98 protein-coding genes, 1 tRNA gene, 3 rRNA genes, 1 other RNA gene, 6 pseudogenes and 1 other annotated feature (2 of these 110 only partly in view) are annotated in these 115343 nt (G+C 48.8%); of the genes and pseudogenes, 43 read left to right on the plus strand and 66 right to left on the minus strand.

Translation table 11 applies throughout. From position 1 onward, the window contains the following. From HV037_RS06165 to HV037_RS06205, 9 genes are all read right to left on the minus strand, one after another. Positions 1–349: the start of an MFS transporter gene (locus HV037_RS06165; RefSeq protein ID WP_046274847.1), read on the minus strand. It extends 836 nt beyond the left edge of the window; only the first 349 of its 1185 coding nucleotides appear in the window; it begins with the start codon at positions 347–349; its stop codon lies off the left edge, out of view. A gap of 179 nt (positions 350–528) precedes the next feature. Beyond that, positions 529–1524 carry a glycine betaine/L-proline ABC transporter substrate-binding protein ProX gene (gene proX / locus HV037_RS06170; protein WP_016154154.1) on the minus strand — a complete coding sequence of 332 codons (996 nt, stop codon included), beginning with the start codon at positions 1522–1524 and terminating at the stop codon, positions 529–531. A 68-nt stretch (positions 1525–1592) separates the two neighbouring features. Then, positions 1593–2657: a glycine betaine/L-proline ABC transporter permease ProW gene (gene proW / locus HV037_RS06175; RefSeq protein WP_103284139.1), complete on the minus strand. Its 1065-nt coding sequence runs from the start codon at positions 2655–2657 to the stop codon at positions 1593–1595. Beyond that, positions 2650–3852 carry a glycine betaine/L-proline ABC transporter ATP-binding protein ProV gene (gene proV / locus HV037_RS06180; protein ID WP_016157301.1) on the minus strand — a complete coding sequence of 401 codons (1203 nt, stop codon included), beginning with the start codon at positions 3850–3852 and terminating at the stop codon, positions 2650–2652. The genes proW and proV overlap by 8 nt, the downstream gene beginning before the upstream one ends. Positions 3853–4206: 354 nt before the next feature. Continuing rightward, positions 4207–5166 (minus strand): class 1b ribonucleoside-diphosphate reductase subunit beta, encoded by a 960-nt coding sequence (gene nrdF / locus HV037_RS06185; protein ID WP_016157300.1) that lies wholly within the window; start codon positions 5164–5166, stop codon positions 4207–4209. 10 nt (positions 5167–5176) lie between these two features. Further along, the gene (gene nrdE / locus HV037_RS06190; RefSeq protein ID WP_103284138.1) at positions 5177–7321 is read right to left on the minus strand and encodes a class 1b ribonucleoside-diphosphate reductase subunit alpha; all 2145 of its coding nucleotides are present in this window, start codon (positions 7319–7321) and stop codon (positions 5177–5179) included. Continuing rightward, positions 7294–7704 (minus strand): class Ib ribonucleoside-diphosphate reductase assembly flavoprotein NrdI, encoded by a 411-nt coding sequence (gene nrdI / locus HV037_RS06195; protein ID WP_016157298.1) that lies wholly within the window; start codon positions 7702–7704, stop codon positions 7294–7296. The genes nrdE and nrdI overlap by 28 nt, the downstream gene beginning before the upstream one ends. Further along, the gene (gene nrdH, locus HV037_RS06200) at positions 7701–7946 is read right to left on the minus strand and encodes a glutaredoxin-like protein NrdH (RefSeq protein WP_016157297.1); all 246 of its coding nucleotides are present in this window, start codon (positions 7944–7946) and stop codon (positions 7701–7703) included. The genes nrdI and nrdH overlap by 4 nt, the downstream gene beginning before the upstream one ends. A gap of 225 nt (positions 7947–8171) precedes the next feature. Beyond that, on the minus strand, positions 8172–8603 hold the full coding sequence (locus HV037_RS06205; protein WP_016154147.1) for a carboxymuconolactone decarboxylase family protein: 432 nt from the start codon (positions 8601–8603) through the stop codon (positions 8172–8174). Between the two features lie 90 nt (positions 8604–8693). Here HV037_RS06205 and HV037_RS06210 point away from each other — a divergent pair, with 90 nt between their 5' ends. Together HV037_RS06210 and HV037_RS06215 are read left to right on the plus strand one after the other, a co-directional pair. Next, positions 8694–10028, plus strand: coding sequence for a PLP-dependent aminotransferase family protein (locus HV037_RS06210; protein ID WP_103284137.1), 1335 nt, complete (start codon positions 8694–8696; stop codon positions 10026–10028). 124 nt (positions 10029–10152) lie between these two features. Next, positions 10153–10503: a DUF2002 family protein gene (locus tag HV037_RS06215; protein ID WP_016154145.1), complete on the plus strand. Its 351-nt coding sequence runs from the start codon at positions 10153–10155 to the stop codon at positions 10501–10503. Between the two features lie 36 nt (positions 10504–10539). Here the strand turns inward: HV037_RS06215 and alaE are convergent, their stop codons facing one another. Then, positions 10540–10989, minus strand: a complete 450-nt coding sequence (gene alaE / locus HV037_RS06220) for an L-alanine exporter AlaE (protein WP_016154144.1) — start codon at positions 10987–10989, stop codon at positions 10540–10542. Between the two features lie 557 nt (positions 10990–11546). On the opposite strand from alaE, the gene stpA reads away from it, so the two are divergent. Continuing rightward, positions 11547–11948, plus strand: a complete 402-nt coding sequence (stpA, locus tag HV037_RS06225) for a DNA-binding protein StpA (protein WP_016154142.1) — start codon at positions 11547–11549, stop codon at positions 11946–11948. A 36-nt stretch (positions 11949–11984) separates the two neighbouring features. Here stpA and HV037_RS06230 read toward each other — a convergent pair whose 3' ends face one another. The 3 genes from HV037_RS06230 to HV037_RS06240 all read right to left on the minus strand — a co-directional run bounded on the left by HV037_RS06230 (position 11985) and on the right by HV037_RS06240 (position 13081). Beyond that, positions 11985–12164 (minus strand): hypothetical protein, encoded by a 180-nt coding sequence (locus tag HV037_RS06230; protein ID WP_016154141.1) that lies wholly within the window; start codon positions 12162–12164, stop codon positions 11985–11987. Positions 12165–12244: 80 nt separating this feature from the next. Continuing rightward, positions 12245–12772 carry a rhodanese family protein gene (locus HV037_RS06235; RefSeq protein ID WP_016157293.1) on the minus strand — a complete coding sequence of 176 codons (528 nt, stop codon included), beginning with the start codon at positions 12770–12772 and terminating at the stop codon, positions 12245–12247. Between the two features lie 9 nt (positions 12773–12781). Next, positions 12782–13081, minus strand: coding sequence for a metalloregulator ArsR/SmtB family transcription factor (locus HV037_RS06240; RefSeq protein ID WP_016154139.1), 300 nt, complete (start codon positions 13079–13081; stop codon positions 12782–12784). Between the two features lie 184 nt (positions 13082–13265). On the opposite strand from HV037_RS06240, the gene HV037_RS06245 reads away from it, so the two are divergent. Together HV037_RS06245 and lysM are read left to right on the plus strand one after the other, a co-directional pair. Next, positions 13266–13424: a YqaE/Pmp3 family membrane protein gene (locus HV037_RS06245; protein WP_003037242.1), complete on the plus strand. Its 159-nt coding sequence runs from the start codon at positions 13266–13268 to the stop codon at positions 13422–13424. Positions 13425–13520: 96 nt separating this feature from the next. Next, positions 13521–13970 carry a peptidoglycan-binding protein LysM gene (gene lysM / locus HV037_RS06250; RefSeq protein ID WP_016154138.1) on the plus strand — a complete coding sequence of 150 codons (450 nt, stop codon included), beginning with the start codon at positions 13521–13523 and terminating at the stop codon, positions 13968–13970. A 12-nt stretch (positions 13971–13982) separates the two neighbouring features. Here lysM and csiR read toward each other — a convergent pair whose 3' ends face one another. The 11 genes and pseudogenes from csiR to HV037_RS06305 form a co-directional block, all read right to left on the minus strand. After that, positions 13983–14669 (minus strand): DNA-binding transcriptional regulator CsiR, encoded by a 687-nt coding sequence (gene csiR / locus HV037_RS06255; RefSeq protein ID WP_016157292.1) that lies wholly within the window; start codon positions 14667–14669, stop codon positions 13983–13985. 45 nt (positions 14670–14714) lie between these two features. Further along, entirely contained in the window at positions 14715–16115 is a 1401-nt protein-coding gene (gene gabP, locus HV037_RS06260; RefSeq protein ID WP_016154136.1) for a GABA permease, read from the minus strand. Between the two features lie 152 nt (positions 16116–16267). Beyond that, positions 16268–17551, minus strand: coding sequence for a 4-aminobutyrate--2-oxoglutarate transaminase (gene gabT / locus HV037_RS06265; RefSeq protein WP_046274853.1), 1284 nt, complete (start codon positions 17549–17551; stop codon positions 16268–16270). Between the two features lie 25 nt (positions 17552–17576). Beyond that, complete coding sequence (gabD, locus tag HV037_RS06270) at positions 17577–19025, minus strand: NADP-dependent succinate-semialdehyde dehydrogenase (RefSeq protein WP_016157290.1); 1449 nt, start codon at positions 19023–19025, stop codon at positions 17577–17579. Between the two features lie 23 nt (positions 19026–19048). Further along, on the minus strand, positions 19049–20317 hold the full coding sequence (lhgO, locus tag HV037_RS06275) for an L-2-hydroxyglutarate oxidase (protein ID WP_016157289.1): 1269 nt from the start codon (positions 20315–20317) through the stop codon (positions 19049–19051). A 19-nt stretch (positions 20318–20336) separates the two neighbouring features. After that, complete coding sequence (gene glaH, locus HV037_RS06280) at positions 20337–21314, minus strand: glutarate dioxygenase GlaH (protein ID WP_016154132.1); 978 nt, start codon at positions 21312–21314, stop codon at positions 20337–20339. A gap of 240 nt (positions 21315–21554) precedes the next feature. Beyond that, a pseudogene (locus tag HV037_RS06285) lies at positions 21555–21950 on the minus strand (DUF493 family protein); the annotation flags it as partial. A gap of 149 nt (positions 21951–22099) precedes the next feature. After that, on the minus strand, positions 22100–23080 hold the full coding sequence (locus tag HV037_RS06290; protein ID WP_000019445.1) for an IS5-like element ISKpn26 family transposase: 981 nt from the start codon (positions 23078–23080) through the stop codon (positions 22100–22102). Between the two features lie 67 nt (positions 23081–23147). Further along, positions 23148–23468 (minus strand): annotated as a pseudogene (locus HV037_RS06295) (MgtC/SapB family protein); the annotation flags it as partial. A 31-nt stretch (positions 23469–23499) separates the two neighbouring features. Next, a pseudogene (locus tag HV037_RS06300) lies at positions 23500–23922 on the minus strand (MFS transporter); the annotation flags it as partial. 6 nt (positions 23923–23928) lie between these two features. Further along, a protein-coding gene (locus HV037_RS06305) for an IS1 family transposase (RefSeq protein ID WP_223274117.1) occupies positions 23929–24626 on the minus strand; the annotation gives its coding sequence in 2 pieces (ribosomal slippage) (positions 23929–24377 and positions 24377–24626; 699 coding nt in all). Positions 24627–24681: 55 nt separating this feature from the next. On the opposite strand from HV037_RS06305, the pseudogene HV037_RS06310 reads away from it, so the two are divergent. The 11 genes and pseudogenes from HV037_RS06310 to HV037_RS06360 form a co-directional block, all read left to right on the plus strand. Continuing rightward, positions 24682–24981, plus strand: a pseudogene (locus HV037_RS06310) (sugar transferase); the annotation flags it as partial. Continuing rightward, positions 24971–26257, plus strand: a complete 1287-nt coding sequence (locus HV037_RS06315) for an outer membrane beta-barrel protein (protein ID WP_046274862.1) — start codon at positions 24971–24973, stop codon at positions 26255–26257. The pseudogene HV037_RS06310 and the gene HV037_RS06315, both read left to right, overlap by 11 nt. Before the next feature lies 1 nt (position 26258). Continuing rightward, positions 26259–26816: a polysaccharide biosynthesis/export family protein gene (locus HV037_RS06320; RefSeq protein ID WP_016154118.1), complete on the plus strand. Its 558-nt coding sequence runs from the start codon at positions 26259–26261 to the stop codon at positions 26814–26816. 2 nt (positions 26817–26818) lie between these two features. Further along, a complete protein-coding gene (locus tag HV037_RS06325) occupies positions 26819–28948 on the plus strand; it encodes a tyrosine-protein kinase domain-containing protein (RefSeq protein ID WP_103284134.1) in 2130 nt (709 codons plus the stop codon). Continuing rightward, complete coding sequence (locus HV037_RS06330; protein WP_103284133.1) at positions 28945–30156, plus strand: capsular biosynthesis protein; 1212 nt, start codon at positions 28945–28947, stop codon at positions 30154–30156. Before HV037_RS06325 ends, HV037_RS06330 begins: the two co-directional genes overlap by 4 nt. Further along, a complete protein-coding gene (locus HV037_RS06335; RefSeq protein ID WP_101701229.1) occupies positions 30153–31523 on the plus strand; it encodes a capsular biosynthesis protein in 1371 nt (456 codons plus the stop codon). Before HV037_RS06330 ends, HV037_RS06335 begins: the two co-directional genes overlap by 4 nt. Positions 31524–31527: 4 nt before the next feature. After that, positions 31528–32517, plus strand: coding sequence for a glycosyltransferase (locus HV037_RS06340; RefSeq protein WP_016154114.1), 990 nt, complete (start codon positions 31528–31530; stop codon positions 32515–32517). Between the two features lie 14 nt (positions 32518–32531). Beyond that, the gene (locus tag HV037_RS06345; RefSeq protein ID WP_103284132.1) at positions 32532–33743 is read left to right on the plus strand and encodes a glycosyltransferase family 4 protein; all 1212 of its coding nucleotides are present in this window, start codon (positions 32532–32534) and stop codon (positions 33741–33743) included. A 1-nt stretch (position 33744) separates the two neighbouring features. Beyond that, entirely contained in the window at positions 33745–34857 is a 1113-nt protein-coding gene (locus HV037_RS06350) for a glycosyltransferase family 4 protein (RefSeq protein WP_016157268.1), read from the plus strand. Positions 34858–34859: 2 nt separating this feature from the next. Continuing rightward, on the plus strand, positions 34860–35267 hold the full coding sequence (locus HV037_RS06355) for a hypothetical protein (protein ID WP_016154111.1): 408 nt from the start codon (positions 34860–34862) through the stop codon (positions 35265–35267). A 31-nt stretch (positions 35268–35298) separates the two neighbouring features. After that, positions 35299–36692, plus strand: a pseudogene (locus HV037_RS06360) (DUF4832 domain-containing protein). Between the two features lie 46 nt (positions 36693–36738). On the opposite strand, the gene galE reads toward HV037_RS06360, so the two are convergent. From galE to HV037_RS06395, 7 genes are all read right to left on the minus strand, one after another. Then, entirely contained in the window at positions 36739–37755 is a 1017-nt protein-coding gene (galE, locus tag HV037_RS06365) for a UDP-glucose 4-epimerase GalE (RefSeq protein WP_016154109.1), read from the minus strand. Positions 37756–37821: 66 nt separating this feature from the next. Then, complete coding sequence (locus tag HV037_RS06370; RefSeq protein WP_016154108.1) at positions 37822–38760, minus strand: hypothetical protein; 939 nt, start codon at positions 38758–38760, stop codon at positions 37822–37824. A gap of 208 nt (positions 38761–38968) precedes the next feature. Beyond that, positions 38969–39604, minus strand: a complete 636-nt coding sequence (locus HV037_RS06375; protein ID WP_016154107.1) for a carbonic anhydrase — start codon at positions 39602–39604, stop codon at positions 38969–38971. A gap of 154 nt (positions 39605–39758) precedes the next feature. Beyond that, positions 39759–40931, minus strand: coding sequence for a PatB family C-S lyase (locus HV037_RS06380; protein WP_103284130.1), 1173 nt, complete (start codon positions 40929–40931; stop codon positions 39759–39761). Between the two features lie 124 nt (positions 40932–41055). Next, on the minus strand, positions 41056–42213 hold the full coding sequence (gene nhaC / locus HV037_RS06385) for a Na+/H+ antiporter NhaC (protein WP_233896642.1): 1158 nt from the start codon (positions 42211–42213) through the stop codon (positions 41056–41058). A 45-nt stretch (positions 42214–42258) separates the two neighbouring features. After that, positions 42259–42956, minus strand: a protein-coding gene (locus HV037_RS06390) for an IS1 family transposase (protein ID WP_223274117.1) whose coding sequence is annotated in 2 segments (ribosomal slippage) — positions 42259–42707 and positions 42707–42956 — 699 coding nt in all. Because the reading frame shifts where the segments join, the coding sequence is not laid out codon by codon here. A 165-nt stretch (positions 42957–43121) separates the two neighbouring features. After that, positions 43122–44363: an integrase gene (locus tag HV037_RS06395; RefSeq protein WP_181500203.1), complete on the minus strand. Its 1242-nt coding sequence runs from the start codon at positions 44361–44363 to the stop codon at positions 43122–43124. Between the two features lie 499 nt (positions 44364–44862). Between HV037_RS06395 and HV037_RS06400 the strand changes: the two genes are divergently transcribed. From HV037_RS06400 to HV037_RS06435, 8 genes are all read left to right on the plus strand, one after another. Then, complete coding sequence (locus HV037_RS06400; protein WP_001067212.1) at positions 44863–45708, plus strand: DUF6387 family protein; 846 nt, start codon at positions 44863–44865, stop codon at positions 45706–45708. A 281-nt stretch (positions 45709–45989) separates the two neighbouring features. Continuing rightward, on the plus strand, positions 45990–46196 hold the full coding sequence (locus tag HV037_RS06405; RefSeq protein WP_000795663.1) for an AlpA family transcriptional regulator: 207 nt from the start codon (positions 45990–45992) through the stop codon (positions 46194–46196). A gap of 20 nt (positions 46197–46216) precedes the next feature. Then, complete coding sequence (locus HV037_RS06410; protein WP_064152286.1) at positions 46217–46537, plus strand: hypothetical protein; 321 nt, start codon at positions 46217–46219, stop codon at positions 46535–46537. Between the two features lie 274 nt (positions 46538–46811). Then, the gene (locus HV037_RS06415) at positions 46812–48014 is read left to right on the plus strand and encodes a site-specific integrase (RefSeq protein WP_008322898.1); all 1203 of its coding nucleotides are present in this window, start codon (positions 46812–46814) and stop codon (positions 48012–48014) included. Beyond that, positions 48007–49311, plus strand: a complete 1305-nt coding sequence (locus HV037_RS06420; protein ID WP_008322896.1) for a tyrosine-type recombinase/integrase — start codon at positions 48007–48009, stop codon at positions 49309–49311. Before HV037_RS06415 ends, HV037_RS06420 begins: the two co-directional genes overlap by 8 nt. Then, positions 49308–51182, plus strand: coding sequence for a DNA-binding protein (locus HV037_RS06425; RefSeq protein WP_001059592.1), 1875 nt, complete (start codon positions 49308–49310; stop codon positions 51180–51182). The genes HV037_RS06420 and HV037_RS06425 overlap by 4 nt, the downstream gene beginning before the upstream one ends. 14 nt (positions 51183–51196) lie before the next feature. Beyond that, positions 51197–51583 (plus strand): hypothetical protein, encoded by a 387-nt coding sequence (locus HV037_RS06430; protein WP_049019354.1) that lies wholly within the window; start codon positions 51197–51199, stop codon positions 51581–51583. Positions 51584–51679: 96 nt separating this feature from the next. Further along, complete coding sequence (locus HV037_RS06435) at positions 51680–52105, plus strand: hypothetical protein (RefSeq protein ID WP_000360018.1); 426 nt, start codon at positions 51680–51682, stop codon at positions 52103–52105. 50 nt (positions 52106–52155) lie between these two features. On the opposite strand, the gene HV037_RS06440 is transcribed toward HV037_RS06435, so the two are convergent. From HV037_RS06440 to HV037_RS06485, 11 genes are all read right to left on the minus strand, one after another. Beyond that, complete coding sequence (locus tag HV037_RS06440) at positions 52156–52470, minus strand: hypothetical protein (protein WP_000708681.1); 315 nt, start codon at positions 52468–52470, stop codon at positions 52156–52158. Positions 52471–52489: 19 nt separating this feature from the next. Continuing rightward, positions 52490–52876 carry a hypothetical protein gene (locus HV037_RS06445; protein ID WP_001078959.1) on the minus strand — a complete coding sequence of 129 codons (387 nt, stop codon included), beginning with the start codon at positions 52874–52876 and terminating at the stop codon, positions 52490–52492. Between the two features lie 41 nt (positions 52877–52917). After that, a complete protein-coding gene (locus HV037_RS24525) occupies positions 52918–53190 on the minus strand; it encodes a hypothetical protein (protein ID WP_007666384.1) in 273 nt (90 codons plus the stop codon). A 224-nt stretch (positions 53191–53414) separates the two neighbouring features. Then, complete coding sequence (locus HV037_RS06450) at positions 53415–54620, minus strand: relaxase/mobilization nuclease domain-containing protein (RefSeq protein WP_064144775.1); 1206 nt, start codon at positions 54618–54620, stop codon at positions 53415–53417. Next, positions 54589–55020, minus strand: coding sequence for a hypothetical protein (locus tag HV037_RS06455; protein ID WP_074182637.1), 432 nt, complete (start codon positions 55018–55020; stop codon positions 54589–54591). Before HV037_RS06455 ends, HV037_RS06450 begins: the two co-directional genes overlap by 32 nt. Positions 55021–55161: 141 nt before the next feature. Beyond that, positions 55162–56271 (minus strand): serine/threonine-protein kinase, encoded by a 1110-nt coding sequence (locus tag HV037_RS06460; protein ID WP_072072287.1) that lies wholly within the window; start codon positions 56269–56271, stop codon positions 55162–55164. Continuing rightward, positions 56268–57338: a serine/threonine-protein kinase gene (locus HV037_RS06465; RefSeq protein ID WP_223417041.1), complete on the minus strand. Its 1071-nt coding sequence runs from the start codon at positions 57336–57338 to the stop codon at positions 56268–56270. The genes HV037_RS06460 and HV037_RS06465 overlap by 4 nt, the downstream gene beginning before the upstream one ends. Positions 57339–57368: 30 nt before the next feature. Next, positions 57369–58427, minus strand: coding sequence for a PP2C family serine/threonine-protein phosphatase (locus HV037_RS06470; RefSeq protein ID WP_048268063.1), 1059 nt, complete (start codon positions 58425–58427; stop codon positions 57369–57371). A 579-nt stretch (positions 58428–59006) separates the two neighbouring features. After that, positions 59007–59798 carry a hypothetical protein gene (locus HV037_RS06475; protein WP_048268062.1) on the minus strand — a complete coding sequence of 264 codons (792 nt, stop codon included), beginning with the start codon at positions 59796–59798 and terminating at the stop codon, positions 59007–59009. 50 nt (positions 59799–59848) lie between these two features. Beyond that, positions 59849–61540, minus strand: a complete 1692-nt coding sequence (locus HV037_RS06480) for an AAA family ATPase (RefSeq protein WP_049019433.1) — start codon at positions 61538–61540, stop codon at positions 59849–59851. 18 nt (positions 61541–61558) lie between these two features. Beyond that, positions 61559–62404 (minus strand): DNA adenine methylase, encoded by an 846-nt coding sequence (locus HV037_RS06485; protein ID WP_094642825.1) that lies wholly within the window; start codon positions 62402–62404, stop codon positions 61559–61561. A gap of 107 nt (positions 62405–62511) precedes the next feature. Between HV037_RS06485 and HV037_RS06490 the strand changes: the two genes are divergently transcribed. Then, positions 62512–63438, plus strand: a complete 927-nt coding sequence (locus tag HV037_RS06490; protein ID WP_048268059.1) for a hypothetical protein — start codon at positions 62512–62514, stop codon at positions 63436–63438. Positions 63439–63593: 155 nt separating this feature from the next. Here HV037_RS06490 and HV037_RS06495 read toward each other — a convergent pair whose 3' ends face one another. The 7 genes and pseudogenes from HV037_RS06495 to smpB all read right to left on the minus strand — a co-directional run bounded on the left by HV037_RS06495 (position 63594) and on the right by smpB (position 82608). Further along, positions 63594–64823: an integrase domain-containing protein gene (locus HV037_RS06495; RefSeq protein ID WP_165634374.1), complete on the minus strand. Its 1230-nt coding sequence runs from the start codon at positions 64821–64823 to the stop codon at positions 63594–63596. 165 nt (positions 64824–64988) lie between these two features. Then, positions 64989–65352, minus strand: a transfer-messenger RNA (tmRNA) gene (ssrA, locus tag HV037_RS06500). Positions 65353–65424: 72 nt separating this feature from the next. Next, positions 65425–66588: an HlyD family efflux transporter periplasmic adaptor subunit gene (locus HV037_RS06505; protein ID WP_088583165.1), complete on the minus strand. Its 1164-nt coding sequence runs from the start codon at positions 66586–66588 to the stop codon at positions 65425–65427. Between the two features lie 7 nt (positions 66589–66595). Continuing rightward, positions 66596–68782, minus strand: a pseudogene (locus tag HV037_RS06510) (type I secretion system permease/ATPase). After that, the gene (locus HV037_RS06515; RefSeq protein WP_046275995.1) at positions 68779–70188 is read right to left on the minus strand and encodes a TolC family outer membrane protein; all 1410 of its coding nucleotides are present in this window, start codon (positions 70186–70188) and stop codon (positions 68779–68781) included. Before HV037_RS06515 ends, HV037_RS06510 begins: the two are co-directional and overlap by 4 nt. Positions 70189–70288: 100 nt before the next feature. Continuing rightward, on the minus strand, positions 70289–81544 hold the full coding sequence (locus HV037_RS06520) for a BapA/Bap/LapF family large adhesin (protein WP_103284126.1): 11256 nt from the start codon (positions 81542–81544) through the stop codon (positions 70289–70291). Between the two features lie 581 nt (positions 81545–82125). After that, entirely contained in the window at positions 82126–82608 is a 483-nt protein-coding gene (gene smpB, locus HV037_RS06525; protein WP_003031211.1) for an SsrA-binding protein SmpB, read from the minus strand. Between the two features lie 154 nt (positions 82609–82762). On the opposite strand from smpB, the gene ratA reads away from it, so the two are divergent. Both ratA and HV037_RS06535 read left to right on the plus strand, forming a co-directional pair. Then, positions 82763–83206 carry a type II toxin-antitoxin system toxin RatA gene (gene ratA / locus HV037_RS06530; protein WP_003031213.1) on the plus strand — a complete coding sequence of 148 codons (444 nt, stop codon included), beginning with the start codon at positions 82763–82765 and terminating at the stop codon, positions 83204–83206. After that, on the plus strand, positions 83190–83486 hold the full coding sequence (locus tag HV037_RS06535; RefSeq protein WP_003839823.1) for an RnfH family protein: 297 nt from the start codon (positions 83190–83192) through the stop codon (positions 83484–83486). Before ratA ends, HV037_RS06535 begins: the two co-directional genes overlap by 17 nt. 50 nt (positions 83487–83536) lie before the next feature. Here HV037_RS06535 and bamE read toward each other — a convergent pair whose 3' ends face one another. The 3 genes from bamE to nadK all read right to left on the minus strand — a co-directional run bounded on the left by bamE (position 83537) and on the right by nadK (position 86656). Then, complete coding sequence (bamE, locus tag HV037_RS06540; RefSeq protein ID WP_003826401.1) at positions 83537–83881, minus strand: outer membrane protein assembly factor BamE; 345 nt, start codon at positions 83879–83881, stop codon at positions 83537–83539. A gap of 149 nt (positions 83882–84030) precedes the next feature. Continuing rightward, positions 84031–85692 carry a DNA repair protein RecN gene (gene recN / locus HV037_RS06545; RefSeq protein WP_103284125.1) on the minus strand — a complete coding sequence of 554 codons (1662 nt, stop codon included), beginning with the start codon at positions 85690–85692 and terminating at the stop codon, positions 84031–84033. Between the two features lie 85 nt (positions 85693–85777). Next, positions 85778–86656, minus strand: coding sequence for an NAD(+) kinase (gene nadK / locus HV037_RS06550; RefSeq protein ID WP_016154073.1), 879 nt, complete (start codon positions 86654–86656; stop codon positions 85778–85780). Positions 86657–86778: 122 nt separating this feature from the next. Here nadK and grpE point away from each other — a divergent pair, with 122 nt between their 5' ends. After that, complete coding sequence (grpE, locus tag HV037_RS06555; RefSeq protein ID WP_003031221.1) at positions 86779–87372, plus strand: nucleotide exchange factor GrpE; 594 nt, start codon at positions 86779–86781, stop codon at positions 87370–87372. Between the two features lie 50 nt (positions 87373–87422). Here the strand turns inward: grpE and HV037_RS06560 are convergent, their stop codons facing one another. Both HV037_RS06560 and HV037_RS06565 read right to left on the minus strand, forming a co-directional pair. Further along, complete coding sequence (locus HV037_RS06560) at positions 87423–88712, minus strand: HlyC/CorC family transporter (RefSeq protein ID WP_103284124.1); 1290 nt, start codon at positions 88710–88712, stop codon at positions 87423–87425. 18 nt (positions 88713–88730) lie between these two features. Beyond that, positions 88731–89522: an inner membrane protein YpjD gene (locus HV037_RS06565; protein WP_003031224.1), complete on the minus strand. Its 792-nt coding sequence runs from the start codon at positions 89520–89522 to the stop codon at positions 88731–88733. Between the two features lie 165 nt (positions 89523–89687). On the opposite strand from HV037_RS06565, the gene ffh reads away from it, so the two are divergent. From ffh to rplS, 5 genes are all read left to right on the plus strand, one after another. Then, positions 89688–91049: a signal recognition particle protein gene (ffh, locus tag HV037_RS06570; RefSeq protein WP_003031226.1), complete on the plus strand. Its 1362-nt coding sequence runs from the start codon at positions 89688–89690 to the stop codon at positions 91047–91049. 253 nt (positions 91050–91302) lie between these two features. After that, on the plus strand, positions 91303–91551 hold the full coding sequence (gene rpsP / locus HV037_RS06575; RefSeq protein ID WP_003031228.1) for a 30S ribosomal protein S16: 249 nt from the start codon (positions 91303–91305) through the stop codon (positions 91549–91551). A gap of 18 nt (positions 91552–91569) precedes the next feature. Further along, positions 91570–92118 (plus strand): ribosome maturation factor RimM, encoded by a 549-nt coding sequence (rimM, locus tag HV037_RS06580; protein ID WP_003031230.1) that lies wholly within the window; start codon positions 91570–91572, stop codon positions 92116–92118. A gap of 44 nt (positions 92119–92162) precedes the next feature. Beyond that, entirely contained in the window at positions 92163–92930 is a 768-nt protein-coding gene (gene trmD / locus HV037_RS06585) for a tRNA (guanosine(37)-N1)-methyltransferase TrmD (protein ID WP_016157187.1), read from the plus strand. Between the two features lie 41 nt (positions 92931–92971). Next, entirely contained in the window at positions 92972–93319 is a 348-nt protein-coding gene (rplS, locus tag HV037_RS06590; RefSeq protein WP_002914145.1) for a 50S ribosomal protein L19, read from the plus strand. A gap of 127 nt (positions 93320–93446) precedes the next feature. Here the strand turns inward: rplS and HV037_RS06595 are convergent, their stop codons facing one another. From HV037_RS06595 to HV037_RS06610, 4 genes are all read right to left on the minus strand, one after another. Beyond that, complete coding sequence (locus HV037_RS06595) at positions 93447–93929, minus strand: OmpA family protein (RefSeq protein ID WP_016154071.1); 483 nt, start codon at positions 93927–93929, stop codon at positions 93447–93449. A 10-nt stretch (positions 93930–93939) separates the two neighbouring features. Continuing rightward, positions 93940–95166 (minus strand): diguanylate cyclase DgcN, encoded by a 1227-nt coding sequence (dgcN, locus tag HV037_RS06600; protein ID WP_047414892.1) that lies wholly within the window; start codon positions 95164–95166, stop codon positions 93940–93942. Next, entirely contained in the window at positions 95159–95677 is a 519-nt protein-coding gene (locus HV037_RS06605; RefSeq protein ID WP_016157185.1) for a YfiR family protein, read from the minus strand. Before HV037_RS06605 ends, dgcN begins: the two co-directional genes overlap by 8 nt. 158 nt (positions 95678–95835) lie before the next feature. Beyond that, positions 95836–96210 carry a DUF2799 domain-containing protein gene (locus tag HV037_RS06610; RefSeq protein WP_103284123.1) on the minus strand — a complete coding sequence of 125 codons (375 nt, stop codon included), beginning with the start codon at positions 96208–96210 and terminating at the stop codon, positions 95836–95838. A 215-nt stretch (positions 96211–96425) separates the two neighbouring features. Here HV037_RS06610 and aroF point away from each other — a divergent pair, with 215 nt between their 5' ends. Next, positions 96426–97496 carry a 3-deoxy-7-phosphoheptulonate synthase AroF gene (gene aroF, locus HV037_RS06615; RefSeq protein WP_016154067.1) on the plus strand — a complete coding sequence of 357 codons (1071 nt, stop codon included), beginning with the start codon at positions 96426–96428 and terminating at the stop codon, positions 97494–97496. 10 nt (positions 97497–97506) lie between these two features. After that, the gene (tyrA, locus tag HV037_RS06620) at positions 97507–98628 is read left to right on the plus strand and encodes a bifunctional chorismate mutase/prephenate dehydrogenase (RefSeq protein WP_016154066.1); all 1122 of its coding nucleotides are present in this window, start codon (positions 97507–97509) and stop codon (positions 98626–98628) included. Between the two features lie 101 nt (positions 98629–98729). On the opposite strand, the gene pheA is transcribed toward tyrA, so the two are convergent. From pheA to bamD, 4 genes are all read right to left on the minus strand, one after another. Next, positions 98730–99890 (minus strand): bifunctional chorismate mutase/prephenate dehydratase, encoded by a 1161-nt coding sequence (gene pheA / locus HV037_RS06625; RefSeq protein ID WP_047499527.1) that lies wholly within the window; start codon positions 99888–99890, stop codon positions 98730–98732. Positions 99891–99912: 22 nt separating this feature from the next. Next, positions 99913–100038 (minus strand) — a sequence feature (Phe leader region). Further along, a complete protein-coding gene (gene pheL, locus HV037_RS06630) occupies positions 99990–100037 on the minus strand; it encodes a pheA operon leader peptide PheL (RefSeq protein ID WP_100250063.1) in 48 nt (15 codons plus the stop codon). Its footprint overlaps the feature before it by 48 nt. A 102-nt stretch (positions 100039–100140) precedes the next feature. Then, positions 100141–100479 (minus strand): ribosome-associated translation inhibitor RaiA, encoded by a 339-nt coding sequence (gene raiA / locus HV037_RS06635; protein WP_003031244.1) that lies wholly within the window; start codon positions 100477–100479, stop codon positions 100141–100143. Between the two features lie 268 nt (positions 100480–100747). Beyond that, positions 100748–101485, minus strand: coding sequence for an outer membrane protein assembly factor BamD (gene bamD, locus HV037_RS06640; RefSeq protein ID WP_016154064.1), 738 nt, complete (start codon positions 101483–101485; stop codon positions 100748–100750). 131 nt (positions 101486–101616) lie between these two features. Between bamD and rluD the strand changes: the two genes are divergently transcribed. The 7 genes from rluD (at position 101617) to rrf (ending at position 111486) form a co-directional block, all read left to right on the plus strand. Next, a complete protein-coding gene (gene rluD, locus HV037_RS06645) occupies positions 101617–102597 on the plus strand; it encodes a 23S rRNA pseudouridine(1911/1915/1917) synthase RluD (RefSeq protein ID WP_016154063.1) in 981 nt (326 codons plus the stop codon). After that, complete coding sequence (yfiH, locus tag HV037_RS06650; protein ID WP_103284122.1) at positions 102594–103325, plus strand: purine nucleoside phosphorylase YfiH; 732 nt, start codon at positions 102594–102596, stop codon at positions 103323–103325. The genes rluD and yfiH overlap by 4 nt, the downstream gene beginning before the upstream one ends. A gap of 129 nt (positions 103326–103454) precedes the next feature. After that, positions 103455–106028 carry an ATP-dependent chaperone ClpB gene (gene clpB, locus HV037_RS06655; RefSeq protein ID WP_016154061.1) on the plus strand — a complete coding sequence of 858 codons (2574 nt, stop codon included), beginning with the start codon at positions 103455–103457 and terminating at the stop codon, positions 106026–106028. Between the two features lie 416 nt (positions 106029–106444). Continuing rightward, positions 106445–107986, plus strand: a 16S ribosomal RNA gene (locus tag HV037_RS06660). 85 nt (positions 107987–108071) lie between these two features. After that, positions 108072–108147, plus strand: a tRNA-Glu gene (locus tag HV037_RS06665). 220 nt (positions 108148–108367) lie between these two features. Continuing rightward, positions 108368–111274, plus strand: a 23S ribosomal RNA gene (locus HV037_RS06670). A gap of 96 nt (positions 111275–111370) precedes the next feature. Continuing rightward, positions 111371–111486, plus strand: a 5S ribosomal RNA gene (gene rrf / locus HV037_RS06675). The 16S, 23S and 5S rRNA genes sit together here with 1 tRNA gene alongside, the layout of an rRNA operon. Before the next feature lies 1 nt (position 111487). Here the strand turns inward: rrf and HV037_RS06680 are convergent. Next, entirely contained in the window at positions 111488–111628 is a 141-nt protein-coding gene (locus tag HV037_RS06680) for a hypothetical protein (RefSeq protein ID WP_158655789.1), read from the minus strand. Positions 111629–111769: 141 nt separating this feature from the next. Between HV037_RS06680 and HV037_RS06685 the strand changes: the two genes are divergently transcribed. Next, positions 111770–113068 (plus strand): MFS transporter, encoded by a 1299-nt coding sequence (locus HV037_RS06685; RefSeq protein WP_181500210.1) that lies wholly within the window; start codon positions 111770–111772, stop codon positions 113066–113068. Here HV037_RS06685 and HV037_RS06690 read toward each other — a convergent pair. From HV037_RS06690 to pat, 3 genes are all read right to left on the minus strand, one after another. Next, on the minus strand, positions 113065–113388 hold the full coding sequence (locus HV037_RS06690) for a YfiM family lipoprotein (RefSeq protein WP_103284467.1): 324 nt from the start codon (positions 113386–113388) through the stop codon (positions 113065–113067). The genes HV037_RS06685 and HV037_RS06690 overlap by 4 nt on opposite strands. 44 nt (positions 113389–113432) lie before the next feature. Continuing rightward, complete coding sequence (pssA, locus tag HV037_RS06695) at positions 113433–114788, minus strand: CDP-diacylglycerol--serine O-phosphatidyltransferase (RefSeq protein ID WP_003835350.1); 1356 nt, start codon at positions 114786–114788, stop codon at positions 113433–113435. Between the two features lie 114 nt (positions 114789–114902). Continuing rightward, positions 114903–115343: the 3' end of a protein lysine acetyltransferase gene (gene pat / locus HV037_RS06700; protein ID WP_103284121.1), read on the minus strand. It continues 2220 nt past the right edge of the window; only the last 441 of its 2661 coding nucleotides appear in the window; its start codon lies beyond the right edge, outside the window; the stop codon is at positions 114903–114905.

Here is a 115343-nt window from a genome sequence, read left to right on the forward strand (position 1 = left end):
GTGCCACTACCGAGAACAACCCGGTCAGGGCGGTGCCGAGGATCAGCATGCCCAGCGACTGGCTACTGGCGGTAATAAGCATGCCGCCTGCCGCTAACAGCGTCATGGAGACGATCAGCATCCGACGTTCAAACATATCGCCAAGTGGTACTAAAAACAGCAGGCCGGCGGCATAGCCGAGCTGGGCCGCGGTGACGATAAAGCCAGCGGTGCTGGCCGATAGCGAAAAGTTACGTGCGATAGTGTCGAGCAGCGGCTGCGCGTAATAGTTACTGGCGACGGCGAGGCCGGTGGCGATAGACATTAACAGGATCAGCGAAGGGCTAAGTCCCTGAGTGGTTTTCGTCATGGTTTTCAACTGAAAAATGGGTTGCAGAAAACAATCATAACGTAAGTGATTAAATGTTGCTGATTTGTTGGGTGATGGATTGTGCGGTTGGGAGGAGGGCGTGTAGGCCGGATAAGGCGCATCGCGCCACCATCCGGCATTGGTGTGATGGCGCTAGGCTTATCAGACCTACGAGGGGGTTATTTCTGCGCAGCCAGCGCTTCTTTCACCCAGCCATCAAACTGTTGCTGGTGGGCTTTGATCCAGCCGTCAACGTGACCCTGCACGTCGGCTTCAGATGCCTTCCCGTCGTGCATCATCGCGTTCTGCGCGTTGATATCCGCCAGCGGCAGCTTCATGACGGCAAACAGTTTCGCCGCAGCCGGGTTTTTCTCCGCCCAGGCTTTGTTGGCGACGATATGCATAGTGTTCACAGGGAAGCCGTAGTTGGCGCCGTTTGGCAGCTTGGTATCAATGTCTTTCTGCTCGCCTGGCAGGGAAGAGAACGGTACCTGCAGCCAGACCACATCTTTACCCGGTTTCATTACGTCGCTCACCCAGTACGGTGTCCAGGTGTAGTAAAGAATGGGTTTGCCTTCTTTAAAGCGGGTAATAGTGTCAGCCATCATCGCCGCATAGTTACCGTGGCTGACCTCGACGGTTTTTTCCAGATCGAAGGCTTTGTTCTGGTGGTTGATCACCGCTTCGCAGCCCCAGCCCGGCGAGCAGCCCATCATGTCTGCTTTTCCGTCGCCGTTGGTGTCAAAGATTTTGGCGATCTTCGGATCTTTTAACTGGGCAATGTTGGTGATTTTATACTGCTCAGCGGTTTTTTTATCGATCAGATAACCTTGTGCGGCACCCGTAACGAATACCCCCTCGCGATAGAACTTTTTGTCTCCGCCCGCTGCGGCATACATATCATCATGCAGCGGCTGCCAGTTCACAGCGGTAAAAGTTGCATCGCCAGAGGCAATGGAGGTATAGCCGACGTTGTAGTCAACTTCGCTTGTTTTGTTAACGGTATAACCCAGTTTCTCCAGCGCACGGGCGACCAGTTGCGTCTGGAAGGATTCTTCAGAGATAGTGCTCTGGATTGGCTGTACAGTGATGCCTTTGCCTGGCAGATCTGCAGCGAAAGTGCTGGTGGAGACAAGGGTGGCAAACGCTGTGGCAATAATGACGTTCTGTCGCATCGTTGTTCCTTAATTATTGGAGGGACGTATAGGCCCGGTAAGCAATGCGCCACCGGGCAACGGGTGAATTACTTCGTGAATGGGCGAGTGATAAGCCCAACGGGACCGGTGGTATACCAGCGACTGTTGCCACGGCTACGGGCGTCGCGACCGACAGCCTGCGTCAGGCGGTCGAGAATGATGGCGAGGATCACGATCCCAACCCCGCCGACGGTGGCAAGCCCCATATCCAGACGACCGATTCCGCGCAGAACCATCTGACCCAGTCCGCCGACGGCGATCATCGACGCGATGACGACCATTGAGAGCGCCAGCATCAGCGTCTGGTTGACCCCGGCCATAATGGTAGGCATCGCCAGCGGGAGCTGCACTTTAAACAGCATCTGACGCGGGCTGGCGCCAAATGAGCGCGAGGCTTCAATCAAGTCGGCTGGCACCTGGTTAATACCCAGAATGGTCAGACGCACGATTGGCGGCAGGGCGAAGATAATCGTCACCACCACGCCCGGGACGTTACCAATACCAAACAGCATGACGATCGGCACCAGATAGACGAACGCCGGTGTGGTTTGCATGGCGTCCAGCAGCGGACGAACAATTTTTGCCGCCCGTGGACTGCGCGCCAACCAGATCCCCATCGGTAGACCGATCACCACGCAGAACAGCAGCGCGGTTAGTACCAGCGCCAGGGTGATCATGGCCTGCGACCACGCGCCGATGGCCCCGATTGCAATCAATGAAATCAGCGTAGCAACGCCCATTCCAACGCCGGAAATCTGCCAGGCAATCAGAGCGAACAGGATAATCGCCACCGGGGCAGGCATACCCAACAGAAGCTGCTGGAAGCCGTTGAGAATATAATCCACCGGGACTCGAATGCCCTGGAAGACCGGACGGAAATGGGTAACGACCCAGTCGATCCCTTCTGTGACCCAGCTATCCAGCGGGATCAGCGTTTTATGGAACGGATCCATAATATTGAAATGCTCTGGCGCCGGCGCGGGTGCGCTGGTCAGCCAGTCTGCGCCACCGCCGTCAGCTGGCGCGCCTGATGGCGTACTCCAGGCATCGGCGGTTTGTGCGGCACTGTCGGCCGCTGGTGTGGTATCCCACGGATTGGTTTGATCAGCCATTGTTTGCCCCCTCACGATCTAAAGCCTGTAACAGCATGCGTTTTGAAATAATGCCCACATACTGCTGTTCCTCATCAACAACCGGCACCGCGCACGGGGCCTGGCCGACATGAGAAAGCAACTCGCTGAGAGGAGTTTGCGCATCCACGGCTAACGGCTCATCGATCAATGCCGCTTCAATACCTTGCGCCTGACTTAATGCTGTTTTTAAAGAGTCGATAGAGACAACGCCGACGAATTTATTGCCGCGCTCGATCACGTAACCATATTCGCGATCTTTGTCCTGCAATAATTGCAGCGCTGAACGTGGACCGACCCCGGGCGTTTTACGAATTAAACCTTCAGGGCTACGACGTGAAATATCTTTGGCACTAAAGACCTGGCTAATATCAACGCCGCGGAAGAAGGTGCGTACATAATCATTGGCCGGATTATTCAGGATTTCATCTGGCGTGCCGACCTGGACCACTTCACCGTTTTGCATAATGGCAATTCTGTCGCCAATACGCATAGCTTCGTCGAGATCGTGGGAAATAAAGACCACGGTACGTTGATGTTTCGCCTGTAGTTTTACCAGTTCATCCTGCATCTCGGTACGAATTAACGGATCGAGGGCAGAAAAGGCCTCATCCATTAATAAGATGTCAGGGTTTATGGCTAATGCACGGGCGAGGCCCACACGCTGGCGCATCCCTCCGGAAAGTTCATCCGGGTATCCGTGAGCATAATTCTCCAGACCAACCTGACGCAGCGCATCTAACGCTTTTTCACGACGTTCATCCGCGCCAACACCGGCTAATTCCATGCCGAATGCCGTATTGTCCAGGACCGTCATGTGCGGCATCAGGGCAAAGGACTGGAAAACCATCGCAATCTTTTTTCTGCGCACCTCGCGAAGCTCTGCATCGGATATCCGGGCGATGTCTACGCCGTCAATCAATACTTGCCCGCGGGTGGGTTCAATCAGGCGATTGAGAAGGCGTACCATTGTGGATTTACCCGAACCGGATAATCCCATGATGACAAATATCTCGCCTTCTTCAATGGCCAGACTGGCGTTCTTAACGCCAAGCGATAGCCCTGTTTTATCCAGAATCTGCTCTTTTGAAAGTCCTTTTTCAATATATTTGAAGGCTCTCTGCGGATGCTCTCCAAATATCTTATAGAGATTTTTAACTTCTAATTTAATTGCCATGCAATAGAATGATTCCTGTTATTTGTTTATATCGATATATTACTTGATGGAAATAGTGACCTTTTTCTACCCTAACATACTGAGAATCTGAGACAACCCTGAATTTGTTTGTGGCACGAATATTGCTGAAGGCCATGTGGCGGGACTTCCCGTGATATAAGGGCTGAGCGCGAATGTGAATGGGGTAATATTTTTTGTAAATGGCAATGAAAAGTCGCCTGAATTGCTGAAATGCAGGCGAATAATGCGGCTGATATTGAGTGTAGATCACACAATTATATTTGCACGACAAAAGTGTGATCCTGTTAAAATATTTCCGCGAAAAATGTACGGTATTTCCCGCGGAAATGAGTGCTAGAAATTCCAGTCGTCGTCTTCGGTTTCGACAGCTTTTCCCATCACGTATGATGAGCCGGAACCTGAGAAGAAATCGTGGTTTTCGTCAGCGTTGGGCGACAGCGCAGCAAGGATTGCCGGGTTAACCTCCGCCATTTCTGGCGGGAATAATGCCTCATACCCCAAATTCATTAATGCCTTATTGGCGTTGTAGCAAAGGAAGGCTTTGACGTCATCCACCCAGCCGGTTTCTGCATACAATTCTTCCGTATAACGCGCTTCGTTATCATACAATTCCATCAGCAGGTCGAGGGCAAAATTCTTTAACTCCTCGCGTGCGGATTCAGAAATGTGCTCCAGACCTTTTTGATATTTATAACCAATGTAATACCCGTGAACGGCTTCATCACGAATGATCAGACGAATGAGATCGGCGGTATTGGTCAGTTTTCCGCGGCTGGAGAAATACATTGGCAACCAGAAGCCGGAATAGAACAGGAAGGATTCCAGAAACACGCTGGCAATTTTTTTCTTCAACGGTTCGTCGCTGGCGTAATGTGTCAAAATGATCTGTGCCTTGCGCTGGAGTGGGGTATTTTCTTCACTCCACGCGTAAGCCGCATCCACGTCTTTGGTCTGGCAAAGAGTGGAGAAAATTGAGCTGTACGAACGGGCGTGCACCGCTTCCATAAAGCTGATATTCGATAGCACCGCCTCTTCATGCGGCGTTAACGAATCGGCCATCAATGCTGGCGCACCGGCTATGTTCTGAATAGTGTCGAGCAGCGTCAGCCCGGTAAAAACGCGGATAGTTAGCTGCTGTTCGGCGGCGTTCAACGTTTGCCAGGCCGGGATATCGTTGGAGAGCGGGACCTTTTCCGGTAGCCAGAAGTTACTGGTCAGGCGATTCCAAACCTCGAGATCTTTATCATCCTCAATCTTGTTCCAGTTGATGGCACTTACGCGCGATAATGTCATGTTGTCCTCCTTACAGCGCGCATGACACGCAACCTTCGATTTCGGTTCCTTCCAGCGCCAACTGGCGTAGTCGGATGTAGTACAGCGATTTGATGCCCTTACGCCAGGCGTAAATCTGCGCTTTGTTGATATCGCGAGTAGTGGCGGTATCGGGGAAAAAGAGCGTCAGTGAAAGCCCCTGATCGACATGCCGCGTTGCTTCAGCGTAGGTATCAATGATTTTTTGTGGACCAATCTCGTAGGCATCCTGATACAAGGCCAGATTCTCATTGGTCATAAACGGGGCAGGGTAGTAAACGCGCCCGGTTTTGCCCTCTTTGCGAATCTCCACTTTTGACACGATCGGGTGAATGCTTGATGTCGCATGGTTGATGTAGGAGATAGAACCCGTTGGCGGAACCGCTTGTAAATTCTGGTTATAAATGCCGTAGCGCATGACATCTTCACGCAGCTGCGACCACATTTCGCGCGTTGGCAGCGTAATGCCGCTGGTGGCAAACAGTGTGCGAACCTTGGCGGTTTTTGGCTGCCAGTCGCCCTGCAGATACTGGTTAAAATACTCACCGCTGGCGTAGCGGGACTGCCTGAATCCGGCAAAGGTTTTGCCGCGTTCCCGGGCGAGCTTCATCGACGTATTCAGCGCATGCCAGGTGATGGTGTAGAAATAGAGATTGGTGAAATCCAGCCCTTCAGGTGAGCCGTAGGCGATACCTTCCCGTGCCAGATACCCGTGCAGGTTCATCTGCCCAAGACCGATAGCGTGCGATGCGCTGTTCCCGGCCTCAATTGAGGGTACGCTGCGGATATGGCTCATGTCCGAAACGGCCGTTAAACCGCGAACCGCCGTTTCCACAGTGCGCCCAAAGTCTGGCGAATCCATGGTATGAGCGATATTCAACGAGCCGAGGTTGCAGGATATATCGTGCCCTGTTTGTGCGTAATTGAGGTTTTCATCGTAGGTGGAAGCGCTGTTAACCTGCAAAATCTCCGAGCACAGGTTGCTCATATTGATACGACCGGCAATCGGATTGGCGCGATTCACCGTGTCTTCAAACATGATGTAAGGGTAGCCGGACTCGAACTGGATCTCGGCCAGCCGCTGGAAGAAATCGCGGGCGTTAATGTATTTTTTGCGCACTCGTTTGTCGGCAACCAGTTCGTCATACCGTTCAGTTACGGCGATATCACCGAATGGTTTGCCGTAAATTCGTTCCACGTCATACTGTGAAAACAGCGCCATTTGGGCATTTTCTTTGGCTAACTGGAAGGTGACATCCGGGATCACCACACCAAGCGAGAGCGTTTTGATACGGATTTTCTCGTCGGCGTTTTCACGTTTGGTATCGAGAAAACGCAAAATATCCGGATGATGCGCGTGCAGATACACCGCGCCCGCACCCTGACGCGCCCCTAATTGATTCGCATAAGAAAACGCATCCTCCAGCATTTTCATTACCGGGATCACCCCAGAGGACTGGTTCTCAATGCGCTTAATGGGCGCACCCGCCTCACGCAGGTTAGAGAGCAAAAATGCCACGCCGCCGCCGCGTTTGGAGAGTTGCAGCGCCGAGTTGACCGCCCGTCCAATTGACTCCATGTTGTCTTCAATGCGTAACAGGAAGCAGGAAACCAGCTCGCCGCGTTGCTGTTTACCGCAGTTTAAAAAGGTTGGCGTGGCGGGTTGAAAACGCCCGGAGAGCATTTCATCGGTCAGTTGCAGAGCGAGCGCTTCATCGCCCTGCGCCAGCGTGAGCGCCACCATCGTTACGCGATCCTCAAAGTCTTCGAGATAGCGCTTCCCGTCGAACGTTTTCAGCGTATAGCTGGTATAGAACTTCCATGCGCCGAGGAACGTCTGGAAACGAAATCCGCTGGCGTGGGCGTGGGCGAATAGCTTCAGCACAAACGCGCGATCGTAGCGGGCTAACACGCTGGCATCGTAATAGCCTTCATCCACCAACGTGTCCAGACGCGCCTGCTGGCTGGCAAACGCCACCGAGTTGGGGCGGACGTGGGCGGTAAAGAATGCCTCCACCGCCTGATGGTCTTTGTCGAACTGAATGCGCCCGGCCTTATCGTACAGATTCAGCATGGCGTTCAGGGCGTGATAATCCAGCGTCTGCTGTTCTACACGTTCTGTGGTTGTCGTTGCCAAAATTCGCTCACTCCTTTTTGCACGTTGTCGATATCGCTTTGGGTGCCCATCAGCTCAAAGCGATAGAGCCACGGCACGCCGCATTTTTGTGAGATGACATCACCCGCGCGACCGTAGGCGTCCCCGAAATTGCGATTGCCGGAGGCGATCACTCCACGGATTAACGCCCGGTTGTGCGTATCGTTTAAAAAGCGGATCACCTGTCTCGGGACCGCGCCAGCTGTACCGCCGCCACCGTAGGAGGGCACGATTAAAATGTAAGGTTCGTCTACCCGGATCCGCTCGCGTTCGTTAAGCGGAATGCGGATGGCAGGCAGCCCCAGACGCTGCATGAAGCGGTGCGTATTTTCGGAGCTGCTGGAAAAGTAGACGAGCTGACTCATGCGCTGGCCACTTGAGGAGCCGGGCGCAGACGGTTGATCATGTCCGGGCGAAATCCTGACCAACTGGTTTCCCCTGCGACCACGACCGGTAACTGACGAAAGCCTTGATCGCGCAGGCGATCAGCCATATCGGGGTGTAAATCGACGTTTACCATCTCAAAGTCAAACCCGCGGCTTTCCATCGCCCGCTTAGTGGCGTGGCACTGAACACAGTTGTTACGAGTGTAAATAACAATGCGCATGATTCGTATTTCCATCTAAAAGTAAAAGAATGACGCGATAGAGGGCGTCAGGTTGTGTGTGTCTTGATAGAGGAGATACTAGATGTAGTTTTAAAAAGATTCAACCATACAAGATATGGTAATTTTAGATTGATGAGGGCATGGGTGATTAGCCTGACGGAGGAAGTGATAGGAACTATGGCAGGTTGCCGGATGGCGTTTATGTCGCCATCCGGCAGCGCAGAATCACATGCGCATCCCTACCGCCAGACGGTTAAAGCAGTTCATCAGGCTAATAGCAAACGTCAGATCGCTAATCTCTTTCGCGCTAAAATGGTCGAGCAGCGGCAAATAAACGTCATCTTCGGCATGGGTGCTGGCTATATGGGTGACGGATTCGGCCCACGCCAGCGCCGCACGCTCCTGCTCGCTGAAGTGATGACTCACCCGCCAGCCTGCCAGCGCGTCCAGTTTGGCCTGCGCAACACCGGATTTGCGTAGCGCCTTACTGTGCATTTCCAGGCAAAAGGCGCAGCCGTTGATTTGCGAGACTCGCAGGTAAATCAGTTCCGTCAGCGTAGGTTCCAGCGCGCAGTTTTCCAGCGCTTTGCTGGCCTGAACCAAAGCGTTATAGATTTCAGGACTGAGTTCATAATAGGGCTGGCGTAACATTGTCATGGTATTTCTCCTCGTTTGGATGACCCGCAATGTAGCACTATAATGGACTGCTACAGAGAGCCATATTGTTGCCAAAAAAGCAGACCATAAATGCCACGCTATCAGCAAATCGCCCGTCAGTTAAAAAACGCCATTGAGAAAGGTGAACTAAAGCCAGGCACAAGATTGCCCTCCAGTCGGACCTGGGCCCAGGAGCTGGGGGTATCACGTTCGACGGTGGAAAATGCCTATGCAGATCTGGTGGCGCAGGGCTGGCTCACGCGGCGCGGGCAGGCAGGAACATTTGTCAGTGAGCAACTGCGACCGGAAAACGCACCTGTGTCTCCCGCTATCTTCGCCGGAGAAAACCCCAGGCCGCAGCCTTTTCAGATGGGATTACCCGCACTCGATCTCTTCCCGCGGGACGTCTGGGCGCGGGTGATGGGGCGGCGTTTACGCACCCAAACGCGTTTTGACCTGGCCGTGGGCGATGTTTGCGGCGAACGGGTTTTACGTCAGGCGATTGTCGATTACCTGCGCGTCTCACGCAGTATTGAGTGCCAGCCGGAGCAGATTTTTATTACTTCAGGTTACGCGGCATCAATGACGTTAATCCTGCGCGCTCTGTCTCAACCCGGTGAGGGGATGTGGGTCGAAGATCCTGGCTTTCCGTTGATTCACCCCGTGGTGGCTCAGGAGCGCATTGAGCTGATGCCGGTGGCAGTTGATGCCGTTGGCCTGGATGTCTGTGCTGGGATCCGTGACTACCCGCAGGCGCGTTTTGTGCTGCTCACACCCGCACACCAAAGTCCGCTGGGCGTCGCCCTGTCATTAGACCGTCGCCACCAACTGCTTGAATGGGCGACTCGGGCGCAGGCGTGGATCATTGAAGATGATTACGACAGTGAATTTCGCTACCACGGTAAACCGTTGCCGCCGCTAAAAAGTCTGGATGCGCCCCAGCGGGTGATTTATGCCGGAACGTTCAGCAAATCGATGTTTCCGGCTTTGCGCACGGCATGGCTGGTGGTACCCCTGACTCAGGTCGAACATTTTCGTCAGCAGGCGGCGCTAACGGCCTGTAGCGTTCCGGTTTTATGGCAGCAAACGCTGGCGGATTTTATGCAAGATGGCCACTTCTGGCGGCACTTAAAACGTATGCGCCAGAATTATGCCCTGCGACGTCAATGGATGGAAAACGCGCTGAGCGAACAAGGATTTAACGTCATTCCTCAGGAAGGAGGGATTCAGCTGGTGATAACTGTCGACGGAGATGATGTTGCGCTAGTGCGCAAAGCGAATCAGGCCGGGCTGGCGGTTCAGGCGTTAAGCCGCTGGCGAATAACTTCAGCAGGAAAGGGGGGAATATTGCTGTCGTTTACTAACATCAGTTCGGTGGAAATGGCGCAGCAGGCGGCGTATCAACTGCGGATGTCGCTGACATAAATCTGCGCGGTTCTTAAGATATTCGTCCCACCATCGCCACTCGTTTATGGACTTTTCTGAAAGCGTTGCTAATGCTGAATCAGGTAAGGTAAGCCCGCAGTAAAAAAGATAACGAGGAAAATATATGTATTTACGACCTGATGAGGTGGCGCGCGTACTTGAAAAAGTGGGCTTTACCGTCGATGTAGTGACGCAAAAAACGTACGGCTATCGTCGTGGCGAAAATTATGTGTACGTTAACCGTGAAGCACGTATGGGACGTACCGCATTAGTTATCCATCCCACGCTAAAAGAGCGCAGCTCTTCGCTGGCGGAACCTGCGACGGATATTAAAACCTGCGATCACTACCAGCAATTCCCGCTATATTTAGCCGGAGAGACTCACGAACATTATGGTATTCCGCACGGCTTCAGTTCGCGAATTGCGCTTGAGCGTTATCTGAGTGGGTTGTTTGGCGACGTTAGTTCAAACTAATAATGCGACTGGCAGGGCCAGTCGCGAAGAGATCTGTCAGGCTTTAGCCTGGTGATAGCTGCTGACCTTAAACAGGCGGCGGCAATAATCAAGAAAGTAGCCATAGACCGCGCCCATCAGCATTGATACCACGATGTTCGAACTTACTGCAGCCGTAATCTGGTGCCAGTCTGCGCCAACCGTCAATAGAATAATCACATACACTGGTGACTGGAAGGTGACATAAGCCAGCACGTCCGCCAGGTTTTTCCCCCATCCTGCTTGCGTGGCTTTACGCGCCGCGCGCATAAACAAATCGCGATACATGCCGTATGGCCACGCGATCAGGATGTTGACGGGGATAGCCACCAGTCTGGAGTACAGAGACTGTTCGAAGCTCATTCCTGAAAGGAATATTTCGATCAACATGTTCACGACAGAACAATAAACAACCATCGCGAACGTGTCTGCTACTGCATGACGCAAGCGTGACTGCGGAGAGAACATGTTAATGCTCCTTGTAAAAAGGGAAAAAAAGGTTTTGAATACCTTCTTGCTAGTGATTTGTCTTGCTGCTTTCGCGTTTGAATAGGATATCTGCCTGGATAATAACTAGCAACTAGCTTAAAATTTTTATTTATTACCTTTTTGTCGATAAAATGCTCTGTAATGGTTTGTTTTTTGTTCGTTTTGGTATTTTCGTTGCTGATTTAATTAAAGGCATTTTAGATCAATGGGTTATGGGAATTTGTTTTTCTGAATTTTTTGCGCTCCTTTTCTCAATGTTGACTAATGTGCAATATGTATACGCACCGGCTCCGCGCGATGTTGTGGCCTGTTTCTCGACTGATACCCTGAGACTCCTTGCAGGTATATTTATAGCGACTAGCAGAGGAATAGAATATATCGCATAGGCGATGTCAAAATGGATGCTATAAATACACGAATTAGCTTTTTTGATTAGTAATATGCGAATAAATTAGACTGGAAATATAATAAGCAGTTGCATACAATATTTAGGGTAATACCGTTTTTATGTTTTACGTTAAAGAGGTTTTGTTAATATGAGTTCAATGTTAAAAAACTTAAATAATATCCGCTCGCTGCGTGCAATGGCTCGTGAATTTTCCGTTGATGTGCTGGAAGATATGCTTGAAAAATTCAGGGTAGTGACCAAAGAACGCCGCGATGAAGAAGAACAACTACAGCGCCAACGTGCAGAACAGCAGGAAAAAATTAATACTTTGCTGGCGCTGATGCAGGCAGACGGGATCAATCCGGAAGAGCTACTGAGCATGACGCCTGCGACGGCAGGTTCAGTTAAAAAACGTCAGCCGCGCCCGGCGAAATATCGTTTTACCGATCTCAATGGTGAAACAAAAACATGGACCGGACAAGGTCGCACACCGAAGCCAATTGCCCAGGCACTGGCTGCCGGTAAATCTCTTGATGACTTTTTGATCTGATTATTAATGCGGTGAGGGCGACCTCACCGCTTATTTTCAGCAAACGCCAAAATCACCCTCTTCGGTATATCGCGTCACGTCAGCTGCTTTCAGCGTGAATTTTTCGCCGCTTTCATTACTGGCGTGTACCGCCACAATGTGATCGCCATTGACTTCGACAACTTTCAGTTTAGGTCCACCCATGCGTGGTTGAACCAGATCGCCAGGTTTAAACATATTGCTCTCCTTTATTTATCGCAGAACTCACCATAGATCACGTCAATCAGCGGGTACAGTGCAGTTTCAATGATTACCGCTTAATGAGTACGTCGGTTCCAGGGCATGATATCCAGCAATCGCGCCATGCCGCAAAAGCCGGTCACGCCAGCGAGTATTAGCCCGGCGCCCACAAAACCGCTCAGCAGGAAGAAGGCGCTGCTAACGGTGTAGCCCAGAATGACGCCGAGTAAGGCAAGGCTGCCGGCGGCTATCTGCACCTGGCGCATCAGTGGTAACGGTTGTGAACGATCTTTTGCCACCGGAAAACCTGCGGCTTTCCAGCCGTCAATGCCACCTTCCAACAACCAGACCTGCGCAGGCGCGGCAATAGCGTTCAGTTTTGTCGCCGCGTTTTGTGTACGTTTGCCTGACTGGCAGTGAAAAATCACCTGCCCGGCGCGTAAATTCGCAGGCAGCGATCCCTGCTCTAGCGTAGATAATGGTACCAGATGCGCCTCCGGAATATGCTCGTACAGATACTCGTCAGCATCGCGGATATCAATCAGTTTTGCGCCTTGTGCGACCAGCGTCTGCGCCTCGCGCGGGGAAATCGTCCCAATGGTCATGATGGCTCCTTATGGGCAATACAGTGTTTTTAATGTGGCGATCAGTGAATTCACGGCCGCATTTTTGATGGAGTACAGGATGCGCTGGGCATCGCGTTGGCTGTCTATCAGGCCCTCTTCACGCATACGCGCCAGATGCTGCGAAGTGGCGGAAGGACTCAGGCCGGTAACACGGGCTAATTCGCCCGCGCTGGTACCGGGTGAGCCGCAGAGCATGCACAAAATCAGCAACCTTTTCGGGTTACTCATCGCTTTTAGCAGGGCGGCAGCCTGCTCAGCGCTGGCCTGGAGTTGTTCAAGTTCAGTCATATGTATTTAAGTATATTCTAAATTAAGCTTATTCTAAAATAAACGGTCAACGTACGCCAGCGTAAAGAGCGTAAAGGAGGGTAAAACAGCAGGGGAAGGCTGGCAGAGTTAGGTACACTGACTATGCTTAGAGATAAAATCTCTTTTTAAACAATGAGTAACTTTTTGCTTGTATGGAGTGTGTATGGGTTTCTGGAGAATCGTTTTTACTATTATTCTGCCCCCGCTTGGCGTGCTGCTGGGGAAGGGGTTCGGCTGGGCATTTATCCTCAATATTGTTCTGACGCTGCTGGGCTACATCCCGGGTCTGATCCACGCCTTCTGGATACAAACGCGTAACTAATTACTTTTCTACTACGGCGCTCTGGCGCCGTTTTCTTTGCGCTCCTTTCTCCTCTGCTACACTTCCTGGTGTTGATTGTTAACTACCGAGGTGGATATGGGACTCTTTAATTTTGTAAAAGATGCGGGTGAAAAACTGTGGGATGCGGTTACTGGCAACCATGACACTGCCGATCTGGCAAAAAAGGTACAGGAACACCTGAACAAAACGGGCATCCCGGATGCGGATAAAGTGAACGTCCAAATTAACGAAGGTAAAGCCACCGTTTCTGGCGATGGATTAAGTCAGGAAGCGAAAGAAAAAATCTTGATTGCGATTGGTAATATCTCTGGTATTGCCAGCGTCGACGATCAGGTAAAAACTTCTGCGCCGGCGAGTGAAAGCCAGTTTTATACCGTAAAATCAGGAGATACCCTGAGCGCTATTGCCAAACAGGTATACGGTAACGCCAACCTGTATAACCAGATATTTGAAGCGAATAAACCGATGCTGAAAAGCCCGGATAAAATTTATCCAGGGCAGGTTTTGCGTATTCCAGAACAATAAGAAAGTTCAGGCTTATTGCGCCAGCAATTTGCCGGACATCGCTTGTTGAATAATCGGAATGGGCGTCAGCAGGTGCTGGCGCATTAATTCGCTGGCACGTGCAGCATCGCGTGCCAGAATTGCTTCGGTCAGCGTTTGGTGCTGATCGTGTTTATCTTCCAACATCTCCACCGACAGCACCGTCTTTCGCAGCCAGATAAACCGGTAGCGCGCCGCCAAATCGAATAGCCGTTCGCGCATTTGCAGCAGATACTGTGAACCGCAGCCAGCGACAATTGCCGAGTGAAAAGCCTGATGGCGCTGATCCCACTCGTCGAGCATCTGTTCACTGGCGTCAACGGCTTCAAGCTTGCCGAGCATATGCGCCCGCGCCAGGATTTCAGCTTCCCAGGCGTCGCCGCCGCGTTCAATGGCCAGCGCGACCAGCATGGCTTCCATATTTGCGCGGGCATCGAAAATATCGAGCAACTCCTGTTCGGACATTGGGGCGACACGATACCCTTTCTGATTGACCACCGTGACCAGCCGCTCGGCAACCAACTGCGAAAGCGCTTCGCGTAACGGTCCCACGCCAAGCTCATAGCGTGAGGTCAGCAGGCTCATACGCAGTTTTTCATCAGGCTGATACACACCGCGGATGATGTCGTTTTTCAGCCAGCGGTATCCATCAATGGCCGTCGGTTGGGGAATGGCGGTCATGGTCTTACTCCTGAACGGTTTTCCCGGCCTGCGCCGGGAAAAGGTTTAATGCGTATTTTGCAACGGTGCTTTTTGCCACGATAGCAGTTTTTTCCAGCGTGACATAATAGGCACGGTGCAAATAATTCCTATGGCTAACAACCCGGTAGAGATAACTTCCAGTTGTTGAGCTGGGCGAAAGAGCATCACCACCAGCACAAAGATAATAAAGGCGATTACCAGCCAGGTAAGCCACGGATAGAGCCACATTTTCAGTTTAATTTCACCGCCTCGCGCCAGCAGGATTTTGCGCATCCGCAGTTGGGAAATTGCAATCACCAGATAAACCAGCAGGGCGATGGCGCCGGAGCTGTCGATCAGGAATTTGAACACCTTGGCCGGGGCGTAATAGTTGACCACCACGGTGAGGAACGCGGCACCCGTAGACAGCAACACCGCCACATAAGGCGTTTTACTCCGGTTCGTTTTACCCATAAAGGCGGGAGCATCGCCACGACGGCTCAGGGAGTAAAGCATACGCGAGGACGTATACAGCGCGGAGTTCAGACAACTGGTTACCGACAGCAATATGACACAGTCCATGATCAGCTTCGCGTGTGGGATATGCAGTAACTCCAGCACCGAGCGATAAGAGCCCACCTCTTTCAGTCCCGGCATGTTCCACGGAATCAGCGCGACGACCACGAAAATAGAGCACAGATAGAAGATGGAGATACGCCAGATAACCGAGTTGGTGGCGCGGACGATGTGCTTATCCGGGGTATCGGACTCGGCGGCGGCGATGGTAACAATCTCTGCGCCCATAAAGGAGAACATGGTGATTAGCATCGCGCTGATCACCGCGCCAAAGCCGTTGGGCATGAAGCCGCCCTGATCCCACAGGCGCGAAACTCCGCTGACCTCGGCATAGGGGTAGAAACCGCTAATCGCCACCGCACCGAGAGTGATAAACGCCAGAATGGCAATCACTTTGCACAGCGCCAGCCAGAACTCGAACTCACCGTAATTTTTGACGCTCAGCAAATTACTGCCGGTTAATGCCAACGTGATAACCAGAGAAAACAGCCAGATAGGAATGCCTGGAACCCAGGAGTGCAGAATGATGGCGGCGATATTCGCTTCCAGTGGGATAACCAACACCCAGAACCACCAGTACAGCCAGCCGATGGTATAACCCGCCCACGGCCCGATGGCCTTATCGGCGTAGGTGGAAAAGGAACCGGTATCCGGGGTGGCAACGGCCATTTCGGCCAGCATGCGCATAATCATCACCACCAGCAATCCGGCGAACAGATAGGCCAGTAATACTGCGGGACCGGCTTCTGCAATCGCCACGCTTGAACCCACAAACAAACTTGCGCCGATAACCCCGGCAATAGACAGCATGGTGACGTGGCGTGATTTCAGCCCGCCCCCTAAATCATGTGATTGTGACACTTGCCCCATCTTTTAAACCTCTCGAAAGTATTTCACTTGGGAGAGCACCCCGGCATTCCGCGCCGGGGCACGCGTATTTATTGTTATTGACCCTGTCTGCCGGATGGCGGCTCCGCCTTATCCGGCCTGAGGATTGCGTTTTTTATTGGTCGAATGCGGTGTTAACCCTGCTTCGCTTCGGCAAAACACTGAGCGATAATGTCCAGCCCCTGGCGGATTTGGGCATCTTCAATGGTCAGTGGGACAAGAATGCGCAGTACGTTGTAGTAAGGTCCGCAGGAGAGCAGGATCAGCCCTTTATCGCGCGCACGCGCGACGATTTCCGCGGTCAGTTTGGCGTCTGGTTTCGTGTGATCGCCGTCTTCAAACAGTTCGATTGCGATCATCGCTCCCAGCCCGCGTACATCGCCAATCTCGCGGTGGGTTTCCGCGATAGCCAGCAGGCCTTCGCGCAGGGTTTGCCCCAGGTCGTTGGCTTTTTGCAGCAGATTTTCCTGTTCGAAAATATTCAGTACCGCCAGTGCGGCGGCACAGGCAATCGGGTTACCGGCATAGGTACCGCCCAGACCGCCCGGTGGGATTGCGTCCATGACTTCGGCGCGCCCGGTCACTCCCGCCAGCGGGAAGCCACCGGCGATAGATTTGGCGAAGGTGGTGAGATCGGGCGCAACGCCCATCTGCTCCATAGCGAACAGCGTACCGGTACGGCCCGCGCCGCTCTGTACTTCATCGGCAATCAGCATGATGCCGTGCTCGTCACAAATGGCGCGCAGACGTTGCATAAAAGCAGGAGAGGCGGCGTAAAAACCACCTTCGCCCTGGACGGGCTCAATCACGATGGCGGCAACGTCTTCCGGAGCGGCATCATTTTTGAAGATACGGTGAATGCTGGCGATAGCATCGTCTTCACTGATGCCGTGCAGCGGGCAAGGATAAAGCGCACGGTACACGTGGCCCGGCATCAACCCCATTCCTGCAGAGTACGGGTTTACTTTCCCGGTCAGCGACAGGGTGTAGTGGGTACGACCGTGGTAAGCGCCGCTGAAGGCGATAGTGCCGGTTCGTTTGGTGGCGGCGCGGGCGATTTTCACCGCGTTTTCCACCGCTTCCGAGCCGGTTGTCACCAGCAGGGTTTTTTTGGCGAAATCGCCCGGCACTTTCTTATTCATGATTTCGCACAGCTCCAGGTACGGCTCATAGGCCAGCACCTGGAAACAGGTATGGGACAGCTTTTTCAACTGTGCTTCTACCGCAGAGACGATCTGCGGGTGCAGGTGGCCGGTGTTCAGCACCGCAATACCGCCAGCAAAATCGAGGAATTCACGGCCTTCAACGTCCCAGACTCGACAGTTTTCTGCACGCTCGGCAAAAATAGGGTGGATTTGTCCTACGCCACGGGGAACGGCGTTGCTGCGACGTTGCATAAGTTCTTTGTTGGTGCTCATCAGGTGTTCTCCAGTATTTATTTTATTAAAGGCCGATGCACATATATTTGATTTCTAAGTAGTCTTCGATGCCGTATTTCGATCCTTCACGGCCAAGACCGGAGGCTTTGATTCCCCCAAACGGGGCGACTTCGTTGGAGATAATGCCGGTGTTAATCCCGACAATGCCGTATTCCAGCGCTTCGCCAACGCGAAAGACGCGGCTCAAATCACGGGCGTAGAAATAGGCGGCCAGACCAAACTCAGTGTCATTAGCCTGAGCGATGACGTCAGCCTCGTCCTTAAACCGGAACAGCGGAGCCAGCGGGCCGAACGTCTCTTCTTTGGCGACCTTCGCGTTGTCAGGCACATCCACCAAAATGGTGGGCTGGAAGAAGTTGCCGCCGAGTGCGTGAGGTTTGCCACCCGCGATAATGCGCGCGCCTTTATCCAGAGCATCGGCGATGTGTTCCTGCACTTTGGCTACCGCTTTCTCGTCGATCAGCGGCCCGGTGGTGACGTCAGGCTGCAGACCATCACCGAGGTGCAGTTTGCTCACTGCCTGCTGGAGTTTTTCGGCAAAACGCTCATACACGCCGTCCTGCACGTACAGGCGGTTGGCGCAGACACAGGTTTGGCCAGCGTTACGGAACTTTGATGCCAGTGCGCCTTCCACGGCTTTATCAAGATCGGCATCGTCAAAGACGATAAACGGCGCATTGCCGCCCAGCTCCAGCGACACTTTTTTGATGTCTTTGGCGCACTGCTGCATTAACTGACGGCCAATTTCGGTTGAGCCGGTAAATGACAGCTTGCGTACCAGCGGGTTGCCAGTCAGCTCGTTGCCGACCGCGCTCGCTGAACCGGTCACCACACTGAAAACGCCTGCCGGGATCCCGGCGCGATTGGCAAGCTCTGCCAGCGCCAGTGCGGAGTAGGGGGTCTGGCTGGCCGGTTTAAGCACCATTGTGCAACCAGCCGCCAGCGCCGGACCGGCTTTGCGGGTAATCATCGCCGCGGGGAAGTTCCACGGCGTAATCGCGGCGGTAACGCCGATCGGCTGTTTGATGACGATTAGGCGTTTGTCGGCCTGGTGGCCGGGGATCGTATCGCCATAGATACGTTTGCCCTCTTCGGCAAACCACTCAATAAAGGAAGCAGCATAGGTGATTTCACCTTTGGCTTCTGCCAGCGGTTTACCCTGTTCCAGGGTCATCAGACGGGCGAGATCGTCCTGATGCTCAATCATCAGGTTGAACCAGCGGCGCAGGATGTTGGCCCGCTCTTTGGCGGTCAGCGCACGCCAGGCGGGCAGAGCGCGGTTAGCGGCGTTAATCGCTTCGCGGGTTTCATCTGCCCCCATTTTCGGTACGCTACCTAATTGCTGACCGTTGGCGGGGTTGGTCACCGCGATGGTCTCGCCGCTGTTGGCGTCACGCCAGTTGCCGTCGATCAGTGCCTGCTGGCGAAATAAGGTTGGATCGTTAAGTTGCATAATTGCGTCCTGTCTAAATCGTTTTAACGGGTGAATGCGGCGTGTAATGTTTCCACGCTACGTGCCGCACGCAGCGTGCGTCCGGGATTACTCTGGTTCTCCAGCAGCGCATGAACTTTGCTGACAATATGCGCGCCGATAGGGATCGCCGACGTTGCTGCCGGAGAAGGTGCGTTACAGGTGTGAATTGAGCGTGGCGTGGTGACAAACAGGAAATCGTCGATTAGCTTGCCGTCCGGCGACACAGCCTGTGCCCGCACGCCTGCAGGCCAGGGCTGCAGATCCTTGAGCGTCAGACTCGGGCAGTACTTTTGTACCAGCCGCAGATAACCGCTTTTGCACAGCGAATTTTTCATTTCGCCAAGTCCTGAGCGCAGGTTATTTTGCAGCACGCGACGAATGCCGGAAGAGCTGAGGATCTCCAGCGTATCGCTGAGCGAGAAGTCGCGTTTACGGTAGCCTTCACGTTTAAATGCCAGTACCGCGTTGGGGCCCACGGTGACGCTGCCGTCAATCATCCGGGTCAGATGAACGCCGAGAAACGGCATCGCCGGGTCGGGGATGGGGTAGATCAGATGGTTGACTATCTGGTTATGTTCTGACGCCAGACGGAAATATTCGCCACGGAACGGACAGATGATAAAGCCGGGTTCAACGCCGAGCATTTTCACTAGTCGGTCCGCCATCAGGCCAGAGCAGCTAATCAGCGTCGCTCCCTCAAATTCCTGACCCTGACGGGTATGTACGACAACGCCCGCAGCGTGCTCTTTTAGCGCGCTGACCTCAGCGTTGTAGATAATCTCACCGCCTTTGGCCTGAAATATCTTCGCCATCGCGGCGGTAACTTCGCGGTAGCTGACGATCCCGCTCGACGGAACAAAAATACCGCCCAGCCCGGTGATGTTGGGTTCACGCTCGCGAAGCTCCTGCGCATTCAGCCATTCGCGCTCAAGGCCGTTAGCGGCGGTGCGATCCCACAGCGCGCGCATGCGCTCCATTTCCAGTTCGGAGGTGGCAACCAGCATTTTTCCGCAGACGTCGTAGCGGATGCCGTTTTGGTCGCAAAAGGCTTTTGTGGCGCGATTTCCGGCCAGGCAAAACTGCGCCTTCAGGCTGCCGGGGGTGTAATAGACCCCGGCATGAATTACGCCGCTGTTGTGGCCCGTCTGATGACAGGCCGGGCCGGACTCTTTTTCCAGCAGCGCGATTCTGGCGTCCGGATAGACATCAATCAGCTGCATGGCGGTCGACATGCCGATAATGCCGCCGCCAATAATCACAAAATCATACATCCGCTTTATTCCTTCGCGCTTACTGATGGGTCTGGTAGTGGTTTGTCGCGTAAGCGAAATAACCACGCTGGCGCATCAGTTCGCGGCGCAGGTCAGGATGCGAGGTGAAGCGATCGCGACCGTGCAACCAGAACAGGTTGTTGATTAGCAGGAATTTACCGACTGAAACCGGAACGGAAATAATGGCCTTGCTGGTTTCCAACGCATCGGACAAATCGCTCAGCCAGACGCCTTCTTCATAATCTTTAGGCTGGACGAACTGGTCGATGTAGCGCATCACCGGGCGGCCCTGCTGGTCAACGTCAAACACCGGATGGAACACTTCCTGGCTGACGTTTTTGCTTGGCGGTGCGGCAAAGCGCATGGCGCGACGCGCCAGCGGGTGGGTAAAGTACTGATCCAGATGTTCCCAGTCGTCGAGGTGCAGCAGCAGCGAGTTACCGCCGGTCATGTTCTGCTCGTCAATCTTCATCATCAGCACATAGTCGGTGATTTCTTCGAGGTAGGTTCCGTCGTTATGCAGCTCCATTACACGGTGCGGCTGGCGCAGATAGCTGTCTGAGTTATCAACGTTTTTCACCACAAAACGGGCATAGTATTGACCGCTCATCGCATCAAAATTGGAGCGCCCGATAAGATGCGCTACCGCCGTCGCCAGCTTGACCATCTCTTCAGCCTGTGCCACATCATCTACGCCAACAGCGTTGATCAGCAGTGCGCCTTCGGCACGATCGAGCAACGTTTTCAGCAGCAAAGGCTGCAACTGATTGCCGCACAGGTCGTCGAGGATCTTGCCCACTTTGAAGCGCAGGAAGGATTTGTATTCCAGTGCCTGCACCGGCCACTGCGCTACGGCTTTCAGAAATTGCTCAGTGGTTTCAGCGGAAAAAGTCAGCTCCAGCAGGCGTGGGGACTGGGCTGATGGTTTCAACGTGAAACCGCTGTAGTGCTGGGCTGGATCATCAGCGTTCGGTTTTACGGCAGTCAGTGCGTTCATCAAATCGTTCCTCTCAGTAGATTGTCAGGGAGATATGGCGCAGCTCGTTTCGTAGCCATAAATTAAAAATATCTACATTTTTGAAAAACGCGCACAGAATTGGCTTGTTTGTTTATTATTTGTGATCAAAAACAACAATTATTTAACATTATAAAAAGTAAGTATTTAGAGGCTGGATGGATACTGAGTGGCTATTTCAGGGGCGAACCCCCCTGATTTTAAAGAAGAATATAAGGTGTATTAATGTTCAAGTGCGATGGCGCAGACGTGTTCAACATGAGTCAGATCGTGGTATAAGTCGGGCAAGGTCATCTTTTTACGTATTACGATTTTGAGATTAACCTCAATTTTGCCCTTCTTGATATCCCTGATCGTGATGTTTTCAATAATGTTTTTCTGTTGATGAATGCGGGTTATCAGATTTTCGAGAGCGTCGCGTTGATCAAGAATAACCCGCACTTTTACTTTTCCGGGAAACTGGTTTCTGGTCTGTAAGAAAATAATGAATGGGCTTAGTTTGATGGCGAGTAAAAATAAAGCCGTGGCAAAAAAAGCATGAAAATAAAAACCGGCTCCACAGGTGATTCCCACCCCTGCAGATGCCCAGACAATTGCTGCAGTAGTAAGACCAGAGATAGGGAAGGTGCGAATAAGCAGGTCATTTCTTCCCAAGCTGACTCGCTGATTAAAATTTCGCGGATCTGGGCCGATTTTTTTCCCGCAAACACATCGAATCAGCCTATTTAGGCTATTTTTTCCACCATTTCTGGCGTTATTTCCGGTTTTTACTGAGATCTCTCCCACTGACGTATCATTTGGTCCACCCGAAACAGGTTGGCCAGGGTGAATAACATCGCCAGTTGGTTATCGTTTTTCAGCAGCCCCTTGTATCTGGCTTTCACGAAGCCGAACTGCCGCTTGATGATGCGAAACGGGTGCTCCACCCTGGCACGGATGCTGGCTTTCATGTATTCGATGTTGATGGCCGTTTTGTTCTTGCGCGGATGCTGCTTCAAGGTTTTTACCTTGCCGGGACGCTCGGCGATCAGCCAGTCCACATCCACCTCGGCCAGCTCCTCGCGCTGTGGCGCTCCTTGGTAGCCGGCATCGGCTGAGACAAATTGCTCCTCTCCATGAAGCAGATTACCCAGCTGATTGAGGTCATGCTCGTTGGCCGCGGTGGTGACCAGGCTGTGGGTCAGGCCACTCTTGGCATCGACACCAATGTGGGCCTTCATGCCAAAGTGCCACTGATTGCCTTTCTTGGTCTGATGCATCTCCGGATCGCGTTGCTGCTCTTTGTTCTTGGTAGAGCTGGGTGCCTCAATGATGGTGGCATCCACCAAAGTGCCTTGGGTCATCATGACGCCTGCTTCGGCCAGCCAGCGATTGATGGTCTTGAACAATTGACGGGCCAGTTGATGCTGCTCGAGCAGGTGGCGGAAATTCATGATGGTGGTGCGATCCGGCAGGGCGCTATCCAGGGATAATCGGGCAAACAGGCGCATGGAGGCGATTTCGTACAGGGCATCTTCCATGGCACCGTCGCTCAGGTTGTACCAATGCTGCATGCAGTGAATACGCAGCATGGTCTCCAGCGGATAGGGCCGTCGGCCATTGCCCGCCTTGGGATAAAACGGCTCGATGACAGCGGTCATATTCTGCCATGGCAGAATCTGCTCCATGCGGGAGAGGAAAATCTCTTTTCGGGTCTGACGGCGCTTAGTGCTGAATTCACTATCGGCGAAGGTGAGTTGATGGCTCATGATGTCCCTCTGGGATGCGCTCCGGATGAATATGATGATCTCATATCAGGAACTTGTTCGCACCTTCCATAGCATCGTCATGTCGGTGCAGAATGACTCCCGCACCGAGAAAACCAACGCCGCTGATAATCTGGGCCGCCAGGCGCATAGGATCGCTACGGATATTCATCGAAATTTCAGCATAGTATTCAGCAGATTGTATTGATACGACAGTTAACACGCAGCTGGCTACGGATAAAATAACGCAGGTTTTGAAGCCGACCGGTTTCCCTTTCGATTCCCTTTCCAGGCCAATAATGCCACCCAGAATAAATGCAATGCTGATTTTGATGATCGTAGTTAAAGGCAACAATCCTTGCTCATTGATGATGGCAGCCAGATTATTCATGCAATTACCTTAATGAGAGAGTCTTTAACGATCAGGAGTTTGCTTTTTTCAATGTGAGGTCCGTTTTGCGTTTGGAAATATCGTCCCGGAAGAAAATCAGGAAGAATACGCTGACCACTGCGGCAACGCCTGCTGAAACTAGCCAGAATGTTTCCCATTGTGGTAACGACTCTGGACCTTGTTCCGTCACGGTGTTATTAAAGATTTGCCCGCATACGGTAGAAGCAAATAGCAGACCAACGCCGTTGGAGACGATAAATCGTAAGCTTTGGGCTTGTGCTTTGATCTCTGGCGCGGCTTTACGGTCAACATAAATGTCGCCCACGGTAAAGAAAAAGTCCCAGCAGAATCCTTGTAACATCAGGCCGATCAGCACAAACATCATGTTGGCATCCAGCGAAGCATTAGCAAATAATAGTGTGCGGATAATCCAGCAAACGGCGCCGGTAATGACTCCAACTTACTGATAGTGTTTTATGTTCAGATAATGCCCGATGACTTTGTCATGCAGCTCCACCGATTTTGAGAACGACAGTGACTTCCTGCCCAGCCTTGCCAGATGCTGCCTCAGATTCAGGTTATGCCGCTCAATGCGCTGCGTATATCGCTTGCTGATAACGTGCAGTTCTCCCTTCAGGCGTGATTCATAAAGCGGCCAGCCATCCGTCATCCATACCACGACCTCAAAGGCCGACAGCAGGCCAAGAAGACGCTCCAGCGTGGCCAACGTGCGTTCACCGAATACGTGCGCCACAACCGTCCTCCGTATCCTGTCATACGCGTAAAACAACCAGCGCTGGCGTGATTTAGCGCCGACGTAACCCCACTGTTCGTCCATTTCCGCGCAAACAATGACGTCACTGCCCGGTTGTATGCGTGAGTTTACCGACTGCGGCCTGAGTTTTTTAAGTGTCGTAAAATCGTGTTGAGGCCAACGCCCATAATGCGTGCACTGGCGCGACATCCGACGCCATTCATGGCCATATCAATAATTTTCTGGTGTGTACCGGGCTGAGAGGCGGTGTAAGTGAACTGTAGCTGCCATGTTTTACGGCAGTGAGAGCAGAGATAGCGCTGATGTCCGGCAGTGCTTTTACCGTTACGCACCACGCCTTCAGTAGCTGAACAGGAGGGACAGCTGATAGAAACAGAAGCCACTGGAGCACCTCAAAAACACCATCATACACTAAATCAGTAAGTTGGCACCATTACCCAATTTATCAATGTATTGCAGGGAAGTATGTCGATTGTCGGTCCCAGACCTCATGCGGTTACGCATAATGAGCAGTACCGTAAACAGGTCGAAAATTACATGATCCGCCATAAAGTTAAGCCTGGGATCACCGGGCTTGCGCAGATCAACGGTTTCCGCGGGGAAATCGATGCGCTTTATAAGATGGAAAAAAGGGTTCAGTACGATATTGAGTACATTCAAAACTGGTCTTTATGGTTGGATATAAAAATTATTATTAAAACTATTTTTAAAGGATTTATCGGTAAGAATGCATACTAAATTACTCGTGATTACCGGAATCGTGATATCGCAGCCCGTATGGGCTGATTTAACACCGAAATCACACATTGGCTTTGCGGGGATCGACTTCCAGGGCAAGGTCGCTGTGGACTATGGTTATAATGATAACGTGTCTTATCAGCCACATAGCAGAGATGCTATCGGTTCCTCGTTTCAGAGCGCAGCGCCCGTTTTGAGTATGATCGGAGAGCGCGGTCAGGATAAGTATTTACTGATGTACTCCGGTGATTATCGTAACTACTCAAGCGATTCCGCTGATAACTATAACGATCATTTTTTCCGTTTTAACGGTGCCTGGCGCTATGGGCTCAAGCACGGCTTAACACTCAATCTGGAGGATACGCTTGGGCACGAATCCCGCGGTCGAGGGATCACTGAGGGGTTTCTACCGGGTCAATTCGAGCAGTATGGGATTAAATCTCCGCTGACGACGAATTTTATTAACAGTGAATTGCGCTATAGCTATGGCGCGCCGGATGGGCGCGGGAAAGCGGAACTGGCGTTGTTATACAAAAAACTGACGTTCGGCAATACGTCTGACGCCCAGGAGAGTAGTGAAGATTTCTACAATTACATTCAGGAACAGGAATGGCACGAAAATAGCCTGGTGGCAGAAATTTTTGACCAATACACATCCAGAACGCGTTTTCGCTATAGCTTTATTACTAACCAGCGTCACTATGATAACAACTCAGAAAAAGACACTAATGAGTATTATTTACTGTATGGCCTGAAGTCGCAGTTGACGGGAAAAACCAATGTCGACATGAATATTTCATGGTTGTACAAGACATTTGAAAACAACGCAAACTCGCATGATTTTAATGGTCTAAACTGGGATATAAAAGGGGAGTGGAAGCCGTTACAACAGTCTGTTTTCACGGTGCATTCAGCGCAAAGCATTAAAGACCCATCGGAAGTTGGGGGATATATTTTAGTCACCCAGTATGGTCTTTCTTACCAGCACTTCTGGTTAGGCAACCGTTTCTCTACCTTGCTGGATTACTCATACACTTCAGAAGACTATAAAAAACAGAATAAAGATCGGCATGATAAAGATGGGGTATTTAGCGTAACCATGAGCTATGACTACACACCGTCGGTCAATTTTGAGATTAAATATCAAATAGATACGTTGAATTCGAATAAGGATACTGATTCGTTTTATATCGGTCCCAACGACAATCAGGAAGTCATCAGAACGTTGGGTTATGATAATTCTATGATTATGCTTAAAGCTAAGGTTCAGATCTAAAATGAAAATAATAGAACTGTGCGCGGTTTTGCTATTCAGTATCCTGATGGTCGGATGCACAACGTCCAGCCCGAGGTTAATGGACGATCCTGCTACTGTTCAGCAGGATTACCGACTTGGGGCAGGGGATACTGTCAATATCGCTGTTCATGGTCAACCCGATATGACGATGCGGTTTATTTTGGATAAGAGTGGGGAGATTAATTTCCCGTTTGTTGGTGCTCTTATATTAAAAGATAAAACTGTTGAGCAAGTGACTAACGAATTAACTCAACGCCTGACTGGAGATTATTTTACTACTCCGATGGTGACGGTGAGTATTGCCGAGTTCCGTAAATACTATGTTTCTGGCGAGGTGAAAAGTCCGAATGGATTCGCTTATGAGCCAGGGCTTACCGTCGAGAAATCTATTGCGCAGGCGGGGGGATTTACAGATCGTGCTGACCGTCAAGATATCAACATTCGCCTGTCAGGTAGCAATCAGCTGCTTGAGAATGTTGATTTAACGCACTCTGTTCATCCTGGGGATGTCGTGATTATTGGCATGGGGTTCTTCTGACGATGAAACTATCAATAGTGGAAAACGGCAAAAAACGAGAAAGCACTGTTGAATTCTCCCGCTTTGCCAAAGCGCTGAAAAAGAACGCCTGGAAAATCGCGCTGGCCGGTATCGTTGCCGGGGTCGTGGCTTATCCGTTAATCAGCATGATGTCCTCAAAGTATGTATCAACGGCGACGGTGCTGATTAAGGCGCAGGCCGATAACGTTTCTCCGTTCCCACAGGTTGATGGTTTCGATTCAACGCGCAGTGGTTACTACGAAACGCAATATGCGTTGATGCATTCACGAATTGTGCTCGAGCAAGCCGTTCGCGATATGAAGCTGGATGAAAACCCGGCATTTACCGGGGAAAAAGCCGATGCTCAGGGCGCTGATAGCAATGAAAGTCGGCAACTGAGAATGGAGCTGGCGCTGAAAACGTTGTCGAAAAACCTGAATGTCATCGGTATTCGGACAACGAACCTCGCCTCTATTACCTATGAATCGACTTCGCCCCAGGTTGCGGCTGATATCGCCAACGGCGTCGCGCAGGCTTTCATCAACTATACGCTGGAGCAAAAGCGTCAGAAAGTAGAGAAAGCCCGCGAACTGAATTATGAAAAAATGGAAGAGATTCAGAAGTCGATAGCGAAGCAAAAAGAAGAGATGGAAAGCTATCTGAAAAATGCCGGGCTGTTGACCTTTCGCGGTATAGATGGTTTTGAAACCGAGCAGTTAAGTATCGTGACCAATCGTCTGGCCGATGCGACCCAACGTCGTGTTGCCGCTGAATCCGTTTATAACGAAGTGAATGGCGCAGGGAAGTCCGCCGAAAGCGTTATCTCGCTGCCTTCGGTCTCTAACCACGCTCAGATTCAGGATCTGCGCATTGCGCTGATTCAGGCGCAGCGTACGTTGTCTGAACTGCGCAAAGTTTATGGGCCAAAAAACCCCGCCATTTTAAAAGCAGAGGCCGATGTTCAGTCGATCCAAAGCCAAACCGGACGGGTGTTGGGTGAGCTGAAAGTCGGCTTACGTCAGCAATATCTGGCGGCGCTGGCGGATGAAAAGAACTATCAGCAACAGGTGGAACAGCAGAAAGAGATCTTCCAGAAAATGGCGTCAAAACGGGATGCCTGGAACGGCCAAAAACTGTCGTTAGATAAAATGGAAGACCTGTATAAATCGCTCTATCAGCGTACTCAGGAGCTGTCGCTGTCCGGCGTGAATGCCGATGCGGTGTTATACGATCCCGCTGTTCCTGCATTAAAACCGGCGAAGCCGAATAAATCACTGCTGTTGGTGATGGTGGTCATGCTGGTGGTCGTGTTCAGCATCATGTATTTCATTGTCAAAGCGGCGATGGATAACTCAATCGCTAGCCTGAGTCGCATGAAAAAGCGCCTCAACGTTACCCCGTTGGGCGAAATCCGTCGTTTTAGTGGAACCTCAGGGCGTGCGCAAGTGCGGGACATGATCCTGAAGAACCCGCTGAATGCCGATATTGTGCACGGTATCCGTACGCGGATTCTGCTGGATAATCGTCCATTACAGACGCTCGCCGTGGCATCGACGGAACACGGTGATGGGCGTTCTTTGTTGGCGAATCTGTTAGCGAACTCCTTTAGTTTTGACCAGAAAACGCTGCTTATTGATGCGGATTTCTTTAATACGGGCGGGCTTTCTTCTGAACTGGCATCAGCCACATCCGCAGGCCTGGCTGAGCTGCTGCGCGGAGAGACTCAGCTGGAACAGGCGCGGATCACGCTCAGTGATAATCTCGACTTTATTGCGCACGGCAAGAGCACCATCTCTTCTTTACTGATGTTGTCGTCGGAGCACGTTGAACCCTTAATGCGCGAACTGAAATCGCATTATCAGCGCATCATTATTGATGTTGCTGCTGTGAATCAGAGTCAGGATGTTCAACTGATCAAACGTGCCGTCGATGGGGTTGTTTTCATTGTGAAAGCCGGGGTGGGGTCGGCGGTACACATCGCCAGCGCACTGGATAAGATTGAGGAAAATAACGGCGTGGTGATTGGCGCGGTACTCAATGCGGTTGAAGAAAAAGATCTTGAAACCCAGGAGGGTCTGCGTTCACTTAACTTCAGTACCGATCAACTGATGACGACGCCAGGCCGGGTATGAGTCTACTGAAGAGCGCTTCCACGATAGCTGGTTCATCAGTCATCTCGCAGTTGATTGGTGCGCTGTCTATCTGGTTGATTTCGCACAAGTATGATATGGCTGAGGTGGGGCTTTACGCGCTCAATTACAGCATCGCCGTGGTGGGCGCGCAGGTGTGTACCTTTGCATCGCAGCTTTTAATTCCAAAACAGCACGACGACGAACTGGTACAGAACGTCGTATTTTGCCTGATCCAAAGCACGATCATTGCCTTACCGTACGCCGTACTGTCAGCGTGGCTGTTTCACCAGAACATCCTGTTCCTCTATTTGCTGACGCTGGCGACGGCGTGGGTTTTAATCTCGGAAAACCTGTCGCTGCGCACGGCCAATTTTCGTTTTCTGATTTTCCAGCGCATCTCTGTCTCTGTGGTGGTATTACTTTCGGTTCTGGTTACGCATCAGGTGCAACTGTTTTATTGGTCATGGGCCTGCGCGACGATGGTGCTGACCATAAGCTGTATTTTGCATTCGTTTGATATTCGTTCCGTGGCGGCCAGACATTTGCGACCTGCCAGTAACTGGCATTTTTTCAAACAAAATATCCATCACATTACCAAAGTCGGTAGTGCGGAAGTGCTGGCGATGGCCAGCAGCAATTTGCCGATTATGTTGATTAACTTTTGGTTCTCGGCGCTGACGGCAGGTTATTTTTCCGTGGTTAGCCGCTTTTGCCTGGCGCCGGTGGTGATCATCGGCAACGCAGTGCGCAATACTATTTTTTCCAAGTGGTCTATCGACTTCAGAAATAATACCTTTAATTTTCATGAATATACCAGGGTACGGATGCTACTGTTGGTTCTGGGGGTTATCTGTACTCTCGGGGTGTTTATTTTCTATCCAATAGTGATGCGTCTGGGCTTTAGCGAAGACTGGATTAACTCCATTGAAACGTCGCGCTACATGTTGCCCTATTTATTCCCGGCGCTGGCGATAAGCCCTCTGACGGTGATTGAGCTTATTTTTGGTTCCCACCGCTATTTTCTGCGTATCCAACTGGAACAGCTGGCGATTGTGTTATTCGCATTTGTCGTCATTCCCTATTTTCATAAAGATTATGCCACGTCGGTTATCCTGTTTTCTTCACTGACATTTATTCGCTACGCCTTCATTTATCTGAAAATGAATAAGCGAGCCAATCTTCTGAAAGATAAGCCGGTGATACTATGACGCTGAATACCGGATACTATTTACAGGTTTTTAGCTTTATCACGCTGATCCTGTGTGGCCTGGTGCAATACTTTACCGGCATACAGTCGGTGCTGTGGATCCCCTTTTTCCTGACCCTGTTGATGGTGGGATTATTGGTGATGCAGACGCGTGATGGCTCGCTGCAGCTGGATGCGCAGGAGACGATTGTCCTGGCGTTGTATTTTTCGTTCCTGATACTGGCCGGAACATCGACGCTGATTCAGGGCGGGATCACCGTCGCGATTGTGGCATTTAAAAATGAAATCGCATTGTCACTGGTGATGATCTGTTTGCTGCTGGGATTTTGCCGGGAGTCGCAGATTTACCGTGCAACGCGCTATCTGTACTGGGTGTTTTACGCGCAAATCCCGGTAATGATTTATCAGGTTTTACTGGTCGTTCCCCAGCGCGTTGCGGTGCGTGGCGAAGATGAGAAATGGGACTCCGTGGTTGGCACGTTTGGCGGTGACCCCATGGGGGGCGGTAACACTGCTGCGATGGGCCTGTTTTGCCTGTTGATTATGTTGTTAAAAGTCTCTGAGTATAAGCACGGGTTGACCACGTTCAAGTCCATGGCGTTGCACATTGTTCTTGGGATCGGGCTATGTATTATTGGTGAAGTGAAGTTCGTTATTCTGCTGTCACCTCTGTTCCTCGCGTGGGTGTGGATCTCACCGAGCTACGTCAAAGACGTCAGTAAGGTTAATCTGAAAACGCTGTTGGTTATTGTGGCGGGCATGCTGCTGCTTATTAGCCTGTCGATAGTGATCCTCGCGTACTATTATTCTTCCGCGTTTGGCGGCGATCCGTCGAAAAGCTCGTTAAGCATTTTCATCGACTCCTTAAGCTATATCTTTGACCCGAACTACATCATGTCTACCGGGGAGTTAGGGCGCTTTACGACGTTCCTGTTCTGGTTGAAAAATAACGATCTGTGGGGGCTTTCAGGAACGTTATTTGGTTACGGGCTCAACGCCACAAACAGCGGGAGTACGGTGTCGCCGGGCTTTTTGAATATCATTTATAACTTAATTCTCGACTCGACTTCCCTGAGTATGCTGCTGTGGGAAGTCGGGGTGATCGGCACGTTACTTTTTATTAGCTTATTCATTTATATCCTGAAAGTTTGTCAGCCAAAGCCATTACTGACGCTTGAACAACTGGACCAGCAGGATCTTCAGTTGCTGAGCTTTGCACCGGCGTTTAACGCTTTTGCTATCAGTTGCTTAATTAGCTTACCTTACAGCCAGATACTGATGATTACACCGATGTTACAATTCCTGTTCTATTTATCACTAGGATCAAGTTTAGTGATTCGTCGAACCGTCCTTCGCTGTGTAGGGTAATTGTATGGACCAAAAACCGTTTATTTCAGTGAGTATTAAAACACTCAATGAATCTGAATGTATTGAGAAAACGATAGACAGTATCCGCAGGCAGCTTGTTGATTATCCACATAAAATTATAGTGGCAGATAGCCTGTCAACGGATAACACCCAACAGCTTGCGATCGATAAAGGGGTGACCGTGGTCTCTTTAACTGACCCAGGCGATCGCTGCTGCGGCGTCGGGCATCAGTTAGGTTATCTGTATAGTGAAGGGGAATATCTGTTGCTGATGGACGGCGACATGGAGCTGGAAGAGGGCTTTGTGGATCAGGCTGTCGCTTTTTTGCAGGCTGAGCCGGAATATGCAGGTGTCGCGGGAACCGTTGAAATGGACGATGCCGTTAACTATGAATTTAAATCGCGTAAGCAGCGTATTAGTAAAATCTATCCGCTTGGAGATAGCGACCATTTAGGCGGTGGTGGGTTATATCGCCGCTCTGCGATTGAGAAAATTGGTTATCTCACCAACCGTAATTTGCACGCTTATGAAGAAGCCGAACTTGGCCTGCGTTTGCTTGATGCGGGTTATAAACTACGCCGTCTGAATATTCCGTATTTTATTCATACTTCGCATACCATGCCGACCTTTCAGATGCTGAAGCACCGCTGGAAAAGTGGATACTATCAGGCACCGGGCGAGCTTTTACGTTGTGCGTGGGGAAAACCTTATTTCGGCAAAGCGTTAAAAATGGTTAAGAACGAGGCGATTTTTTCTGTGTATCTGATTGCCTTGTTTATTGCGGCGGTGACCTTCAATCTCGAACTTTTCGATATTGCATTTCTACCCTTGCTTGCATTTATTATCTTGAAAACCGTGCAGAATCGATCGTTATTGAACGGATTGCAGAGCGTAATGAACCTGGCCGTGCTTTCTGCGGGACTTGTTAAAGGGTTGACTAAACCAGTACGCGATCCGTTGACTCCGCCTGACAGTAAAATCATTCATGAATAACTAAGGCTGGCGCAATGAAAGTTTTATTAGTGAATAAGTTTTTTTTCATTAAAGGCGGCGCGGAAACCGTTTATTTTCAAGAGCGCGAGATGCTGAAACAGGCCGGAGTGCAGGTTATTGATTTCTCGATGCAGCATGAGAACAATTTCCCTTCGGACTATGCGGATTATTTCGTCAGCAATGTGGACTACCACCAAGAGAGCAATCTGCTGGGCGGGCTCAAAACGGCGGTTAACTTTATTCATAATTCGCAGGCCTGCAAAAAGATGCTGGCGCTACTACAAAAAGAGCGTCCGGATATCGTCCACTTCCATAACATTTACCATCAGTTAACGCCGGCGTTGATTAAAGTGGCCCGCAATTTTGGCTGCAAAACGGTGCTGACCGCGCATGACTATAAAATCGTCTGTCCTGCCTATTCCATGCTGCGCGACGGTAAAGTGTGTGATTCCTGTATTACCGGGACGGTTTTCAATGCCTTCAGGTATCGTTGCCAGGAAGGCTCTGCTTCAAAAAGCCTCCTGCTCTCTTTAGAGGCGACCTGGCAGTATATTGCGCAAAATTACCAGGCGCTGGATGTGATCGTTTCGCCGAGCGTCTTTTTACGTGGCGTATTGTTGCGTACGCTGCCGAATTCGCGCATTGATGTCATCGTCAATGGCGTTGATGACAGCCGTCATCTGGGTGAGGTAAGCGATGCGGGCTATATGCTGTACTTCGGTCGCCTGAGCCGTGAAAAGGGCGTGGCAACGTTATTGGCGGCGCATGAGAAAATGCAGAACAAAGCGCCGCTGAAAATTGTAGGGCACGGTCCACTGCACGATGAATTAGTCGCCCAATACCCGGACGTTGAGTTTTTAGGTTATGTGCAACAAGGGGAAGCTCTCGATAACCTTATTAAGCATGCGCGGGCAGTGATCCTTCCTTCAGAATGCTATGAAAACTGTTCTATGGCGATATTAGAGGCGATGTCCTTAGGCAAGCCGGTGATCGGATCGCGCATCGGCGGCATCCCGGAACAAATTCGTGACGGTATCGAAGGGATTTTATTCGAACCTGGCAATGCGCAGGAGTTAGCAAATGCGATGGATGCACTGGCCGACTTGCCAGAGAAGGCGCGGGTCATGGGCTTACAGGGTCGTGCGCGATTGAGTGAAAAATATGCGCTGAGTAAACATATGGATACTCTACTGGCGCTCTATAAAGAACTGCTGAGCAGGCCATAGTATGAGTAAAAAAATAACGGTTTTTGGTACGCGTGGTATTCCTGATGTATTGGGCGGGGTGGAGACACACTGTCAGAATCTATATCCTGCCATTAAGCAGCAGTTGGACGTTGATATTTGCGTGATTGCACGCTCGCCGTATGTAAATTACAAACGATCGTTATATAAGAAAGTTGAAACCTACGCGCTGTGGGCACCCAAAAAGCGCTCGCTGGAAGCGATTGTCCATTCCGTTTTAGCGGCATTTAGGACAAGTATCGACCATTCAGATATTGTGCATGTCCATGCTATCGGACCCGGGCTTGTGATCCCATTATTACGCATGTTAGGGAAGAAGGTGGTGTTCACCCACCATGGACCTGATTACGATCGTCAAAAATGGGGATTCGTTGCTAAAAAAATATTGCTGCTGGGTGAGCGTTGGGCTGTGAGATATGCCAACGAAGTGATTGTGATTTCTGAGGTTATTAATCAACTGATCCAGAAAAAACACGCTCGCTATGATGCGCATTTAATTCACAATGGCGTCAACGAGCCGCGGTCGTTATCTGCGCTGACCATCGACAATACGCTCTCCCGCTTTGGGCTGCAGCCGAAAAACTACCTCGTGGTGGTTGGGCGATTTGTGGAAGAAAAAGGGATGCATGATGCCATCGCCGCCTATCAGCGCAGCGGTTTAACTATGCCGTTAGTGTTAATTGGCGATGCGGATCATCCGACCGAATACAGCATTCGCCTCAAAAAGCTTGCCGCGGACACCCCTGGCGTTGTGATGACGGGGTTCTTGCGTGGTGATGAGCTTCAGGCGGTGTTTTCGCAGGCACAGCTGTTTGTGATGCCTTCATACCATGAAGGATTGCCCATTGCGCTGCTGGAAGCGATGTCATTTTCTCTTCCTGCCGTCGTCAGTGATATTCCGGCTAACCTCGAAGTTCAACTGCCGTCCGAGGCCTATTTTAAGGTGGGGGATGTGACCAGCCTGGCCGAAAAATTAACCGAGTGGGCGGCAACCAATAGCGTGGACTATCGTGTATATTTGCAAAACTATAACTGGCATGAAATCGCCAAAAAGACGATTAACGTCTATCACTCAATTGATAAAGATATAGGTTAATTTTGACCAGTCCTCAAAATCGTCCTCCCGTCATCGAACGATTTTATGCTCATCTTGACGAGCCGATTGCGCAAGGGTTGACCCCTGAACAAAAAGAAGGGGTGGAAAAAGCGATCCTGGCCTCGACTCTGACTTCGCGGCATCAGATCGATATTCGCCGAAGCTTTCCCTTTTTCAGTAAACGCTATTATCTGGTTTTTTTGTTTGGCAGAGATTTGCGTCGGCAGCATCGTCAGGAATCGACCCTGTCGAGAATATTGCTCACTTTTTTGCTGCTGATAGCCGTGTTGTTCGTTACCTGCTGCGTATTGCTGACGCTGTATATGATCAAATCAGCATTAGGTATTGATGTGTTCCAAAATTTTCATGTGGGTATATGGGACTGGTGGTTAAGTCTGAAAAACCGCTAGCGTAAACAAACCTGTGGAGGGCGTCACTGCGATGAAGTGTAAATGGGTTTCTGCGCTGTTGTTGATGTCCTTTCCGTTGGCGGTTATGTCCGCATTAACGACCGTAACCCCCAAAGCATTAACGGGCCCGCTAACCAATCCGGGGATTGGCGTGGCAAGTTTTCATCAGGGGTACGGTGAAACGCTGGGTCTGGCGGATTATCCCAATACCGGATTTGAATACGAGCGATTTTACTGGCGAGAGCTGGAGCCTGTTGAAGGTCAGTATAATTTTGCGCTGGTGGATGATGCCTTCAAATACGCGGTAGCGCATCGTCCCGCGATGAATGTCGGGCTGCGCTTTATGGTGCTTGCCGATCCGGGGGATGGCACCAAAATTCCCGATTGGCTGATTAAAAAAGGCGTGAAAGGCAGCTGGACGCCCGATAATAAAACATTTATTCCGGATTTAAGCGACCCGCTGTTTATTGAGTACAGCCAGCGTCTGCTGAACGCATTCGGAAAACGCTACGACGGTAATGCGAATCTCGCTTTTGTGGATATCGGCATGGTGGGGGGGCCTGGGGTGAATGGCATAACAGCAATTTCCCTGATCTGAAACCACTGTTGGAGCAGTACACCACCGCGCAGTTAGACCGCTACGTCGCAATGCACTTTTCTGCCTTCCCTTCGACGCCGAAAATAATGTTGATGAGCGGTGGGCAAAGCCTGGCGAATGCGGTGGCGCGAGGGGCTGGATGGCGGGCGGATTGCTGGGGTGACCTGCGCGTATTTTCGGACTACTGGAGCCATATGGCCGATGATTACCCGCAGCGATTACTGGCAGCACAGCAGAGCTATTCGGGGTTTAACGATGCCTGGAAACGTGCGCCGGTCAGTCTGGAAATCTGTTCATATATGCAGGACTGGAAGAATACCTTCCACTATACGCGTGCTGAAGTGCAGGGCATTTTTGACTGGGCGGTCAAGCAGCACGCCAGCACGATCAACCTGAAATCGAGAGCGATACCCAGCGATTATCGACCGATTGTTGATGATGCGCTGACCAAACTGGGCTATCGGTTTCGCTTAGCGTCTCTGAGCCATGAGTCCGTGTGGGACGGCGGACAAACGTTGAGGTTGAACAGTACCTGGTATAACGAAGGTATCGCACCGATTTATCTGCCCTACACGCTGGCATTTCGTGTGATGGATAGCGCCAATAATGTAGTGGCGCAGGGGAATGCGGCGGATGATATACGACGTTGGCTCCCGGGCGTTTATCAGGTTAGCTACGCATTGCCCATGCCGGGTCGACTGGCGAAAGGGCAATACGCCATTGAGGTTTCGATGCTGGATAAATCCGGGGCGGCAAGAATTAACTTTGCCAACGAAGGAAAGCAGAGCAGCGGCTGGTATCGCGTATCAACGATAACGGCACGCTAGCCCGTCACGGCAACGAGCCTGAGGCTCAGGCTCGTTGCCGGGTACATCAGATGTTATAACCATTCGGGTTGTTTTTTTGCCAGTTCCAGGTGTCACGCATCATTTCATCAAGGTTGTAGATGGCCTTCCAGCCTAACTCTTTGTATGCCAGTGACGGGTCAGACCAACATTCGGCAATGTCGCCGGGCCTTCTGTCGACAAACTGATAGCTTATTTTTTTCTGTGCCGCTTTTTCAAACGCCTCAATCAGATTAATCACAGAATAACCGACCCCGGTACCGAGATTAATCACCTTGTAGGCTGCGCCTTTGTTCTGGCTATCCAGCGCGGCTAAATGGCCGGTCGCCAAATCCATGACGTGGATATAATCACGAACGCCGGTGCCGTCGGGGGTTGGATAGTCATTACCGTACACCGACACGGTTTTCAGCTTACCAATCGCAACCTGGGAGATGTACGGCACCAGGTTATTGGGGATACCGTTGGGATCCTCACCAATTCGACCCGATGGATGGGCGCCTACCGGGTTGAAATAGCGCAGGCAGGTAATGCGGAAATCGGGCTGCGCACGGGAGAAATCGGCCAGAATCTGTTCGACCATTAATTTAGAGGTACCGTACGGATTGGTGGTACCCCCCGTACGCGATTGCTCGCTCAGCGGCACGCTTTCCGGATTACCGTATACCGTAGCAGATGAGCTAAAAATGAATCGATTAACGCCTGCGGCCAGCATCTCATCCAGTAAAACCAGCGTTCCAGTGACGTTGTTTTCGTAGTAAGCAAGGGGTTCTTTTATCGACTCGGAAACCGATTTGAGGCCCGCAAAATGAATGACATCAGTGATGTTATGGTTGGCGAAAATGTTTTTTAATGCCTGCCTGTCGAGAACATCAGCGATATAGACAATGGGTTCCCTTCCTGTGAGTTCCGCGACCCTGTCCAGCGAGATTCGGCTGGCGTTCGCCAGATTATCGATGACAACGACATCATCGCCTCTTTCCAGTAGCGTTAAAACAGTATGTGAACCAATATAACCTGCACCACCAGTGACAAGAATAGCCATACAGACTCCAGAAAAATGCTAAAAACCCGAGCGATTTTCCAGCAATGCACCCAAGGATCCAGTGGATCAGTTATTTTGCCGGGAAAGATATACGTTTCTATATTTTATCATACACTTATATGATATTTTTTTAAAGATTGCCAACAGACTGAACTTATTTATTTTTGTATCATAGGCAATATAATTACTTGAGAAGTTTAGCGTGTGAACGCCGTCACTGTGGTTGATCGACGAATTGATTTGTTCGATCAGATTCTCATCAAAATTAGCGTCATTCAGTGTGACTAATTCTTTGATGTAGATAGATTTTCCATACGTTTCAGGTGTGCATTCCTGGGTTAAGAAATACATTTTGTTATCGACAAGATAAGGCGCACCCGCTCCCCGATGATGATGATTGCTCACCTTTAATGCAGGAGTAATTCTCTGCCACTGTCCGTGAAGATGCTCTGCCGAATGAATAATTATTTTATTATCCATGGTGGTCGACATAAGATAGCAGGTCTCATTCATTGAAAGAAAAATGTTATCTGTCACTTCGGTGTCAGAGATTAGAACTTTAATTTTCTTCCAGCGCGTAGGAAACTCTACTGACTGAAACAGTATCACTTCTTTTCTTTCTGATGATTCAGGAATCATGAAGAGCTGATCGTTAATATTAATCAGGAAAGGAAATGACAAATGACACATCAGGTCGTCAAAACCTTCAAGTTTCACGTCATCAATTTCAACCAGTTCACGATCAAGAATACGGCATCGGAGCGTGCCTTTCGAGTTGCGAAAGCTAAAAGCTTCATAAAAAACAAACAGTTTATCATCTTTTTCAATAAGAAAAGGATCGGCCTGAAACGTATATTTCTTTTTTAACTGCTGTGCAGCGGATTTACTTAATATATCCAGTGTATTATTTGGGAATAAGTGTGTACCATGATCCTTAATAATCATGATATCCCACGACTCATGATAGAATAACATATTTATTATTCTTTTTATTTTTGCTTGCATTCGTACCCGCTCCTTTTTATCGCCTGCATCATGTATGAACAGCTATTTGCGGCTCAGTTCATGAGACCTGTCGCAACGTTGTATAAATGTGCGAAAACTGATGTGAGAACACCAGTGGCTATTTTAAAACTAGCCGCAAGCATGTTTTTTGTCTATAGCACAAAAGTAGGTAAAAGCTCTCCAGAGCATCCTTGCTCCAGGGGAAAATTTACTCGAAATGCACCTGCGGGTTATCTGCAAGGGAAACGTAGGTTTTGCTGTTTTTATCAAGGGTACGGATTTCACCGCTTTCGATGTCATATACCCAGCCGTGCAGACGAAGCGCATTATTTCGCAGCCCAACCGCGACGCAAGGATGCGTTTTAATATTATTGAGCTGTGCGATAACGTTTTCTTCCACCATGGCGTTAACTTTATCGATTGGGTTATCCCAGGTTTTCTTCTCAACCACGGCTTTCGCGGCATCGGCATAGTGCAACCAGTGAGCCACAGCGGGCATCGGATCCAGAGGCTGGCTATCGGCAATGGCTTTCATCGCGCCGCAGTTGGAGTGTCCGCAGATGACGATATCCGTCACGCCAAGTGCGACAACCGCGTATTCAATCGTAGCAGATACGCCACCGGGTTCCGGTCCAAAAGACGGAACGATATTACCGGCGTTGCGGATAACGAAAAGCTGTCCGGGCTCTTGCTGAGTAACGAGTTCTGGCACCAGGCGGCTATCGGAACAGGAGATGAAAAGCGCTTTGGGATTCTGGCTGGATGCCAGGCTGCGAAAGAGTTCCTTACGTTGAGGGAAAATCTCTTTTTGGAAGTTGAGGAAGCCCTCAATGATATGTTGCATAGCAGTGTCTCTTTTCTCTGTTTAAGCAGGTTATGATGAAGATCACACTTTCCAGTTTAACACCAGCCGACAGAACGGAAAAACTTTATAGCAGTTCTGCAACATCTTTGTATAGTTTTGCCCCACCGTGGCGGGGCAAAGAGTGTGATGCGCGCTATGCGTTCTGTCGTTTTTGGTACGCCGCTTTCAGTCGGTTCATCGCTTCTACCAGTACCGAGCGCGGGCACCCAACGTTGAGTCTCATGTGACCCTCTCCGCCGGGGCCATATTGCGCGCCTGGTGACAGACCCAGTTTTGCTTCCTTCACAAAAAATGCGCTTAGCTGTTCATCGCTAAGATTCATTTTTTCCGCGTTCAGAAACAGAAGATACGATGCGCCGCCATACACAATGGAGATTAAGGGACAGTGCTTTTCAATTTCACTTTTAACAAACGCCACATTGTCGGCCAGGTAGGCTAATAATTTTTGGTGCCAGTCGCCACAATGGGTAAAGGCGCTGTAAATGGCCGCCTGCTGTAATGAATGTGTCTCGGCAAGGTAGCAGTTATCCAGGAAACCATAGAACTGATGGCGTAATTCATCATTTTTAATAATGGCAATTCCGCCCTGGATCGCCGCCGTGTTGAAGGTTTTACTGATTGAGGTCAGCACGATTGACTGGCTCCCTGTCGCTTCGTCTAAAGTAAAAAACGGCAGATGGCGCTTGCCTGGCAGGGTTAAATCACTATGCACTTCATCTGAGAGAATAATGACGCCAGCTTGCTGACAATAGTGACTTACTTTTTCCAGCGTTTCCCGCGACCACACCATACCGCCCGGATTATGCGGCGAAGGGAAAAGAAACATTTTGCACTGCTTGAGTTTTTCGCTGAAATCATGCCAGTCAAATTCGTAATGACCATCTTTCTCAATGAGGCGCGTTTGAATCAAATTCCTGCCGCTGGTGTTTACCAGATTAGGGTAGGGGTCATATATTGGCGTACAGGTTAAAACATTATCACCTGGTCGGGTAAACACCATCAGAGAGAGCACGATAGTTTTTATGACGCCGGGAATAAAATGCAACCAGTGTGGCTTTATGTCGACATCATACTGTTGCGCATACCAATGAATAACGGACTCTTTCCATTGCGGATAATCCAGGTTGTAGCCTTGTACTGGCTGCGATACCACCGAACGCAGTGTGCTCATGATTGGCTCTGGCGTCACAAAATCCATATCTGCAATCCACAGCGGTAATACATCGGTGGTGCCGTACATCTGTTGTAATTGACCGTATTTACGGCAATTAACATCCCTTATGACAATATCATCAAACAAAGACATTGCTGACTCCTGGACAGTCTCTGAAAAATAGTTTAAGCAACGCAACAGTGAAGAATATTTCTGTATATCTAATCGATATATTAAATTTACCCTGGTGGTAGCCAATATTTAGCTATTTATTAGCCTATGATTTTTGCTCAACCATATGCTCTGTAGCTTCATTTGGTTCATATTTGGCAATACCAATACCGGTGGCAGCCCACAGCAGGGCAAAGATGATGCCGCTGTAGCAGAGGATTGCCCATGGCAAATAATCAAGCGTCGCCACGCCCAGCATCGTGGCGCAATAAACGCCCGAGGCAGACCAGGGGATAATCGGTTCGACAACGGTTCCGGCATCTTCGGTAGTACGTGAGAGGTTCTTTGTCGCAAGCCCTCGTTTTTTATATTCTTCTTTAAAGGCATCGCCGCACAGCAGCAGTGGCAAGGTTCCATTTGCCGTACAGGCACAGATGGTGAACGTCGTCACAATCGTGGTGGCCACCAGGCGGAATGTGGATTTAACGCCTTTCGTGAGCGCGTTTATCACGGTGTGCAAAGAGCCTGTCGCACTCATTGCGCCGGCAAAGCTGAAGGCACTGAAGACGGTGACGAAGCTGCTAAACATTGAAATGGCGCCGCCTCGTTCCAGTAAGCGGGAAACATCTGATGACAGTGTTGGCAGGTTATCTCCGGTGAGCATCGCGAGCTTAAAGCCGCTAACCACGGATTCGCCAACCGATGATGCGGTAAATTGCTGAAAGGCTAATGCCAGAATCATCGAGACTATTGTGGATAAAAAGAGCATCGGGATTGGCGGTCTTTTTGACAATGAGCCATACAAAACGATGATCGGTGGCAACAATAGCAGAATGTTAAAGTGATAAATCTGGCCGATAGCGTTCATCAAGTTGGTGATATTGGCTGGCGCGCTGGATGAGGCATCAATGCCCATGCCCATATAGCTGTATACGACGCAGCAGATAATAAATCCCGGGCCGGTGGTCCACAGCAGATGGCCGATATGCGAGTACAGGTTTACACCGGCAGCCAGCGCCGCCATGTTGGTTGAGTCAGAAACCGGAGAAAGCTTATCACCAAACCAGCAGCCGGAGACAATAGCGCCAGCAGCAATGGGCAGCGAAACATTCAGACCAATCGCTACGCCAATCATGGCGATCCCGACGGTTCCGATGGATCCCCAGGAGGTGCCGGTACAGACTGAGATCAGCGCTCCCAGCATAAATGCTGAAATATAGAAATACTGCGGGTTAATCCACTTCAGACCATAATAAATCATCATTGGAATAGTGCCTGACACCATCCATGCGCCGGTAATGACTCCAACTTACTGATAGTGTTTTATGTTCAGATAATGCCCGATGACTTTGTCATGCAGCTCCACCGATTTTGAGAACGACAGTGACTTCCTGCCCAGCCTTGCCAGATGCTGCCTCAGATTCAGGTTATGCCGCTCAATGCGCTGCGTATATCGCTTGCTGATAACGTGCAGTTCTCCCTTCAGGCGTGATTCATAAAGCGGCCAGCCATCCGTCATCCATACCACGACCTCAAAGGCCGACAGCAGGCCAAGAAGACGCTCCAGCGTGGCCAACGTGCGTTCACCGAATACGTGCGCCACAACCGTCCTCCGTATCCTGTCATACGCGTAAAACAACCAGCGCTGGCGTGATTTAGCGCCGACGTAACCCCACTGTTCGTCCATTTCCGCGCAAACAATGACGTCACTGCCCGGTTGTATGCGTGAGTTTACCGACTGCGGCCTGAGTTTTTTAAGTGTCGTAAAATCGTGTTGAGGCCAACGCCCATAATGCGTGCACTGGCGCGACATCCGACGCCATTCATGGCCATATCAATAATTTTCTGGTGTGTACCGGGCTGAGAGGCGGTGTAAGTGAACTGTAGCTGCCATGTTTTACGGCAGTGAGAGCAGAGATAGCGCTGATGTCCGGCAGTGCTTTTACCGTTACGCACCACGCCTTCAGTAGCTGAACAGGAGGGACAGCTGATAGAAACAGAAGCCACTGGAGCACCTCAAAAACACCATCATACACTAAATCAGTAAGTTGGCACCATTACCCAAATTGGCTTTAGATAATACGGTTACTAGAAAAAAGAAAACCAAAGGGTAAAATTCCGTACTACCTATAGGCGAGTTATCAGCACCCATAATGGGTGCTGATAAAGGATTCATCCTACAAGACGTATTCCCCTAACCCTACTATTCACAATGCTGCCGCTATCTGCTGCTTTAACAAAATCAGCCCACCACTGCATCATCGGTCGTCGTTGCTCAAGATAGTCACTTCGATTGTAAGCGCGACGAACCTCATTCTTATCCACATGAGCAAGTGCAGCCTCAATAACATCAGGCGGAAATCCTTCCTCATTGAGCGCCGTACTAGCGATAGAACGTAAACCATGTGATACGAGAACGCCTCCTAAGCCAGCACGCTTAAGGGCTGCATTAACTGTTTGGCTGTTCATTGGCTGGGTCGGATTAATGCGACTGGGAAAAATAAATTCTCGGCCACCACTAAGTGACTTCATCATTTCTAGTACAGAGAGAGCCTCATCGGATAGTGGAACCGTATGGTCTCGGTTCATCTTCATTCGGGCTGCAGGAATTTTCCATTCGTTAGCATCAAAATCGATTTCATCCCATCGAGCCTCAGCAGCTTCGGCAGGACGGGTGATGGTGAGAAGTTGCCACATGAATAGACATCTTGTGGACAAGCTGATACTTGCCGTACGCATAGTCTGCATTAGCTGTGGAAGTTGATCCGGGCGTATGCTTGGCATGTTTTTCTTTTGCGGTTTCTCAAACGCTTTTCCGATATTTACACTGGGAACTGCATCAATCAAGCCTGTGTTCTGCGCATAAATCATGACCTCGTTAATACGCTGACAAAGGCGTCGGACTGTCTCTAATGCACCTCTGGCCTGAACCGGCTGCACTGCTTTAACCAGAGTATGAGCCTTAATCTCAGTGACACTGATATCACCGATTGCTGGGAAAACATCTCTCTCAAGCGAGCGCCAGATATCCTCGGCATAGTCCTCTGTTACGCTGGTTTTCTTCACATTCCACCAACGCTCGGCAACTAACAGGAAAGTGTTGGTTTTAGCCTCTTGAGAATTTCTTACCTGTTCTTTCTGATGATCCTGAGGATCAATGTTTTTCGCCAACAAAACTCGAGATTCAGCTCTGAGTTTACGCGCATCAGAAAGGGAGACTGCAGGGTAGGCACCGAAGCTCTGTTTGGTTCGCTGTTTTGTCAGCGGTCGATAGTAACGGAACTGCCAGAGCTTACTACCACTAGACTTGATTAATAGAGTAAGCCCGTCCCCATCATACAGCTGGTAATCGGCATCTTTAGGTTTGGCGGCTTTGATTTCCGTATCGGTTAACGGCTTGGTTTTTCTTGCCATGGGGAATCTCCATGCGTTTAGGCCCAACGAAAACAATATAGCTTTTCGTTGGGCCTATCAATGGGCCTAAAAGGTTCGGATTTAATTAGTTCTCTTCGGACTTCGCGGGACAAATAGAGGGCACAAAAAAGCCCGCAGGGCTTGCGCCGTGCGGGCTCTTAGGACTTCATCGGATGACTCTGGTAATCACCGATGGAGAATTTTGGTGGGCTGGCGTCCCTGTAATTAGCAATTCATTCCATTGATTTTTAATGTTATTTATACTTTGAATTTTATGTGTGGTTCTAAAAAGGAACCATAAATCGTAATGGTATGGGTTATCACGATTAGCGGATTGGAGAATTGTATCAAAAGGAAACAAATTCTTCAGTTCAACTCCCTGCTAGTAGCTGAACTGCGCAAGCAGGATCTGCTTTTCACCGATTAGTGAATGCGGTAGTTTTTCAGCGAAACTGAATTCTATCCGTAGGGCAGTACCAGCATAGGTGGAGAATGGATTTTGAACAACTGGTCACCAGAGCACACAAAAGACATCAAGAGTTGGTTTAAGATTGATACATATCGCAAATTTGAAGACCTCTCATTGCTCCAGTTTTACCATGAGATATGGGCTCGTAACTTGTTCTTTAAGGAGTATCGGGAAGAGTTTGAGAGCAGAACTCTTATGGGTTACTTCTCAAAAATTTTCAGTGGCAATCCTTTTTTAATTGAAGAAGGGCAACTGGGATACATGACTCCTGCCAATAAACTTTTTCAGCCTCCCCATTTTTTTCTAACAACTCTTGATCGCCTTGCTGAAACGAGCATCATTGCTATGCAACGCGGAGGTTTTGTTTGGGATGGTGATGACAATTATTCAATAAACAGAGATCTTCGGGAAGAATCACTTTCAGATATTATGCCAGATCAGTTTTCACGAACAGTCATGTTCGAGATTGATTTGGCAAGTGGCACAGACGAAGAGATTGCAGAGTCGCTTAAAGCTGCATTACCGCAGTGGCGTAAAATCAAAGGTATCGAACCAGATCCTTTAGAATCAGTTCGCTTTGGGTATGGAACTATCAAGAAACTCATCAGTTATCGTGTGATACCTATGCTGGATATCCTGGTGTGGGCAGCCGTTAAAAAAATCCGTGTCTCTGACGACAGGTTATCCAGACTGCTATATACAGACGATGACGAAGAAAGCGAAATGAGGCAGTCTAGCCAAATCAAAGATACCGACAGGCCTTTGGCTCTTAAATCCTGCACAACTGACTTTATCCGACAATTCCATTACTTCATGAACAAAAATAGCCATTTGAAGCAAATGAAAGTCTCTGATGTAATGAAACTATCTGATTAGAATTACATTTATAACTATTTGTTTTAATTGTTAAAATTAACTAAAGGCACCATTGTGAATGGTGCTTTTTTTTTGCGATTTTTACTTTAAACCGGGCATTTTGACACTTGCTATAAAACGGGGGAATTTCAGCTACTCTCAAGTTCCCCTTTTCTGTACGGCACCAACTTCGAGAAAACCATCCTGCATAGCTACGAAGAACCTCCGCTTCAGGAGCTTCGCTCTTTTCTTTTCCCAACTGTTCGTATAGTGACTTCACCGCAACGACAAGGGATAACGAAATGAAAAATCAAGCAACCCGCCTAATACGATTACCAGAAGTTCTCGAACGAACTGGCTACGGAAAAGCCTGGATATATCGTCTGATCAACGATGGTAAGTTTCCTGCTCCTGTCAAAATTGGAAGTCGTGCAGTAGCTTTCGTTGAAAGTGAGATTGATACCTGGATTCAGTCTGTTATCGAAACAAGTCGAAATAATGTTGCTTAATTGAACTTAGGAGTGATTTTATGAATATCGAAGAATTTGTAAGCGAAGAAAACCATATGTGCAATTTATGCGGAGATCTTTTTTACAAGATCTTTGACCAAGAAGTGATTTATGACTTACCTAATAACGAGTTTAATAAAGAAATCATTTACTGGCTCAGTCAGTACCTTGTAGGAAATCTGAGAGAACCTTTAGACTCGATCTCTGAGCTTAATGCTTGCAAACAGATATATGTTTACGAGACCTGGTTATCTCTAATTAAATGTCCTGATGAATTGAAACTCCTAGCGAAGCGGATAATTTTATATCTAATGGATAAAGAGCTTTTTATGAAAATGTAAAGTTTGGCTGCATAATTTATCTTAAAACTTTACAGAATAACTTACATTATTTTGGTTGCCGTTTATTAGCAAGGCAGTGAGATAGTTTTCGAAGTATTAGGTGTACATAATAATAACTAGATCTACCAGATGATAATTTGACAAGAATAATCGTCTATCTCACTGTTTTAATTTAAATAAATATCTTAATCGATCCAAATAAATTTGTAAATCTACGAAATGCTTATTATTAATATATTGGAATTATACTTTTTGTAAAGTTTAGGAGGAAAATATGTGCAGTATTTGTGTGGATTCTTTTATGTTCGAAAATGGTGAGAGATATTGTCATGTTGTAAATAAAGATACTGGTGAGCCATTGTATTATCCAAACTTGTATATAACAACACAAGTCAGGAATCGGTCAGAGTCTATATCAACAATGAAGGTTATCGCTGGGAGCATTTCATTGTTATATCGATTCTTTATGAGAAAAAATATCAATATTGATGAAAGAATTCAGAAAAGGATATTTCTGGCTCCTCATGAAATTGAAGATTTGATCGAATTCACTTCATTCAATTTTCGAGATGGCGAGAATGATAATTTTAGAAGTTCAAATGTCAAAAAACCAACTAAGTACTTTCGGATAACAACCATAGCTAACTATCTGGAATGGCTGTGCAAAATACATCTTTCTCATACAGGACAGAAGGATACTCTCAAATATATTTTAGATTTCATAAACAACATAAAACGAAAGAAACCGAGAAATAATGATAAATATAATATGGATATAGAAAAAAGTTTAAATAATGAACAATTGGATTCTTTGTTTAGCATTCTTGCACCGGGTAGCAAATTAAATCCTTTTTCAGAAAAAGTGCAAAAAAGAAACAATCTAATATTCCTGCTATTACACTGCTTTGGCCTGAGAGCAGGTGAACTTTTGAATCTGCGAATTGGTGATATAGATTTTGCAGAATCGACAATTGCAATAAGAAGAAGAGCAAATGATAAAACAGATCCGCGAGTGTATCAGCCTTTAGTTAAAACTTGTGAGAGGAAATTAATTGCTGATAAAAAGCTCATGTTTGAAATTTCAGATTATATTCTGAATGATCGAAGAAACATAAAAAATTCTAACAAACATGATTTCCTGTTTATTACTTATAAGGAAGGAAAAACTCAAGGGCAACCTATTTCATTTTCTTCATATCACAAAGTGGTGAGTGTTGTTCGTCAATCCTCCTCACTTCTAGGGGGATTGACAGGTCACAAACTCAGACATACATGGAATTATGAGTTTTCGAAAGCAATAGACAAGAATCAGGACATATCCGATGAAAAAGAGCAACAAATCCGTTCTTATCTCATGGGATGGCGACCGGGTTCAGAAACTTCAATGATTTATAATCGCAGGCATATTTATGAGCTATCGAAAAAAACTGCACTTGAACAACAAGAGCAACTATTCAAAGGAGAATTTGATGAATAATTTAATTAAAAATAAATCTGATAAAATGTCTTTGCATGAACATAAAATCGTCAGTTCGATTGAAAATAACGGAATCAATCTTACAAACTTAATATATGCTATGAACGAAAATTTGGTTTGTGGGTTTGTATATACAGTACAATATTATTTTAATAGCAACAGCTATTTGTATGTGAAAAATATTGTTAGAAATATGGAGAGTCTTATCCGTAAACTATCTCCTACTCATATTGATGATAAGGTTCTAATTGAATATCAAAATAAGAAATTATCAAAAGCCTCAGCATCATTTCGCGTTTTACGACCATTTTTGATTAAATGGTTTGAGTTAGGATATCCGGGAATAGATGAAAGTGCGGTAGAACTGTTAAAGCATTTGGACCTAAAAATAAAAAAATCTGGTCAGTCTGTGCTTCAAGATGATCCAACAGAGGGACCATTAAATAAAGAAGAACATACTTCTTTGATTAAGGCTATGAATCATGCATATAGAAAAGGTGAACTGTCACTGCCACATTATGCAATATCACTATTGATCAGTCTTACAGGTAGAAGACCTCAGCAGTTAGTTATGTTGAAATATAAAGACCTTCTTCAAAAGAACTTAGATAATGGCAAAGTAGAATATGTAATTTCAGTGCCACGAGTAAAACAACGGGGTAAAGAACTACGATATCGAGAACTTGCAATAATATCAGAGGTTGCATCAATTGTTCAATTGCAAGCTAATCAATCAGTGAAACTTGTTGAGCAAGCTCTTGGAAAAACTCTTGATGATTATTCTAAACGAGAAGTTCCTATTTTCTTAAATGAGGAAAAACTCTCAGATTTATCCATAACAGGTTCAATTCTTCTGGAATATAATAAATTATATGCGAAGCCTACAATTGCTAATGTAGCATTGAAAAGTATTGTTAATAATGGGAATGTAATATCCAACCGTACCGGTTCGATACTAAATATTACTCCTCGTAGGCTTCGTTATACAATAGCAACTATGCTGGCTAAGAATGGGCATAATGTTAATACTATAGCTGAATTATTGGATCATTCATCTACTTCAAGTGCGGGGATTTATATTAAAAATCATGCTGACAGTGTTGAAAGGATTGATTCCGCTGTTTCAGAACAATTGTCATTTGTCGCTGATATTTTTATGAACGGAATCAAATCGAAAAAGAGTAGTCATTTCAAATTTTTTTCTTCAAGTAGATGCCAGAGTCAGAATTCAGGATTTCCTTGCAATCAATGTATGTTTTTTATTCCGATTGATCGCAGTGAGGTGAATCAACTATGAATAATATTATTTTGTTCAAATCAAAAAAACATATTCTTGTAGAAGAAAATTATAATGAGTTCATAAAATTTTGTCGCTATCAACTGTCCGGACTAACCCAAACTCAGGATTGGGAGCAGTATGCCTGGAAAGGATATGTCACATTTAGAAAAATAGGGATTGGAAATAAAATCTTTGATTCCATTGATGCAATGCACGAAGATTATATCAATTTTGCGAAAGCATATATCAGATATCAACACACATTGAAACCATTAAAAAATTATGGGGTTATTATGATGGCCTTGCGATGTCTCGAACAGGCCCTTTTGCAGGTTCAGAACACTGGTCTCATTTATAATGTTACAGCCGTTGTTTTCGATGAGGCAATGCAGATCGGGAGTAAATATTTTGAAGGTAACGTTTTGGCTAAATGTGGAATACAGCTTGAAAAAATATCAAAGTTTCTGTGTGAACATAATCTTGTGAAGTCAGGATATATCTCATGGAAAAACCATGTAAAACAGAAAGTCAAAAACAATTATCTTCCTGAGATTGAGGATTATCACCGAAGCGATAAGTTACCAGATGAAGAAGCATTGCTCGCTATTGCTGATATTTTTTCTCAAAATGATGAGTTACTGAGTCCAAGGGATAAGTTCACCAGTTCAGTATTTGCACTTCTACTTTGTTGTCCGAGCAGAATTTCTGAAATTTTAGCCTTACCTGCTGATTGTGAGATTACACAAATAGATGGCAAGGGTATCGAAAGATATGGTTTGAGATTTTATTCGGTAAAAGGGTATGGCCCTAATATCAAATGGATTCCACGGGTTATGATACCAGTTGCAAAGAAAGCGATTAGAAGATTACTTTCCTTATCACAAAATGCAAGAGCACTTGCTCACTGGTGCGAAAAGTACCCGGATAAATTTTACCGACATGAGCTTTGCCCAACAGTTGATGAAAAAGCTAAATTGACCGTTGTACAAGTTTGCCATGCACTGGGGTATAATTTATTTGATCATAAATCATGTGTTTTAAAAATTAAAAGAACGAGTTTGGATGGTGGGAAAAGTTTCTTAAACCACAATGATTACAACTATTCATTGAGTAATTTGTGGGAAATTATTAGTTCTAATTTTAGCAGAGATTTTCCATGGTATGATAAAGAAAAATCCATAAAATTTAGTAATGCTTTATGCTTGCTCAATACTGATCAATTTTCTTTATCAAGAATGACTTCAATTTTCACATTTTACAAACCTACTAAAAGTTTCTTTTTCAGTGACATACAAAGAAAAAAAAGCTATGAGATGAATTATAAAAATATATTTTCCCGATATGGATATTATGATGATGAAGGTAAACCACTACTTATTCGCTCACACCAGCCACGGCACCTTTTAAACACAATAGCCCATTATGGTGAAATGTCTGAACTGGATATAGCTAAATGGTCTGGTCGTATCAATGCGAATCAGAACAGAGTTTATAACCATGTGTCGGAAGAAGATATGTTAGATAAAATCAAAGCTATTAAATTGAATAGGAGTAATTACTGTCAAAGGGAGTCAATACCCACAAATGAATTGACAATTGATTTTGATAACCTTAATCAAGGTGCAATACACTTAACTGAATTTGGTTACTGTGTACATAACTATTTAATCAAGCCTTGTGCAAAAATTAATCATCTTATTGAATGTGATAATGAAACACCGGACATTAACTCAGTAGATAGAATTAGACTGCAATCTGTCCGAGAGAAAGTAATGCAATTAAAGAGAATAACTCAGATCGCTTATGAAAATGGTGATTATGGTGCAGACAAATGGTTGCAACACCACAAAAAAAATTTGGAAAGAATTAATAAACTATTGAATAATTGAAACAGGAGATGCATATGGCAAAACATTTAAACAGGAGTGAAATAAAGGCAATTAAACACATTATACTGACTTGGGACGGTAAAATCACATGGAGCGATTTATGTGAATCAGTTTATAAGAATCTAAACAGAACTATCACAAGGCAATCTCTAAGTGCTCATGATGAACTTGTTGAAGCATATAGAACAAAGAAAAATTTGTCTAATTTGAAAAAATCAGGCCTTAAAAAGCCAGCTAACTTAACGATTGCGGCACAACAAATAATAAATCTTAAAGCCGAAAATGAAATGTTAAAAAAACAGAACAATAGATACAAAGAGCAGTTTAGCTATTGGCAGTATAATGCTTATAGACATGGTCTCACTATGGAACAATTGAATAGACCATTTAATAAAAAATAATAGTTGATAGGTTACACCTATTGACAAGTTAAATAAATACGATAAATATAAATATATGGTCAGGATGACTATTTCAATTATGCAAGGATGCATTTTATGGACAAAAACATCATCAATTCAGAGTTTACTCTGGAAGAGCAACTTATCATTATAATTGATAAATATATCTCAAAACGGTACCAGCCCGGAGATAAAAGTTTCTCATATCAACTTTACTTAATTTTTGTGGGATACCATTTAAAATATTTCTACCCTAAAAGGATTTATTCCAAATCCAATCGTAATATTGATAACATAATGACTATGTTTAGCTCGGTATACAAAAGTCTGACAAGCAATCTTCTACAACGATTAAATAACAAAGAAGGAGTTATTAGGGAACTAAACTCGCTTGTTAATTACATAGATAACAATCAAGAAAAAGCAGAGGAAATCTATGCTACTGTCAGAGCACAATATGAAATGAAAGTAATTGAGAAAGAGTTAACCCATGAAGTTCGCGTAAGAACCGTCAGGTTATAGGCAATAAAAAGCCCCTAAGCAGGGGCTAAAAGACTTCTTGATATAGGCTACTACTGAACTTCTTTCCAGACACCATCAGATTTGATTAGTTTTACTGGTTTTGTTTGTTTCATATTACTAATAGAGGCATCGACAATGCAGTTATAAACATTGTTTGCTTCTTCTGTGCAACTAACTTTCTTCACGTAATCGATTCTTAAAAGATCTTTTTCTGTAACTCTTGAATCAAGAGCTTTCATACTTGTATTTGTTCTATCTACAACACTTTTGAAAACATTGTATATATCGTCTTGCGATGGTTCATTGTTACATGCGGTTAGAAGGAAGGTGGTAATGATAACTGTGATAATTGAGTATATTTTCATTTTCTTATCCAAAAAACAATTAATTAAGAATGCCAGTTTTGGTGTTGTTATTGTCAGAGGAAAAAGTCCATTTACTTACAGTCTCTCCCTTGAAGTCGATTTCAAGAGTTTTAGACTGAGTTTGGGAACCACCAGTAAACAGCCCCACAACAGGAATGAAAGTCGTTGCATTGAACTGATTGTTAGACATGAAATATTTCCATTGCTCATTTCCGTCATCGAGTGTGGTTCTTGTATCAGGCTCACCTAACTTAGTGAGTAATTCCGTCTTAGTTGTTTTGTTTTTAATGATCTTTGACTGGAGGCTTTGTGGTGTTTCGTTTTTAAGGTTCTGGTTCCCTGATGTTGAACAGCCAGAAAGCAGGAAGACAATAATAAAAAAAGAGGACGTTATAAATCGGTTCATTTACTTTCTCATTTTATGTTTGCGGTTGTGTGAAATTAATTTCACCGTATAAAAACAACTCTGTCTGCATACATTCTTTTGATTTTATAGATAAGAATAATGATGCTTACGAAAAACGTAATGACTGATACAAGAGTGCTGCCGGTCCACGAAAATGCTAACCACGCGAGACCAAATGCCACGAATTGAAACAGGAATGCCACACTGAGCGGGCTTTCACCGTAAGCGACCTTTGCATGACAGCCTTTGCAAATCCGCACACCATGAGGACTTTGTGTAAAGCAGAACGGGCACTTTATTGTTTCGTTTTCCATAGCTATCCCAATCTGGAAGATTAAATGGTGCGTTTACAGAGATTCTCGATGACCGACTCGCTTTAGTAAAATTGCTTGTACCGATCGATGATTGTTACTTGATAGTTATTGTCTATCATAACTAGATTATCGATCTGTAATAACGATCAATATTTTCTTGACTAAACACAAATTTATTACTAAGCAATTGAGTTAGGTTACGAAAGGTGTTTACAACTAGCTGTCTATAAACGAATTTTTCTTGTAGGTTTCAGATGATGTGTTGAATAGACTTCTGAGAAGTTTGTAGGAACCTTGTGGAGGATGCTCTTTCCATATTTTCTGAGAAGCTCTATGAGCCGTTGTAAAAAGGGAATCCAGCCGGTGAGCCTGAGATGCTTTTGCTGTTTGTCTGCATTCTTTTGAAGGATCTTTTCTACGATTTCGTTCCGTTTGTCTTCTCTGAGCCGTAGTTCCAGTTCTGCAATTTTTTTACCGATACTTTCCTTTCTCTCAGCGGTTTTCAAAACTATTGCAGGAGCAGGAGCAGGAGCAGGAGCAGGAGCAGGAGCAGGAGCAGGAGCAGGAGCAGGAGCAGGAGCAGGAACAGGAACAGGAAGAGCTTCCTTCGTCTGTATACCCTTTCGCAGAAATTCTAAGTGGTCGGGGTTGTAGTTAAGTTGCTTTTGAAGATTTGCCCAAGAGTAACCCTTGCCTAACTGTGAAGCCTTGAAAGCTATATCGCGGTATTCGAATGAGAAGCCGTTCATCTTACCGGTAGAGGCAATGTTAGCCGTCCAGCCGACTTCTGCCTCTTCCAGCCTCTTGATCAAAGTTAAAAGGTCAGGTGTATCTGCCAAACTTTTATCAATGATCTGTTGAAGGGATTTCTTGGGGCAGGGAACACCAGTTCGTTCTGATAGCATCTGTTCGTTGCGAGAGATTCTTTTCCGCTTCGGTTGCTTTGGTGTAATGGAAGGTGCTGTCTTGGTCACTGTTAGATTATGAGTGATTTCAAGCTCACTGATTATGCGGGTACTTATAAGGTTCTCATTCCTGCCAAGGTAGAGCTTCCCTCCATTGAGGTCTATCCTGCTTGCAATGATATGTATGTGCTGACCGGCAGAATCGTCATGTAGAACATAGCAACGGAGATGAGTATCACTGAACCCCATCCTCTTCATGTAGTCGTCAGCTATGGTTACCCATTGGTCATTCGCTAATGATTCACTGCCAGGCAATCGTAGCGAGTTATGCCAAACGGCCTTCTGAACATCTGGGCGAAGCTGTTTAGTGCCATTAAATTCAGCTATTAGTTCAAAGGCTGAATCACCTAACATGTTCCCGCCAATGACGATTGGATCACTTTTGTGATGTGAACCTGGCTTCAATGCATACTGGACCACACCTGAGAAGTTCTTACCCCTTTTGATCTTCTGCATACCCTTCATCGGGTTTGCTCCATATGTCAGCATTTAGCAGGTGCTGGCGAAGCTCTTTCAGTTGTCGCTTTACAGCGAAAAGCTCTGTGTAAGTAAGTTTGCTGTCTTTGCTTTTGGTGTCGATATGTGCAGCAATTCTATTTAAATTTTGTACTATGATTGTCAGTGAATTCCAAGCATTCAAATTTATGGTGGGTATGGCTTGTGTATTTTTTTCAAGTGCAAGTAAACGGAGCCACTTACCTTTACTTATCTCTCCTCTTTTAGAATTAATTATTTTCAGTTCTTTTTCATTGAAACGGACACTCACGCAATATGTACGATTGTTGAATGAAATATTTAAAGGTGTTGTAGTATCACTATCTTTTGAAAAAATATATGATTTAGAATGTTTTCTTGATATTCTCATAAATTCCCTTTTATAAAATATACAACATAGATATATATCATTTATTTTGATTGTCAAATGCATCATTTACAGAAGGGTTTTATATGAATACTATTTATATAGTATGTTATTAGAGAGATCTCGAATGAGATCTCTCTAATGTTATTTCAATAATAGAATTGTAGAGCATCTATCGTGTGGTAATCCGGGATATACTGAATAGGTAACATTTTTCCCCTGCTGAGGTAACGAGTTACCGTAAAATTCTGAAGAGTGGAAGAATAACATCCCCGCTTGTCTACCGTTGTCAATTATATGGCCTGTTTCTCGATAAGGCACACCAAAATCATAAATTGTACCGAAACGACGTGGCTCATTCGAATAACAAATAGAGTCGAATGCATCTAGAATATTCGCAGCGGTAGGCCGTTTTTGAGGGTCAGCGACAATACAATTTGTAATCAAAGCCCATAATTCTTTTTCTAAAATTGCAGAAGATGCGTGGAGCCCAATATTTTGCGGTTTTACAAGTTTTGTATTATTATCCTGGAATCTAGCGACTTCTCTAATTGCTCTTCGACCAGAGCCAAAAGGAAGTTGACCTGATAATAAATGGTAAGCAATACACCCTAATGACCAAATATCCATTTCCTGACCTGCACCTTTCCAGTCATCCCAACATTCAGGGGCCATGTAAGGTACTGCCCCTAATAGTGTTTGAGATGTTGTTAAGGTACTTTCATCTTTCTCAAAAAGTTCTATTTCAGATTCGATTTCGCTTTCAGCTAGTTTAGCAATACCAAAATCTGTTAACTTGACCATAGATAAATTAAAATCATTTGATACCATTATATTGCTGGGTTTTAAATCTCTATGACAGATTCCTACTTTATGAGCTTCATGTAGTGCTTTTGCAAGATTTTTTATTACATGGGCACATGTATGTGGGTCTAAATAATGAAATTCAGCAGACATTCTTTTGGAAAGATCTTGCCCAGAAATGAATTCCTCTATCAAAAATGTTAAATTCTCATCTTCATAGTAATCTAAAGTAGATGCAACATTGGAATGATTTATTCTGGCACCCATTTCAGCGCCTCGTTTAAATCTTCTATCCTTAGTCCCTGCTTTTGGTGTTTTTAAAACTACTTCTCTATTTAGAACAGTATCATGACATAAATATACTTCTTGCATACCGCCTGCGGCTAAATAGCGAATTATATGGTATCTGCCAATAAGTAATGTGTTATTTTCAAATGAAACTTTGGTCATAATACCACCTCTGGATGTGAAGATGAAAAAGTCATAAACCGTCTATTGCGTAAATGGGGGGCACCAAATGTCAATAGACAAGAATTAGGTAACACGGTGTTTACATTTGGTCTCATATTATTGATGAAAACATCACCATCAACGTAGGTTATTTTAAATTCGAGGCCGTCATAATATATATCTATCTCTCCCAGCGGAGCTATTTTTAATTTAACACCTTTTTGGACAGATGATAATTCATATACATTTCTTGCGTTTTCGGTGAAAATCCCTTTATGCTTGTGTATTACTAAGTATTTTGCCAATAAAGGTACTATTTCCTCTATTGTAGGGCGATTAGCTGGATTTGGACATAATGTTGCATCAATTAAATTTATTATTTCTTCTGGTAATTTGTTTTTACAAACATGAGCTATGGATTGATATTTATGTTTAGAATGTGGAGGAGTATCTAACAATGCTCTGTCAAAATTATTTTGGGTGGTGACAAGATTCCAGGCAATTATCCCAAATGCATAGATATCCATTTCCCTACTAATCCTTGCATTTTCAAAATATAATTCTGGGGCCGCATAAATCAATGTTCCACGATTGTTTTTAGTGATATAGTCATCTGTTATTGCTGATATGCCGAAATCAAAAATTTTAACGACTCCTGCGTTGGAGGCTTTAATATTTTCTAACTTCATGTCCCTATGGGTAATTCCAGCTTGGTGAAGATCATAGAGACCACTGGCTATTTGGAATAAAATTTTTAGAAATTCTTCTGGATTATTCTCATATTCTAAATAGAATTTAGAGAAATCTCTGCCATCAAGATACTCTATAATAATGCCACTGACATTCCTATTTTGATCAAATAAAACATCATATATCTCTACTACATGACGAGATCTTGCCTTAGATAAAGCGATGATTTCATTGTAAAGTTGGTCATTATTATCTGGGTTGGACATTGATTTACATAAGATTTTCCTTCCAAGAAAGTTGTCATGTAATAACCTAACTTCTCCAAATCCGCCAAATTGTAAATCCTCGCCTACATCTACATATCTATTAGCCATCATAATGTATCCTTTCTTTATAAAGATTAGGCCTTATTTGTCATTGTTTCCAATAGGTACAATTGTTATCTCTTTTGAATTAGTGTCATCTTTCTTTGATTTAGTAGGTGGTTTCTTTTTGTTTTTATATGAAAGAGAGGTTTTTTTAATATTTGTCTTTTCGTTAAGGAAACTATATTTGGTATCCCCAATGATTATATTTGAATGATTATGCCTAAAATTTTTATTTTCGGTAGTGAATACAGGATTTGATGAAAAAGCAATAATCGAAGAATTATCGGTTCCACCGCACCAGGTCGCTAAAGCCAATGTTCTTCTTACTACATCTAAAGAATTAGCTGCATTTTTTATAACTTTTTCGAAAGATGTCTCAGAATCTTTCCATGCACCATCGCTTACTAAAATAAAACCTTCATTGAAATATGACTTATCATAGAAAACAAAATTTAGATCGTTACTATTACGATTGGATTCACCCAAAGCCTGAGATAGTGTGCCCTTCAAGCCAAATGCTTCCAAGGCGGTTTTATCTTTAATATTTAGTTTACTAACTTCATTTTCAATAGTGTCATCACAACTTATTTGTGTTAGTGCCTTTTTAGATGGCTCCCAAGAAAAAATTCTACTATCACCAATGTTAAGTGCATAGATTTCACCAGACGAGGAAGCAACTAACAAGCTTAAAGTTGTAGCTCCATCTCCTAATAATTTATCTTGTATAGTTTTATCGGCATACAGAACAGCATTCTCTATTTTTTTCTGAAGATGCTCGTTTGTATTTTCTGTACTTAAATATCCGAATATAGTTGCGATAGCTAATGAAGAAGCCAAGTCTCCAAAGGCAGAACCTCCGACACCATCACAGAGAATTGCACAATAAATGAGACTATCATTAAGGGTGATAGAGCCAACAGCCAACCTGTCTTCGTTCCGCTTTCTCTTTAAACCTGGGTGTGTACCTAAAGCACCATCAATACCTTCAATTTTGTTTGTTACACCTATTCCAAAAATATTACTGCAAAGTTCTCTAAATATTTCCTGTTCTATAAAAGTTTCAAGAGAACTATAGATACCAAACTGTTGTTCATTCATTCTAATCTCTCGTCGGTACTTGGATTCTATCTGATAATTTATCCCTTCTTCTACTTACGGTCAATCATACTGGTAAGGTTGATATTGTGACTGCAAGAATATACTAAGAAGTTGTTGTAAAATTCATAAAAATCAATAAGTTATGATTGTGAATCTAAATGGGTTACAAAAATTTTTAACAAATATGAAGTAAAGCTGAGTCTAATCATGCAAAAGTTAGAACAACTTTCTATGATTTGAGAGTCAAATTATTAATTTTAATTCTTTATTTTTTCAACCGAAGGGCGAAAAACAAGGGAACAAATAGAAGCATAGCTTCTATTTGTTAGCCCTTGCTTATTCTATAATTTACTTTCTCTTGACAATGGATTGAACTGATGTATACCTAACTGTAGAAGCTATTAATGAGGCTATTCTTATGAAGAAAATTATTTTGATAAATATAATTTGTATTATACTACTCACTTTGATAAGTCATCCTAAAGATATGATTGAAATGTATATATGTCATACAGCAAGTCTAATCATAACTTTAAGTGTTTTAATGTCACCATTGATCTATCTTAGAGCTAAAATCAACTAACGCCAAATCCTTGAAAAAATATCTTTGGGTATTTTGTTTTTAATATTAACAAACGGTCTAAGGTATTTTCTTTTGTTTTTGAAAGACTTTGAAATTTGTCGTAATTTTGTTCTTTTTTGTTGCTCAGAGACCCATTCTTCTCTGGCTGTAAATAACTCACTAAAAGCGACTAAACATTTTATTGTATAAAACATTATAAAGACTTCGATTACTCCAAATTTAGCTGGGGAAAAAATATGATCATGGCTGTTTATGAATAAATTTATAGATTTTAAATGTAACTGATCATTTATAAAAAAAGGTAAGACTAAAAAACTTGCTCCGATTGTTCCTGACAGGATAACAAAAAAATCTGCCATTTTCTTTAAGTAATCCTTCATTTCATGATAGCAGATCATGAATAAAGTAAACCCAGTGAAAAGTGGTAATAAATAAGCTATTACTGAAAAAATAGGTCTAAAAAAATAACCGGCTAATATCATTACGAACAGTGTAATATAGGGTAATCGATACGCAAATGTAATTCTTTTTTGGATGGTATTATTTCTATACGTTCTTCTAGAACTAATCACTTTACCAGTTTTAAGATCAACAACAGTACGAAATGGATAATTTGATTTTAGGATTTCTTTGCCTAAATCATTTAATGGAAATACTACTGTAAAGTAGGACTTGCCAAAGATTTCTTCTTCTTTGGTTGTAATATTATCAACATCAATATGTTCAATCATTTTATTTTTTTTATGATATTCTGTTGCTTCTATAATGGCTTGTTTATCATCAATCATTTACTCACCCATTTAAGTGAACCATAAGATAATATCTGAGAATCAGGAAGTTAATCTTCAACTGATGAGTCATAGGGATAATCCCAAATTTTCCTATTTATACCGTTGGTAGAGCAAACTCTAAAGAACAATTGTTGAAAACCATTATGAAAATATTTTAAAGATTCCTTATTATCATCTTTTCTCAACCAATTTCTGGTGATCATTTTAAAAAAGTCAATGTGTGAATTGAAAACTGATTTATTCAGTGCTCGTTTCAGACCTGCTGTTGATTCGCCATTATCTCTTTTTTGTTGTAGTTTTTGTTCAATCGATTTGATTTTAGGCTGAATAGCAACAATATAATAATCTTTTGTAAAACCATTATCTATAATGTCAGTATTTTCCCAAAAGGAAGCATCATCATCATTAAAAATTTTCTCACAATGCTCAAATATTAAATCTTCTGGTGATTTAGAACCAGGTAAAGAAATTATACCTTTTCTTAAATCTGGTCCATGATCACCATCTAATACACAAATTGATTTTAAGGAAGTTTCCATAAGATGCGGATCAGAAAAAATCGTTTTCAGATTATCAGCACCTATTGAGCATTCAACTAAATGAAAATAATTTTCGACGATGGCGAACTTAGCATTTTTTTGTATCCAGAAGGAAAAAATTTCACGTAATAAGAAGCGGGCTTCCTCATCTTCTGTGAAAATAGGGATTTTATTTCTGGTATAAGTTTCATCTTTAGATTGAGTTTTAAGATGCATTGTTATTTTTAGAATATCTGGATCTTCTAACAATAAAGATTTTGTAAAATTATTGATTAAGTAAATAACATGATATTTCTTATGGAATGCATGTTCCAAAAGTGTTAAACTATGCGTGGTAAAGAAAACTTGAATCTTATATAGCTTTGCATATTCAACTATTTTATCTAATAACCTCATTTGTAGTGAAGGGTGTAAGGTTGCATCAAATTCATCTATTAATAAGATACTTTCTTTTTCCGCTGTTGAAGATATCAATGATTCAAAATAATACCTTAAACTCACTAAAGCTTTTATTATTATAAATAAATTATCCTCCCCAGATGAAATAGTATTAGAATCAACATCTGGGTTATCAGTGTCAAATAGTGGACCCGATTTAAAATCACCAATATTATTAGTTTCAATATTAGTAATATTTATACCTAAAAACTCTTTATAGATATCTGATATGTAGGAGACGTATTGAGTAGGTAAATTTAATGGAATTTTAGATAGATCGCCATCTTTAGTTTCTCCAATTGGAAATAGTCTTGATAATCCCAAATATAATACTGGCTTGGATGGTAAGGATTGCTTTGGACCGCCTCTTGGGTATAAGGGCTTTATGGCATATCTTTGTGCCTCATCAGGGTTTGTAGAATTGTGTTTTCTGAAACTAAGAATACTTCCATCTAAATAATTTATTGAGAATAAGTTTCCTTTTGTTCCCTCCGCAGGGTCTGTATAACTTTTAGATTCTCTGACAATAGCTTCCATTTTTGGGTTTGCTATTCTGTTTATAGCTTTGATAACTTTCAAACAATTATTATTAGAATAATTAGGAGACCTTACTTTTGGCATCTGAAAACCATTACTAATCAAGTGTAGTAATGTCGTTTTACATGTACCATTTGTACCTGAGATGATGTTAACATCCTTATCGAATGAAAAATCGATATCGATAAGTTTCTTGAATTTTTTGAAGCTAATATCTTTGATCATTTCAACTCATCCTTAAAATCAAATCTCAGGGATATTTACCCCGTCATTATAAATAATAACTTCAAGCCCTTTCTTTTTATCCTGAGCCGTATAACTTAATGAATAATCAGCCATGTTAAGACCCCGATAGATTTCTCTTATTTCATTAACGTTATCGTAAGAAACAATCCAGGGAAGTGTGATATTTCGCAAGGTTTTAGCAATTTTAACATGATCATCATGCTGATAAAAGTTGCGATATAGTTCGGCACCCTTAACATAGTAGGGAGGATCAAGATAGATTAGGCTTTTCTTAGGTAATGAGCTTTTTTGAGCCATCAGAAAATCTACTGCATCAAGATTCGATACGTGAATTTTATCTTTATAGGTGCCTATTAGCTTTATTCTTTTGATTAAATCCTGTTTATTAAACCTTGCATCTAATTTCCACTTTCCTTTTTGTTCCTTACCTCCAATGACACCAGCTTTAAGAATGCCTGAGCGATTTGTCCTGTTCAAAAAGAAAGTAGATAAAGCGACTTCGAGCATACTATATTTATCGTTATTAAGCAGTATGTCTCTTTGTTGATGCCAGTTCTCAATAGTTACGGGGATTTCGTAAATCATTTCACACAATGATTCGTTATGATTTACAACAGCAGACCAAAAAGCATAAAGTGCAGGGTCGATATCATTTATGAAAATGTCCTCAACAAGACCGTTGAGCAGCAAACCTAATGCCACACCTGCTCCGCCTGCATAGGGTTCCGCGTAGCAGCCTCCGACTAAGTTGTTGAAGCGAAGAATTTGCTCAATGTGTGGAGAGAACTTTGCCTTACCTCCAGGGTAACGGAGGGGGGTTTTGAATTGTGACAACTTTGGCACCCGCATTAGGTCAAGAAAATGATGTCAATCTTACCACAACTTAGTTATCATTTTCTAGATGTAACATAGGTTTTAGGTATCATATAGCAATTATTTGAGGGATCATTATGAGTAAAAACCTGTCATATATGTTAAATTTTTTATATCAAATAAAAAACCACCCAGATATTCTTTCTTACAGAAAAGTTGAGCTTAGTGACGACTACGGGGCTTCACTTGGTGATTTTAGACCAATACAGATAGGTATCGGTCCAGATAATCGAATGTCAGCAAATAGAGTTGTCATGGATCTATGTTTGTTTATGTTGATAGATGCCTTAATAGATAGGGATAATCCAGACCTTATTGGCGAGGATTTTATAACCAAATATAAAAAACTTGACACTGAAACAACACATTTATTTATACAAAAAGAATGCTTTCGATTAATTAGATTAATTAGGAATGCAATCGTCCATGATAATGAGGCTATTACTTTTGAAGGTGAATATAAAAAAATCAAAGAAGATGAAGTAGGTATACCCACTTATCAAGACACAAGAAAAATGCTTGTCAATTTGAAAGGGAAGAAAAAAGACGAAAAACTTGATATGTATCTTTTAGGTAAAGAGTACTTAAATTTTATTATTTGGTTTTTAGTTTTCGAACAAGTTCCTCAAGGATATAGTTTATTAATTTTGAAGAGTGCTTATAATAAGTTATTATTAAATATAAATTCCATTTCAGATAGAATGGGAGACTCTATAAAAGGATGTCCGAACCTTTCATCCTCTGTGCTATTGAAAAGCTTCAATAGATATGTCATCTTTAATGCTATTATCACGGAGGATGATGAAAATATTTGCATAAAGATTAAGGATTATTCCTCATTTTGCTGCGACTACTACTGGGAAATTGGTTCAGAAGTTTATTTATTACCTCTGGAGGCCTTGGTTATAGATAGTGAAGGGTTAGGGAAGGTAAGCAAAAATAAACTCCCTGAGTTCAAAGTTTCTAAAGTATTTTTAGCTAAATATTTAAATAAATCGATTTAATGAATTGTTATGCTCCATTGAAGTTAATTTATATAGTGCCCTGAAAGATTATTTTAGGGCACATATGAAATATGATATGGATAAACAATTTTAACTAAATCAATTCCGGGATGCTTTATGAGCTTAATAGCTACCTAGATTTCTTTTAATGATTTCTATGCAGCAATAATCTTGAATCTTTGGCCCTGTACATAATTACTCCACCACTGCATGAGAGCAACTCGTTCTGTTAAGTATTCTGCTCGATTGTAAGCTGCAATTATTTCATCCTTCTTTGAGTGTGCAAGAGCAGCTTCGAGGACATCTGTTCTGAACTTTCCAGACTCCTCTGCGGCCGTTCTTGCTATAGAACGCATTCCATGGGCTACAAGCTCTCCACCAAAGCCCATACGGATTATGGCCGCATTCGCTGTTTGTTCATGCATATGATTGAGTGGAGCTTTGATACTGGGGAAAACCCACTCTCTGTGCCCACTGATGGCTTTCATTGAATCCAAGACTCGCAAAGCTTCTTTGCTTAGTGGAACTTTGTGAGGCTTCTTCATTTTCATAAACTCAGCCGGGATGTTCCACATCGATTTTTCAGTATCTATATCGGCCCATCTCGCACGAACGGCTTCCCCTGGACGAACCCAGGTCAGCAATTGCCATTCAATCAGCAATCTTGTCTCCATACGAACTGAGGCATTGTTTAACACCATTAGGAAGCGGGGTAACTCGGAAGGGGGCAATGCTGGCATATTCTGTTTTTTAGGCTTACTGAACCGTTGCCCAAGGTTGTCAGCCGGATTGAACTCGATAAGTTCTTCAGTCGCGGCCCAGCGAAATATTTCATTTAATCGGGAAATGATTCGCCGTAAGGTTTCGAGGACTCCTCGTTGCTCAATAGGGTCGAGATGTTGCTTTAAGAGTTTGGGTCGGATCTCATTGATAGGAACCTTACCCAAGCCGGGAAATATATTTCTCTCCAAGCTTCGCCAGATGTCTTCTGCATGGTCTTGTGAGATACCAGAGGTCTTTACCTTCTCATCCAACCATTTCCTTGCCACGGCTTGGAGAGTGTGTTCAGTAGCATTCTTTAAGGCATTAGCTTTATCGTTGTTATGAACTTGGGGATCAATGCCATTAGCAAGCAAGGAAAGGTATTCATCTCGTAAGGCTCTGGCTCTTGCCAGTGTAAGGTGAGGATAGGTCCCAAGGCTCATTTTGGTTCTTTTTTTACTCACTGGCACTGCATACCTGAAATACCAATTCTTCTTTCCTCCTTTCGAGAGGGGAGCGATTCGTAGTATCAAACCATCTCCGTCAAACAAGTTGATTTCTTTGTCGGCTGGCTTGGTGCTTTTGATTTCAGTGTCAGTGAGCTTCTTAGCGATTTTTGCCATTTTGGGACCCTCGGTTTTTGGACCCTTCTTAGTGGGTCCCATTCAGGGTGCCATATGTGATAGTTCTCAGCAATTCTCACTGGACGACAATAGACGTAAAAAAGCCCGCAAGGCTGATTCCATGCGGGCTTAGTAGACTTCATTGTACTTCAAACAACTAAAAAGTGGTGGAGCTGGCGGGAGTTGAACCCGCGTCCGAAATTCCTACATCCTCGGTACTACATGCTTAGTCAGTCTTTACATTCGCCTGGCACCTGCGGACAGACACGCCACTACCAGACTAGCCTGATTAGATTTAACGCTTCAACCCCAGGCAGGGCCTCCACGCGATCTCTTTTGGGTTTGACCTCTCTTTGATCCCCGTCTTAAGAGCGGAAGCTAGGGAGAGAGGGCTCAGAGCAGGTTATTAAGCTGCTAAAGCGTAGTTTTCGTCGTTTGCGACTATTTTTTTGCGGCTTTTTACGAGGCCAACCGCCCCTCGGCATGCACCTTGGGTTTCGCGAATCCCGTCGAATCCAGAATCAGCCCCAATGTGTTAGAGCAAGTATAACAGACTTGTGACACGCGTGACCAGCCCCCGCAACCCCTAATCCTCAAGGATTTACCGCTCACGCAGCGCTTCTTTTGCGCGATTAAACGGTTTGATTAAATAGTCGACGATGGTTTTTTCACCTGTTTTTATATCCACTGTGGCAATCATTCCCGGTACGATGGAGAAATGGCGTCCCAGTTTGTTCTGTAAGAAGTCCTGATGGGTGCGGATAAACACGCGGTAGTAGAATATTTCCGGTTTCACTTTGTCCTGAATAGTATCCGGGGAAATAGTTTCGACTACGCCTTCCAGACCGCCGTAAATCGCGTAGTCATAAGCGGTTATCTTCACCAGCGCCCGCTGGCCGGGGTGGATGAACGCGATATCGCGCGGAGACAGGCGGGTTTCAATCAGCAGATGATCGTCCAGCGGTACAATCTCCATCATCTCGCCATTGGGCGGGATAACGCCGCCAATGGTAGTGACCTGGATGTTTTTCACAATACCGCGCATCGGCGCGCGCACGGTCAGGCGGGTGACGGAATCCTCGCGTCCTTTCAAAATAGCCGCCAGCATATCCACTTCGGCATTGGCTTTTGACAGCGCTTCCCGCGCCTGCACGAAGTATTGTGAGCGCAGATCGGTGATTTTTAATCCTAAATCGCTTTTTTGTCGTTGCAGACGCAGCACTTCAACGTGGCTGGCGGCACCACTTTTTTCCAGCCGTTGGGTTATGGCCAGCTCTTTATTTACCGAGACCAGCGCATCCTGCAGTTCTGCCATAGAATCAGCGAGCTGCGCGCGACGGCTTTTATACAAGCGCGTTTCGGAGGCGATGAGATCCGGCCAGGCGCGTAGTGAAGCAGGAAAAATGAGCGGCAGATCGTTAACTTCGGCATTGAGCCTTGCGCTGGAAGCCAGTGAGGCGCGATAGCGGGCGGCGCTCTCCCCAACGTTGGACTCAGAGCGAGTGGGGTCGAGGCGCGCGACAATCTGATTAGCCTGTACTTTATCTCCTTCGCGTACCGTGAGCTCGGCGAGAATACCGCCATCCAGCGACTGCAAGACCTGCTCGCGCGAGCTGGGGATTACTTTCCCGCTGCCGGTCGAGACTTCATCCAGCTTGCCGAAATACGCCCAGATACCCAGGACGGCAAACAGCAGTGTGCTGAGCAGAATAATGCGGCTGGCCCCGGAGAAACGGCGCTCGCGGCGGATATCGAGGTCGTCCATGGCAGCGTCATGCGGATTGGTTTTCATTTTTCCACTCCCGACCGTGAGTAGGGGCTGGTGCCCGGCTCGCATTCAGCGCCTGCGCTTTCGGGGCATCCATGACCAGTTGACCTTCTTTTAACACCACTACGCGCTCGACCAGCTCCAGAACCGGCACGCGATGGGTGGCGACAATCAATGTTCGGTTGCCCAGCCACTGGTTCAGGCGCTGAATAAACTCTCGTTCGGTATGTTCATCCAGCGAGGCGCTGGGTTCGTCGAGCAGCACGATATTGGGCGATCGCAGCAGCATTCTTGCCAGCAGGATCGACTGCCGTTGTCCACCGGACAGACCGTTGCCGCCCTCCATAATGGGGTGTGCCAGCCCTTTGGCGAGTTGTTTAACGAAAGCCGCCGCGCCGCTGACCTCCAGCGCTTCGAAGATCTGCGCGTCGCTGGCATGCGGTGCGCCGAGGGTCAGGTTCTCGCGCAGGGTACCGAAAAACAGCCGCGCATTCTGACTGAGAAAACCGATATTGCGGCGTAAATCGGCCATATCGATCTGCGCCAGGCTCAGGTTATCGAGTCGGACATCGCCCTGGATAATCTCCACGCCGCCCGCCATGGCCTGTAGCAGCGTTGATTTCCCGGCGCCGTTACGCCCGAGGATCGCCACCCGTTCGCCGGGCATGACCTCCAGACGTGAGATGCGCAGCGGAACGCGTTGATCGTCGCTGTGGTAGCGAAAGTGCGCGTTTTCAAACAGATAATGGCCGTGAAAAATCTCCTGATGCACACGGTCTTCATCGTACTGCGTTTCGGTGGGAAGCTGCATGATGCTGTCTAACCCCATCTTCGCCGCCTTGACCTGCTGCCAGCGGGCCAGCACGCCGCACAGGTTCGCCATCGGGGCAATCATTCTGGAACCGAGCATCGACGCGGCCACCACCGCCCCGGTGGTCATTGTGCCTTCAATGACCATCGGCGCGCCGAACATAATGATGGCGGCGTAGACCAGGCTTTGTACCGACATGCCCCAGCCAATCAGCCCCTGAGTCAGCTTGCGCGTGCGCAGCCCGGACTCTCCGGTAATACGGATGTAGCTGTTCCACTGCTGTAAAAAGCGGTTTTCCGCCTGCATCAGCTTGATATCTTCCAGCCCCTGAACGCTCTCGACCAGCACCGCGTTGCGCAGGGTGGATTCATGCGCTGCCTGGTTGGCGAGTACCGCCAGTTTCTTCTGTAACAGCAAACCAGGCAGGATCATCAGCAGGGCCGCGACGGGGGCTATCCACGCCAGCGGCGGGGCGATAAAGGCCAGCACCACGATAAACAAAAAGAAAAACGGTAGATCGACAATCGTCGACAGGGTCGAGGAGGTGATCATCTCGCGAACCTGTTCCAGCTCGCGCAGTTGAGAAATAAAGCTCCCCGTCGAGCGGGGAACGGCGCTGTTGCGCAGCCGCAATGCGTGGCTGAACACGCGATCGGAAATGCGCATATCAGCGCGTTTGCCGAGCAGGTCCATTATGTGGGTACGCGCTTCGCGCAGCAAAAAGCCAAACAGCACCGCCACCAGAACGCCGGTGGAGAGAACATACAGCGTTGGATAAGACTGGGCGGGGATCACCCGATCATAGACCTGCATCGAAAAGATAATCCCGGCAAGCGACAGGACGTTAATCAGAAAGGCGGCAACCATGACCGGCAGGTAAGGGCGGATGTCCTGTAACACCAGTTCGCGCATCCAGTCGGGCCTGAAGCGCGAAATATAGCGGTCTACCCGACTGTCCTTCAGCGCTGACAGCGGGCGCAGCGCAGTAATGCTCACGAGCTCCGGCAGAAGTTCTGCAACTGTGAGTCGGTTACGCTGGCCCTCTTCGGCGATGATAAAAACATCCAACGCATCTTCACCGTTGAAATGTTCTATCACCATCAGTTGGCCGTCGCGCAGTTCCGCCACCACCGGCAGACGCCACTGGCCGAACGCCTGCGTGGCGGTATCCAGCGCATGAAATGACAGCCCCGCCTGACGCGCCAGCTGCGACAGGGCCATGGTTCGGCTTTTTCCCGCAAACCACGGGGCGTTGGCCTAGATTGCGCCGGGCGAACAGGCAACGCGATAGTGGCAGGCAATATGCGTCATTGCCTGCGCCCACTGGCTCAGGGCGTGTTCGCCAATCGCATCTTCCGCATGTGTATCGACGTCGCTCATAGCTTTATCTCCACCGATTGAATACTGCGGTTATTTAAGGCGAACGCCTGGCGAAGCGAGCCGGTGTTATAGAGGCAGTTCAACTGGAGCTGGCGCAGCTGGTTTTGAGTCTGGAGTTCAGCAAAACGGGCCTGATATACCTCCTGCTCGGCGTTAAGCACGTCGAGCAGTGGGCGTGACCCGAGGTCCAGATACTGCTGTTGATAAAGCTCGCGCGTTTGTTCACTCAGCCGTTGCTGGCGACGCAGGATCTGCAGGGCAGTAGCGAGGCTCATCGCCTGGCTGCGGGATTCCAGTAATTTCTGCCGCACTTCAAGTCGGGTACGCTGGATGGAGTACTGTGCAGACTCTACCGCGTGACTGGCGGCGTTGCGTCTGGCGGTGAGTCCGCCCCCCTGATACAGCGGCATCTCGACTTTTACCCACGTGGAGTACTGGGTTTTGTCGAGCACCTCATGGCTGGGGTATTTGTCGTTGAGATAGTGCTGAACCGACGGTTCCAGGGAGATAGTGGGCGTCATCTGCGCGTTGGCGTAATCGAGATTTGCCTGTGCCACATTCGCCTGCGCCCATGCCGCCAGCACCGCGGGAACCAGCTTATCGTCCGGTTTGACCACATCACAACTGCTGTCCAGTTTGACCGGAAATTCGTTGCTGATGCCGTTAAGCGAGTTCCAGCCGAGGAAGCTCATCAGCGTTGCCTTGCTGCTGTCGAGATTAGCCTGATACTGCGCCAACTGAGAACGTGCAGACTCGATACGCGCATCGGTTTGCACCACGTCGGATAGCGAGGTTGCCCCTTCATCATTGCGTTGACGGGTCAGCCGACCAATACCGTTCAAGGCGCTGAGCTGCTCTTCGGCGGCGTCCACCATTTGCTGCCACGTCTGCACCTGGACTATCGCGTTGGCGGTTGCGTGGGCGATGGTATCAATACTGAGTAACACATTCGCCTGCTGTTGTGCGGATCCGGCGGTTTCAGCGCGGACCTGGCTTGCCACTTTGCCGAAGTCGTACAGCATTTGCGATACTGAAATAACCAGGGCCGGGCTAAAGCCGTGATCGGTATAAGTATTGCTGTAACCGTTGTTCATCCCGGCAGAAACCTGCGGGTAATATTTTGATTTCGCCACGTCGATCTGCTCATTTTGTGAGAGCAGTTTGCCGATGGATTCACGAATAGAAGGATGCCAGCTCACGGCGCGGCTCACTGCGTCGTTGAGCGTCAGGCTGCCGGGGGCGGCGGCGCTCAGCGGCAGATCGGCAACCGCGCCGTCCAGCGAGGGCAGCATCTGGCTGGTGGCCAGGCCTTCCGGCGTAATAATTTGCGGTTCATCTTCGGCATTCACCCGCAGGGTACAGAGCGTTAATGCCAGCAGTAAGGCAACAGGCGCGACATTTCTCATAGTTTATCCCTTACAAAATACGGCAGCGACGACTGTTATTGCCCCGGACGTCATGGCATCCGGGGCTGTAGTTATGGCGCTTTAACGTTATGCGTTAGCTTCAGGGCACAATGTGATTTTGTTGCACCAGCTCATCGAGCGTGGTGTGTACGTTCTCCAGCGTTATGAGATTGGTTGAGTGCCAGGTGTTGCCGGTACCGTCGCGGTCGATGGCAATCACCGTGTTGTTACCGTTGGTGGTCACGGTGAGGTAGTTGCCGAGCGTAGCGTTCTGCCCGTTCCAGCCCACCAGCAGGTCGCCGATATCGATTTTGTCACCCTGGGCCAGCGAGAAGTTGGTCCAGGTATCGGTAGGTCCAACGCCAACATTGCCAACGTTACCACCGGTAGCGTCGTTGGCGTTGAGCAGGTGATAAATCAGCGTATCGCCGTAGACACTGCCGGTAAAACGATCGGCATCTACGGTGCTTACAACCTGCGGATTCATGTTGATGGTCAACGTAGCGGTATCGGTATGCCCATTCTGATCGTTTAGGGTGTAAGTAAATGTCTCTTTGGTGAGGATGGTGGAAAGTGAGACATCGCTGTTGAGGGCGTAGGTGTAATGACCATCAATGCCAATGGTCAGTTTGCCGTACAGCCCGTTAATGATGGCGCTGGTCGTGCTGCTCAGCGGATCCAGCGTGGCGGTGCTACCGCCCGTGCCGCTCACCGTCAGCAAGGTATGCACGCTGGCAATATGGTCCCCGTCATAAATGTTGCCGGCGACGCTGTTTGCCGCGGACGTTTCGACGTTCTGCAGGTCGATTATCGTGCCTTTCACGCTAGGGGTGATGGTGATATTCCCCAGCCCTAAAGCCCCGACGCTGCCGGTGTAGTCGAGTCGATAGTTACCGGGGTGCAACATGATCCCCAGGGCAATATCGATATTGCCGCCAATAAGCAATCCACCGTTGAATGAGTTACTGGCAACCTTGACGTTGTTGCTGTCATACAGCGCCCAGGTGACGGTCAGTCCGCCCAGCGTCAGACCTGAAGCAACGTTAAAATGCAGTATGGCGTTTTGCACCGCCGTTCCCGTCGCGACCTCAATGACGCCAGTGCCATTTTGTGAGGTGGGAGAAAGGAGTTGGGCGTTCCAACTGGCGTTCCCGACGCTGTTGTCAGCAAACAATCTGGAGGTGTCCGCCTGCGTGGTGACCGCCATCGTGCTACTGATGTCATTTACGGCGTCCAGCGGCTGCGGCGTTGGTTTGATATTCAGCGAGGCGCTGCCGGTATCGCCGTTTGGTGCCCTGACCTTATACACGAAGCTGTCCGGGGTGTTGATACCGTCTGCACCCAGTCCGCTTCTTAGCGTGTAGGTGTAGTTCCCCTTCGCATCGATAGTCAGCGTGCCGTACTGCCCATTAATAGTGGTAGTGCCCGTCCCGTTAACGACGATACCGTTTACTTCGGTGATAACGGTATTGGCCGGAGCCGAGTCGTTGACCAGCAGATTGCCATTGGTTGTCGCACTCAGGCTGTCGACGGCGTAGGTGTGATCGGCCTGAATATTCAGGGTATAGCTGGTCAGCAGCGTCAGGCCGCCGGAAGCGTTAAGCAGGAACAGATAATCGCCACCCGGTAGCGTAATGGTATACGCTGACGAACTTCCGCCCAGTAGGGCAGTGACCCAGTTTGGCTGTACCCGGTACTGCTCATACTGCTGAATTGACTCGTTGAAGCGATAAACATAGAGATCGAAGCCGCCAAGCGTCACGCCGAGAACATTAGCCTGTACGGTCAGCGTGCGGGTTGCGCCATCGTCAACGTTGAACTTAATCGGGTTAGTCAGACCGTTGACCAGACTGACGTCCAGCACATTGCCGAGTCCGACGCTGGCGAGCGTGAAGCCGGTTTGTTGTGAAGGCAAGTGGTCAACCGCGATGACTTGCGTTCCGTAAGTCAGCACTGCTGCATCGTCTGCCGCGGTTACCGTGCTGGTGGTTGGGGCCTGACCGAGCGTTACCACCAGTTTTGCCGAGGAGTGATCGCTGCCATGCGTCAGCGTGTAGGTGAAGCTTTCGGAGCGCCCATACACCGAGATTGACGTATTGGTCAGGGTATAGGTGTAGCTACCGTTCTGATTGATATGCAGAATACCGTATTTCCCTTGCACATCAATGCCGCCCGCCGGGATATTCACAACGTTGCCGTTACCGTCGGTGATGGCGGTGACCAACGTGCCGGAAGGCGCATTATCCTGCCCGTTGGCGGGATCGGTATCCGTGATGATGTTCCCGGATTCCGTGGTACCGCCGATGATGGTCCCTGCGCTGGCTTTCACCACCGAGACATCAAGGCTGGTGTATGCGCCGGTCGCCAGCAGGTTGGTGTTGTAACTGACCACGCGGTAATCACCGCCAGTCAGCCCGCTGTAATTGAGCGTTACGCCCGAGGCGCCCAGGGTGAGCAGGCTGGCGAAGTCTGGTTTCCCGGTATCCACCACCGTTACCCAGGCATTCAGCCCGGTGTCAAAGCGTTGGATGACGATCTCCAGCGTGTTTAACAGCGACAGCACCACGCCGGTCGCGGCGGCATTGATCGTAATGGACCCGCTGCCGCCAGAAGCGATGCTGAAATTAACGCTTGCCGTATCGTTCCCCAGCACGTTGGCGACATTCCCCAACGCATTAACCAGCAGGAAACCATAATCGCTTTGATGATCGGTGCTGACGATAACATCGGTTTGCAGCGGCAGACTGGTGACGTTGTCTTCAGCCTGCAGCGGCAATACCGGTGCGATAGCGCTTGTCGGCGATGAGGTATTGCCCACCGCATCGGTCGCCGTGGCGGACAGAGACTGGCCTTCAATCTGGCGAACCGGCAGGTTGACGCTGTAGACACCGCTGCTGTTGGCGATTGCCGTCACGCTGGTGCCGCCGGGCAGGGAGATAGTGACCGTGCTTCCCGCTTCGGCGACGCCGCTGACGGTGCCGCCATCGGCGCTGATCAGTATCGTTGGCGCGGTCGGTGGCGTGGTGTCCACGATCACGCTGAACGAGCTGGACAACCCGCTTGCGCCGTTGGCGTTTGTTGCAGTGGCGGTAAACGCGTGGTTACCTTCGCTGAGCGCCCCGGATGGGGTAAAGCTCCAGATCCCGTTACTGTCTGCGGTCGTGGTGCCCATTAGCACGCCGTTGTTGTACAGGCTGACGATGGCGTTAGCCTGCGCCGTTCCGCTGAGCGTTGGCAGCGTATCATTGGTGGTTTTGCCCGCCGCGACGGACCCCGTGATCGTACCGACGTCATCGAGAACGCTGGCAATAACCGGCGCAGGCGGTACGCCAGTAAACGGTGCCAGAACATTACCCGCCGTGCCGATGTTGCCTGCGGCATCCTGGGCGCTGACCTGCAGCGTTTGCCCACTGATTTGCGGTGGGTTCAGCGTGAAGGTGAAATTACCGGAGGCGTTGGCGGTTGCCGTGCCGAGCACCGTTCCACCGCTGGAGGTAATAATGACCGTGCTGTTTGGCTCGGCAACGCCGGTGAGCGTGGTACCGTTGGCGTTTACCGCCAGCCCTGTAGGAATGCCCGGGGCGACGGTATCGACCACGATCGCTGCCGCAGACGATATGCCACTGGTATTACCCGCACTGTCCGTTGCGGTGATGGTAAAGGAGTGGGTACCTTGTGCCAGCGCGGTGGTTGGGGTGTAACTCCAGTTACCGCTGCCGTCCGCCGTCACGCTGATGACAAAGCTGCCGTTATCGTAAATATCGACCCGCGCGTTGGCTTCTGTGGTGCCGTTTAACGTTGGGCGTGCATCGTTGGTTGGCTGATTAGCGCCAATCGCCCCGGTGTTTGGCCCGACGTCGTCAATAATGCTGCTGATTGAAGGCCGCGTCGGCGCCGTGGTGTCGACCACCACGCTAAAGCCTGCCGTCGCACTGCTGGTGTTGCCCGCCGCATCAGTCGCGGTGACGGTGAAGGTGTGCGATCCATTCGTCAGCGGCGTAGTTGGGGTAAACGACCAACTGTTATTACTTTGCACCAGCGCCGTACCCAGCAGGGTGCTTCCATCATAGATGCTGACGGTGCTGCCTGCCTCGGCGGTACCGTTCAGCGTCGGGCGCGCATCGTTGGTCAGTTGTCCGTTGTTGAGCGCCGCATTGAACACGCCGCCTGCGATATCATCCACCACTGAGACCAGCAGCGGGGCGGATGGCGCAATGGTGTCGACATTAATAATAAACCCGCCGGAGGTGGGACTTACGTTTCCGGCGGCATCGGTGGCGATAGTGGTAAACACATGCTGACCGTTACCCAGCGCGGCAGGCAGATATTCCCAGGTGCCGTCTATCGCCGCAGTTACCGTTGCCAGCAGCGTGCCATTATCGTAAATGGCTACCCGGGCACCGGCTTCCGCCGAGCCGTTGAGTACGGGACGGGTGTCGTTGGTAAAGGCCCCGCTCGACAGCGTTCCGGTTCCCGGCTGCACGTCATCAAAAGCCTGGATAATCGTTGGTGCAAGCGGGGCGACGGTATCAACAACGATGTTAAATCCAGCGGACGTGGGGCTGACGTTTCCGGCAGCGTCGGTGGCTGTCACTGTCAGCGCGTGGTTACCGTTGCCAAGCTCGGTTCCTGGCGTGAAGCTCCAGGCGCCCGTGCCATCCGCTGAGGTAAAGCCGATAAACGATCCGTTATCGTAAACTCTTACCGTGGCATTGGCTTCAGCCGTGCCGCTAAGCGTCGGGAGTGGATCGTTCGTGGCCTGACCGTTGTTCAGATTACCGATCAGCGGGCCGACATCATCTGCAACCTGAGTAATCGCTGGCGTACCAGGCAACACGGTATCCACGATAAGCGTGAAGCTATTGGATGGCTGGCTGGTATTACCGGCGCTGTCGGTGGCGGTGACGGTCAGCGTATGCGGGCCGTTACTGAGTGCATCCGTTGGGGTTAAGCTCCAGGTGCCGTTAGCCCCAACGGTGGTGGTGCCGATGGGCTGACCATCGCTCAGGACGGTAATGGTCGCGCCAATTTCACCGGTGCCGCTCAGGGCCGGACGGGATTCATTCGTGGTCTGCCCGTTGGTTATCGGGCCTGTTGTCGGTGCGGTGCTGTCCTGAACTGAGCTGATGACCGGGATTGACGGGGCAACTGAGTCCAGCTCAATAGTAAACGATGATGATACTCCGCCGGAGTTACCTGCCTGATCGGTGGCAACGGTAGTGAATATATGTTGTCCCTGTCCCAGCGGTGCATCCGGTGTGAAGCGCCAGTTGCCTGACTCGTCCACCTGCGCTGTACCGATGGCGACGCCGTTATCACGGATCGTGATGATGGTACCGATCTCGCCTTTGCCGTTCAGCGTAGGCTGCGCATCGTTCGTCAGTTGTCCGTTGGTCAGCGCTGTATTGCCAGGCTGATCGTCAATTACGGAGGTAATGGTCGGTGCTGCTGGCGGCAGCGTGTCGACGACAACCACAAACGGCGGCGTTGCCGGGCTGATATTGCCCGCGGCATCTGTGACGGTGGCAGTCAGCGAGTGGCTGCCTTCACCGAGGGCAGGCGCAGGCGTAAAGCTCCAGTTGCCGTTTTCATCGCTGATGGTTGTGCCGATGACCGCCCCGTTGTCGCGGATGGTAACAAGCGAATCCGCCTCGGTAACGCCAGCAAGCGTTGGAGTATTATCGTTGGTCAACTGCCCGGAGGTCAGGGTCTGAATCGCACCAACGTTGTCCGTGACTGTCACAATAGAGGGGGCATTCGGCACCAGGGTATCGACAATGATCTGGAAATCACCGGATGGATCTCCCTGGTTGCCTGCGGCATCTGTTGCGCGAGCGGTAAAGATATGGTCGCCTTCTCCCAGCGGAGCGGTCGGGGTAAAACTCCAGAATCCGTTGCTGTTTACCGTGGTAGTGGCATAAGCGATGCCATTATCGTAAAGGGTGATGGTTGCCCCCGCTTCGCCGGTTCCGTTAAACGTTGGGCGTGAATCGTTGGTAATTTGCCCTTTATCCAACGATCCGGTGCCGGGGGCAATATCGTCAATAATGCTGGTGATAGTTGGCACCTGCGGGGGCGTGGTGTCGATGGTGATTGCGTAGTTGGGCGACAGACCACTTGGGGTACCGTCCACCGTTTGTGAAACCGTGAAGTTATAGGTAATGCCGTTAGTCAGCGCAGTGGGTAGCTGATAACTCCATGCGCCAGACACGGCATCGGCGGTTACCGTGGCGATGGATGCGCCATTTTGATAGATAGTCACCGATGCCCCAGCAGTGGCCGTCCCTTGCAGCAGCGGTAAGGTGTCGTTGGTGGTTTTACCGTTGCCAATCACCCCCATGATGGGCGCGATGTCATCAACGATCTCAAGAGTCGGTGGATGCGGAACGCTGGAGGTAGCGGCGTTAAACGTTGTAGGGTCGCTTTGATTTCCGGCGGGGTCCTGAGCGATGGCATTGAGCGCCTGACCGGTTGTTTGCGCTGGCGAAATGGTGACAGCAAAGTTACCAGAACCGTCTGCCACCCCCTGGCCGAGAATGGTGTTACCGCTGCGAATAATCACGGTGCTGCCTTCTTCGGCCGTACCGCTTACCAGCGTCCCGTTAGGATCTACGCTGGTAACCGTAGGCGTTGCAGGCGGCTGGGTATCGACAATCAACGTCAGCGGGTTATCTGCAGCCAGTGAGTTACCTGCGGCATCCACTGCGCCGAACGTCAGTGTGTGAGTGACGTTCGGCGTGAGGGGAACATCCACACTCCAGGTGCCGTTCGCGGCCACGGTGGCAGTAGCAACAGGATTACTACCCTCATAAATAAGCACGGTACTGCCAGGTGTGCCGGTCCCGCTAATGGTCGGGGAGGTATCGTCCGTGACGCTGCCACTGGTTAGCGAACCGGTAAAGATTCCAACGTTATCCTGGATATCCGTTACCTGCGGCAACGTCAGCTTCGTGTTGTTAACCGTAAACGAAATACTGTTTGAATTGTCGCTGATGTTACCTGCCGCATCGGTTGCGGTAGCGCTTAACGTGTAGCTTCCGTTCGCCAGCGCAGTCCCTGGCGTAATACTCCAGGTTCCGCCAGCCACCGTTGTAGTACCGATTACCGTCCCCCCGTTATACAGGGTGATGGTATCCCCGTCTGTGCCAGTACCGCGAATGGTTGGCGTGGTGTCATCAGTTACGGCATCTGGCGCAAGGTCGCCCGTGACATCACCGACATTATCGTTGGCGGCGATGATCACCGGTGGTGCAGACGGCGTCGTGTCGATGTTCAGTGTTATGGCGTTAGATGGCAGGCTGACGTTGCCTGCTGGATCGGTTGCGGTGAGAGTTACCTGATAACTACCAGGAGCAACCGGTGCTGACGGAGTGAAGCTCCAGTTACCGTCTGCACCTACTGTTGTTGTTCCCTGCAATGGGGGAGTACCGGCAAGATAGAGGGTAATCAGATCCCCGACGTTCCCCGTGCCGCTAAAGGTTGGCGTGGTGTCATTGGTATTGCCATTAGTGACCACACCCGTTACCGGAGCCACATCGTCGGTAATGATTGGCGCGGCTGGTTGTGCGGGAGGCGTATTGTCTACTGTCAGAGTAAAGCTTGCCGACGGGATCCCCGTGTTGCCCGCGACGTCAGTCGCCGTGGCGGTAAATTTATGCGGCCCGTCGGCGAGTGAGGTTGGGGTAAATGTCCAGGTGCCGTCTGGCTGTACGGTGACGGTGCCAATAGAACCGCCATTATCATAAATCGTAATCTTCGCGCCGGGCTCGCCGGTTCCGGAGAGTTCGGGATTCGAGCTCTTGGTACTGCTGCCGTTACTCAGCGTTTGTAGATTTGTCCCAATCAGGCCTTCTGCAGAGCTGATAACCGGGGCAACTGGTGGGGTGGTATCAATCGTCAGCGTAAAGTTCCCGGCATTGCTGGCGTTGCCTGCAGCGTCCGTGGCGATAGCAGATAAATTGTGTGCGCCTTCACTGAGCGGTTGGCTGAGTTGAATACTCCAGGTGCCGGCGGGTAAAACCGTTGTGCTGCCAATTGGCGTGGAACCCTCATAGAGGGTGATTGTAGAACCGGCTATTCCGGTTCCTTTCAGCTCTGGTAAGGTATCGTTTGAACGGCTTCCGGAAGACAGATCGATCGGCGCATTCCCAACGTCGTCGGTGGCAGCCAAAATGACAGGATCGCCTGGCGGTTGAGTATCTACGGTAACGCTGACCACCGTGGGTGAGGTGATGACATTACCGGCGGCATCGGTTGCCGATACCGTAAACTGATGAGTGCGATCGCTGAGCACCTGATTTCCCGGAACGGTATAGCTCCAGGTGCCTGAACTGTCGACAAGAATAACCGTCATCAACAGACTGCCATCGTACAGGCTCACCAGTGAACCTGGTTCACCGGTACCCGAGAGGGTTGGCGTGTTATCGTTAGTGACCCAACCGTTATTTGCAACGTTGCCCGTAATGCTGCCAACATCATCGTTAACCAACGTTATTACTGGAACGGTTGGGGCGATGCTATCGACAATAATTTTCCAACTGGCGGCGCTGCTGGTGTTGTTGGCAGCGTCTGTTGCCGTCACCGTAAATACGTGCGCGCCCTGGCTTAGTGCTGCGGTGGGCGTATAGTTCCAGTTACCGTTGTTATCAGCGTTAACGGTCGCAAGCAGGGTGCCATTATCATAAATTTTGACCCGCGAACCTGCTTCGGCGATGCCTTCAATTTTCGGTTTATCGTCGTTGGTTAACCCATTGTTATTGATGGGGCCAGTGAAATCGTCAACATCATCAGTAACGGCAATAATAACTGGCTGGTTTGGTGCAGTGATATCCGGAGCCAACGCGGAGGTAGGCTGACTCTCGTTATTGCTGCTGTCCGTTGCTGTGACGTTTACCGTTTCGCCGTTCTTTTGCGACGGCGCTATAGACACGGTGAAATTGCCGCCGCTGTCAGCCTGGCCTATGCCAATCGGGTTACCGTTGCTGTCTTTAACGGTGACGGTGCTTCCCGCTTCAGCATGTCCGCTTACAGAACCGCCGTCTCCGGCGACGGTGACGGCGGTTGGCGCATCAGGTGCCGTGGTGTCCGGTGCGGTGACAGAGGCGTTGTCGCCCTTGTTACCTGCGGTGTCGGTCGCATTTGCCGTAAGGGTCTCGCCGTTGGTTTGCGGCGGAACCAGCGTTGCGGTGAAATCCCCATCCGTATCGGCAGTTGCCGTACCAATGATATTGCCATCTGGATCCAGAATATTGACCGTACTGTTGGGTTCGGCCTTGCCGGTGACCTGGTCGCCAGTGCCATTAACTAGCAGGTTTGTTGGGGGCTGTGGCGCGGTAATGTCTGGTGCAAGCGCCGTTTCTGGCAGGCTTGGGTTTCCTGCCGGATCGGTTGCGATGGCTTCAATGGTTTCGCCATTGGTCTGTGGTGGGTTAATGGTGATGGTAAATGAGCCGTCCGTTCCGGCGACGCCGCTGCCGATCTGAGTTCCGCCACTGCCGGTGATAACCACGGTATTGCCCGGCTCGGCCGTCCCGGTAACAACAGTGCCATCGGCAGATACGTTCAGATCGTCCGGCGCTGACGGTGGTTGTGTGTCGATGCTGATATTGAACGCTGGTGACATGCCTCCTGTACCTGACTGGTTTGTCGCGGTGGCGGTGAAGGCGTGTAGCTCATCTGATAACGGGGAGCTGGAAGTCCATGTCCAGTTACCGTTACCGTCAGCCAGTACGCTGTCGATAATTGTGCCGTTGTCGTAAATAGTCACCGTGCTGTTGGCGTCGGCAGTGCCAGAGAGCGTGGGGGTATTATCGTTGGTGGCCTGATTATTGCTCAATGGTCCGGTTGAGGGGGCAAAATCATCCATTATGCTGACGATAACAGGCACGCCCGGGTAGCCAGAGTTGGTGGCATTGAAAGAGGTATCTGGCCCGATGTTGCCTGCCTGGTCCTGAATTTTCGCGATCAGCGCTTCACCGTGCGTCTGTGAGGGCGAAATCGCGATGACGAAATAGCCGGTTTGACCGACCGTAGTTGAACCCAAAACCTGATTATTACTGCCGATGATAATGACCAGGCTTCCCGCCTCAGCGCTACCGGTTACCGTTGTACCTTCCGGATTAACGGAGGAAATGACTGCGGCTGCAGGCGGGGTGGTATCAACGGTGAATGTCGGCACGCGCGTTTCCGCGCTCACGTTACCTGTGGCGTCAGTTTGCGTCAGCGTCAGATTGTGAACACCATCGCTGAGCGGAATGTCCGGTGTAAATGTCCAGTTACCATTGCTATCTACAGTTTGCATACCAATCAGGATGCCATTGTCATAGATGTTGATGGTACTACCTACTTCGCCTGTGCCAGTGAGCGTCGGCGTGGCATCGTCGGTTACGCCGTTATTGGCGATAAAGCCGGTAATGGAACCGACATTGTCGGTTTCCTGAGTGACCACGGGGGCGTCGGGGGCAAGCGAATCGACAATAATTTCCCAACTGTCCGACATGCCGCTGCTGCCAGCACCGTTTGAAGCGCTGACGGTAAACTGGTGTGTGCCGTCTGCCAGAGGAGAGGATGGCGTAAACGACCAGTTGCCGTTGGCATCGATTGTGACCTGGCCTATTTCGACGCCGTTATCAAAAATATGTAATGTGGCATTCGCGGGGCCGGTGCCCTGGAGTGTCGGCGTATTATCGTTGGTGGATTCCTGCTGATTGACAGGGCCAGTAATCAGCTCCTGGTTATCGATTATGCTGGTGATAACGGGGACGTCAGGCCTGTTAGGGGTTGTCGTTGGCGGTGTGCCGCCATCACCGTCACCGTCGCCATTACCGTTACCGTTACCTTCGCCGTTGCCACCGTTGCCATTGCCGCCGCTACCATTGCCGTTCCCGGCATTACCGTTTCCAGCGTTATTATCACTCCCACCACCGCCGCCGCCACCACCACCACCACCACCCGCAGCGAGGCCAATCCCGCCAGCGACAGCGATCCCGCCAAGAACCCACGGCCAGACGGCGCCGCCTTCATGACTGCCTTCGGCCGTCATCAGCGGTGTGAGATCGTCCAGGTGCTGGAAATGGAATGCTCCGTCAGTATCCTGAACCCACCACAGTGCGCCATTACTGTCCTCCAGAACAAGTTGGTTTTGCGCTTCGCCTTTTCCGAGGTAGAAATTTTTAATGGTGATGGTTTCACCTGAGCGGAGTGTGACAACCAGATCCTGATTAACGCGCGTGAGTTGACTCACCTCCTCACGCGACACAGACAGTTTCACGATAGAAGGTGAACTGAGCGTAACTTCAGAGGCTTCAACATTTGTGGAAACGCCAGTTAATTTTGATACAACGGCGAGTAGACGCATATGTTCACTCCTGATGGCATGCCGGGAGTATTAATCCGCAACAGCGCGCTGGGAAAATGAGCAGACAGGGGCTCCGTTCATCATAAAGATGAATTTACACATGTAATTTCATTGATTAGGTCACATAGATGTTAGTTTATTGATTAAATACGTCTGGGCCCTTTCGGCTGAATAGTTCTTTCGTATTAGATGATATAGTCAGAAAGAAAGTATTCTGCAACTTATCCATATTAAAAAAGTAATTAGTCATTTGAAAAGGATACTTTCCAGTTTGCTTTTAACGGTTGTTTTCATGGCAACTAATTGTATTTAAATGATTTTGTTTTTATTGAAATGAATGTCAATATAATAAACAATAGTAATAATAGTGTTATTAAATAAATGGAAATATGAATGCTATGGTCTTGAACTTTTATATTATTGGACTATAGACCGCAACGGTAATGGCAGGGGGTTTATTTCATATCTGAACGATTCAGCATAAATAAACTATAAACTCGGTGAATGTATTGTGTGGGTTTCGATAACTAAAAAATAAGAACCAGTCTCAGGAGGAGAGACTGGTCACAGGGGAGTAGCATTTAGCGGCCAGCATTTTTCATGATACGCGCTTTATCTAACTGCCATTCGCGTTCTTTCACATCAGAGCGCTTGTCGTGCTGTTTCTTACCTTTCGCAACGCCAATTTTCACTTTGCACCAGGCATTCTTCCAGTACAACGAAAGCGCAACGACGGTATAACCATCACGATTCATACGACCATACAGGGAGTCGAGTTCACGCTGGTTTAACAACAGTTTACGGGTCCGAGTGGGGTCGCATACCACGTGTGTTGAGGCCACCGCCATTGGCGTGAAGTTGGCGCCAAACAGGAACGCTTCGCCGTCTTTGAGTATGACATAGCTGTCGCCGATGTTGGCTTTACCCGCGCGCAGGGATTTGACTTCCCAACCTTGCAGGGCGAGTCCTGCTTCGAACTCTTCTTCAATAAAGTATTCGTGTCGTGCGCGCTTGTTTAGCGCGATTGTGGCTGAGCCAGGTTTGTGTGCTTTTTTCTTCGTCATAATGCCGCTCAGTATAGGTAATCTGGAATCGAAAAACACCCCATTTCATCCAGCGGGGCGCAAGGCGCTATCTTAGCACGAGTTAGGCTATAGCGTTTTTTTTAGCGGGTGATAAATGGTATTATTTGTGTGATTGATATTGATGGGAATTGTTATGCCTCAGATTAGCCGGACCGCTTTAGTACCCTACAGTGCGGAACAGATGTATCAGCTAGTGAATGATGTTAAGTCCTATCCTCAGTTTTTGCCGGGTTGCACCGGTAGCCGCGTACTGGAATCGACTCCGGGACAAATGACGGCCGCTGTGGATGTCTCGAAAGCAGGGATCAGTAAAACGTTCACCACGCGCAATCAACTGACCAGTAATCAGAGCATTCTGATGCATCTGGTCGATGGGCCGTTCAAGAAGCTGATTGGCGGCTGGAAGTTTACGCCACTGAGTCATGAAGCGTGTCGTATTGAATTTCACCTCGATTTTGAGTTCACCAATAAGTTAATCGAGCTGGCGTTTGGCCGTATCTTTAAAGAACTGGCTTCAAATATGGTGCAGGCCTTCACGGTTCGCGCGAAAGAGGTTTACAGTGTCAGCGTCGGCTAAAATTGTCGTTGAAGTGGCGTACGCGCTACCCGAGAAACAGTATTTACAGCGCGTAACGCTGCAGCAGGGCGCAACGGTGGAAGAGGCTATCCGCGCTTCCGGGCTGCTGGAATTACGTACCGATATCGATCTCAGTAAAAATAAAGTGGGTATCTACAGCCGTCCGGTAAAGCTTGCTGATGTTCTGCATGACGGCGATCGGGTGGAAATTTACCGGCCACTGATTGCTGACCCAAAAGAGCTGCGCAGACAGCGAGCAGAGAAATCCGCTAAAAAGTAACAGACAATAAAAAAGGTGCTCATTGAGCACCTTTTTTTGATCTCTCAAACCTACTTGTTATCGGTCAAAGCGGGTTTGTTATCAATGTTGGTCAATACGCCGCTGCTGTTAAAGGTCAGCGTCAGCGTTTGCTGGGTTACGCCTTCATGTCCAGGTTGCTGACGGAACACATAAAACCAGGTATTAGTGCCAAAAGGATCGGACATCATTGGGGTACCCAGAGCATAAGCAACCTGCTGTTGCGTCATACCCGTGCGCACTTTAGCGACATCGGTAGGTGTCAGATAATTTCCCTGGTTGATGTCAGGGCGGTAAACCACTCGCTCCAGAGTGGAACAGCCTGCAGTCAACATCAGTAGTACTGCTGCAGCAGCAGTCAGCGTTTTACAGCGCATAGTGATTTGATTCCTTTTCGGGCCCGAGCAGTACGCGGCTCATATGTAATATGCCGATGATAATAGACCTTTCACCACTTTAAAACCTTTTGCTGTCGGGTCGGTCGGCGATTTTATGTTGAACTCAGACCTTCACAAGGTAAAAAAGTTTATGCCGCCAGCAGTTCTTTTGCATTTGCGAGGGTATTGCGCGTCACTTCGCTACCGCCAAGTAGACGGGCTAATTCCTGCAGGCGTGCGCGTTTATCAAGCTGCTGCATGTGTGTTTCCGTCATCGCGCCATCTGTTTCTTTGCTGACATAGAAATGTTGATGACCACAGCCCGCAACCTGCGGCAGGTGAGTAACACACATTACCTGCGTTGACTCGCCCAACTGTCGCAACATTTTACCCACTACCGCAGCCGTCGGGCCGCTGATACCAACATCCACCTCATCGAAAATTAGCGCAGGCGTTTCCATCTTACGTGCTGTAATGACCTGAATAGCCAGCGCAATACGTGACAGTTCCCCGCCGGAAGCGACTTTCGCAATTGGTTGTAACGGCTGACCTGGGTTAGTGGTTACTTTAAACTCCACGCGATCGGCACCGTCTGCGCTCAGATGGTGCTCCTCAAATTTCACATCAATGCAAAAGACACCGTGCGGCATCGAGAGAGCATGCATGCTCTCTGTAATAAGTTGTCCCAGTTCCTGCGCATAATGCTGACGCTGTTGGTGCAGCATTTTTGCCGTTTCCAGCGCCTGCTGGTGGTGATTGTTCACCGCCAGGGTTAAGGTTTCGAGCGAGTCGGCCTGATCGTCCAGTTGCTGTTGTTCATCCAGCAGCGACTGATAGAACTGTGGCAGCACTTCAGGGGCAACATGATGCTTACGCGCCAACGAGATTTGCCTGGAGATACGCTGTTCGAGTTCGAACAAGCGGTTAGGGTCTAAATCCAGACGATCGCAATAGTGGCGCAGCTCGTCGCTGGCTTCGCTGAGCTGGATGGTGGCCTCTTCCAGCATATCCAGAATACCTGAAAGTTTGCCGTCCATGCCTGCCAGTTCAGTGACCAGGTGTTTTGCGGTGTACAGTTGGCTTTGCAGATTGATGTCTTCACCATCTGCCAGGATAGCCAGCGCCTGTTGGCTGGTGGTGAGTAATTGCCCACTGTTAGCCAGGCGCTTGTACTCTTCATCAATTTGCTCAAACTCACCCGGCTGCGGATTGAATTCGTTCAGTTCCTTTAACTGGTATTGCAACAATTCCGCCCGGGCTGCGCGTTCCAGGCTTTGTTGCTGATGATGCGCCAGGTCACGGCAACTTTGGTGCCATAGTTGGTAGCGCGCAGCCATTTCCTGGGTCAGAGACGCTTCATTGGCGTAACCATCAAGCAGGGATTTTTGGTGTTCTGATTTTGTCAGGAGCTGATGCGCATGCTGGCCATGGATTTGAATAAGTAACTGGCCCAGCTCGCGCAACTGCGATAACGGAACGGCGGTTCCGTTAATAAACCCACGGGAGCGGCCATCGCTGCTGATAACGCGACGCAGCAAACACTCACGGCCTTCCTCAAGCTGGTTCTCTTCCAGCCAGCGCAGGGCTGCGGGGGTATCTTTTAAGGCAAAACGGGCGCAGAGGTCGGCTCGCATGGCGCCTGCACGCACCATGTCTGCGTCTGCGCGTCCGCCCAGACACAAACCGAGAGCATCAATGGCAATGGACTTACCCGCACCGGTCTCACCGGTGATAACGGTCATTCCGTTCTGGAAATCGATCTCAAGTTCACGAACGATAGCAAAATTGCTGATGGTCAGTTGTGCCAACATAGCTGTTTTCCTGTATGAAAAGCCATAACTGTAATTTCATACAGTATAAACTGGTTTTTTATACAGTAAAGAGGTTGGCGTTAAATTAGAATAATTTTTTTGACCAACCAAGCTTAGTGCTTAATGTGTTGAAATAGCTGTAATCTTTTGGATGTATCAGGTTCAGATGATAATCACAGCGGCGAATCAATACGTCTTCACCTTCCTGTATAGGTAGGGCGATTTGGCTGTCACAGCTGATTTCCAGATCGTTACGGCGATGGGAAAAGCGCAGGCGAATGGTGCTGCTACTGTTGATCACCAGCGGTCGCGCGGAAAGCGTATGCGGAAACATGGGTACCAGCGTAATGGCATCCAGAGAAGGCGTCAGAATTGGGCCTCCGGCAGAGAGCGAGTAGGCGGTAGAGCCGGTCGGCGTCGAGATAATCAGCCCATCTGAACGTTGGGAGAAGGCAAAAATTTCATCGATATAGACTTCAAATTCAATCATGTGCGCCACTTTCCCGGGGTGCAGCACAACTTCATTGATGGCAGTGCTAATGCGCTTCTGGCAATCCTGTTGACACACCTGAGCTTCGAGTAAAAAGCGCTTTTCGCTGATGTAGTGGCCTTCCAGCACGTCAGCTAACTGTTGCTGGGCATTGTCTGGGTCAAGGTCGGTCAAAAAACCGAGGTTGCCGCGGTTAATGCCAATAACCTTGATGTCATAACGTGCCAGGGTGCGAGCGGCGCCCAGCATATTGCCGTCGCCGCCGACTACCACGGCGAGGTCTGCCTGTTGGCCAATTTCTGCGAGCGTACCGGTTTTCACATTTTTCAGCTGCAGCTCGTGAGCGATTTGTTGCTCAACGATAACCTCATAACCTTTGGTGCACAGCCAACGGTAGAGCATTTCATGTGTGGTCAGTGCAGTGGGGTGACGTGGATGCCCCACAATGCCAATACACTTGAAATGTTTGTTCATTTTCTCGAGGTCCTTGTAACGAAGATTAGTGACAATGTGAGTACTTCCCTTGAATCCCTGAATCTGATCCCCATAATAAGCCAAGTTAGCGAGATGAATGCGAAAAAAACGCGGAGAAATTCATGAGTAGTAAAGAACAGAAAACGCCTGAGGGGCAAGCCCCGGAAGAAATTATCATGGATCAGCACGAAGAAGTTGAGGCGGTTGAATCAGACGCTTCTGCTGAGCAGGTGGATCCGCGCGATGAAAAAATTGCGAATCTGGAAGCTCAGCTTGCTGAAGCCGAAACTCGCGAGCGCGACAGCGTGTTGCGTATCAAAGCGGAAATGGAAAACCTGCGTCGTCGTACCGAACTGGACGTAGAAAAAGCGCATAAGTTTGCGCTGGAAAAATTCGTCAACGAACTGCTGCCGGTGCTGGATAGCCTGGACCGCGCGCTGGAAGTGGCGGACAAAGATAATGACGCTATGGCGGCGATGGTTGAAGGTATTGAGCTGACCCGTAAGTCAATGCTGGATGTCGTGGCGAAGTTTGGTGTACAGGTGGTTGCGGATATCGATGTGCCGATGGACCCGAACGTGCACCAGGCAATTGCAATGGTAGAGTCTGACGACGTTGCTGCCGGTAATGTGCTGATGGTAATGCAAAAAGGCTATACCCTGAACGGACGTACCATCCGCGCCGCGATGGTCTCTGTGGCGAAAGCCAAAGGCTAATCAGCCTTCAGGCCGGGTAATGCTCACGCGCTACCCGGCCTGAATTACTCTCACTGGTCCAACACGCTTTCCCGTAGCGGTTTGACCGGCAATACCTGCACCTGTTTAATCATATTGTCCTGCACGTCGAGAATATCGATATCGTACTGTCCAATGCGCACACGCGTGCCGGCAACCGGGATCTCTTCCAGCGCTTCAAGAATAATACCATTCACGGTACGTGCGTCATCTTCCGGCAGGTGCCAGTTAAACGCCTTATTGATTTCACGAACGTTGGCGCTGCCGTCAATGATCACCGAGCCATCATTCTGCGGCGTTACCTCTTCGGCAAGCGTGGGTGACATTGAAGTGGTGAAGTCGCCGACAATCTCTTCCAGAATATCTTCGACCGTGACCAGCCCCTGAATATCGCCATATTCATTAACAACCAGACCCACTTTCTTCTTGTTTCGCTGAAACTTAATGAGCTGGGTGCTGAGAGGCGTACCTTCCGGGACGTAATAAATTTCGTCGGCGGCACGTAACATGGTCTCTTTGGTGAACTCTTTTTTCTCTGCCATCAATCGCCAGGCTTCACGTACGCGCAGCATACTGATGGCGTCGTCCAGCGAGTCGCGGTACAGCACAATACGGCCATGTGGAGAGTGCGAAAGCTGACGCACGATTGACTTCCAGTCATCGTTAATATCAATGCCGATGATTTCGTTACGCGGGATCATGATGTCATCGACGCTGACTTTTTCCAGATCCAGCACTGACAGCAGCATATCCTGGTTACGGCGTGAGATTTGCGAGCGCGATTCATTCACCAGCGTTCGCAGTTCATCTTTACTCAGCGAACCGCTCACCACGATATCCGTTTTGATGCCCATCATGCGCATAAGTAGCCGCGTGATGGTGTTGAGTAGCCACACCAACGGCATCATCAGAATCTGCAGTGGAGCCAGCAGTACACTGCTCGGATAGGCGACTTTTTCCGGATACAGTGCTGCAATAGTTTTGGGCAGTACTTCGGCAAAAACCAGCACGACAAACGTCAGTACCCCAGTGGCAATAGCGACACCCGCATCGCCATACAGGCGCATACCGACAATGGTGCCGAGCGCGGAGGCCAGAATATTCACCAGATTATTACCGATGAGCACCAGGCTTATCAGGCGGTCCGGCTTACGAAGTAGCTTTTCAACGCGTTTTGCCTGACGATTCCCCTGCTTGGCCCGATGACGTAGACGATAGCGATTCAGGGTCATCATTCCGGTTTCAGAACCGGAAAAATAGGCGGAAATGACCACCATGATGAGAAGCGTGATAATGAGCGTGGTGGTGGAGATGTGTTCCACGTAGGGTTCCTTAAAGATTTAACTCACGAACTGCTGCAGGATACGACTGCCGAAATAGGCCAGCGTTAGAATGCCTGCGCCTGCGACGTTAAACCATACGACGCGACGTCCGCGCCAGCCTTCATGGTAATGCCCCCACAACAGAACGATATAGACAAACCATGCCACGATAGAGAGAACGGCTTTATCAATGTTCTCGGTACTGAACAGGTTATGCATGTAAAACAGGCCTGTGCACAGGGTGAGCGTCAGCAGAACCACGCCAATTTGGGTGATATGAAACATTTTCCGCTCAATACTCATTAGCGGCGGCATCTCATTGCTGAAGGCCAGTTTTTTGTTTTTCAACTGGTAGTCGATCCATGCCAGTTGCAGCGCATACAGTGCGGCGATAATCAGCGTGGCGTAAGCGAATAGCGATAGCCCGATGTGAATCATCATGCCCGGCGTAGCTTCGAGATGGGTGATGAACTCGTTCGGCATAAACGTGGCGAAGGCCAGGTTGATCAGCGCAAAGGCGTAGACAATGGGCAGCAATAGCCAGCCACGATTGCGGGAAGCGACGATAGTCATTACCGTACAGATCATCAGGCTAACCAGTGAGCCGACGTTCAACAGACTCAGGTTTTGTCCGCTTTCACCGCCGGGCAGAATTCGCGCTTCCAGGGCGATAGCATGACTTACCAGCGCGACGACCGCAGAGAGAATAGCCATACGCCGCCAGCCGCTGTTTTTTTGCAGCAGAGCGGGAATAATCAGCGCAAGGCTGACTGAGTAGGCGACAAGGGCAAGCAGAGCAAAAACGGGCATATAGGTGTCGACAGTTGGCCAGTGATAAAGAAAAGCAGTATAGCGTTACGTGACCGCTGCTCCAACCGTTGCATAACAACAAAGGCGGCTTCATGTTATACTGCGACAAATTTCTGTTGATGTGTCGCTGTCGCGACCGACCGTTTCCACCCCAGGCGAGAGACAATGTTTGATAATTTAACCGATCGTTTGTCGCGCACGCTGCGCAATATCAGTGGCCGTGGACGCCTTACTGAAGACAACGTTAAAGAGACGCTGCGCGAAGTGCGCATGGCGCTGCTGGAGGCTGACGTAGCGCTGCCGGTAGTGCGTGAGTTTATCAATCGCGTAAAAGAGAAAGCGGTTGGTCATGAAGTTAACAAAAGCCTGACGCCGGGTCAGGAGTTCGTCAAGATTGTCCGTAACGAACTGGTTGCGGCAATGGGCGAAGAAAACCAGACCCTGAATCTGGCTGCACAGCCGCCAGCCGTTGTGCTGATGGCTGGTCTGCAGGGGGCGGGTAAAACGACCAGCGTCGGTAAGCTGGGGAAATTCCTGCGTGAGAAGCACAAGAAGAAAGTGCTGGTGGTCTCCGCGGACGTTTATCGCCCGGCGGCGATAAAACAGCTGGAAACGCTGGCCGAGCAGGTCGGTGTGGACTTCTTCCCGTCGGATGTCGGCCAGAAGCCGGTCGATATCGTTAACGCCGCGCTGAAAGAAGCCAAACTCAAATTCTACGACGTGCTGCTGGTGGATACCGCCGGTCGCCTGCACGTTGATGAAGCGATGATGGACGAAATCAAACAGGTCCATGCTTCTATCAAGCCGGTTGAAACGCTGTTTGTGGTCGACGCCATGACCGGTCAGGATGCCGCGAATACCGCAAAAGCCTTCAACGAAGCGCTGCCGTTAACCGGTGTCGTGCTGACCAAAGTTGATGGTGATGCTCGTGGTGGTGCGGCGCTCTCTATTCGTCATATCACCGGCAAGCCGATTAAATTCCTCGGCGTCGGCGAGAAAACCGAAGCGCTGGAGCCGTTCCACCCGGATCGTATTGCTTCGCGTATTCTCGGCATGGGTGACGTGCTGTCGCTGATCGAAGATATCGAAAGCAAGGTCGACCGCGCGCAGGCAGAGAAATTAGCCAGCAAGCTGAAAAAAGGCGACGGCTTCGATCTCAACGATTTCCTTGAGCAGCTCAACCAGATGAAAAACATGGGCGGCATGGCAAGCCTGATGGGCAAGCTGCCGGGCATGGGGCAGATCCCAGACAACGTGAAATCGCAGATGGACGATAAAGTGCTGGTGCGTATGGAAGCCATCATCAATTCGATGACGATGAAAGAACGCGCTAAGCCGGAAATCATCAAAGGTTCCCGTAAACGCCGTATTGCTGCCGGCTGCGGTATGCAGGTACAGGACGTAAACCGCCTTCTGAAACAGTTCGACGACATGCAGCGCATGATGAAGAAAATGAAGAAAGGCGGTATGGCGAAGATGATGCGTGGCATGAAGGGTATGATGCCGCCAGGCTTCCCTGGTAGATAAATATATCGGGCTACCTAATTTGCCTTTTTGGCGTCGGGGTGGGCTCGAAATGCTCACGTACTGCATGTACGTTCCGCTTTCTGCGCGCACACTGACGCCAAACTGGCTGCAGTGGTAACGCCCTGGTATAAAGCCTCATCACATGTTGATTGCTTTTTTCCCAGAAATCAGTAAAATTTTCGGGCTTTTAATATGACACCCGGGCTCCGTTCCTCGATGGGGCCTGGGTGTTTTATTCACACAAGAGGATGTTATGGTTACTATTCGTTTAGCTCGTCACGGCGCTAAAAAGCGTCCGTTCTACCAGGTTGTTGTTACCGACAGCCGTAATGCACGCAACGGTCGCTTCATCGAGCGCGTTGGCTTCTTTAACCCAATCGCTAGCGAAAAAGAAGAAGGCACTCGCCTGGATCTGGATCGCATCGCTCACTGGGTTGGCCAGGGCGCGACTATTTCTGATCGCGTAGCTACGCTGATCAAAGCAGCAAACAAAGCAGCTTAATCTGTCACGGTGGTCATGATGAGCAAGCAACTCGCCGCGCAGGCTCCTGTGGAACCCATCGTTTTGGGGAAAATGGGGTCTTCTTACGGTATCCGTGGTTGGCTCAGAGTGTTTTCTTCCACTGAAGACGCCGAAAGCATTTTTGACTATCAGCCCTGGTTTATCCAGAAGGCGGGTCAGTGGCAGCAAGTACAGCTGGAAAGCTGGAAGCACCACAATCAGGATCTGATCATCAAGCTGAAAGGCGTTGACGATCGTGATTCGGCGAATCTACTGACTAATTGCGAAATTGTCGTGGATTCCTCGCAGTTGCCAGCGCTGGAAGATGGTTCCTACTACTGGAAAGACCTTATGGGCTGCCAGGTAGTGACCACTGAAGGTTACGATCTCGGTAAAGTCGTCGATATGATGGAAACCGGTTCGAATGACGTCATTGTCATTAAGGCAAACCTGAAAGATGCGTTTGGTATCAAGGAACGTCTTGTACCGTTCCTCGATGGGCAGGTTATCAAGAAAGTCGATCTCGCTACTCGTACTATCGAAGTAGATTGGGATCCTGGTTTTTAAACCACCGGATAAACGGTAAAAGTCGGCGTTATGGGGATTGGCTTGTGTTTATAGGTATCGTTAGCCTGTTTCCAGAAATGTTCCGCGCAATTACCGATTACGGGGTAACTGGCCGGGCAGTAAAAAATGGCCTGCTGAACATCCAGAGCTGGAGTCCTCGTGACTTTACTCATGACCGGCACCGTACCGTGGACGATCGTCCTTACGGCGGCGGACCGGGGATGTTAATGATGGTGCAACCTTTACGGGACGCCATTCATGCAGCAAAAGCTGCGGCTGGTGAAGGCGCAAAGGTGATTTATCTGTCACCTCAGGGACGCAAGCTTGATCAAGCGGGCGTTAGCGAACTGGCCACGAATCAAAAGCTGATTCTGGTGTGTGGTCGCTATGAAGGAATAGATGAGCGCGTGATTCAAACCGAAATTGACGAAGAATGGTCAATCGGCGATTACGTTCTCAGTGGTGGTGAGTTACCGGCAATGACGCTGATCGACTCCGTTTCTCGGTTTATTCCGGGAGTTCTGGGTCATGAAGCTTCAGCAATCGAAGATTCGTTTGCTGATGGGTTGCTGGATTGCCCGCACTATACCCGACCTGAAGTGTTAGAACAGATGGAAGTACCGGCAGTGTTACTGTCGGGGAACCACGCTGAGATACGTCGCTGGCGTTTAAAACAGTCGCTGGGCCGGACCTGGCTTAGAAGACCTGAACTTCTGGAAAACCTGGCTCTGACTGAAGAGCAAGCAAGGTTGCTGGCGGAGTTCAAAACGGAACACGCACAACAGCAGCATAAACATGATGGGCTGGTCTGAGACCCCCAAATATCAGTTTACCCAGGATAAGAGATTAAATTATGAGCAACATTATTAAGCAACTTGAACAAGAGCAGATGAAGCAGGACGTACCTTCCTTCCGTCCGGGTGATACCGTGGAAGTGAAAGTATGGGTTGTTGAAGGTTCCAAAAAACGTCTGCAGGCATTCGAGGGCGTGGTTATCGCTATTCGTAACCGCGGTCTGCACTCTGCATTCACTGTTCGTAAAATTTCCAACGGCGAAGGCGTTGAGCGTGTCTTCCAGACTCACTCTCCGGTAGTTGACAGCATTGCTGTTAAACGTCGTGGTGCTGTTCGTAAAGCTAAACTGTACTACCTGCGTGAGCGCACTGGTAAGTCTGCTCGTATCAAAGAGCGTCTTAACTAAGATTCGCGCAAGCGACATCCTGTTAGAAAAGGGCTGGCCGAAAGGCTGGCCCTTTTTTTATTCCGACCTTACTCTTTTGTTTTATTGCAATTGGATGACTGCGCGGCGCGCAGCCAGTTGAAGACTTTTACGGCGTAGCGATCACGACTGCAACCCGGCGGTTTTCAGCTCGACCTTTTGACGTCTGATTACTGGCGATCGGGTATTTTTTCCCGAGTCCCTGCGTTGTCAGATTAGTGCGGGGAATGTTGGCGCCCTGTGCCCACGCATCGGCAACCACATTCGCGCGTTTGAGCGACAGCGCTTCGTTGTAGCTGTCTTCGCCGTAGTTATCGGTATGACCATCCATACGCGCATGGTTTAGCCCGGTAGCTGCCAGTTTGGATGCCATTTCCTGGATCTGCTTTTCACTTTCAGGGCGGAGCTTATAGTCGTTTTTGTCAAACAGGATGTTGTCAGACAGACCAAGAGACCAGTCTCCGGAAGCTTCGGTAAATCCGTACGATTTCATGGCTGCAATTTGCTCCGGGGTAAATTTTCCCTGAGGTGCCTGACAGCCTGCCAAAATCAGTAAAAGCAGAAGGAAAGGGGATGATAGACGTTTTAGCATGTGTAAGTCCTTATTTTTTAATAATGCGTTCAGAACGCAAATTTTTGGCCTGATACATATTTTTATCGGCAAGTTCTTGTAATTTCTCGGCAGAGGCATGTTCCCACGTCAGCGCAAAACCAATGCTGAGAGTCATGCTTGCCTGATGACCGTTATGCAGGTCAAAAGGTCGGTTAAACTCGTGTGACAGTGCCGCACATATCCGCTGAACTTCGTATTCAGAGTGAACGCTGTACAGCACCATAGCGAACTCATCGCCGCCAAGTCTGTAGGGGTGATGTCGATTACCACCAAACTCGGACAGCCTGTTTGCAACTTCAATCAGGACCCGATCCCCCGCTGCGTGGCCCCAGGTATCATTAATAAATTTAAAATTATCACCATCAAGGAATAACAGTGCGGAGCTGCTGTGGGCGGCATGGTCATTCATCAGGGCGTTAATGCTGCTGCGAAATGCGGCGCGATTCGCCAGGCCGGTCAGCGGATCGTGTAGCGCCGTACGCAAAAGCTGGGCGTTCTTTGCCTGCAGTTTAAGTTGCCACTCCTCCATCTCGTCCAGCAGACTATTAAAATCCTGGGCAAAAAGGTGAAACTCTTCAATGCGCTCTTCTGAAACGCGCCGTGAAAAGTTACGGTTGGTACGAACATCATGTACCACCTCGGTTATATTTTGCAGGGCTTCCACGACGCCATTATGTAAATAACGAGTGAGCATTAATGCAATGCCAGAGGCCAACAGAATGCACCCGGTAAGGACAGCCAGCGACAAATAGATGAAATGGCTGATAACGCTATCGCGCGCAGTCAATCGTACTTCGCCGATGACGTTGCCATTATGCAAAATAGGTTGAGTGACCGGTTGTGGGAACAGCCAGTGGCTGATAAGTCCGCTGATTTTTTCAGTGGTATCCTGCGCGTTATAGCGCCAGGTGGCGATCACCTTCTGGTTTTTATTACGAACTTCTGCAACGGAAAATTGCCCCTGCTGGCCTAGTGCTGCCAGCGTTTCAGTTGCTGCGACGCCATCAGAAAAAACTAATGCTGCTTCAAGCGTGCGGGTCATGGTTGCAGCGGTCAGATCCAGGTTCTTTTGCGCATACTGTCTCAATGCCAGCACCGAAGAAATGCTGAGCAGCAGCCAGATCAGCGTCATAGTTACCAGAACGCTGATTATGCTGATACGCCGTAATGTCCGCTTAAACGTCGGGCGTGTTATGGGAGAATGGCCCTTATCCATGCTTCTGATTCCGTGCAAGCATTAATACGTCCGGACTGACCCTTACGCCACTGCGTGAAAGGGAATCCATATTTACGGAAAATCTCACATCTTCATCTTTAATTATGAGGCAAAAGGCGCTGCCAATAACGCATTCGGGGTTCTGTTCGGCAATTAATAGCAATGCCTTAGACGGATATTTATTCTTTAATTCCACCTGATAAGTAGGGGATTCTTTTCCAAAATAAAAACCGTCACACTGCGAAACTAATATTTCTTGTTCCGTACGAATGATGACGGGAAGATAGGGTAATGCTCCGGCACTGGTATCTCCCAGGACACTGGAAAAACGCGATGAAGAGAAAATACACAGTTTGGGGGGCCCGGACAGTGCAGGCCAGCGCGTATAACTGACGATGCCGGAAACCATAGCGCGTACAGATTTTGCTTCTTCCGTAACGCTTTGGGCGTACAGCGGTAATCCGGTCAGGAGCAGTGCCAGTAGAAGTATGAGTCGGTAAGAATAGCTCATGAATAGTTACCTACCAGCGTTTGCCGTAAAACGTCGAAATACATTCAAGATTATTTAGGACAAAATAACATTATTTTACTAAGCCGTCATTATGCCAGGTGGAAAGCCATTAGTAATTTAAGTTAAATCTTAGTAATTTATAAAATATAAGCTATTGTTTAATTTAATCTTATTGAGGTAGCACCTTCGTTTGCTCCTTTTTGCCAGGCACTGCGTAACTGGTCAATATTTTCGACCGTATCACAACTTGGGGGAAAGGTTTTCCCGGTCAAACCTCTGGCGTAAACAAAATCCGGCTGGCAGATTTTACGTTGTCCCTCGGCATAACCCTTAAGATATTCCGTACGATCGACTTCGGGGTCATTGTAGTTGTCGGCAAGAGTTTCATTATCTTTAACGGCATACCCCGAAATGGCATCTTGTATTCCGGCGTCGTACCAGGCGGTTCCCGTCCATGTGGGGGCGTGGGTATAAGGATCTATCTGACATCCGCTAAGAAGTAATAGAAATAGGGTGCTGATGAGTTGCTTCATTGCCTGTACTCCCTCGTTTTTTTAAGCATAGTGGATCTCAATACCGGATGGTGTAAATTTTAATGTACGCAGTGGAGGGCGTATTCTGTCATTAAAGTGCATGTTGTAAATTAAAATTTACGGTTTGTGGATTGAAATCTTTACCTGTTGTGTTATCGTTATCTCCTCCTCGCTGAGGATCAACTATCGCAAACGAGCTAAACAGGATCACCACCATGCAAAAAGACGCGCTGAACAACGTACATATTACCGACGAACAGGTTCTGATGACTCCGGAGCAGCTGAAAGCTGAATTCCCGCTGAGCCAGGCGCAAGAAGCGCAAATCTCCCAGTCGCGTAAAACCATTTCAGATATTATCTCTGGTCGCGATCCGCGCCTGCTGGTGGTATGTGGCCCGTGTTCCATTCACGATCCTGAAATGGCTATTGAGTACGCTCGTCGGTTTAAAGCCCTTGCCGCAGAGGTCAGCGATAGCCTCTACCTGGTGATGCGCGTCTATTTTGAAAAACCCCGTACCACCGTCGGCTGGAAAGGGTTAATTAACGATCCTCATATGGATGGCTCTTTTGATGTTGAAGCCGGCCTGAAAATTGCGCGTCAGCTGCTGCTTGAACTGGTGAATATGGGACTTCCGCTGGCAACTGAAGCGCTGGATCCCAATAGCCCGCAATACCTGGGCGATCTGTTTAGCTGGTCTGCAATCGGTGCGCGTACCACGGAATCGCAGACTCACCGCGAAATGGCTTCCGGTCTTTCGATGCCGGTCGGCTTTAAGAACGGTACTGACGGTAGCCTGGCGACCGCCATTAACGCGATGCGCGCGGCGGCACAGTCGCACCGCTTTGTTGGTATTAACCAAGCTGGACAGGTTGCACTGCTGCAAACTCAGGGTAACCCGGACGGTCACGTGATCCTGCGCGGTGGTAAAGCGCCTAACTACAGCCCGGCAGATGTCGCCCAGTGCGAAAAAGAGATGGAGCAGGCGGGACTACGACCTTCTCTGATGGTAGATTGCAGTCATGGTAACTCCAATAAAGATTACCGCCGCCAGCCTGCCGTGGCTGAATCCGTGATTGCACAAATCAAAGATGGCAATCGCTCGATCATTGGCTTGATGATTGAAAGTAATATTCACGAAGGCAACCAGTCTTCTGAACAGCCGCGTAGCGAAATGAAATACGGCGTGTCTGTAACTGATGCCTGCATTAGCTGGGAAATGACGGATGCGCTACTGCGTGAAATTAGCCAGGATTTAAACGGCCAGCTGTCGGCGCGTGTAGCATAAGAGGTTGGTTATGGTTGCTGAATTGACCGCATTACGCGATCAAATTGATGAAGTCGACAAGGCGCTGCTGGGTTTACTGGCACGTCGCCTGGAGCTGGTGGCCGAAGTCGGTGAAGTAAAAAGCCGCTTTGGGCTGCCTATCTACGTGCCGGAACGGGAAGCCTCAATGCTGGCCTCCCGCCGGGCGGAAGCGGAAGCCCTTGGCGTGCCGCCGGACCTGATTGAAGATGTGCTGCGCCGGGTTATGCGCGAGTCTTACTCCAGTGAGAACGACAAAGGATTTAAAACGCTTTGTCCTTCTCTGCGACCGGTGGTGATTGTCGGCGGCGGCGGTCAGATGGGACGTCTGTTCGAAAAAATGCTCACCCTGTCAGGTTATCAGGTACGGATCCTGGAACAGCAGGACTGGGATCGTGCGCCGGAGATCGTCTCTGATGCTGGCATGGTGATCGTCAGCGTGCCGATCCACGTCACTGAGCAGGTGATCGCCAAATTACCGCGTCTGCCGTCCGACTGCATCCTGGTGGATCTGGCTTCGGTGAAAAATGGTCCTTTGCAGGCGATGCTGGCGGCGCACGACGGCCCGGTGGTGGGATTACACCCTATGTTTGGCCCGGACAGCGGCAGTCTGGCAAAGCAGGTCGTCGTCTGGTGTGACGGACGTCAGCCGGAAGCCTATCAGTGGTTTCTGGAACAGATTCAGGTGTGGGGTGCGCGACTGCATCGGATCAGTGCTGTTGAACACGACCAGAACATGGCATTTATTCAGGCATTGCGTCACTTTGCGACCTTTGCTTACGGTCTGCATTTAGCGGAAGAGAATGTTCAACTGGAGCAGTTACTGGCACTCTCTTCGCCGATTTATCGCCTTGAACTGGCGATGGTCGGACGTCTGTTTGCCCAGGATCCGCAGCTCTATGCCGATATCATTATGTCGTCTGAGAGTAACCTTGCGCTGATCAAACGCTACTACCAACGTTTTGGTGAGGCGATCGGTTTACTGGAGCAGGGCGATAAGCAAGCGTTCATCGACAGCTTCCGTAAGGTGGAGCACTGGTTTGGTGATTATGCGAAACGCTTCCAGAACGAAAGCCGTACTTTGTTGCGCCAGGCTAACGATAGTCGCCAATAAATACGATGATTGATGGCAACGCTGATGCGTTGTATCAGTCATACAAGGATCGGCTAAATAGAATGCCGGATAAGCGTAGCGCCATCCGGCATTGTCAAACGTTAGCTTGGATCGACCGGCACCACATTCTCACTTGGATAGCAGCCAAGTACTTTCATCGAGCGCGTAATCTCACCTAACTCCTTCAATGCTTTTTGCATCTGGGGTGATTCCAGGTTGGCCTGGATATCAAGATAAAACATTTCCTCCCACGGATTGCCGTGAATCGGGCGTGACTCCAGTTTAGTCATAATCAGATTATGGTTGCGCAGTACCAGCAGAGCTTCTACCAGCGCACCGGCTTGTTGTCCTGTCGCCATAAGCAACGTGGTTTTTGCTGGCACCTGATCGGAAACATTGATTGCCTTGCGCGCCAGTACCACGAAGCGGGTGATGTTTTGCGTCTGATTAGCTTCAATATGCTCAAGAACCTGCAAACCGTATAGTACGCCTCCGGCTTCGCTCCCCAGAGCCGCCACGCGCGGTGAGTTAGCCTGCGCAACTTTTTCCATCGCCGCCGAGGTGCTTTCGGTGTACTCAATCTTCCAGTGTGGGTAACGACTCAGGAATTTGCTGCACTGCTGGAATGGCTGCGGATGGCTATATACCGTTTCAATGGTCTCGAGATCTGTCGTGCCGGACACCAGTAGGCAGTGGTCAATCGTGATAGTCATCTCGCCAACGATAGACAGGCTGGTGTGCTGTAGCAGGTCGTAAACGTCGTTAATCCCACCGGAACTGGTGTTTTCAATCGGAACCACTGCGTAGTCAGCTTGTCCGGTTTCGACCTGATTAAAGATATCGGCAAATTTTGCGCAGCCGCTTTCTATAAATTGTTCAAAATGGCGGGCAGCATACTGACGTGCGGCAAGATGAGAATATGACCCTTTTGGCCCGAGGAAAGCAACGCGTGCTGAGTGCGGGTTAATTTTGTTCAGATGCTGCTGGAGCAGTGCCTGCTGAGTCAGGACGGAGTCTTCGATTATGAGCTGGAACAGGCGAGTGATGTAGTGAGCATCAAGATGATGTGCTTTGCCAAGCTGAATCAGTCGGTCCAACAGATCGCGCTCACGGTCGATATCACGAACTGGACGATGCGAAAGCAGCTTAGCTTTGCCAACTTCTACGGCCAGTCCACGTCGCTCAGCCAGCAGGGCCAGTAATTTTTCATCCAGCGTGCTGATCTTATCGCGCAGCGCCAGCAATGGGTTATCCGATGTCATAGTGTTGCCTTTCTTGTTATCAATAAAAAAGGCCCCCCGTTGTGGGAGGCCTTATTGTTCGTCTTCGCATTCTTTATCACACGACGAAACGCCTCCCATTCAGGGGAAGGTAAAAAAGAATGCGAAGAAGAACGGGACAAGTTTCATGTAATTTTCCTTTGGCTACGTCAGTAAAGTAACCGTACTGTTTTCACCCTGTCAACAAAAAACGCGCCCGGAGGCGCGTTGGCGATACACTCAATGTAAGGGACTACTCTTCTTCTGCTTCGACGAAGTTGGCGTCTTTGACTGAAGTTGTTGCACGACGGGCTTCGCCTTTGTGCTGCACTTTATTGAGCTGCCGTTCCAGCTTGTTGATCAAATCGTTAATTGCGGTGTACATATCCTCGTGTTTTGCGCTGGCGACCAGATGTCCGTTCGGTGTATTGATGGTGGCATCAGCAATGAAACCCTGCGGCTCCTTAGACAGAATGATATGTGGATTAATCAGATGAGTTTGCCATTTTTCGAGTTTGGCGAGACGGTCTGCGACATGCTGGCGAATTGCCGGAGTAATTTCCATTTGTTTACTGGTAATGTTCATTGTCATAAATTTTACCTCTTGTCTTTCCCGTCTTGGTGATTCCAGCATACCGTTCCTAATGTCAAAATGTGTGATGTTAATCACATTTTTTTGTCGCTTTTTGTCAAGAAAACCTTTTTGTGAGGCACCGCAGGAACAAGCGATTTTTTACTTGAGGAATACCTGAAAGCAAGCCATATTTGATGAGATGCGTTGCAGCTAAACCGCTTCAGTTGTGGCGTTTACGGATAAAAAAACGGCAGCCTTTGGGCTGCCGTTTGCATTCTGAGATAAATCAGGTATTGCTGCTGTTGGCGGCAATGATTTTCGCTACTTTTTCTGCCTGCGCATTCATCTGCATCTGGCGATAAGCATTTTCCATTAACGGCAGGGCATTGCGTGTTGCCTGGGTATCCGGGAAGTCGCGCAGCATGCCTTCCACACGGTTTACCACGGCAACCCATGCACCGCGGGCAGTGTAGTATTCCACAACGGAATATTCATACTTCGCCAGACGGTCTTTCAGGAATACCAGACGTTTGGTGGCGTCAGTGGTGTACTGGCTGTTCGGATAGCCACGTACCAGTTTGGAAAAGTCATTAAACGCAGCTCGGGCATGTTGCGGATCGCGATCGCTGCGATCAACACCAAAGAATCCTTGCAGTGCGCTATCATCCAACGCCATATTGGTCAGGCCACGCATATACATGACATAATCAATGTTAGGGTGTGTCGGGTTAAGACGAATAAAACGATCGATGGCAGCCTGAGCAAGTGGCAGATCGGCGTTTTTGTAGTAGGCGTAGATGAGATCTAATTGCACCTGCTGAGAATACGGTCCAAATGGATAACGGTTATCCAACGCTTCTAATTGCGTTATTGCCTGTTTCCAGTTACCGTCCTGCAGCTTTTGCTGAGCAGTCGCGTAGATTTCATTTGGCGGATTATCGGGCACCTCTTCCTTTGAACCAGAGCAACCCGCCAAAAACAGGCTCAACGTGGCTGCTGCCACCAGATATTTCATGCGCGTCATGACGTTTTGACTTTCCTCAAAATGTTTTACGGGAGATTCTCTGTTCCTGCTCCCGGTTAAGACCAGCTACAATAGCACACTATATTAAACGGCAAAGCCGTAAAACCCAACGTTAAACGAAGAAGCAGTTTATGGCACAACGAGTAGAACTCACCGCAACAGTCTCCGAAAATCAGCTCGGTCAACGCTTAGATCAGGCTTTGGCCGAATTGTTCCCTGATTATTCGCGATCGCGCATAAAAGAATGGATCCTTGACCAGCGCGTACTGGTAAATGGCAATCTTTGCGATAAACCGAAAGAAAAAGTGTTGGGTGGAGAGCGCGTCTCCATCACTGCAGAAATTGATGAAGAGGTTCGTTTTGAACCTCAGGATATCCCACTGGATATCGTTTATGAAGATGACGATATTCTTGTCATCAACAAACCCCGTGACCTCGTAGTGCATCCGGGTGCCGGTAATCCTGATGGCACGGTATTGAATGCATTACTGCATTACTACCCGCCAATCGCGGATGTTCCACGTGCTGGTATCGTGCACCGTCTGGATAAAGACACGACCGGATTAATGGTGGTGGCAAAAACCGTTCCGGCGCAAACGCGTCTGGTGGAGTCGCTGCAGCTGCGTGAAATTACCCGTGAGTACGAAGCCGTGGCGATTGGTCATATGACGGCAGGCGGAACCGTTGAGGAACCGATTAGCCGCCACCCGACCAAGCGTACGCACATGGCGGTACACCCGATGGGGAAACCGGCGGTGACGCACTATCGCATAATGGAACACTTCCGTGTGCACACGCGTCTGCGGCTGCGTCTGGAAACCGGACGTACGCACCAGATCCGCGTGCACATGGCGCATATCACCCATCCGCTGGTGGGCGATCAGGTCTACGGCGGTCGTCCGCGTCCACCGAAAGGCGCTTCTGACGAATTTATCTCCGTTCTGCGTAAGTTCGATCGTCAGGCGCTGCACGCGACTATGCTGCGTTTATATCACCCAATTTCAGGTATCGAAATGGAATGGCATGCACCGATTCCACAAGATATGGTGCAATTGATTGAAGTGATGCGCGCTGATTTCGAAGAACATAAGGATGATATTGCCTGGCTATGAGTAAGCTAATTGTCCCGCAGTGGCCGATACCGCAAGGTGTTGTGGCGTGTAGTTCTACCCGTATTGGCGGTGTTAGCATGCCGCCTTATGATTCGCTGAATCTGGGCGCCCATTGCGGCGACAACCCGGAGCATGTTGAAGAGAACCGCAAGCGGCTGTTTGCTGCGGGCAATCTGCCGTCAAAGCCAGTCTGGCTGGAGCAGGTCCACGGTAAGGATGTCCTGAAACTGACCGGCGAGCCTTACGCCTCCAAACGTGCGGATGCTTCTTACAGCAATACGCCGGGCACCGTGTGTGCAGTGATGACGGCCGACTGTCTGCCGGTGCTGTTTTGCAATCGCGCTGGAACGGAAGTCGCGGCGGCACATGCGGGTTGGCGCGGATTATGCGTCGGCGTGCTGGAAGAGACGGTGGCGTGTTTTGCCGACAAACCTGAAAACATTATTGCCTGGCTAGGCCCGGCGATTGGCCCGAACGCGTTTGAAGTGGGAGCAGAAGTTCGCGCAGCGTTCATGGCGAAAGATCCGCAAGCGGACCTCGCATTTGTACCGCATGGTGATAAATATCTGGCGAATATTTACCAGCTTGCGCGTCAGCGTCTGGCAAATATCGGAGTAGAGAACATCTACGGTGGCGACCGTTGCACCTTCAGCGAAAGTGAGACGTTCTTCTCTTATCGTCGCGACAATACCACGGGTCGTATGGCAAGTTTTATTTGGCTGATATAACCTAAAGAATCAAGACGATCCGGTACGTGTAATTTTCTTTTCACATAATTCAGGTCATTCACCTTGAATAATTGAGGGATGACCTCATTTAATCTCCAGTAGCAATTTTGACCTGTTATGGGAGGAGTTATGCGTCTGGATCGTCTTACTAATAAATTCCAGCTTGCTCTTGCCGATGCCCAGTCACTCGCATTGGGGCACGACAATCAATTCATCGAACCACTTCATCTAATGAGCGCCTTGCTGAATCAGGAAGGGGGATCGGTACGTCCTTTATTAACGTCTGCTGGCATTAATGCTGGCCAGTTACGTACAGCCATTGACCAGGCGTTGAGCCGGTTGCCGCAGGTAGAAGGTACCGGCGGTGATGTGCAGCCTTCTCAGGATCTGGTGCGTGTACTGAATCTTTGCGACAAGCTGGCGCAAAAACGTGGGGACAACTTTATTTCGTCAGAACTGTTCGTACTGGCGGCGCTTGAGTCACGCGGTACGCTGACCGATTTACTAAAATCAGCAGGTGCGACGACCGCGAATATCACTCAGGCAATTGAACAAATGCGTGGAGGTGAAAGCGTGAATGACCAGGGGGCTGAAGACCAACGTCAGGCCTTGAAAAAATATACCGTCGACCTGACCGAACGTGCCGAGCAGGGCAAACTCGATCCGGTCATCGGCCGTGATGAAGAAATTCGCCGTACTATTCAGGTACTGCAGCGGCGTACTAAAAATAACCCGGTGTTAATCGGCGAACCAGGCGTCGGTAAAACAGCTATCGTTGAAGGGCTGGCCCAACGAATTATCAATGGTGAAGTGCCGGAAGGCTTAAAAGGTCGCCGTGTGCTGGCGCTGGATATGGGCGCGCTGGTGGCTGGGGCCAAATATCGTGGTGAGTTTGAAGAACGCTTAAAAGGCGTGCTGAACGATCTCTCGAAACAGGAAGGCAATGTCATCCTGTTTATTGATGAGCTGCATACTATGGTTGGGGCGGGTAAAGCCGATGGCGCAATGGACGCCGGGAACATGCTGAAACCTGCGCTGGCACGCGGGGAACTGCACTGTGTAGGCGCAACAACGCTTGATGAATATCGCCAGTACATCGAAAAAGATGCGGCGCTGGAACGTCGTTTCCAGAAAGTATTTGTAGCCGAACCTTCAGTAGAAGACACCATCGCGATTCTGCGTGGCCTGAAAGAACGTTATGAGCTGCACCACCATGTGCAGATCACTGACCCGGCGATTGTTGCGGCAGCTACGCTGTCTCACCGCTATATTGCCGATCGTCAGTTGCCGGACAAAGCTATCGACCTTATCGATGAGGCGGCATCCAGCATTCGTATGCAGATTGACTCCAAGCCGGAGGAACTCGACAGACTCGACCGCCGTATTATCCAGCTCAAACTGGAACAGCAGGCATTAATGAAAGAGTCTGATGAGGCGAGTAAAAAACGTCTCGATATGCTCAACGAAGAGCTGGACGATAAAGAGCGCCAGTATTCTGAATTAGAAGAAGAGTGGAAAGCTGAAAAAGCATCCCTTTCGGGAACGCAAACTATCAAGGCTGAGCTGGAGCAGGCGAAAATCGCCATCGAACAGGCGCGTCGTGTCGGCGACCTGGCGCGGATGTCTGAACTGCAGTACGGCAAAATTCCTGAACTGGAAAAACAGCTGGAAGCAGCCACCCAGTCTGAAGGCAAAACCATGCGTCTGCTGCGTAATAAAGTCACGGATGCAGAAATTGCAGAAGTGCTGGCGCGCTGGACCGGGATCCCGGTTGCTCGCATGCTGGAAGGCGAACGGGAAAAACTGTTGCGTATGGAGCAGCAGTTGCACAGCCGCGTGATTGGCCAGAACGAAGCGGTGGAAGCCGTTTCTAACGCTATCCGTCGTAGCCGTGCTGGCTTGTCCGATCCAAATCGCCCGATTGGTTCATTCTTGTTCCTCGGCCCAACCGGTGTCGGTAAAACTGAACTGTGCAAAGCGCTGGCAAACTTTATGTTCGACAGTGATGATGCCATGGTGCGTATCGATATGTCCGAGTTTATGGAGAAACACTCGGTGTCTCGTCTGGTCGGGGCGCCTCCGGGATATGTCGGCTATGAAGAAGGTGGATATCTGACAGAAGCGGTACGTCGTCGTCCTTACTCTGTCATCCTGCTGGATGAAGTGGAGAAAGCGCACCCGGATGTGTTCAATATTCTGTTGCAGGTGCTTGACGATGGTCGTCTGACTGACGGGCAGGGGAGAACGGTCGACTTCCGTAATACGGTTGTCATCATGACCTCGAACCTGGGGTCCGATCTGATTCAGGAACGCTTCGGCGAGCTGGACTACGGCCACATGAAGGATATGGTCCTGGGCGTCGTGAGCCATAATTTCCGCCCGGAATTCATCAACCGTATAGATGAAGTTGTTGTATTCCATCCGTTGGGTGAGCAGCACATTGCTTCTATTGCACAGATCCAACTGCAACGTCTGTACAAACGTCTGGAAGAGCGTGGCTATGAAATCCATATCTCTGACGAGGCGCTTAAACTGCTGAGTGCGAATGGTTACGATCCGGTGTATGGCGCACGTCCACTCAAACGTGCTATCCAGCAACAGATCGAAAACCCGCTGGCGCAGCAAATTCTGTCTGGTGAGCTGATTCCTGGCAAAACGATTCGGCTGGAAGTGAATGACGATCGCATTGTGGCAGTGCAGTAAGTCACAAAACGACAATAAACGAGCCCTGCGGGGCTCGTTTTTGTTTAAAAACAAAGCAAAAATCAATGTGATGGTTGAAAAGTAGTCGCTTGATAAGTTTTTTGTATTTTTAACTTGTCAGCCTGAAATAACTCCCTATAATGCGCCTCCACTGACACGGAACAACGGATTACAAACCGCCGGGTCAGCGGAGAAAAGCGAAAATAAACGCTTGACTCTCCAGCGGGATGGCGTAATATGCACACCCCGCGCCGCTGAGAAAAAGCGAAGCGGCACTGCTCTTTAACAATTTATCAGACAATCTGTGTGGGCACTCGAAGATACGGATTCTTAACGTCGCAAGACGAAAAATGAATACCAAGTCTCTGAGTGAACACGTAATTCATTACGAAGTTTAATTCACGAGCATCAAACTTAAATTGAAGAGTTTGATCATGGCTCAGATTGAACGCTGGCGGCAGGCCTAACACATGCAAGTCGAACGGTAGCACAGAGGAGCTTGCTCCTTGGGTGACGAGTGGCGGACGGGTGAGTAATGTCTGGGAAACTGCCCGATGGAGGGGGATAACTACTGGAAACGGTAGCTAATACCGCATAACGTCGCAAGACCAAAGAGGGGGACCTTCGGGCCTCTTGCCATCGGATGTGCCCAGATGGGATTAGCTAGTAGGTGGGGTAACGGCTCACCTAGGCGACGATCCCTAGCTGGTCTGAGAGGATGACCAGCCACACTGGAACTGAGACACGGTCCAGACTCCTACGGGAGGCAGCAGTGGGGAATATTGCACAATGGGCGCAAGCCTGATGCAGCCATGCCGCGTGTATGAAGAAGGCCTTCGGGTTGTAAAGTACTTTCAGCGAGGAGGAAGGTGTTGTGGTTAATAACCACAGCAATTGACGTTACTCGCAGAAGAAGCACCGGCTAACTCCGTGCCAGCAGCCGCGGTAATACGGAGGGTGCAAGCGTTAATCGGAATTACTGGGCGTAAAGCGCACGCAGGCGGTCTGTCAAGTCGGATGTGAAATCCCCGGGCTCAACCTGGGAACTGCATCCGAAACTGGCAGGCTAGAGTCTTGTAGAGGGGGGTAGAATTCCAGGTGTAGCGGTGAAATGCGTAGAGATCTGGAGGAATACCGGTGGCGAAGGCGGCCCCCTGGACAAAGACTGACGCTCAGGTGCGAAAGCGTGGGGAGCAAACAGGATTAGATACCCTGGTAGTCCACGCCGTAAACGATGTCGACTTGGAGGTTGTGCCCTTGAGGCGTGGCTTCCGGAGCTAACGCGTTAAGTCGACCGCCTGGGGAGTACGGCCGCAAGGTTAAAACTCAAATGAATTGACGGGGGCCCGCACAAGCGGTGGAGCATGTGGTTTAATTCGATGCAACGCGAAGAACCTTACCTACTCTTGACATCCAGAGAAGTTTGCAGAGATGCGAACGTGCCTTCGGGAACTCTGAGACAGGTGCTGCATGGCTGTCGTCAGCTCGTGTTGTGAAATGTTGGGTTAAGTCCCGCAACGAGCGCAACCCTTATCCTTTGTTGCCAGCGGTCCGGCCGGGAACTCAAAGGAGACTGCCAGTGATAAACTGGAGGAAGGTGGGGATGACGTCAAGTCATCATGGCCCTTACGAGTAGGGCTACACACGTGCTACAATGGCATATACAAAGAGAAGCGACCTCGCGAGAGCAAGCGGACCTCATAAAGTATGTCGTAGTCCGGATTGGAGTCTGCAACTCGACTCCATGAAGTCGGAATCGCTAGTAATCGTGGATCAGAATGCCACGGTGAATACGTTCCCGGGCCTTGTACACACCGCCCGTCACACCATGGGAGTGGGTTGCAAAAGAAGTAGGTAGCTTAACCTTCGGGAGGGCGCTTACCACTTTGTGATTCATGACTGGGGTGAAGTCGTAACAAGGTAACCGTAGGGGAACCTGCGGTTGGATCACCTCCTTACCTTAAAGAAACGTTCTTTGTAGTGCTCACACAGATTGTCTGATGAAAAGTAAATAGCAAGGCGTCTTGCGATTGAGACTTCAGTGTCCCCTTCGTCTAGAGGCCCAGGACACCGCCCTTTCACGGCGGTAACAGGGGTTCGAATCCCCTAGGGGACGCCACTTGCTGGTATGTGTGAGTGAAAGTCGCCGACCGAAGTATCTCAAAACAGACTTTCGAGTCTCGTTTGAGATATTTGCTCTTTAAAAATCTGGATCAAGCTGAAAATTGAAACGACACACTGTTTCATTTCTCCGTAAACAAGAAATGAAAAGCGGTGTGTCCGAGTCTCTCAAATTTTCGCAACACTGAAGTGTTTTACGAAACATCTTCGGGTTGTGAGGTTAAGCGACTAAGCGTACACGGTGGATGCCCTGGCAGTCAGAGGCGATGAAGGACGTGCTAATCTGCGATAAGCGTCGGTAAGGTGATATGAACCGTTATAACCGGCGATTTCCGAATGGGGAAACCCAGTGTGATTCGTCACACTATCATTACGTGAATACATAGCGTAATGAAGCGAACCGGGGGAACTGAAACATCTAAGTACCCCGAGGAAAAGAAATCAACCGAGATTCCCCCAGTAGCGGCGAGCGAACGGGGAGCAGCCCAGAGTCTGAATCAGCATGTGTGGTAGTGGAACGGTCTGGAAAGTCCGGCGATACAGGGTGACAGCCCCGTACACAAAAGTGCATGTGTTGTGAACTCGAAGAGTAGGGCGGGACACGTGGTATCCTGTCTGAATATGGGGGGACCATCCTCCAAGGCTAAATACTCCTGACTGACCGATAGTGAACCAGTACCGTGAGGGAAAGGCGAAAAGAACCCCGGCGAGGGGAGTGAAAAAGAACCTGAAACCGTGTACGTACAAGCAGTGGGAGCCTCTTTATGGGGTGACTGCGTACCTTTTGTATAATGGGTCAGCGACTTATATTCTGTAGCAAGGTTAACCGAATAGGGGAGCCGAAGGGAAACCGAGTCTTAACTGGGCGTTAAGTTGCAGGGTATAGACCCGAAACCCGGTGATCTAGCCATGGGCAGGTTGAAGGTTGGGTAACACTAACTGGAGGACCGAACCGACTAATGTTGAAAAATTAGCGGATGACTTGTGGCTGGGGGTGAAAGGCCAATCAAACCGGGAGATAGCTGGTTCTCCCCGAAAGCTATTTAGGTAGCGCCTCGTGAACTCATCTTCGGGGGTAGAGCACTGTTTCGGCTAGGGGGTCATCCCGACTTACCAACCCGATGCAAACTGCGAATACCGAAGAATGTTATCACGGGAGACACACGGCGGGTGCTAACGTCCGTCGTGAAGAGGGAAACAACCCAGACCGCCAGCTAAGGTCCCAAAGTCATGGTTAAGTGGGAAACGATGTGGGAAGGCACAGACAGCCAGGATGTTGGCTTAGAAGCAGCCATCATTTAAAGAAAGCGTAATAGCTCACTGGTCGAGTCGGCCTGCGCGGAAGATGTAACGGGGCTAAACCATGCACCGAAGCTGCGGCAGCGACACTATGTGTTGTTGGGTAGGGGAGCGTTCTGTAAGCCGTTGAAGGTGTGCTGTGAGGCATGCTGGAGGTATCAGAAGTGCGAATGCTGACATAAGTAACGATAATGCGGGTGAAAAACCCGCACGCCGGAAGACCAAGGGTTCCTGTCCAACGTTAATCGGGGCAGGGTGAGTCGACCCCTAAGGCGAGGCCGAAAGGCGTAGTCGATGGGAAACAGGTTAATATTCCTGTACTTGGTGTTACTGCGAAGGGGGGACGGAGAAGGCTATGTTAGCCGGGCGACGGTTGTCCCGGTTTAAGCATGTAGGCGGAGATTCCAGGTAAATCCGGAGTCTTGTTAACGCTGAGGTGTGATGACGAGGCACTACGGTGCTGAAGTAACAAATGCCCTGCTTCCAGGAAAAGCCTCTAAGCATCAGGTAACACAAAATCGTACCCCAAACCGACACAGGTGGTCAGGTAGAGAATACCAAGGCGCTTGAGAGAACTCGGGTGAAGGAACTAGGCAAAATGGTGCCGTAACTTCGGGAGAAGGCACGCTGATATGTAGGTGAAGTGATTTACTCATGGAGCTGAAATCAGTCGAAGATACCAGCTGGCTGCAACTGTTTATTAAAAACACAGCACTGTGCAAACACGAAAGTGGACGTATACGGTGTGACGCCTGCCCGGTGCCGGAAGGTTAATTGATGGGGTTATCCGTAAGGAGAAGCTCTTGATCGAAGCCCCGGTAAACGGCGGCCGTAACTATAACGGTCCTAAGGTAGCGAAATTCCTTGTCGGGTAAGTTCCGACCTGCACGAATGGCGTAATGATGGCCAGGCTGTCTCCACCCGAGACTCAGTGAAATTGAACTCGCTGTGAAGATGCAGTGTACCCGCGGCAAGACGGAAAGACCCCGTGAACCTTTACTATAGCTTGACACTGAACACTGGTCCTTGATGTGTAGGATAGGTGGGAGGCTTTGAAGTGTGGACGCCAGTCTGCATGGAGCCAACCTTGAAATACCACCCTTTAATGGCTGGTGTTCTAACGTAGACCCGTGATCCGGGTTGCGGACAGTGTCTGGTGGGTAGTTTGACTGGGGCGGTCTCCTCCTAAAGAGTAACGGAGGAGCACGAAGGTTAGCTAATCCTGGTCGGACATCAGGAGGTTAGTGCAAAGGCATAAGCTAGCTTGACTGCGAGAGTGACGGCTCGAGCAGGTGCGAAAGCAGGTCTTAGTGATCCGGTGGTTCTGAATGGAAGGGCCATCGCTCAACGGATAAAAGGTACTCCGGGGATAACAGGCTGATACCGCCCAAGAGTTCATATCGACGGCGGTGTTTGGCACCTCGATGTCGGCTCATCACATCCTGGGGCTGAAGTAGGTCCCAAGGGTATGGCTGTTCGCCATTTAAAGTGGTACGCGAGCTGGGTTTAGAACGTCGTGAGACAGTTCGGTCCCTATCTGCCGTGGGCGCTGGAGAATTGAGGGGGGCTGCTCCTAGTACGAGAGGACCGGAGTGGACGCATCACTGGTGTTCGGGTTGTCATGCCAATGGCATTGCCCGGTAGCTAAATGCGGAAGAGATAAGTGCTGAAAGCATCTAAGCACGAAACTTGCCCCGAGATGAGTTCTCCCTGACCCTTTAAGGGTCCTGAAGGAACGTTGAAGACGACGACGTTGATAGGTCGGGTGTGTAAGCGTAGCGATACGTTGAGCTAACCGATACTAATGAACCGTGAGGCTTAACCTTACAACGCCGAAGGTGTTTTGGCGGATGAGACATCGAAATTCAGCTTGATTACAGATTACATCGACATGCGAAAAGCGTGTTGATAAACAGAATTTGCCTGGCGGCTGTAGCGCGGTGGTCCCACCTGACCCCATGCCGAACTCAGAAGTGAAACGCCGTAGCGCCGATGGTAGTGTGGGGTCTCCCCATGCGAGAGTAGGGAACTGCCAGGCATTAAATAAGTGAAAAAGCCCATCCTGCCGGATGGGCTTTTTTGCGTCTGCAGAGAATGAAACTGCCGGATGCAGCGTACCATTTTATCCAGCCCATAAAAGCCCACTCTATTTCAAACCGATTTTTCTCTTTCTCGAACATATCTGAATCCTTTCTCTGCTAATGAAAACCGTGATCTTTCTCTCATAATAAATTATAACAATTATATAACATTTATTTCACCAAAAAAGACACAACCACCATTGATAAATTAATGCAATCGTTGGCAGGGGTACAATTCTAATGGCTGATAGCAGTGTAACTGAGAACGGGGCGCTGGCAGACGGCGATACTCGGCGTCGTATATGGGCGATTGTCGGAGCATCATCAGGGAATCTGGTCGAATGGTTTGATTTCTATATCTATTCTTTCTGCTCTCTCTATTTTGCTCATATCTTTTTTCCATCAGGACACACCACCACGCAACTCTTACAAACAGCCGGAGTTTTTGCTGCAGGCTTTCTGATGCGACCGATTGGCGGCTGGCTGTTTGGTCGCATCGCGGATAAGCACGGGCGTAAAAAGTCGATGCTGCTGTCAGTTTGTATGATGTGTATGGGATCGCTGGTGATCGCTTGTCTTCCGGGATATGAAACCATCGGTACCTGGGCTCCTGCTCTATTGCTGCTGGCTAGGTTATTTCAGGGGCTGTCTGTCGGTGGTGAATACGGGACCAGCGCTACCTATATGAGTGAAGTAGCCGTTGAAGGGAAGAAAGGTTTTTATGCTTCCTTCCAGTACGTGACGTTAATCGGCGGGCAGTTACTGGCACTGCTGGTTGTGGTCATATTACAGCAAACGTTAGAAGACTCAGCGCTAAGATCGTGGGGTTGGCGTATTCCATTTGCGTTGGGCGCCGTACTGGCTATTGTTGCGTTATGGCTGCGTCGACAGTTGGATGAAACCTCGAAACAGGACGTTCGCGCGCTGAAAGAAGCTGGTTCTCTGAAAGGTCTGTGGCGTAATCGCAAAGCCTTCATCATGGTGCTTGGCTTTACCGCTGCTGGCTCGCTGTGTTTTTACACGTTCACAACCTACATGCAGAAGTACCTGGTTAACACCGCCGGTATGCATGCCAACGTAGCCAGTGGGATTATGACGGCGGCACTGTGTGTGTTTATGCTGGTGCAACCGTTGTTCGGTGCCTTGTCAGATAAAATTGGCCGACGTACTTCAATGCTGTGTTTTGGCGCGTTGGCCGCGATTTTCACCGTCCCCATTCTGACAGCGTTGCAAAGCGTGACGTCCCCGTATATGGCGTTTGCTCTGGTGATGTGTGCCTTGCTGATTGTGAGTTTCTATACGTCAATCAGCGGTATTCTGAAGGCCGAGATGTTCCCGGCACAGGTGCGCGCTCTGGGGGTTGGATTATCTTATGCGGTGGCCAATGCTCTGTTTGGTGGCTCAGCCGAATATGTTGCGTTATCCCTGAAGTCTGTCGGTATGGAAACAACATTCTTCTGGTACGTTACAGCACTGGCAATAGTCGCATTTTTGGTATCGCTGATGCTGCATGGGAAGGGGAAAGGTCTGCGCCTCTAGTGATGTGCCAGTTGCCAGACCGCATAACCGGTAGACGCACCTGCAACATCCCAGGCGAAGTCTTTCCAGCTCCAGCCGCTCCCAGCGGGACGGCTGTCCCATAGCTCTTTTGACGCGCCCAGGCTGACTGAGAACATCAGGCCGATAGCCGCGCTGCGATCGCGGCTGTTGCCCTGATGTTGAGCATATTCGTTTCCAACTGCGGAGAGCATAGCGGAGGCGATAAAGTGTTGAGCCTTGTCTTGTCCGCTCCAGCGGTCGTTTGCCATGTGGCTGCAGCCAGAAATAGCCAGGATACTGAAAAGAATAAACAAGCGCACCGTTGCCTCCATAGGAAAAACCCCGTCACTGGACGGGGTCTTGGTTACAGAATACGGCTAATTAATCTGTCGATACGGATACGGCGTAGTCGACGGATGAGCTTACGCACTTTGACTGGATAGTCGGCAATGCTTTGCAGGTCGCGATAGTGCTTAACGACGGTAGTATGCGTGCGAATAAGCTCCAGCTCTTTATCGCGCTGGGGAGTCAGCTCTTGCTTCGGATCGTGGATAAGGATGGCGTTTTCCAGATCCAGACGCCAGGCGCGAGGGTTAAGGTTGTTGCCGGTGAGCAGCATCCATTTATCATCAACCCACATGCCTTTCAGATGATAGGTGTTGTCATCATCTTTCCATAAGCGCACGACCAGTTGGTCGGTATTCACATAATATTGCAGTCTGCTCAGGAAACGGCGCAGGTTAATTTCATACAGGTAGGGCAGCGCGCCGATGATTTTAAATGGCTCATCTTCTGGAATGAAAAAGTCGTTGGCGGTTTTATCACCGACAATGATCTCGACCTTTTTGCCTTCACGCAGCAGCTGAATGATATTGCGCACCAGTATAGCGGGCAGGTTGAAATAAGGGGTACAGATTGTGAGCTTGTGCTCCGCGCAGGGCATAAGGTGGAAAATGGTCTTATTTAACAGACTGGATTTTCCAAGGCCTACCAGAGGCGTTACCGAGAGCTGTTCATTATCCGCATCACCCTGAAAATGGAATGACGCATCGCGCAGTTCCTGACGGTACAGGCGGATGTCGTTTTTAATTTCCGGGCTTTTAGGGCGATTAATATCATCAAGGCGATTAACGCCGCGACCGTTCATCAGGTTCTGCGTGACCCAATCGAACATGATATCGGCCATTTGCGCGTTGCGAATCAACTGATAACGGTCATAGCGATATTTATCATGCTGATGCAGATAAACATCATTCAGGCTGGCCCCGCTATACAGGACGCTGTCATCGATGATAAAGCCTTTAAAATGCAGGACGCCAAGCGCTTCTCGGGTGTTAATCGGAACACCGTAGACAGGAATATCAATACCTGGGTTTTCTTGTGCCATTCGGCAATACCAGTCAGCGTTGGTATTCGATGCCGCAGCACCAATACGTCCGCGCTGGGCTCGGTGCCAGTCGACAAGCACCCGGACATCCAGTTCAGGACGCTGCCGTTTTGCCGCATAGAGCGCGTCGAGTATGCCTTTGCCACCGTCATCCTGTTCCAGGTACAGCGCAATAATGCAGATCCGTCGCGTCGCGCTGGCTATTTTTTCCAGCAGAGTCTCCCTGAAATTAGCGGGAGCATAAAAGAAATCTACATCATCAACTGACTGAGAAATCTTGGGTAGTTGGGCAAGGTGTTGTTGATGTTTATTACGCTTAAATTTTGACAACATCACAGTGCATTTCTTCTCTGTTCATTGAAGGGTCCTCTGTGCTATGCAGACGACATAAGCGGGTAATGATACCACCAGTACCTATTAATGTGGTCAACATTTCCAGTACCTTACTCACGATTCCTCAAATTGGGCCAGATTAAGCGTTAGCCCAACAATTCCCTCTTCGAGTTGGACGTCAACAGCGAACCCGAGTTTCCGGGCCAGGGCGACCATCCCACGATTGTTTGGCATCGTAATACCATTCAAACGTCTAAGTCCGTGATCTCGGGTATATGCAATTAATTTTTCCATCAACCGGCGACCCAGTCCAAGCCCTTTGAGATCTGAACGAACCAGCACGGCGAACTCGGCGTCAATGTTATCAGGATCCGAGATTGCTCGCGTTACGCCGAGGATCTCTTGCTGATTGTTTTTACAGCGTACCGCAACAAAGGCCATTTCCCGATCGTAGTCGATCTGCGTCATATTGGCTAAATCTTCGTGGGTAAATTCGTTGATCTCACTGAAATAGCGATAATAAAGATCTTCTTTTGTTACCTGAGAAATGAACTG

It is taken from the genome of Citrobacter sp. RHBSTW-00017 (assembly GCF_013797615.1).
Classification (GTDB): Bacteria; Pseudomonadota; Gammaproteobacteria; order Enterobacterales; family Enterobacteriaceae; genus Citrobacter; species Citrobacter braakii.

Bases quoted from the DNA above. Each gene is read 5' to 3' on its own strand.
- HV037_RS06480 (WP_049019433.1), bottom strand. From the start codon at position 61,540: ATGATCAAAGATATTAGCTTCAAAAAATTCAAGAAACTTATCGATATC.
- HV037_RS06205 (WP_016154147.1), bottom strand. From the start codon at position 8,603: ATGACAATGTTACGCCAGCCCTATTATGAACTCAGTCCTGAAATCTAT.
- HV037_RS06235 (WP_016157293.1), bottom strand. From the start codon at position 12,772: ATGACCATTGGGACGATTTCCCCGCGCGAGGCGCAGACGCTGGTCGCA.
- HV037_RS06245 (WP_003037242.1), top strand. From the start codon at position 13,266: ATGGGTTTCTGGAGAATCGTTTTTACTATTATTCTGCCCCCGCTTGGC.
- proW (WP_103284139.1), bottom strand. From the start codon at position 2,657: ATGGCTGATCAAACCAATCCGTGGGATACCACACCAGCGGCCGACAGT.
- HV037_RS06320 (WP_016154118.1), top strand. From the start codon at position 26,259: ATGAAAATAATAGAACTGTGCGCGGTTTTGCTATTCAGTATCCTGATG.
- HV037_RS06445 (WP_001078959.1), bottom strand. From the start codon at position 52,876: ATGAACCGATTTATAACGTCCTCTTTTTTTATTATTGTCTTCCTGCTT.
- HV037_RS06610 (WP_103284123.1), bottom strand. From the start codon at position 96,210: ATGAAGCAACTCATCAGCACCCTATTTCTATTACTTCTTAGCGGATGT.
- HV037_RS06345 (WP_103284132.1), top strand. From the start codon at position 32,532: ATGAAAGTTTTATTAGTGAATAAGTTTTTTTTCATTAAAGGCGGCGCG.
- proX (WP_016154154.1), bottom strand. From the start codon at position 1,524: ATGCGACAGAACGTCATTATTGCCACAGCGTTTGCCACCCTTGTCTCC.
- bamE (WP_003826401.1), bottom strand. From the start codon at position 83,881: ATGCGCTGTAAAACGCTGACTGCTGCTGCAGCAGTACTACTGATGTTG.
- nadK (WP_016154073.1), bottom strand. From the start codon at position 86,656: ATGAACAAACATTTCAAGTGTATTGGCATTGTGGGGCATCCACGTCAC.
- grpE (WP_003031221.1), top strand. From the start codon at position 86,779: ATGAGTAGTAAAGAACAGAAAACGCCTGAGGGGCAAGCCCCGGAAGAA.
- HV037_RS06505 (WP_088583165.1), bottom strand. From the start codon at position 66,588: ATGGACGACCTCGATATCCGCCGCGAGCGCCGTTTCTCCGGGGCCAGC.
- HV037_RS06370 (WP_016154108.1), bottom strand. From the start codon at position 38,760: ATGCAAGCAAAAATAAAAAGAATAATAAATATGTTATTCTATCATGAG.
- HV037_RS06470 (WP_048268063.1), bottom strand. From the start codon at position 58,427: ATGAATGAACAACAGTTTGGTATCTATAGTTCTCTTGAAACTTTTATA.
- HV037_RS06465 (WP_223417041.1), bottom strand. From the start codon at position 57,338: ATGATGGCTAATAGATATGTAGATGTAGGCGAGGATTTACAATTTGGC.
- clpB (WP_016154061.1), top strand. From the start codon at position 103,455: ATGCGTCTGGATCGTCTTACTAATAAATTCCAGCTTGCTCTTGCCGAT.
- pheA (WP_047499527.1), bottom strand. From the start codon at position 99,890: ATGACATCGGATAACCCATTGCTGGCGCTGCGCGATAAGATCAGCACG.
- rimM (WP_003031230.1), top strand. From the start codon at position 91,570: ATGAGCAAGCAACTCGCCGCGCAGGCTCCTGTGGAACCCATCGTTTTG.
- lhgO (WP_016157289.1), bottom strand. From the start codon at position 20,317: ATGTATGATTTTGTGATTATTGGCGGCGGCATTATCGGCATGTCGACC.
- HV037_RS06335 (WP_101701229.1), top strand. From the start codon at position 30,153: ATGACGCTGAATACCGGATACTATTTACAGGTTTTTAGCTTTATCACG.
- gabD (WP_016157290.1), bottom strand. From the start codon at position 19,025: ATGCAACTTAACGATCCAACCTTATTTCGCCAGCAGGCACTGATCGAC.
- HV037_RS06435 (WP_000360018.1), top strand. From the start codon at position 51,680: ATGGACAAAAACATCATCAATTCAGAGTTTACTCTGGAAGAGCAACTT.
- HV037_RS06680 (WP_158655789.1), bottom strand. From the start codon at position 111,628: ATGTTCGAGAAAGAGAAAAATCGGTTTGAAATAGAGTGGGCTTTTATG.
- galE (WP_016154109.1), bottom strand. From the start codon at position 37,755: ATGGCTATTCTTGTCACTGGTGGTGCAGGTTATATTGGTTCACATACT.
- nrdH (WP_016157297.1), bottom strand. From the start codon at position 7,946: ATGCGCATTGTTATTTACACTCGTAACAACTGTGTTCAGTGCCACGCC.
- stpA (WP_016154142.1), top strand. From the start codon at position 11,547: ATGAGTTCAATGTTAAAAAACTTAAATAATATCCGCTCGCTGCGTGCA.
- HV037_RS06240 (WP_016154139.1), bottom strand. From the start codon at position 13,081: ATGACTGAACTTGAACAACTCCAGGCCAGCGCTGAGCAGGCTGCCGCC.
- HV037_RS06340 (WP_016154114.1), top strand. From the start codon at position 31,528: ATGGACCAAAAACCGTTTATTTCAGTGAGTATTAAAACACTCAATGAA.
- rpsP (WP_003031228.1), top strand. From the start codon at position 91,303: ATGGTTACTATTCGTTTAGCTCGTCACGGCGCTAAAAAGCGTCCGTTC.
- lysM (WP_016154138.1), top strand. From the start codon at position 13,521: ATGGGACTCTTTAATTTTGTAAAAGATGCGGGTGAAAAACTGTGGGAT.
- tyrA (WP_016154066.1), top strand. From the start codon at position 97,507: ATGGTTGCTGAATTGACCGCATTACGCGATCAAATTGATGAAGTCGAC.
- ffh (WP_003031226.1), top strand. From the start codon at position 89,688: ATGTTTGATAATTTAACCGATCGTTTGTCGCGCACGCTGCGCAATATC.
- glaH (WP_016154132.1), bottom strand. From the start codon at position 21,314: ATGAACGCACTGACTGCCGTAAAACCGAACGCTGATGATCCAGCCCAG.
- ratA (WP_003031213.1), top strand. From the start codon at position 82,763: ATGCCTCAGATTAGCCGGACCGCTTTAGTACCCTACAGTGCGGAACAG.
- HV037_RS06460 (WP_072072287.1), bottom strand. From the start codon at position 56,271: ATGACCAAAGTTTCATTTGAAAATAACACATTACTTATTGGCAGATAC.
- HV037_RS06405 (WP_000795663.1), top strand. From the start codon at position 45,990: ATGAAAAATCAAGCAACCCGCCTAATACGATTACCAGAAGTTCTCGAA.
- HV037_RS06475 (WP_048268062.1), bottom strand. From the start codon at position 59,798: ATGATTGATGATAAACAAGCCATTATAGAAGCAACAGAATATCATAAA.
- HV037_RS06230 (WP_016154141.1), bottom strand. From the start codon at position 12,164: ATGTTTAAACCTGGCGATCTGGTTCAACCACGCATGGGTGGACCTAAA.
- gabP (WP_016154136.1), bottom strand. From the start codon at position 16,115: ATGGGGCAAGTGTCACAATCACATGATTTAGGGGGCGGGCTGAAATCA.
- HV037_RS06515 (WP_046275995.1), bottom strand. From the start codon at position 70,188: ATGAGAAATGTCGCGCCTGTTGCCTTACTGCTGGCATTAACGCTCTGT.
- recN (WP_103284125.1), bottom strand. From the start codon at position 85,692: ATGTTGGCACAACTGACCATCAGCAATTTTGCTATCGTTCGTGAACTT.
- HV037_RS06325 (WP_103284134.1), top strand. From the start codon at position 26,819: ATGAAACTATCAATAGTGGAAAACGGCAAAAAACGAGAAAGCACTGTT.
- HV037_RS06565 (WP_003031224.1), bottom strand. From the start codon at position 89,522: ATGCCCGTTTTTGCTCTGCTTGCCCTTGTCGCCTACTCAGTCAGCCTT.
- HV037_RS06440 (WP_000708681.1), bottom strand. From the start codon at position 52,470: ATGAAAATATACTCAATTATCACAGTTATCATTACCACCTTCCTTCTA.
- gabT (WP_046274853.1), bottom strand. From the start codon at position 17,551: ATGAGCACCAACAAAGAACTTATGCAACGTCGCAGCAACGCCGTTCCC.
- HV037_RS06380 (WP_103284130.1), bottom strand. From the start codon at position 40,931: ATGTCTTTGTTTGATGATATTGTCATAAGGGATGTTAATTGCCGTAAA.
- dgcN (WP_047414892.1), bottom strand. From the start codon at position 95,166: ATGGATAAGGGCCATTCTCCCATAACACGCCCGACGTTTAAGCGGACA.
- nhaC (WP_233896642.1), bottom strand. From the start codon at position 42,213: ATGATGATTTATTATGGTCTGAAGTGGATTAACCCGCAGTATTTCTAT.
- aroF (WP_016154067.1), top strand. From the start codon at position 96,426: ATGCAAAAAGACGCGCTGAACAACGTACATATTACCGACGAACAGGTT.
- HV037_RS06495 (WP_165634374.1), bottom strand. From the start codon at position 64,823: ATGGCAAAAATCGCTAAGAAGCTCACTGACACTGAAATCAAAAGCACC.
- rplS (WP_002914145.1), top strand. From the start codon at position 92,972: ATGAGCAACATTATTAAGCAACTTGAACAAGAGCAGATGAAGCAGGAC.
- HV037_RS06605 (WP_016157185.1), bottom strand. From the start codon at position 95,677: ATGAGCTATTCTTACCGACTCATACTTCTACTGGCACTGCTCCTGACC.
- HV037_RS06430 (WP_049019354.1), top strand. From the start codon at position 51,197: ATGGCAAAACATTTAAACAGGAGTGAAATAAAGGCAATTAAACACATT.
- HV037_RS06490 (WP_048268059.1), top strand. From the start codon at position 62,512: ATGAGTAAAAACCTGTCATATATGTTAAATTTTTTATATCAAATAAAA.
- yfiH (WP_103284122.1), top strand. From the start codon at position 102,594: ATGAGTAAGCTAATTGTCCCGCAGTGGCCGATACCGCAAGGTGTTGTG.
- nrdI (WP_016157298.1), bottom strand. From the start codon at position 7,704: ATGAGTCAGCTCGTCTACTTTTCCAGCAGCTCCGAAAATACGCACCGC.
- HV037_RS06410 (WP_064152286.1), top strand. From the start codon at position 46,217: ATGAATATCGAAGAATTTGTAAGCGAAGAAAACCATATGTGCAATTTA.
- rluD (WP_016154063.1), top strand. From the start codon at position 101,617: ATGGCACAACGAGTAGAACTCACCGCAACAGTCTCCGAAAATCAGCTC.
- HV037_RS06420 (WP_008322896.1), top strand. From the start codon at position 48,007: ATGAATAATTTAATTAAAAATAAATCTGATAAAATGTCTTTGCATGAA.
- pssA (WP_003835350.1), bottom strand. From the start codon at position 114,788: ATGTTGTCAAAATTTAAGCGTAATAAACATCAACAACACCTTGCCCAA.
- HV037_RS06290 (WP_000019445.1), bottom strand. From the start codon at position 23,080: ATGAGCCATCAACTCACCTTCGCCGATAGTGAATTCAGCACTAAGCGC.
- HV037_RS06330 (WP_103284133.1), top strand. From the start codon at position 28,945: ATGAGTCTACTGAAGAGCGCTTCCACGATAGCTGGTTCATCAGTCATC.
- smpB (WP_003031211.1), bottom strand. From the start codon at position 82,608: ATGACGAAGAAAAAAGCACACAAACCTGGCTCAGCCACAATCGCGCTA.
- HV037_RS06350 (WP_016157268.1), top strand. From the start codon at position 33,745: ATGAGTAAAAAAATAACGGTTTTTGGTACGCGTGGTATTCCTGATGTA.
- HV037_RS06395 (WP_181500203.1), bottom strand. From the start codon at position 44,363: ATGGCAAGAAAAACCAAGCCGTTAACCGATACGGAAATCAAAGCCGCC.
- csiR (WP_016157292.1), bottom strand. From the start codon at position 14,669: ATGACCGCCATTCCCCAACCGACGGCCATTGATGGATACCGCTGGCTG.
- HV037_RS06455 (WP_074182637.1), bottom strand. From the start codon at position 55,020: ATGAGAATATCAAGAAAACATTCTAAATCATATATTTTTTCAAAAGAT.
- HV037_RS06450 (WP_064144775.1), bottom strand. From the start codon at position 54,620: ATGAAGGGTATGCAGAAGATCAAAAGGGGTAAGAACTTCTCAGGTGTG.
- bamD (WP_016154064.1), bottom strand. From the start codon at position 101,485: ATGACGCGCATGAAATATCTGGTGGCAGCAGCCACGTTGAGCCTGTTT.
- nrdF (WP_016157300.1), bottom strand. From the start codon at position 5,166: ATGACATTATCGCGCGTAAGTGCCATCAACTGGAACAAGATTGAGGAT.
- HV037_RS24525 (WP_007666384.1), bottom strand. From the start codon at position 53,190: ATGGAAAACGAAACAATAAAGTGCCCGTTCTGCTTTACACAAAGTCCT.
- HV037_RS06315 (WP_046274862.1), top strand. From the start codon at position 24,971: ATGCATACTAAATTACTCGTGATTACCGGAATCGTGATATCGCAGCCC.
- HV037_RS06210 (WP_103284137.1), top strand. From the start codon at position 8,694: ATGCCACGCTATCAGCAAATCGCCCGTCAGTTAAAAAACGCCATTGAG.
- HV037_RS06595 (WP_016154071.1), bottom strand. From the start codon at position 93,929: ATGCTAAAACGTCTATCATCCCCTTTCCTTCTGCTTTTACTGATTTTG.
- HV037_RS06375 (WP_016154107.1), bottom strand. From the start codon at position 39,604: ATGCAACATATCATTGAGGGCTTCCTCAACTTCCAAAAAGAGATTTTC.
- proV (WP_016157301.1), bottom strand. From the start codon at position 3,852: ATGGCAATTAAATTAGAAGTTAAAAATCTCTATAAGATATTTGGAGAG.
- HV037_RS06685 (WP_181500210.1), top strand. From the start codon at position 111,770: ATGGCTGATAGCAGTGTAACTGAGAACGGGGCGCTGGCAGACGGCGAT.
- HV037_RS06415 (WP_008322898.1), top strand. From the start codon at position 46,812: ATGTGCAGTATTTGTGTGGATTCTTTTATGTTCGAAAATGGTGAGAGA.
- HV037_RS06520 (WP_103284126.1), bottom strand. From the start codon at position 81,544: ATGCGTCTACTCGCCGTTGTATCAAAATTAACTGGCGTTTCCACAAAT.
- alaE (WP_016154144.1), bottom strand. From the start codon at position 10,989: ATGTTCTCTCCGCAGTCACGCTTGCGTCATGCAGTAGCAGACACGTTC.
- raiA (WP_003031244.1), bottom strand. From the start codon at position 100,479: ATGACAATGAACATTACCAGTAAACAAATGGAAATTACTCCGGCAATT.
- HV037_RS06215 (WP_016154145.1), top strand. From the start codon at position 10,153: ATGTATTTACGACCTGATGAGGTGGCGCGCGTACTTGAAAAAGTGGGC.
- HV037_RS06425 (WP_001059592.1), top strand. From the start codon at position 49,308: ATGAATAATATTATTTTGTTCAAATCAAAAAAACATATTCTTGTAGAA.